The following is an 81811-nucleotide window of genomic DNA, read 5'->3' on the forward strand; positions in this document are numbered from 1 at the left end:
GTTCACATTGGAAAACAGCATGTCTTCAGCGATGCCGGCATTGTTGATGACCGCGTAGGGCGGGCCGAGGCGAGTAACCAGTTCCTGGGTGACGTCGCGTACCTGGCTATGGTCCGAGACATCGCAATGAACTGCCTGTACATGCCTGCCGGGCTCGCTGTTGATCTGCGCGACCAGTTGGGCGGACTCAGCTACGCTCGATTTGTAGGTGAACACCACGTCGTAGTCGAGGCTGGCAGTACGTACGATGTCAGCGCCGAAGCCGCGCGAACCACCCGTTATGAAAATCCATCTGCGCTTCATGTCTGTTGCTCCAGCAAATTGGCGATCAATCCCATTTCGACTGCGAGCAGCGGCTGGTCGTGGCAGTAGAGCATGAAGACGACCGAACCGAAGATGGAGTCGTTCACGCGGACCAAGTCCTTGCCCTTGACGCTGTAGTGGATCGACTCAAAGTCTTGGCCATCCAGCGCCTGCCACTGCGCCTGGATCAGCGACAGCGTGTGCGAGATTTGGTAGACGACATAAGGCTGGTGCTCGGAAATACCTTCGCTGGCCAGAAAGCGCTGGACGTCACTGGCCAATGCGGTCTTGCGGTTGTCTTCGATGTAGATCGAGAACAAGATTGCATCCCAGAACACTGCGGGATGGACTTCGCTGTCGATGGTGCGTTGCAGCAGTGCATGCTTTTCATGCAGGGCTTGAGCACTGAAGCGCTCAAGGATCGGGCGCTTCCGTTCCGGTGCGATACCAGTCAGGATGTCGGGGTCGATGCGTGGCTTGGCGCTGCCACTGTAAAGCGTCTTGCTATCGGCCGAGACCTTCAGGCGCTGAGGTGGCGCTGTGGTGTAGCTGATCTGCTGATGAAGCCCGATGGCATGCTTGAGGTGCAGCTTGATTTCACTGGGCTGATCGCCTTCGGTGGCTTCGTTGGCCAGATGGTTCTTCAGCGGCATCATCGCCAGCATGCCGTGCACGATTCGCCCCGAATGCCCGTTTGCGATGGCGAAGTCCGCGTCGAAGTGCACCGGGTTTCGATCTGCGGAAAACTGTGCCCAGTTTTCCAGGTCCATTTCATTGAATTGGCACTGCATATCACTGGTACCTGCTCACGACAAGGCAACTGTTCGCACCGCCGAAGCCGTAGTTGATATTCAAGACGTGGTTGACGTTGTCCAAGTACCGGTGGGTGTTGGGGATGTAGTCCAGGTCATACTCAGGGTCGGCGCGGTTCAGGTTGATGGTCGCAGGCGCCATCTTGGTCAGAAGCGTCTTGATGCAAAAGACGGTCTCGATCGCACCGGCCCCGGCGATCAGGTGGCCGGTGTAGGACTTGGTGCTGGAAATTGGAATGCTATGAGCTCGTTCACCGAACACGTTCTTAATGGTGTTCGTCTCATTCAGGTCGTTAAGCTGGGTCGACGTGCCATGAGCATTGATGTAATCGATATCCGCCGGATCGAGGTCGGCATCCTGGATGGCTGCCTGCATCGACATCGAGCGCCCCAGCAGGTCTTCGGCGGGCGCAGTGATATCGTAGGCGTCGGAGTAGTTGGCGTAGCCGCTAATCTCGGCGTAGATGATCGCTCCGCGCTTGAGGGCTTCGTCCAAGTCCTCGAGCACCAGTACGGCGCTACCTTCGGAGAGCACGAATCCGCTACGGTCCAGGCTGAAAGGGCAGCACGCCTTCACGGGGTCCTGCTGTTCCTTGCTCAAGGCACCCAGGATGTCCACTGACCAGACGTTGTATGCGCCGGTGATGCTTTCGCCACCACCGGCCAGCATGCACTTCGCGCGGCCATTGCGAATCAGCTCGCAGGCATCGCCAATGGCGATGTTGCCTGTAGCACAGGCGGCCACCAGGGTGTTCTGGTAGCCCCGCATGCTCCAGGTCATCGAGGCGGAACCGGTCCAAACACTGTGCATCGAAAAGATTGTGCTCAGCGGTGAGGCTAGGCCTGTCTCTACATACATGTCGTTGTTTTCGATAGTGGAGTCGACGCCTCCCCACCCGGTACCGAAGACAATCCCTCTGTCGAACGGTGAATAGTGTTTGTCCATCGTTTCGACCGGGTTGTCGCCGAATGCCATCTGAATCGCCTGCTCTGTGGCGGCCATGCCAATCCTTGCAAAGCGCGGCAGGGTCTTTGCGATACGTTTGGGTACGCTCTTGAGCGTTATCGGGAACTCGATCTTCCCGTAGAACTTCGCCGTGACCGATGGATCGACCATCGGGTGCAGCGCGTAGCCAAGTTGGTAGTCCTTGATTGCCCCCCAGATTTCATCGGTGTTACGACCCAGGGCACACATCGAGCCAACGCCCGTTACGACGACTCGCTTCTTCTTTTGCACATTGAACTCCTTTCAAACATCAGTTCCATGGGGCACGAATAAAAGAGCTAAGTGCGGGCCTCGTTGCAGAACTGGTAGAAGTCGCCCATGGTGTTCAAGTTCGCGGCGGGCAGCTTGTTGACATCGATACTTATGCCGAGTTCTTTCTTCAAGGCCACCTGAATGCTAACGTAATCTAGGCTAACCAGGTGAATATCGCTGATCAGGGTCTGCTCGGTGATGCCGTCGACGTCGTAGTCGGTAAGTTCGCCGATGACATTATTTACGACGTTTTCAATGCTCATTTCTCTTCCCCTGCAGTCACGGGTTTATTGGCACTTCCGGCCATGATTTCATTCATGATCTTGCGTATTTCTTCGGTCATAGGCACCTCCATTGAGAAGGAGTTGTTGATAACCGTGTAATCGATATACCCCATGCGCGCGATCGGTCGGATGCCGTCGATATCCACGCGTCCTTCTGGAGTTATGTAGTCATCGTTGATGTGCACGCGGATCACTTCTCCGATGATCACGTCCACAGTGCCCAGCTCACCGTTCCCCTGAACTACGGTGGTCGAAACGTAGCGACACTCCAACTGACAGGGACTGTCTTTCACCATTGGAACGTCGGAGAGGTCGGCCTTGACCTTTGCCAGGCCAGCAAGCTCAAACTCACTCTGGTCCGAAGGCACGATCATTGCTGAGATGTTGACGGCATCTTTCAGTGCTTCGGTGGCCATATTCCAGACAAACCATCCGTTTTTTTCCGCATTGACCGCGGAGTCCTTTCGTTGACCGGTGGGATAGTGGTTAGCCGAAAACATGACCATGGGCGGGTCGAAAGTAATGATTCCGCACTGACTGAAGGGAGCCAAGTTCTCGTTACCCTTGTCGTCGATGGACGAGATCCAGGCAATTGGTCGCGGCACCACGCAACTTCGAAATGGTGTGTACGGTAATGGGCAGTTATTTTCCTGTGGATCATATTTCATATAGCGCCTCCGAAATTTGAGGACGCATATTTGCAACCCATACAGTTGTCGCCAACAATTAGCCTTCCTAGCTATCTGAAATGATAGCCAGGGCAATATGGCTATATTTCCATTGCCTAGGACCACCGTTATTCGTGGCGCCTTATTAACTTACGAGCCTTTAGGCTGTGTTCGATGAGCGATGACTAATACAACTACTAGTGCAACAACTGGTGGTCTTCATCAATTGTTTAATTGGCACGTCACTGTTTGGCCTTGGACGGTCGAACTGGAACGCAGCCTGGCTCAAATGTCCACGTCGACTGAGAGAATTTAGAAAAAATAATCAGATTGTCAGCCGGCGCAGGAGAAACCGAGCCTCTGCAAGCTAACCTCAAGCTTCCGAGACGCGCGTGAGACGGTCGTGATGCATGATGAGCCTTCGCGCACGTTCGTTCCAGCCGTGAGTTCGTTCAACGACCCCAAACTTGGGGAGCACGACGAAGCTGCTGGTATGGTCGTGGTAGGGACGGCAGTTACCTGCCGCCCCCCCCCCCGCACAGATCCGTACGTGCGGATCTGCTCCTGCCTCGGGTAAGAGACACGAAGCGATCCTTTGGGTACGGATGTGCATTTCTGGGTTTAGATATATAGAGGTCAGCGACGCTGACCGTAGCGTGACCATTGGAGCCTATTACGCTGACTGTGCCGATATGAGGGATTGCCGCCATCGGCGGCAAACCGCCGAACGAAAAACGCCAAGACTTATCAGGTTACCCGGCACCGCGTGGTAGTTTAACTGTTGGGAGGAGTTCACTAGGACCAGTTGTATCTTCAAGCGGGGAACGGGGCCCAGGTGCGAGGTTCGCCCCGGGCCCGCCAGTGGTGAGCTGGATGGCTCACGCGGAGTGCCAGGCGGAGGAGTCTGCGATCAACCGCGCCAGACCTTGAGCAGCAAACTGGCGTTCACACCGCCAAAACCAAAGCCGTTGCAGAGTGCGTACTCCATTGGCATTGAGCGCGGCTCGCCCAGCACTAGGTCGACGCCCTCAGCGTCCTCGTCAGGCTTGTGGCAGTTGAGGTTGAATGGCGCTACCTGATCGGCGAGCGACTTGGCGGTGAAGATGCTCGCCAGTCCTCCAGCGGCACCTAGTAGATGGCCGGTGGAAGACTTGGTGGACGAGACGGCAACGTTCTTGGAGCCGAACACCGCCTTAATCGCGGCCAGCTCTCCCTTGTCGCCAACCGGTGTGGACGTGGAGTGAGCATTGATGTAGTTCACCGCGCCAGGCTCGATACCCGCCTGTTCAAGTGCCGCGCGCATGCATTGCTGGGCGCCTTCTCCATCCGCAGGGGCGGCAGTGATATGGTAGGCGTCCGCGCTGGTGCCGTAGCCGACGATCTCGGCGAGCGGCGTAGCGTTGCGGGCCAAGGCATGTTCTAGCGTCTCGATCACCATCACGCCGGCGCCCTCGGCGATCACGAATCCATCCCGATCGGTATCAAATGGGCGTGAGGCTTCAGCAGGACGATCGTTGAAGGAGGTGGCCATGGCCTTTGCTGCCACGAAGCCGCCAATGCTAACTTCGTTGATACAGGCTTCGCTGCCGCCACAGACCGCAACATCGGCTTCGCCGTTCTGAATCATGCGTACTGCGTCACCGATCGCCTGGACGCCAGCGGCACAAGCGGTGGCCGGGGCGCCCAGCGGGCCCTTGAAGCCGTACTTGAGAGAAACCTGTCCTGCGGCCATGTTCACCAGGAAGCCTGGCACGGTGAACGGAGAGATGCGCCGATGGCCGCTGGTGTTGATGGTGTTGACGGTGTCGCGGACGAAATGCAGCCCGCCGATTCCCGAGGCAATAACGGTCGCGGTGCGTCTCTTCTGCTCCTCGGTTGGGCTCCAGCCCGCTTGCTCAATCGCTTCGCTGGCAGCTGCCAGGGCGAAAAGAATGAACCGGTCCATGCGTCGCGCCTCTTTGGGCTCGACAAATTGATTGGCGTCCAACCCAGCTTCGGAATCATCTTTCTTGTCCGGTACGGTACCCGCTATGCGCACAGGAAGTTCACCGAACGGCTCGATCTGGCGAACGCCGGACTTACCCTGCAGCAAGCGCTCCCAACTGCACTCGACACCCACGCCCAGCGGCGAAACGGCACCCATTCCCGTGATTACAATTCGCTTTGCCATGAGTTGAATCCCTCTAGTCTCGATGTCTGGCCGTTGGCCAGCTTTTGTCAGGCCGCAACCGTGGCGTAATCAAATTCGGCATTTGATAGTTACCTCCACCCTGGGTCAACCAATCCCAAGGTCGACTATCAGAACTGATAGTCGACCTTGGGATAGTCTGAATTAGCCCGACATTTACGGGCCACTTCGCCAGCAGAGATTGCAAAAACGACGACAGGTCGAAATACGATCAGATCTGTCGTCTATTTCATGCTGTAGGCTGCTGCGAGCACCTCGCAGCAGCGACTTCCCGCATTACAGACGCACTTCTCCTGCATTCGCCAGTAATGCCAATGCGCCACCCACAGGTTCGACAGCGCGAACAACGCCACCAACTGAGCGATGTTCTTCACCAGCCCTCGGAAGCGCACCCTGGCATGGCCAAACTGCCGCTTGATCGCCCGGAATGCATCTTCGACCTTGGCACGCATCTGGGCCTTGGCCTTCTTAATCTTGCGTTTGGCTTTGTATAGCGCGCTACGCTTATCGAGCTTCTTATAGGTACTGCGACGAGCGGCGATCTGCTAGATGACCTGGCGGCCCTCATACTCCGGGCGTTTCCCGACACCGGTGTAACCCACGTCGGCACCAACATGTTTTCATCGCCATGCAGCAGCTTATCGACCTGGGTGACATCAGCCACGTTAGCCGTCGTAGAGGGCTTTCACCTCCAAGTCATCCAGCTCACCACCATAGTGAGCCAATCAGCGCAGCCCGGCTCGCTCGCCGAGCATCGGGATGCCCAGGCTTTTGCAGGTAGTCTGGTTCAGCTTGATACGCAGGGCAATCGCGTTTTCGACACCAATGCGTAAGGCCGGACCGAACCGGCTGATGTCCAGTCCTTTTTTCCTGAGCAGTTTTTCCACGCCTAGAGTGGTTACGGTGACGAACTGTTCAACGCCCTGCTCAAGTGCAAATTCAATCACGGCCTTGATGGCCAGAACCGAGTCGGTGGACAAGCCATGGGACTGCTTATTGCGTGCAAGAATGGCAAAACGACTCAGTTCCCAAATACGGCTTGAGCGAGGTCGCTCAGCCCCATGCAACAACTCTGGGAAAGTGTCCTTGAGCATGTAGGGACCGGTCGTTGGCAAGATCCGCCAGCAGCCAAACTGCTGTTGCGCTGCGGCCTTGTCTTCAAGAATGATATAATAAGGATTAAGTGCGTCATAGCCATCGATTTCCATATCGGCAATAATCGAAACATCCCAGCGCTTTCTGTCCTTGAATACTTTTGCGCGAAGTTTGTGCATGCGTGTCAGACAATCTTCATCGAGTGTTGTGCGCGTACCAATTTCAACAATCATACGGACTTCCTCTAAAAGAGGAAATTATCCAGCCAACACCGGGATATATTAACTGACAACACTGCTAGTTGCACACCTTGAGGAAGGTTACTATATCCAAATTTTGCCATAGCAAACGGATTGCGACTATCGCTTCTGTTAGTAGGGGTTTCCTTTTATACGGAAAACAGGCTGGATATGAACTCCAATATCCATCCCACGGTGGCCCATGATGAAACTGCGCGACCTGATTGAAACTGTTCGCCTGCGGTATCGCCCACTTGTTATCGCGGACGAGTGGTCGCAAGACCGAACTGTATTTGGCGGCATCGTAGTCGCCCTGGCTCATGAAGCCATGCTTACTTACGTGCCTCAGGAGCGGGTTCTACGTTCGCTGTCGATTGCCTTCGTGGCGCCGGTGGCAACCGGGCAGCCGTTGTTCTTCGAAATAGAGGTATTGCGGGAAGGAAGCGGCATTACCTATCTGCATTGCCGGGTCATTCAGCACGACCAGACCGTCACCACCCTGCAGGCCTGCTATGGTGCGCCGCGGCAGTCGACACTGGCGCTGGCGGCGGATGCCTGCTTCGAGTTGCCCGCGATCGAAGCGTGCGAGCCGTTTCCTTTCCTGCCCGGGATGACACCTCTTTACTTGCAGAATTTCGATGTTCGCTGGGGTGTTGGTGGCATGCCCTTCATGGGAGCTACATCCAGGCGCACGGGGGGCTGGATCCGTTTCAGGGACGAGCCTGAAGCGGGAAGGCTGAGCGAGTCGCATCTGTTGGCGGTAATAGATGCCTGGCCGCCACCGGTGTTGTCGCTTCTCAAGGGGGCCGTGCCCGGCAGTTCCCTCACCTGGAGCATCGAACTGGCCCAACCCCTTACACAACTGCCGACCAATACATGGTTTGCCATGCAGCTTTGCAGCGAATACTCGGAGCAGGGCTACAGCGCCTGCTCTGCCAGCGTGTGGTCAGCGGACGGCCAACTACTGGCTCTGGGGCGCCAGACGGTGGCCGTTTTCGGCTAGGTCTGCCAGCGGCGATGCACCTTACTCCTGATCAGGAGGCGTCAGCCGCGCCTCCAGCCCGGCAACCTGCTGCTCCAGCGTTTCGAGAGGCGTGCGCGGGTAAGGTAAACCACAAACGCATTATTCTAACTATAAGCCCTGATAGCTATGCACAAAAGCGCGCCTAAACAAGCTGGAAAAACTGCGCGAGCAGAAGATCTACGGCGTACGCAGGATCAGGACCTGGAGGGAAGCAGCCACTCGTTATCTGGTTGAGTACAAGGACCAACCCTCGATTAGGCTCACTGCCATCCATCTGGAGCAGTTGGACCCGTACATCGGGGACACCCCTGTCACTCACATCGATGATGAAACACTGGCCTCGTACATCAAGGATCGCTTGAGGCCCAGCAAGACCAGCGACGGCAAGGTGAAGCGCGGGGTTTCTTACCGAACAGTGAACATCGCCCAGGAGCGCGTCATACGCATCCTCAATCTTTGCGCCAGGAAATGGCGTGATGAGCAGAAGAGTCCCTGGCTCGATGTGGTAACGATGATCACCAAGCTGGAGGAGAAGAAAACCAGGCGGTCGCCCTATCCCCTGTCCTGGGACGAGCAATCGATTCTCTTCGCCGAACTGCCTGATCACTTGCGCCGCATGGCCCTTTACAAGGTGAACAGCGGCTCGCGTGAGCAGGAAGTCGTGAAGCTGCGCTGGGACTGGGAGATACCGGTTCCAGAACTCAAGACCAGTGTCTTCCTCATACCGGCTGATTTCGGGGGCAGGCATGAGAGTTCGGGGGTCAAGAACGGCGACGAGCGTTTGGTGGTACTGAACAACGTGGCGAAATCTGTCATCGAGGGACAGCGTGGCCTGGACCCAGTTTGGGTGTTCCCTTATGGGATGCCCGACCAGAACGGCAAGGCGATGCCAGTACACCGGATGAACGACTCGGCCTGGAAGAAAGCCAGGAGCCGGGCGGCAAAGAAATTCCAGGAGAAGTTTCTGCGCCCTGCTCCACCCGGATTCGCCTCGATCCGAATCCACGACCTGAAGCACACGTTTGGCCGCAGGCTTCGAGCGGCCGGGGTAACGGAGGAGGACAGGAGAGCTCTGCTGGGCCACAAGAACGGCAGCATCACCAGTCATTACTCGGCGGCAGAGCTGGGCAAACTGATCGATGAAGCCAACAAGATATCGACTACCGACTCCCGCGGGCCGGTACTGACGATACTGAGGAGGAAGGCAGGATGAAGAGTCCCGCAAAAGTCCCTGAAACGAAAAAGGCCAGTCGTTTCCGAACTGGCCTAAGTCGTTGAAGAATATGGTCGGGACGGAGTGATTCGAACACTCGACCCCTTGCACCCCATGCAAGTGCGCTACCAGGCTGCGCTACGCCCCGACATTTGAACCTGGCTCCCGGTCACCCGAAAGCGGAACGAACTATACAATAAGCTTTTGAATTGTGGAAGTTTTTTTTCAGGAGGGACGCTTATTTGCGCAAGACCAGGAGAACATCCTCTAGCTCGGTGATCATCTGCCGGATCAGCTGCTTGTACTGGGTAGAGTCGTCCTTCGCTTCATCGCCGGTGAGGCGCTGGCGCGCCCCGCCGATGGTAAAGCCCTGGTCGTAGAGCAGCGCCCGGATCTGCCGAATCATCAGCACATCCTGGCGCTGGTAGTAGCGCCTGTTCCCTCGCCGCTTGACTGGGTTGAGTTGAGGAAACTCCTGCTCCCAGTAGCGCAGCACGTGGGGCTTGACCGCGCAGAGTTCACTGACCTCACCAATAGTGAAGTAGCGCTTGCCTGGAATGGGCGGTAACTCGTCGTTATGACTTGGTTCCAGCATAAGCTTCGACCCTGGCTTTGAGTTTCTGCCCTGGACGGAAAGTGACCACACGGCGAGCCGTGATCGGGATTTCCTCTCCTGTCTTCGGATTTCGTCCTGGGCGCTGACGCTTATCGCGCAAGTCGAAATTGCCGAATCCGGACAACTTCACCTGTTCGTTATGCTCTAGCGCCTGACGGATTTCCTCGAAGAACAGCTCCACCAATTCCTTGGCTTCCCGTTTATTCAGGCCAAGCTCTTCATAAAGACGTTCAGCCATCTCAGCTTTCGTCAGAGCCCCCATACGCTACTTCCTTAACGTGGCATTGAACCTGTCTTCCAGCGAGGTGACGATGTTTTGCGTTGTGTTATTCACCTCATCGTCAGTAAGAGTGCGCGATGGATGCTGCCAGGTCAAGCCGACGGCCAAGCTTTTTCTATGCGGATCAATGCCTTTACCGTGATAGACGTCAAATAGCCTGAGGTCTGTCAGCCACTCACCCGCCCCTGCGCGGATCGTGTTGAGGACAGCCTCGGCAGCTACTTCACGATCCACCAGCAAGGCCAGGTCGCGGCGAACCTCAGGGAAGCGCGACAGTTCGCTGAACTTCGGAAGCCGCCCTTGCATCACCTCAGCCTGCACCAGCTCGAACAAATAGACGGGCTGGTCGATATCCAAGGCCTTGGCAAGCTCCGGATGGAGGGCACCGAGGTAGCCCACAAAACGGCCGTCGCGCTCGATGCGAGCTGTCTGGCCCGGATGCAATGCAGCGTGCTCACCCGGAACGAAGTCAAAACATTCAAGTGCGCCAGCGGCGCCCAGCAGAGCCTCGACATCAGCCTTCACGTCATAGAAGTCCACGCCATCGCGACCATGGGCCCAGCCTTCAGGTAGGCGCGAGCCGCAGACCACGCCAGCAAGCATGACCTCCTGCTTCAGCCCTTCCAGCTGACCGACGAAGCGAAGACCGCTTTCGAACATACGCACACGGGACTGCTGGCGGTTGAGGTTGTGCTGCAGCGCCTTGACCAGGCCCGGCCATAGGGACGAGCGCATCGCCGACATATCAACGGAGATAGGGTTGGCCAAGGTGAGCGGCTTGACGCCGGGGCTGAACAGCTCGAACAACTTGGGATCGATGAAGCTGTAGGTGATGGCTTCCTGGTAGCCGCGCGCGACCAGCAAGCGGCGCAGCGCAGGCAGCTCGACGGCGGACTCGGCATTCGCCTTGGGCGCCAGGCGGGCCTGGGGATAGCGAACCGGCAGGCGATTGTAGCCATAGAGGCGACCCAGCTCCTCGATCAGGTCGACTTCAAGGCTGATGTCGAAGCGGTGACTGGGCACGCCTACGAGCCACTGACCAACACCTTGCGCTGTGACCTCGAGGTCCAAGGCGGTAAGCAGGCGCTCGACTTCAGCCGCGTCCATCTCCATGCCCAGCATCTGCGCGATGCGCTCGGCACGCAGCGTGACAGGTGCAACGCTGGGCAGACTCGCTTCACTCACGCTCTCGATGATGGGGCCAGCTTCGCCGCCAACGATTTCCAGCAGCAAGGCGGTGGCACGCTCCATGGCTTCGCGAGCCAACTGCCAATCCACGCCACGCTCGAAGCGGTGGGAGGAGTCGGTATGCAGGCCATAGGAGCGAGCCTTACCGGCAACTGCGATGGTGTCGAAGAACGCACTTTCCAGGAACAGGTCACGGGTTTTTGCGCTGACACCGCTGTGTTCGCCACCCATGACGCCAGCAATTGCCAGGGCGCGCTGATGGTCGGCGATCACCAGGGTATCGGCACGCAGACTGACTTCCTGGCCGTCCAACAAGACGAGCTTCTCGCCCTCCTCAGCCATGCGCACACGGATGCCGCCGTTGATTTCGGCGAGATCGAACGCGTGCATCGGCTGGCCGAGCTCGAGCATTACGTAGTTCGTGATGTCGACCGCTGCGTCGATGCTGCGCACATCGGCGCGACGTAGGCGCTCGACCATCCACAGCGGCGTCGGCTTGGACAGGTCTACATTGCGAATGACTCGACCAAGATAGCGCGGGCACGCAGCCGGCGCAGTCACTTCGACAGGGCGAACCTCGTCATGACTGGGTGCGACGGCATCGACTTTCAGGCGGGCAACAGGGGTGGCATAGAGCGCACCGACTTCTCGGGCCAGGCCGGAGAGACTCAAGCAATCGCCGCGATTGGGAGTCAGACCCAGCTCGATGATCACGTCATCGAGGCCCAGATAAGCGCGAATGTCCTGACCTACCGGCGCGTCGGCCGCCAGCTCCATAAGGCCATCGTGGTCGTCGCTGATCTGCAGCTCGGAAGCTGAGCACAGCATGCCGCTGGACTCGACCCCGCGGAGCTTCGCCTTCTTGATCTTGAAATCACCGGGCAACTCGGCGCCGATCATTGCAAACGGAATCTTCAAGCCAGGGCGCACGTTGGGTGCACCACACACTACCTGGAACGATTCCGCACCATTGCTGACCTGGCAGACGCGCAGTTTGTCGGCGTCGGGATGCTGCTCCATGCTGAGCACCTCACCCACTACCACGCCGCTGAACACGCCAGCGACCGGCGTAACGCTGTCCACTTCGAGGCCAGCCATCGACAAACGAGCAACCAGCTCGTCGCGGGAAACCTGCGGGCTTACCCAGCTCCGCAGCCATTGTTCACTGAATTTCATCCTGCTCTCCTAAGGGATTCGTTTCTGACGTGACGACCTAGCGGAATTGCGCGAGGAAGCGCAGGTCGTTGTCGAAGAACAGGCGCAAATCGTTGACGCCATAACGCAGCATGGCCAAGCGTTCCACGCCCATCCCGAAGGCGAAGCCCTGGTATTTCTCCGGATCGATGCCGGACATGCGCAGTACGTTCGGGTGCACCATGCCGCAGCCCATCACTTCCAGCCAGCCGGTCTGCTTGCACACGCGGCAGCCTTTGCCGCTGCACATCACGCACGACATGTCGACTTCGGCGGATGGCTCGGTGAAGGGGAAGAAGGATGGACGGAAGCGCACGCCAAGGTCCTTTTCGAAAAAGACGCGCAGGAACTCTTCGATGGTGCCCTTGAGGTCGGCGAAACTGATGCCCTCGTCGACCAGCAGGCCTTCGACCTGATGGAACATCGGCGAGTGGGTGATATCGGAGTCGCAGCGATAGACGCGGCCTGGACAGACGATGCGGATCGGGGGCTGCTGCGACTCCATGGTGCGTACCTGGACCGGCGAGGTATGGGTGCGCAGCAACATGTTCGCATTGAAATAGAAGGTATCGTGCATTGCCCGGGCTGGGTGATGGCCGGGAATGTTGAGCGCTTCGAAGTTGTGGTAGTCGTCTTCGACCTCCGGGCCCTCGGCGATGCCGTAACCAATACGGGTGAAGAACTGCTCCACACGCTCCAGCGTGCGCGTGACCGGATGCAAGCCACCCGAGGATTGGCCTCGCCCGGGCAGGGTCACATCAATGCGCTCTGCCGCGAGCTTGGCACTAAGTGCTGCCTGCTCAAGCGACTCTTTGCGGCTGTTCAAGGCATCCTGAACGCGCTCCTTGGCCGCATTAATCAAGGCGCCGACTTTCGGACGCTCTTCGGCCGGCAGGTCGCCCAAGGTCTTCATCACCTGGGTCAACTCGCCCTTCTTGCCAAGGTAGTGAACGCGAATCTGCTCCAGGGCATTCACGTCTTCAGCTTGTTGCACGGCCTCAAGCGCTTGCGAGACCAGCGCATCCAGATTTTCCATGTACAGACTCCAGATACGAAATAGGGGAAGAGCGCAAGGCCCTTCCCCTATCGGTGACGTTCAGCACCGGGCGAACCCGGGATTGTCGGGGACTTAAGCCAGGACGGCCTTAGCTTTCTCGACAATCGCAGCAAACGCCGCTTTTTCGTTCACTGCCAGGTCGGCCAGAACCTTACGGTCGATCTCGATGGCAGCTTTTTTCAGGCCAGCGATCAGGCGGCTGTAGGACAGACCGTTCTGACGAGCACCAGCGTTGATACGAGCGATCCACAGAGCGCGGAACTGACGCTTCTTCTGACGGCGGTCGCGGTAGGCATATTGGCCAGCCTTGATTACCGCCTGCTTGGCAACACGGAACACGCGCGAGCGAGCACCGTAGTAGCCTTTGGCGAGTTTCAGAATCTTTTTGTGACGCTTGCGAGCGATGACGCCGCGCTTAACACGAGCCATGAGTAATTTCCTCTAGAATCTTGACCGATTAACGAACGCGCAGCATGCGCTCCACTTTTGCAACGTCGGACGGGTGCACCAGGGTGCTACCACGCAGCTGACGCTTACGCTTGGTGGTCATCTTGGTCAGGATGTGGCTCTTGAAAGCGTGCTTGTGCTTGAAGCCGGAAGCAGTTTTCAGAAAACGCTTCGCAGCACCACTCTTGGTTTTCATCTTTGGCATGTTCGGATACTCCGCATTCAGTCAATACACATAACCGCAAGGCCTGCCAGTGCCCTGGGGGTTATTTTCGCTTTTTGGGGGCGATGACCATCATCAGCTGGCGTCCTTCCAGCTTAGGATGCTGTTCAACGGTGCCGTATTCGGCAAGGTCAGCTTCGACCCGCTTCAACAGCTCCATGCCCAGCTCCTGGTGGGCCATCTCACGACCGCGGAATCGCAAGGATACCTTGGCCTTGTCCCCGTCACTTAGGAAACGTACCAGGTTGCGTAGTTTTACCTGGTAATCCCCTTCTTCCGTCCCTGGACGAAACTTGATTTCTTTTACCTGAATCTGCTTCTGGTTCTTCTTCGCGGCCGCAACCTGCTTCTTCTTCTCGAAGATATGCTTGCCGTAATCCATGATCCGGCAGACAGGCGGTACGGCATCGGCGGAGATTTCCACCAGATCCAGCTTTGCTTCTTCAGCGACACGCAGCGCTTCATCAATCGAGACGATGCCAATCTGCTCGCCGTCAGCACCAATTAACCGAACCTCGCGTGCCGAGATATTCTCGTTGATCGGGGCTTTCGGTGCAGTTCGTTTGTCCTGTCTCATTTCACGCTTAATAGTGATTACTCCAATTCTTGGCGACCACGCCGGGAAACCGCTTGCGCGAGCGACACCGCGAACTGGTCCAAGGGCATGGACCCAAGATCAATGCCTTCACGGGTGCGCACTGCAACGGATCGTGTCTCAACCTCCCGATCTCCGATAACCAAGAGATAGGGAACCTTGAGCAAGGTATGCTCGCGGATTTTAAAGCCGATCTTTTCGTTTCTCAAGTCGGACTTGGCACGAAACCCGCTTTGATTCAGGGTTTTTTCCACTTCCAGGGCAAAATCGGCCTGCTTGTCGGTGATATTCATCACCACTGCCTGGGTTGGCGCCAGCCATGCCGGGAACGCCCCGGCGTAGTTCTCGATCAGCATGCCGATAAAGCGCTCGAAGGAGCCAAGAATGGCACGATGCAGCATCACAGGGCGCTTGCGGCTGTTGTCTTCCGCGATATAGGCGGCATCCAGACGCTCCGGCAGGTTCGGATCGTACTGCAGGGTACCGCACTGCCAGTTACGACCCAGGCAATCTTTCAGGGTGAACTCAATCTTCGGTCCATAGAATGCACCCTCGCCCGGCTGATATTCCCAAGCGAGACCGGACTCATTCAGCGCATCGGCCAAGGCGCTTTCAGCACGATCCCAAAGCTCGTCGGAACCCACCCGCTTAACCGGACGAGTCGACAGCTTCATCGAAATATCAGTGAAGCCGAAGTCGCCATACACCTGCAGGGTCAGCTTGATGAAATCGGCAGCCTCCTGCTTGACCTGATCTTCGGTACAGAAGATGTGGGCGTCATCCTGGGTAAATCCACGCACGCGCATGATGCCGTGCAGAGCACCGGACGGCTCGTTGCGATGACAGGCGCCGAACTCAGCCAGGCGCAGCGGCAGGTCGCGGTAGGACTTGAGCCCCTGATTGAAGATCTGCACGTGGCACGGGCAGTTCATGGGCTTCACCGCGTAGTCGCGATTCTCGGACGAGGTAGTGAACATGTTCTCGGCATAATTCGACCAATGCCCGGACTTTTCCCAGAGAATACGATCGACCACCTGCGGAGTGCGCACCTCGACGTAGCCATTCTCGCGCTGCACCTGGCGCATGTACTGCTCCAGCACCTGATACACAGTCCAACCGCTCGGGTGCCAGAACACCATGCCCGGCGCCTCTTCCTGCAGGTGGAACAGATCCAACTGCTTGCCGATGCGCCGGTGATCACGCTTCTCAGCCTCCTCAATACGCTGAACGTAAGCAGCCAGCTGCTTCTTATCCGCCCAGGCAGTACCGTAGATCCGCTGCAGCTGTTCGTTCTTGGAGTCACCGCGCCAGTAGGCACCGGAGATCTTGGTCAGCTTGAATGCTTTGAGGAAACGAGTATTAGGCACGTGCGGGCCACGACACATGTCCACATATTCCTCATGGAAATACAGCCCCATGGCCGACTCATCCGGCATGTCATCGACCAGGCGCAACTTGTATTCCTCACCGCGATCCTTGAACACCTCAATGACCTCGGCACGAGGCGTCATTTTCTTGATGACGTCGTAATCCTTCTCGATCAGCTCCTGCATGCGCTTCTCGATCGCAGCCATGTCTTCAGGCGTAAAGGGACGCTCGTAGGAGATGTCGTAATAAAAGCCCTCTTCAATAACAGGGCCGATCACCATCTTGGCAGTCGGATAGAGCTGCTTGACCGCATGACCAATCAGGTGAGCGCAGGAGTGGCGAATGATCTCCAACCCCTCCTCATCCTTGGGCGTGATGATCTGCAGCACGGCATCCGTATCGATCAGATCACAAGCATCAACCAGCTTGCCATTGACTTTGCCAGCCAATGTGGCCTTGGCCAGCCCCGCACCGATGGACTGGGCCACCTCAAGCACGGAAACGGACTTATCGAACACACGCTGACTGCCGTCGGGAAGAGTAATGATGGGCATGGCGCCTCCTCTCCTAGTGGTGACCTCTACCAAAGGCCACATGGGTTGGGATGAGCCAGTAAGCGATCCGGAGGTATACCCGCCATACAGTGGCAGGAGCCCTTGAGGCCAACCAGAACCGAACCAGAGTCACTGGAGGTAATAAGGATGCGGGATGCTTCCAGAAAGCCACGCCCCTGACAAGCGCCCAATAAAAAAGGGTCACATGAGTGACCTTTTTATCGAATTTGATAGGCACAATTGGACTCGAACCAACGACCCCTACCATGTCAAGGTGACTGCCGGAAGCACCTAAATGCTTGATACCAAAGGAAAAATGGTAATTCTAAGGCACCACGAAAGCACGCAGTCTACCACAATAGAATCAATAACTTAGCGTTGTATTTTCATACAGTAGTCGGCCTGCGCACGAGACATCACTCCGATACCCCCTGGCAGATGCCACCATCTCCTCTTCAAAACCCATCTGCTGCCGGTCGACGTTTACCCCAAGTCAAGCCCCGAATCTAACAGGCTCGAGCGCAGGGCAAATGCATCCCTTCTCATCTCCTCATAACGAGGATCAGCCCGCCAGTAAGATTGGAATCGCCATTTATTTCTGGTTGACCTCAGCCCCTGCCGATTTTGAAAGCGACCAAACAATCAAAAGGGATCCGATTAACCGCTCGCTTCTGCCTTATAAGCTGCTGCGAGTGCCATGCAACGGGCATTTTCCGAATTACAAGGCGCATCTCCTCTGTGCTCCCCTGCAAATGCCGGAGCGCTATTCGCAGATTCGACCGCGCGAACAACGTGACCATCTGCGCCGCAATCTTGCCCCCACGCTCACCTTCACGTAACCGAACTGCCCCTAGATCACTTAGATGCTCGACCTTCGCCTGCCCCCAGGCTTTTGTTCGCGGCCAACACCGCCGAATCATAGTTGCGACTCATGAGGACCGATCTTTCCGCATGTGCTCGCCTCGCAAGTAGGCGACCCAGTACACGCCGGCTACTAACAAAGTGCCACCAACTACATTGCCCGCGGTCACCGCGAGAATGTTCTTACCGACTCCGGCGATCGACACCTCGTCGTGTGCATCCACTGCGAGCCCGAACGGCAGAAAGAACCAGTTCGCGATTGAATGCTCGAAGCCGATGGCCACGAAGGCAGTGACAGGGAAGAGGATTGCCAGGATCTGACCATCGCCGAGATGGTTGCCGAGGCCGAATGCAGCAAGCCCACCGTCCTGCGGGTTCTCGATGAGTTCAACATCGAGCGTGGCACACGCATGGCGATGGAGGCCTGATCATGGCCAAGGACCAGCAGCAACGCTCTGCCGAAACGGCGAAAGACGCAAAGAGCTCGAAGAGAAGGAGTTGTGCCATCGGGTGCGGCCCAGCACCAGGGCGAAGCTGGAGGAGCTGATGGCCTGGCACGGCATCACCGAGATCAGCGAAGCGGTCCAGTTACTGATCATGAATACCCACGCACTAGGGTCAGCAGGCTCGGCTTCGGCCCTCGCTGTCCCGCGCCACAATTTCACGACCCGCGAATACGTGGCGCTGGAACTTTACGCAGAAGGCACGCGAATCGCCGGCAAGCGCGACCGAGAAGACGCATAGAGGGCAGGCATCAACCGTCGTCACGGCCCTCGCATTTCACCTCTTTCTTGTATTCGTCACGCTTTGCTTCGACCTTTACCCGGCACGGACCGTCCCAGTACTCGTCCTTCCATTCACCCCGGGCCCAGGTCCTGCCACGCCCATCCGGGCATTTAACTTCCAGCTTGTAGTCGCCCTTGTCAGAGACCTCTTTGACGCGACACGGGCCGTCCCGGTACTCGTCTTCCCACTTGTCATCGCGATCACCCGCGATAGCCAAGCCAGCAACGGAAGCGAACATCAGAAACGCGCCCACGAAAGGCTTTATGCCCATCACGCACCCTCAACAACAAGCCTCGATGAAAGCCCCGCATCAGCTGAGGGGCGCCAGATATCGCTAAGACACTGGCGCGATCGCTTTTGCTCAACGGCGGCTACGCGGCTTGTCGTAAGGTCGCCCGTCCCATCCCACCGACCCGCCAGCCGCACAAGCGGCATGGCATCGCTCGACATGGAGAAAGCATGACCACATACGGATTCGTGCGCAGCAGCATAGAAGCCGCCAGCGTGGCCTAGCACCCGCTGGGGTGGCGTGCCAAGTGGTTCGCCGAGATCGAGCCCTTCCGTTCCTCCGTCCTCGCCCACCGCTGGCCGGATGCCCCAACCTGGGCGACATGACCAAGATCGCCCGCCAGGTGCTGGTGGGCAGTATTCCGGCGCCGGATGTCCTAGTCGGCGGCACGCCCTGCCAAGCCTTCAGCGTGGCCGGCATGCACGAAGGCCTGGCCGACCCGCGCGGCGCCCTCACCATCAAGTACGTGGAGCTCGCAGATGCAGCTGACCTTGTTAGAGCCAGAGCGGGTAAGCCCCCCCCATCATCGTCTGGGAGAACGTCCCCGGCGTCCTCTCCGACAAAGGCAACTCGTTCGGCTGCTTCCTCGGTGCCCTGGTGGGCGAATCCGATGCGCTCCAGCCGGCAGGGGGCAAATGGGCGGGCGCTGGTTGTGCGTATGGATCCACGCGAACAGCCGCATGGCAGATGCTGGATGCTGGATGCTGGATGCTGGATGCTGGATGCCCAACATTTCGGCCTGGCCCAACGACGCCGCCGCGTGTTCGTTGTCGCAAGTGCTCGAGTTGGATTCGATCCCTGCGCGGTACTTTTTGAGCTTGAAGGCTCTCGCCGGGATAGCCCGCCGAGACGGCCGGCGGAGCAGGCACTTCATCCTACCCTCACGGCTCAGGGGGGCGGCGCTCTCGATGACCGAGAGGCATATGTACTGGACGCCGAAGGGCGTCAGACGCACAACACCCCGCGAGTGGGAGCGCTGCCAAGGCCTCCCTGACGACTACACCCTACCCCCTGGCGCAGCAAGCCTACGGAGGAATGCCCGGACGGCCCGCGCCACAAGCGTTATTGGCAACAGCAAGGCTATTCCAGCGGTGCGTTGGATTGGCCGGCGGATCCAGCGGCAACTCGACTGCTAGTCGCCGGCGTCAAGCCCTCTACTGCCGCCTCCTGTCAACGAATGCTCGTAGTGCTCTTTGAAAGTCTCTGCGGCCACAATCGCAGCGCTTTGGAGCTCCCAATAATCGAGCCGCACATCTTCGTCACTGAGATCGGGCCCAGAGCTGAGAAAATCCCCAACTGCGTTGAACGTTTTGGCAGCCTCGCGTGCGAGTTGCTCAGCTTTCTGCCAGTAGTTTTCACCCGCCATGCTCGGTCCTCCGGGAATTGGGCTCAAAGAGTTAGGCACAGCAGAGTGCCGTGCGCCACCCTCCCCGGCCTCTCTGGTCGGGGAGGTCGTCGCGCACACTACTCCGAACACATCCTGGCGTGCTCGTCGGCCCAACGGTGAAGTACGTCTTCCGGGATGCAGTGAGGCGATTCCACTCGCGCCTTGAGCTTCTCAGCGAATGAGATCGCCGATGCTTGATCCTTGAACGACACTGCCATCCCGCAGGCTTCCACTTGCCATACATCTCGTCCTTGGTCTGTGAGTCGCTGAACCGCTATGTCCATGGACATCCTTCCAAGTGAAAGGCCAATCAGCCTCATGAGCACCACCAAACGGCGGGCAAAAAAAAGCCAACCACTCGGGCTGGCCAACTAACAAAGTATAAGCGCCTTTAAGCACTGGGGTACCGTGTCGCAGGATCAGGCTAGGCCTGAAATGTGACCGTTTGTGACGCCACTCGCGCCCTGGTGATCACCAGAACGGAGATAACTAACAAGGTGACCTATGCGCACGCATCCAAGTGCCCGATCTGCTGCACCGCCCAGTCCGGCGCCGATCTGATCGCAGCTGGCGCCGGGGTGGATTTCGATGCCGCTCAGCATTACCTGGGTTTTTCCTGCATTGGCAGGTTCACCGGCGCCGGCGGCCAGGTGAAGGCCACACCACCTGGAAAAAGTTGCAACTGGACACTGGGTGGCTTGTTCCAGATGCACGAACTGGAAGGGATTACCGAGGACGGCGAGCGCCACCCGCTCTTCGAACCTGCGTCTCCGACCGAAGCGCAGGCACACCAGAAGACCAAGTCACGACCCGAATCATCCTCTGCCGGAGCTCAGGGCGCCCGGCCCCTTGCGGCTGCCTCCGCTGCATCCCCGCTCCACCCAAGTTCTGATCCATCCCTTACTCCCCACAGCTTGGCGTTACCGCCAGGGAGGGCAAACCATGACCGAACGAGCACCACGCCTTGGTGGACTTCCAGCAGCACCAGCAACAGCTTTGGGTTGTCCTGGAAGAGAATCACGAGAAGTGACTGGCCGCGAAAACCCAGTTACTCGCTGAACGTGAGGCTCTGATAGCCAAGTTCGTGAATGCCGCATGTGCAGAAAGCGTAGGACCGCGAATGCGAAAGGCAGTCGAAGCAGCCCTCGCCAACCACCGCGAACAGCACTGCCCTGCCCGACCAGCATCCTTGCCCGATGCACTCGGTCGGGAGGGCAGCGAGGGATCAGTGAAGCACAGCGCTGCTTAACCGGCACTGCAGCACATTGCTCCATCCCCACACGTCAACCGGAACACCCCTCGCGCGCTGCGCTGGGCGGCGAGGTATTGTCTATAGCACGAGTGATTGCCCAGATGACCGTTCAGTTGCCATGCCTCATGGAGGTCGGCGAATACAGGAAGCTGCGCTATGCCGGCGGGAAGCCCAGCCTGCAGCAACTCACGAAATGGGTCGAGAACGGAACCGTGGTCGGCGAGACCAAAGGCGATATGTACTTTGTGGACCTGCAGACTGAGCTAACCGGATCCAGTGATTCCCTGCTGGCCAAGATGCTGGAGTTTGGCTGACGGCTCCGCACCGCAAACGCACCAGCAAAAACCGCAGCCTGCCGAACAACCTGTACCCTAACGGGGAAGTACTGGCAGTACCGCAACCCCATCCCAGGCAAGAAGACCAACATCAACAAGCTCGCCTGGGCGGCCAACGCCAAATTGGCCCCGCTCATGGCTGAGGACGGCACCCTGCTTGCCTTGCTGACTGGCGAGAAGACCCCAACTGTCGATCACCTGCTGGGCCGGTTCGAAGAGGAATGGCTGCCGCCCCGCAGCTATTCCGAGCGCACCCTGCCGGAAATCAAGTTCAAGTTGGCCAGGTACCGGGCCGACGTCGGGACGCGAATGGTTGACCAACTGGACGTGCTGGCCGTAGCCGAGTACCTGGACCAGTTCAGCAACAACGCCTACACGAAGCACCGGGGCCTGATGGTGCAGGTGTTCGCCTTCGCCGTCGCCGTCGCCAAGGGCCTGGCTGAGCGCAACGTCGCAGAGCTGACCCTGGTGAAGGTCGAGGCCGAGAAGAAACGCCAACGCCATACCAAGGAAGGTCTGGACGCCATCCTGACCTATGAGTGGACTCCGGAGTGGCTGCGGCGGGGAATCCGGCTTGCACTGGTGAGCCTGCAGCGGAGGGAGGACATCGCGACCCGAGAGAAGGCCGCGGTCGACCTGGAGAAGAACACCATCCGCGTCTCCCCGGGCAAAACCCAGAACTATGACAACCCGGTGCATCTGGAGATCGTCATGGGTGAAGCGCTGCGTGCCGTCGTAAAGGAGAGCCTGGCCTCGCCGGTCGTCTGCCCCCGCCTGATCCACTACTCGCCCAAGGCCCGTAAGCGGGAGCAGCTGGACGCGAAGCGGCACTGGAACGCAGTGACCGAGGATTAACTGCCGAAGGCCTTCAGCAAGACTCGGGACGATTCAGAAGCCTATAAGGCGATGCCGAAGGACGAGCGACCAACCTTTCACGAGATCTGGGCGCTGGATGCCTGGCTGTATGAGCAGCAGGGCTGTCTGCAGGAATACATCCAGGCGCTGATGGGCCATGCTGACGTGAGGATGACTGAGCACTATCAGGCCGGTCACGAAGGGAAGGAGGTGCAATACCTGACGGTGGGCGCAGACCTGAAGCTATAGGCTCGATAGTCATTTTCCCAAAATTTTCCCAAAACAAAAAAGGCGACCCTTTCGGATCGCCTTCTAAGCCCCGCGTGACGCGGGTTCGATTTGGTAGGCACAATTGGACTCGAACCAACGACCCCCACCATGTCAAGGTGGTGCTCTAACCAACTGAGCTATGTGCCTTCGATGGGTGCGCATTCTACGGACTTACTTTTCTCTGTCAACACCTTTTTTCGCTAACTCTCTGAAAAAGTGGATTTTTTACTGTTCACCGCTCCGTTAAATATTTTGCACAGAGACTAGCCGACCCGACTCAACTCAGGTAGCATCATCCCATCTGTAAAAAATAAAAAACAGAGATTCCATTATGACGCACACTCCCTACCCCCAATCCTATTACGCCTTTTCGGCCAACCCCGTCCCGGCTCGCCCGGAACTCAAGGGTGAGACCGAGACTGATGTCTGTATCGTAGGGGCTGGATATACCGGTCTCTCTACCGCACTGTTCCTTCTGGAGAATGGTTTCAAGGTCACCATCCTGGAAGCGGCCAAGGTGGGCTTTGGCGCGTCCGGTCGTAACGGTGGCCAGATCGTCAACAGCTACAGCCGCGATATCGACGTGATCGAGCGCACCTCCAACGCCAAGCACGCCCAACTGATGGGCCAGATGGCATTTGAAGGCGGGCGCATCATTCGAGAGCGCATCGCCAAGTACAACATCCAGTGCGATCTGAAGGACGGCGGCGTTTTCGCTGCGTTCACCAAGAAGCAGATGGAGCACCTCGAGTCGCAGAAGAAGCTCTGGGAACGCTACGGCCACACCCAGCTCGAGATGATGGACGCCAAGCGCATCCGTGAAGTGGCGGCGACCGACAACTATATCGGCGGCATGCTAGACATGAGCGGCGGCCATATCCACCCGCTGAACCTTGCCCTTGGCGAAGCCGCTGCCGTGGAATCCCTGGGCGGAATCATCCACGAGCAGAGCCCGGCCGTTCGTATCGAGCGCGGCGCGAACCCTGTCGTGCAAACACCGCAAGGTCGAGTGAAGGCCAAGTTCGTGGTGGTAGCCGGTAACGCCTACATGGGCAACCTGATCCCAGAACTCGCAGCCAAATCGATGCCGTGCGGCACTCAGGTGATTACCACCGAGCCGCTGTCCGAGGAGATGGCCAAGTCACTTCTACCGCAAGATTACTGCGTAGAGGACTGCAACTATCTGCTGGACTACTACCGCCTCTCTGGCGACAAGCGCCTGATCTATGGCGGCGGCGTCGTCTATGGCGCGCGTGACCCGGCAAACATCGAAGCGATCATTCGTCCGAAGATGCTCAAGACCTTCCCGCAGCTGAAGAACGTGAAGATAGACTTCGCCTGGACCGGCAACTTCCTGCTGACCCTGTCGCGCCTGCCACAGGTTGGCCGGATTGGCGACAACATCTATTACTCCCAGGGCTGCAGCGGCCATGGCGTGACCTACACCCACGTAGCGGGCAAGGTCATCGCGGAAACCCTGCGCGGCCAGGCCGAGCGATTCGATGCATTCGCAAGCCTTCCGCACTATCCGTTCCCGGGCGGCCAGGTTTTCCGCGTACCGTTCACGGCACTGGGCGCTTGGTACTACAGCCTGCGCGACAAGCTGGGCGTCTGACCCCCAATGCAATACGTCAACGGCGCCCTGAGGCGCCGTTTTCATTTACCCAATCAAGGCATCTGCCGCCGTGCAATGCTGGCCGTTTCAGCCTGCCCTGCGGCATCCAATTCCTCGGCTCCTTTCAACCAGCGCCCGCGCTCAACCGCAGCGGGCAACTGGTCTGGGGATTGCAGCAACACAGCCCATCGGCTAGCAGCGTCCCATCCGGCCTCGAACTCACCAAACCCCATTTGCATGCGACGTTGATGTCCACTACGCAGCAGCAGCGTCCGATTTTCCAGGTCATAGCCCACCAGCAAAGCGAAACGCCAGCTGGGCAGCAAACCATAGCCCTGCTTCAGGTACACCATAACGGGATTACCCGCCGCAACCTGCTCAAGCAGATCGTCGAGCCCACTACCGAGCGGATAGACCAGCAGGCCATGCCGACGTGCGACATCCTCGATGCTGCGTTGCAGGCTCTCCTCCTGCTGCGGCAGGCGCAATTCCGATTCGAGCAGTCCAGGCGTGACGACCTCGCCTTGCTGGGTCAGCAAGGCAGCGAGCGCAGCAGGCGCACTCTGGTAGGCGTTCTGGGCGAAGAAAGGAACGCCGCTCAGCTCGACAGCCTCGGGCAGGGCACTGACTCTGGGAGAGCGTGAATGCTCTGCGCATGCGCCCAGGAAGACGAGACTGCAGGCAACGGCGATTGGCTTGATGAGGCGGCGGGGTAAAGGCACGGCATCACTCTGATTACGACAGGATTGAATGACCGGCGATCATACTGCCGCCGATCTTCTCGGTATATCGTCCAGGCTTGGCAATACCGCCTGGACGGTTACCAAAGCGCGAAAGCCTGCAACACCCGCCCCGTAGATCTCATGAAACTGTTAGCCGAAACCCTCCTGAAACGGGTCACTCGTTCATTTCAGCGACAATTACTTAGTTTTTAACGACGCGCTGTGACTTATCGGTTTCGTTCGGTCATCCACATTCATGACGGTGTCATAAAGCCCTATGGGCTCCTCCGTCACCTTCATTGGGCACAATATGGAGAGACCAATCCCATGAACGCACCTCTGCGATTCAACGAAGCACTGATCATTACAGGCCGCGCCTTCAAGCCATTCCAATGCGTTGCCTGGGCCCCCCAGGACGGCACCGGCGAGCTGAGCATCAGCGTCATCGATCGCACCAGCACTCGTCTGCTGGGTCGCTCGAAGATTCCGAGCAGCACCTATTCCGACCCTGAGCAACTGGCCATTGTCCTGCTGCAATCCCGCGAAGAACTAAGCAGCAAAGGTTACAGCCTCGACCCCTGGAGCATGCCGGAGTAAAACTCCCGCTCCGTGCCCAATGAGCGGCGGGCAGCATCAGTTGCCCGCCGCGATGTTCCCGTTCTCCCGCCCCTGCAGCCTTTGCTGCGCATTGGCCACTTGGCAAGATCTGTGCGGTCATTGTCATTGTTGCCACCCTCCCGACCGATCAAACTGGCATCACCTTCAACCGGGGAAGATGCCCATGGAAACCGTTCGCCAGATCGCCTGCCTGGTGTTTGCCGATGCGATGAGCCTGGATATCACGGGCCCACTGCAGGTTTTTGCCTCAGCCAACGCGGAACGCCAGCGACAAGGGCTGCCTTCCTGCTACGAGATTCACCTGCTCGGCAATGAGGCCGGTCCGATTACCCTTTCTGCCGGCTTCGCACTGGTCGCAGACCAATCCTGGCACCAAGTGTCAGCAGCTGACTTCGACACCCTGCTGGTTCCCGGCGGCGCCGGAGTGGAAGCCATGCGCAAGAATGAGGCGCTACTCGACTGGTTGCGCCATGCCGAACCCAGGGTTCGTCGGCTCGGGTCGATCTGCTCGGGCGCATTGATCCTCGCAGCCGCAGGACTTCTGGACGGGCGCCCTGCCACGACTCACTGGGCCGATGTTCCAGCGCTTCAAGCACATCCCGGGATCATTCTCCAGGGTGAGCGCCTGCATACCTTCGATGCCAGCGGCCAGGATGGTGATGCCCACGTTTTCACCTCTGCCGGCGTCACGGCCGGAATCGACCTGGCCCTGGCCCTGATCGAGTCGGATCTGGGACGTACGATGGCTCTGGCAGTGGCCCGCCGACTGGTGCTGTTCCTGCGTCGTCCGGGCGGCCAGGCACAGTTCAGCGCCTTGCTCACTCCAGAGCCTTGCCGGACTCCCAAACTGGCGGCGCTGCTCGATTGGATCCCCGCCCACTTGGGCGACGATCTCTCACTCGACGCACTGGCCAGCCAAGCCGGCATGTCCCCCCGCAGCCTGTCACGCGCCTTTGTGCAGGAACTAGGAGTAGGGCCCGGCAAATATGTCGAGCGAGTACGACTCGAAGCCGCTCGCGCGCTCCTGCAGGACGCGCAGGCCTCCATCGGCACCGTTGCGCGACTGACCGGCTTCGGCCATCCGGAGAACCTGCGCCGCAGCTTTCACAAATACTTGTCCGTGAGCCCGCAGGAATACGCGGAGCGATTCGGACGCACCACAAGCCATTGAGGGAATTGCCATGCTGGAGCTTCGCCCTGGCTGCGAATGTTGCGACCGCGACCTTCCACCCGACTCGCCGGACGCTCTGATCTGCTCGTTCGAATGCACCTTCTGCCGCGACTGCGCCGGCCAGCGCCTGCACGGAATCTGCCCGAACTGCGGAGGAGAGCTGGTGAGACGCCCGATCCGTCCCGCCGGAAAACTGGATAGGTTCCCCGCCTCGACCGATCGCATCCACAAACCATCTGGCTGTCAGCCCATCGCCTGAGACAAGACGACCATGCTCACCTTCTTGAAGAAGTTCCGGGGCGATGCCATCGCCCCACCCCCTCGCCCCGGCGTGAAGCAGATCGCCATCGCCTGGTTGGGTGGCATACTGGCAATCGCCAGCATCGCCAGCCTCGGCGACATGCTCTCGCTGACATTGTTACTGGGATCATTCGGCGCGTCCTGTGTGCTGGTTTTCGGGTTTCCCGATGTGCCCTTCTCGCAACCGCGTAATATCCTCTTCGGCCACTTGCTCAGCACGCTGACTGGCCTTGCCATTCTCCACAGCCTGGGCCCGCACTGGTGGGCCGTCGCATTGGCCGTGGGCACCGCTATCGCCCTGATGATGGCAACCCGAACAGTGCATCCACCGGCCGGCTCCAATCCAGTGATCGTGTTCCTGCTGCAACCCGGCTGGGACTTTGTTCTGTACCCCACACTGACCGGCGCGCTGCTGCTGGTGGCCGTGGCACTTCTCTTCAACAACGCGACACGTGAAAGTCGCTACCCGAAATATTGGTAAGCCTGAGAATCAAGGACGAATCATGCTGCTCGGCAACCCCCCATCCGATTATTGTTCGCCGCCCAGGCGCTTTACTGGAGTTGCGCCATGATCGGCGTAACCCTTAAGGCACTGGTCGGCCTGCAACTAGCCCCGCTTAACGCCCTCGCAATCCTGCCGCTAGGCCTGCTGGTACGCGGCAACCTGCTGGCTGCTCAACCGCTGTCGTTGTTCATGCAACGCCACGGCCGCAGACCGGGCCTGATGATCGGCGCCACATGCGGCATCGCAGGCGGGCCGCACAGCGCGCTCGGGGTCTGGCTGGGTGATTTCCCGCTGTTCTGCCTCGGCGCCCTACCCATCGGAGCCCACCAGGCTTCGGCCATGTATTACCGCTTTGCCGCACTCGAAGCAGTGGACAAATGAAAAAGGCGACCCATGGGTCGCCTTTCTCAGTGCGATCACGCCTTAGTAGTAGGCGTTCTCGCGATTGCTGTGGTCAGTGACGTCCCGCACGCCCTTCAACTCGGGAATTCGCTCCATCAGGGTCTTCTCGACACCGTCCTTCAGCGTCATGTCGACCATGCCGCACCCCTGGCAGCCACCACCGAATTTCAGCACGGCGATGCCTTCTTCGACCACGTCGACCAGGCTCACCTGACCACCATGGCTGGCCAGACCCGGATTGATCTCGGTCTGCAGGTAATAGTTGATGCGCTCATTGAGCGGGCTCTCTTCATTGACCATCGGCACTTTCGCATTCGGAGCCTTGATGGTCAGCTGGCCGCCCATGCGGTCGGTGGCGTAATCGACTATTGCATCCTCCAGGAACGGCTCGCTGACGCCATCGATCCAGGCCGTGAAGGCGGCCAGCGCAAGGGCGCTGTCTTCCGGCTTCTGCTCACCCGGCTTGCAATAGGCAATGCAGGTTTCAGCGTACTGGGTGCCCGGCTGGGTAATGAAGACGCGAATGCCGATGCCCGGGGTGCTCTGCTTCTCCAGCAGATCCGCCAGATAGTCCTGGGCGGCTTGGGTGATGGTGATGGCGCTCATGGAAACTCCTCGCAAACGTAGGCGCAGTGTACGCCAAAGGGCAGCCCAGGATAAAGGCCTACCAAATTAGTAGGAATAATTCGCGTCAAGCCCGGGTTCACAGGTTCTGGTATCGGTTCATGTCCAACACGCCCTTCTCAACCGGCTCGGTCTCCCCGATGTAACGAGAAAGATCGTGGAAGTAGTACCAGAACTGCGGATGCGAACGACGGATGCCCCAGCGCCGCACGATCTGCTCGAACGCCTCCTGGTCCCGCACCTGCTGCAACGCCGCGACAAAATCCGGCACTTCGTCGACCCGGAGATTGAACATGAAATTCGGATAGCTGCTGAGAACGCCCGGATAAACCGTCAACGTATCCAGGCCCGGCTGATAGCGCAGCTCTTCACCTACGATGAAGGCCACATTGCTGTGCGCCCGGTTGCGTAACAGGCTGTAGACCTCGCGCCTGCCATCCGGCAATTCGACGCGAAGCAGGGTCGCCTCGGGCAGCAACTCGATGACCTTCAGCCCCGCCGCTGGCCGGCTGACCAGTTGGCTGAGCGCCTGCTCGGCCTCCTGCAGCAGCGGCGCTACCGTCGGCCTTGAGCAATGTGCGCCAGTGCAGCGGTTAATCGGGTCGGGGCGCGCATTCAGCCCGGCATAACGCTCCATCAAGGTGTCAGCGAACGTCCGTTTCGGGTCACTGCCGGCAAGTGCCAAGCCAGTGGGCGTTTCATGGTCGATGGCCTGGTAGTCCAGCCACATCTTCAGCTTGCCGCTGTTCTGGTACCAATCGTTGAGTATCTTCGCTCGGGCCTCTGCTGGCATCAGACGGAGGAAGTTCACCTCAGCGCCATTGCGGATCAGGTCGAAGTACAAGCGCGTCTGCGCCTGGTGCGAGACATTGCCGAATACGTCGAAATTGACCACCAGCTGGTAATAGGTGCGCTCGAAGAGCGGATAGTCCATCCACCAAAGCGTCTGCGGGACATCCCCAATGAGGCCTTTGCGCACCGAGGCACTGTCGTGCTGGCGGAAGATCGACAGCAACGCATTGTCGTTGCCGGCCCAGATATGCGCCCAACTGGCTGGAGGCGCCTCGGCGTAGGCTTCCATGCGCAGCGCTTCGTATTCATTGCGTTTATCACGGTAGGTGAGCCAGAGGCCCAACAGGTCACCGATCTCGTCGAACTGACCCGGCATCGCCAACAGCGGCGTCGCAGCCTCGCGGTACTCGGCGTCAGTGATGTACAGGTCATGCGCCGGGTCCTGAAACAGGGTCCAGAAGTTGTCGCGGATCACGTCGGTGGCGATCTGCCCCCGGCAAACCGGACCGCGAATAAAGGTGCGTACGAAGTACTCGGCGTTATCCAACATGAACTGATAGCGCGCCCGCGCCGGGATGGCGCGGAACGTTTCGAACGGGTTGGCACGACGTTGTGCGCCGTAGCCGGGCACCTGCTCTGCTACCCAGTCGCCAGAGAGGAACAGCTCCCTGACCCGCACCAGCTTCTGCGCGCTCAGCGGATAAGTAATGTGCGTCTTGTGCACGATCACGCCCTGGATCGGCCAGAGACGGTAATAGAACGCGCTGCCGGGGTCGTCATTGGGCCGACGCGTAGCGATGGGGTCGATTGGCTGGCCACTGGGCGTGCGTGAGCGAACCACTTGGAAAAAGTGGCCAGCCTCCCCGTTCTCGAAGTAGAGATGCGCAAGAAACAGGTGCTCGAACAGCCAGCGCCCCACCAGCGCCTCACGGGCGCCCGGGGCATTCAGCAAAGCCTCCCATTCGGCAACCTGGCGGGCCTCGGCGGCGCTCGGTTGCACGACCGGCTCATCCACTGGCGCCCCCTCGTCCAGCCAGCGCTGCAAGGTCTGGTACTCCGTCCCACTGAGCCCCGTCACCGCGAATGGCATACCCGCTTGGGCATGCTGCTTGGCGTAAGCCTCGAATTCGTCGGGCCGCGGACACTGGTTCTTGCGGCCGATGCTGATATCCAGCCCACCCGGAAGCTTCGCATTGGGCACGAGCGGATGGGACTTGCCCAGCTCCAGCATCCGCGCCATGAGCGCAGCCTGGCCGCCATTGCCCTCCAGCACCGACTGGAAGCCCTTGTGCTTCCAGGCCTCTGCACCATGCGCATCGAAGTAGAGCCGCGTGGTTTCCTGCGCCTTGGTCCGCGCACCATCATAGACCGGTACTTTGCTCGCTCCGCGTGCAGCGCCCTCGGCACTCCCCAAGTTGAGCTGACAGGGAGCGTCGTAGCAGGCGTGGCAGGCCACGCACTTCTGGGTAAAGATCGGCTGGATGTCGCGGCTGTATGACAGCCCCTGTGCCAGGGCGGGAAGGCTCGGCAGCATGAGCAAGACGAACACGATATCCAGCTTTCGCAGCGACATGACCCGATCCCTGAAACCCAAACCGTGGATTCTACTGGCTTGCGGGGCATCTCGGTGAACCTGAACATCCCGCAACATGAGCGGAATTCATGAAAACAGCGAACAAGCTAAAAAATACTAAGGTTTTGTTATCATCGCTGCCTTTGTTTCAACCACTCTCAGGTAGTCCCCATGTCCGACCGCACCGCCCGCCAGCAAGCCCTGCAACAGGCGCTGACCCAGCGCATCCTGATCCTCGACGGCGGCATGGGCACCATGATCCAGAGCTACAAACTGGACGAAGCGGACTACCGCGGCCAGCGTTTCGCTGATTGGCCGAGCGATGTCAAAGGCAACAACGATCTGCTGCTGCTGAGCCGCCCGGATGTCATCCAGGCCATCGAGAAGGCCTACCTTGATGCTGGCGCCGACATCCTGGAAACCAACACCTTCAACGCCACCCGCGTCTCCCAGGCCGACTACGGCATGGAAGAACTGGTGTACGAGCTCAACGTGGAGGGTGCGCGCCTGGCCCGCCAGGTAGCCGATGCCAAGACCCTGGAGACCCCGGACAAGCCGCGCTTCGTCGCCGGCGTGCTCGGCCCGACCAGCCGCACCTGCTCCATCTCCCCGGACGTGAACAACCCCGGCTACCGCAACGTCACCTTCGACGAGCTGGTGGAAAACTACACCGAAGCCACCCGTGGCCTGATCGAGGGCGGTGCGGACCTGATCCTGATCGAGACCATCTTCGACACCCTCAACGCCAAGGCAGCGATCTTCGCCGTGCAGGGCGTGTTCGAAGAGTTGGGCATCGAGCTGCCGATCATGATCTCCGGCACCATCACCGACGCCTCCGGCCGTACTCTGTCCGGGCAGACCACCGAAGCCTTCTGGAACTCGGTGCGCCACGCCAAGCCGATCTCCGTCGGCCTGAACTGCGCCCTTGGCGCCAAGGACCTGCGCCCATACCTGGAGGAGCTGGCCAACAAGGCCGAGACCCACGTCTCCGCTCACCCCAACGCCGGCCTGCCGAACGCCTTCGGCGAGTACGACGAGACGCCGTCGGAAATGGCAGCGGTGGTCGAAGAATTTGCTGCCAGCGGCTTCTTGAACATCGTTGGTGGCTGCTGTGGCACAACCCCGGCACATATTCAGGCGATCGCCGAAGCCGTAGCCAAGTACCCGCCACGCGTGATTCCGGACATTCCGAAGGCGTGCCGACTGTCAGGTCTGGAACCCTTCACCATCGACCGCAACTCGCTGTTCGTGAACGTCGGCGAGCGAACCAACATTACCGGCTCAGCCAAGTTCGCCCGCCTGATCCGCGAGGAAAACTACACCGAGGCCCTGGAAGTGGCGCTGCAACAGGTGGAAGCCGGTGCCCAGGTGATCGACATCAACATGGACGAAGGCATGCTGGATTCGAAGGCGGCCATGGTCACCTTCCTCAACCTGATCGCTGGCGAGCCGGACATCTCCCGCGTGCCGATCATGATCGACTCCTCCAAGTGGGAGGTGATCGAGGCCGGCTTGAAGTGCATCCAAGGCAAGGGCATCGTCAACTCCATCTCCATGAAGGAAGGCGAAGATGCCTTCCGCCATCACGCCCGCCTATGCAAACGCTATGGCGCCGCTGTTGTGGTCATGGCCTTCGACGAGGCCGGCCAGGCCGACACCGCCGCGCGCAAGAAGGAAATCTGCAAGCGCAGCTACGACATCCTGGTCAACGAAGTGGGTTTCTCGCCGGAGGACATCATCTTCGACCCGAACATCTTCGCCGTGGCCACCGGCATCGAGGAACACAACAACTACGCCGTGGACTTCATCGAGGCCTGCGCCTATATCCGTGACGAACTGCCCTACGCGCTCTCCTCCGGCGGCGTATCCAACGTGTCGTTTTCCTTCCGCGGCAACAACCCGGTCCGCGAGGCCATCCACTCGGTTTTCCTCTACCACGCAATCAAGAACGGCCTGACCATGGGCATCGTCAACGCCGGCCAGCTGGAGATCTACGACGAGATCCCGGCAGAGTTGCGCGAGAAGGTCGAGGACGTGGTGCTCAACCGCAACCCCGACTCCACCGAAGCCCTGCTGGCCATCGCCGATAACTACAAGGGTGGCGGTGCGGTAAAGGAAGCTGAAAACGAGGAGTGGCGCAGCTACCCGGTGGGCAAACGCCTGGAGCACGCCCTGGTCAAGGGCATCACCACCTTCATCGTCGAAGACACCGAGGAATGCCGCCAGCAGTGCACGCGTCCCATCGAAGTTATCGAAGGCCCGCTGATGGCCGGCATGAACGTCGTTGGCGACCTGTTCGGCGCGGGCAAGATGTTCCTGCCGCAAGTGGTCAAGTCCGCCCGCGTGATGAAGCAGGCGGTGGCCCACCTGATTCCCTTCATCGAAGCGGAAAAAGGCGACAAGCCGGAAGCCAAGGGCAAGATCCTCATGGCTACGGTCAAGGGCGACGTGCACGACATCGGCAAGAACATCGTCGGCGTGGTGCTCGGCTGCAACGGCTACGACATCGTCGACCTTGGCGTGATGGTCCCGGCGGAGAAGATCCTCCAGACCGCCATCGCCGAGAAGTGCGACATCATTGGCCTCTCCGGCCTGATCACCCCGTCGCTGGACGAGATGGTCCACGTCGCCAAGGAAATGCAGCGCCAGGGCTTCACGCTGCCGCTGATGATCGGCGGCGCCACCACCTCCAAGGCCCACACGGCGGTGAAGATCGACCCGCAGTACAGCAACGATGCCGTGGTCTACGTTACCGACGCCTCGCGTGCAGTCGGCGTGGCCACCCAGTTGCTGTCCAAAGAGCTCAAGGCGGGATTCGTCGAGAAAACCCGCGCTGAATACGTCGAGGTTCGTGAACGCACCGCCAACCGCGCCGCCCGCACCGAGCGATTGGCTTACCCCGACGCACTGGCCAACAAGCCACAGTTCGACTGGGCCAGCTATCGCGCATCCAAGCCGAGCTTCACCGGCGCGCAGATGCTGGAGGACATCGACCTGGCCGTGCTGGCCCAGTACATCGACTGGACGCCCTTCTTCATCTCCTGGGACCTGGCCGGCAAGTACCCACGTATCCTCACCGACGAGGTGGTGGGCGAAGCGGCCACCGCGCTGTTCAACGATGCCCAGGCCATGCTCAAACAGCTGATCAACGGGAAGCAGATCAAGGCCCGCGCGGTATTCGGCTTCTGGCCTGCCAACCAGGTTGACCACGACGACATCGAGGTATACGACGACCACGGTAAAGCCATGGCCAAGCTGCATCACCTGCGCCAGCAGACCATCAAGCCCGACAGCAAACCTAACTTCTGTCTGGCGGACTTCGTGGCACCGAAGGAAAGCGGCATAACCGACTATGTGGGCGGTTTCATCACCACCGCCGGCATCGGTGCCGAGGAGTTGGCCAAGCAGTACGAGGCCAAGGGCGACGACTACAACGCCATCATGGTCAAGGCACTGGCCGACCGCCTGGCTGAGGCCTGCGCCGAATGGCTGCACGAGCGCGTGCGCAAGGAATACTGGGGCTACGCGGCTGACGAGCACCTGGACAACGAGGCGCTGATCAAGGAGCAGTACAAGGGCATCCGCCCGGCTCCCGGCTACCCGGCCTGCCCGGACCACACAGAGAAAGGCACCCTCTTCCGCCTGCTCGACCCGCACAGCACCTCTGGCGTAACGCTCACCGAGCACTACGCGATGTTCCCGGCCGCAGCCGTCAGCGGCTGGTACTTCGCCCACCCGGAAGCGCAGTACTTTGCCGTGGGCAAGATCGAGCGCGACCAAGTGGAGAGCTACAGCAGGCGCAAAGGTCAGGACCAGACCGTCAGCGAGCGCTGGCTGTCGCCGAACCTGGGGTACGAGAGCTGAGGTCCGAACGCTCTCCGGCATGAAGTAGGTTGGCGCAAAACTGCGAAGACCACCGGGCTAGACCTCACGGCCGCGTTTGTTGGGCTTCGTTGCGCTCAGCGCCAACCTACCCCAAAACAAAAGGCTCTGTCCCAGTTAAGTGTTGTCACTGGCTGGCTCCTACAAGGTTTCGCGCGCCTTCGATATGTCACTCCGCCCGACAAGTCCGCCAAGGAGGTGTTGCAGGCTGCTTTCCGAGGAAGGCAGGAAGCCGGCGCCAGACAGTCGATCCGCTCGGATACGCGTCCGCAGTACAGGCAGTCGACGCGACGCACCGGCAGTTGTAGCAGGCGCGCTGATCCTGCAGGTCACGATCCCGCACCTGGCGGATGTGCTGCTGCTCGTGGGTCAACAGGTTGGGTTTGGCACAGCGGCCGCAAATCGGTAAGCGCTCGGCTTGGGGCTCAAGACTGATCAGCAGGGTGTCGTGAGTGGATTGGCGACAGGCGACGACCTCGTAGCCCGGCCAGAAAGCGGCCAGATCAATAGGATGCACGGTGATAGCAGGGGGTGGGGGTTGGGATGTTTGGCGATTGCCAATTTACCCGCTTCCCTGACTGTCAACTCGCTCTTCCCCCAGATTCTGCGAAGAACCAACAAAAAGGCCCCGAGGGGCCTTTTTCATGCTTACCGGAATCAGCTACCCGAACCCGAACGGCGAACGAACTTGATCGTATAGGTCATGGTTGGTTTGCGCGTCACACTGATGGCGCGGCGGGTCACGGTGTCGAGCGTGACATTCCAGAAGCCAGTGCTGGGCACCACAATCTTCGCTGGAAAGCGATCGAAGGCTCCGCCGTGGTAGCTGTGTCGGCCACCATTCTTGAAGCTGCGAAAGTTCGCGTCGTTCATCAGACGGATATTGCAGGTTTGCGAGCACTGGATGATGACCAGATCACCCTCATTGAGGTGCTCGCGCTGATGGATGAACTTCATGAACCGCTCCCAAATCGCTCGATAAAACAACGCGCCACAATAACACGAGGGTGCCTATCACATCTCGCAAACACCCGACGAGACTCCGACAACGCCTGGACTCTGGCGTCGGCTGAGGTTCAGGCAGCAACTTCACAAGCTTGGCCTAAGCTGAAAATGCCGAAGAAGGCTGGATGAGTCTTTTCCGCCGAGCTCCGAATTGCCTTGGGCCGGGAGGATGCCATTCATGAAATCCACGATTTCCGGATTCATTTCATCAAGGTAGATATGCCATGCCCAACACCAAACGAGCTTGCCTTCTCCTTCTCAGCCTTGCATTGGTCAGCTCCTGCAGCAGCCAGGCCCAGAATGATGGGCTAAGCAGTAGCACCAGCAGCGCCGAGGTGCACGCCCAAGGCGTTCCTGGCGGCGTTACCGCCGAGATGGAGCAGATAACGGCGGTGATCAGCGACATCGACTACAAGAAACGAACCTTTACCCTGCAGGATCAGCAGGGCCACCGCCAGACTTTCCAGGCTGTGCCGGAGATACGCAACTTTCCCCAGATGAAGGTGGGGGATCGCGTAACCGCTACTGTCACGCGCGAGCGGGTGGTGTACCTGCGCGAACCCGGCGAATCCAGGGAGGATGGAGCCGCCGGGGTGCTGGCCACTGCGCCAGAAGGCGACAAGCCCGGCATGATGGCGGCAGACACCGTCGAAGTGACTGCGGTCGTCAAAGCGATCGACGCGGCCAAACATACCGCCACACTGGAGTTCGCCGATGGTAGTCGCAAAACCGTAGCGGTCCGGCCCGATGTCGAACTCAAGCCTTCCTACGTCAATCAGGAAGTGGTCATTCGCCTGACTTCAGCCGTGGCGATCACTGTCGAGGCCCCCTGACAGTCTTCAACCGGTCCATCGGAGCAAAGCCGATGGACCTGCCACCTCCATGGCGAGAGTGGTAGGATGCGCGCCCCATGCGCATCACCGATATCCATCAGCACCTGGCCGAGCTCGGCGCCAAACCTGCCCATAGCGGACGGGTCGTACGCGCCTGGCTGCAGGGCAAGCCACTGAACGCCGGCACACGCCGCCAGCACACTGAGCACTTCCTGCCACTGAGCGTACGCGATGGGCTGCCAGCCCTGGCGGAGCGACTCGAGGGCCTGGTCCGTCTGCGTTCCGAACATCCGGGGGCAGACGGCTCTGCGCGCCTGCTGGTGGAACTCGCCGACGGCCAGATGGTGGAAAGTGTGCTCCTGCCGCGCGACGGTCTGTGCGTCTCGACCCAGGTGGGCTGTGCTGTCGGCTGCGTATTCTGCATGACCGGCAAGAGCGGTCTGCTGCGCCAGGTCGGCAGCGCCGAGATCGTCGCCCAGGTCGCCCTCGCCCGCCGATTCCGCGCAGTGAAGAAAGTGGTGTTCATGGGCATGGGCGAGCCAGCCCACAACCTCGAGAACGTCCTGGAGGCCATCGACCTACTTGGCACCGACGGTGGCATTGGCCACAAGAATCTGGTGTTCTCCACCGTGGGTGACCCAAGGGTCTTCGAACGCTTGCCACAGCAACGGGTCAAGCCGGCCCTGGCACTATCGCTGCACACCACCCGCGCCGACCTGCGCGAACAGCTGCTGCCGAAGGCTCCACGCATCGCCCCGGATGAGCTGGTGGAACTGGGCGAGCGCTATGCCCGCACTATCGGCTATCCGATCCAGTACCAATGGACGCTGCTCAAGGGAATCAACGACAGCGTAGAAGAAATGGACGGCATCCTTCGACTGCTCAAGGGCAAGTACGCGGTCATGAACCTGATCCCTTACAACAGCCTCGACGCCGACGACTACCAGCGCCCTGATGGTGACCGCATCGTGCAGATGGTGCGCTACCTGCACAGCCGCGGCATCCTCACCAAAGTACGCAACTCTGCTGGCCAGGACATCGACGGCGGCTGCGGGCAGCTGCGCGCCCGTGCGGTAGATGTGGTGAACACCAAGCGGCTGCAACGTCCAGCTCGCTAACGGCAGTAACCCCCCGGCCTGCTACGCTCATGCCAGGAGGTGTCCTATGGACGACAAGGAAAAAGAAAAGCCCCTGAGCTTCCGCGAGATGCTGCAAAGTGTGCTGGCAGCTGCCTTTGGCGTGCAGAGCGGGAAGAACCGGGCACGCGACTTCAGCCGCGGCAAGCCCAGTCAATTCATCCTGCTCGGCGTGATTTTCACAGCAGTCTTCGTGCTGCTGATCTACGGGGTGGTCAAGCTGGTCCTGCACCTCGCCGGGTTGTAAGTATCAATCAAGCAGCGGCTGCAGGGAGAACTTGTAGTCACGCTGCTTTGGCGCATGCAGCAAGCTGTAGGACTTGAAATTTATCTTGTAGCCGCGCAGCTCGACATGGGTGAGCAGGCGAACGGCCTTCTTCTTGTCCAGCGCCATGAACAAGCGAACTTCGCGGTCCTTGCCGCCATGTTTGGCGAAGTCCAGACCAGCATCGTAGTCATGCAACAACACCAGCGCCCAGCCGCCCAGGGTGAAGTGCCCGCTGACCAATGCACTCACCTGCCCATCCAGATAAGCCCGCAGCACTTCAGGTGAATTGTTCAGGGCGGAGAAGTGCAGATCCTGTCCTGGCTTGCGGCCCAGCGCGGTTGCCGCCGCCATCGCCCCGAATGCCATCTCATCATTGGCCGACCAGACGACCTCGACCTTGGGATAGCGCACGAACAACTGCTGTGCCTGGGCGTGGGCACGCTGACGGTTCCACTCCGCATACACCAATTGTCGCAACCGCGCTTGAGGATATGCCGCCAACGCGCGATGCAGGCCCTTTTCACGGCGTTTCGCTGCAGGAGTCTGCTTGTCGCCGGAAAAGGCCACCAACTCGAATGGCCGGCCCGCATTCAGATGCTGCTGTTGCGCCAGCAGCGACCTGGCCATGAGGTAACCGGCCTCTTCGTCGTTGGGAACCATACTGCCGATCCAATCCGGGTACTGTTCGCGCGTACCGCCAACCAGCGCCTGCTGATCTGGTGTCAGTGTGCTATTGACCGAGAACAACTTGACGCCGCTGCCACGGGACAGCCGAAGGATCTCGGGGCCAGCGTACTGCTCGTTGACGAACATCAGGTAATCCGGCCGAGTAGGGCCCAGCAGCACTTCACGGGCCTGTTGAAGCATGCGCTCCTTGTCCCGCTCGGCAAACAGGATCTGCAGATCCATGTCGAGGTCCGCCGCTGCGGCTTGCATGAACTGCGCATAGCTGACCCAGAAGGGCTCGTCGGACCTCCCGGGATTGAGAAAGACGACCGAGGCGGCGTTGGCAATGGCGCTGCCAGCCAGGCAGCAGCACAGCAGAAGGCAGGACCAGAACCCTTTCACAATCCATTACCCGGAAAAATGGCGGCGAAGTATAACCGCTTCCAGGCTTGCCTATCGTTGCAGGAGCGAGCCGCCCGACCGGAACGCTCGGGCGGCAGGTGGAGATGATCTACTGATGGCTAACCCAGAACACTGCAGTGGCCACTGCAATGAGGATCAGGGCAAAGATCGCCCAGGCATCAACGCTGCTGTCCTGGGTGGAGTGATCGGAATGGTCTGTCATGGCTGCCCCCTTGTTGTGGTTATAAGTGCTCCGCACTTCGAGTTAAGACCAGGAGCGGCACCCTCTCAAGCACACTGGTTATGCGTAACCTTCAAGCAATAACTTTTCGTTCTTTACATATACTCAAACATCACTTTTGCGCATAACCCTGAGCTGGTATCTTCCTTCGGCTCCGCGGGGAGTGCGCGGCCGTGCGCGCAGAAAAGCTGTAAGCAGCCTGACAACAGGACATTTCATGTACGTATACGACGAGTACGATCAACGGATCGTCGAGGACCGCGTCAAGCAGTTCCGCGATCAGACCCGCCGCTATCTGGAAGGCGCGCTCTCGGGTGAGGAATTCCGCCCCCTGCGCCTGCAGAATGGCCTGTACATCCAGCGCTACGCGCCCATGCTGCGCGTGGCTGTGCCCTACGGCCTGATGTCGTCCACCCAGGTGCGCAAGCTGGCGCAGATCGCTCGCGACTACGACAAGGGTTATGCCCACATCAGCACCCGGCAGAACGTCCAGTTCAACTGGCCTGAGCTCGAAGACGTGCCGGAAATCCTGGCGGAACTGGCCACCGTGCAGATGCACGCGATCCAGACCAGCGGTAACTGCATCCGTAACACCACCACCGACCAGTTCGCCGGCGTTGCCCGCGATGAAGTGGTCGACCCGCGTCCCTGGTGCGAGATCATCCGTCAGTGGTCCACCTTCCACCCAGAGTTCTCCCATCTGCCGCGCAAGTTCAAGATTGCCGTCAACGGTGCCGTGAGCGACCGGGCGGCCATCGAAGTGCATGACATTGGCCTCGAGGCGGTAAAAAACGCTGCCGGTGAGCTGGGCTTCCGCGTGTCCGTTGGCGGCGGCCTGGGCCGTACCCCGGTGGTCGGCAGCTTCATCAACGAATTCCTGCCTTGGCAGCACCTGCTGAGCTATCTCGACGCCATCCTGCGCGTGTACAACCGCTATGGTCGTCGCGACAACAAGTACAAGGCGCGCATCAAAATCCTCGTCAAGGCACTGACTCCTGAGGTCTTCGCTGAGCGCGTCGAGGCCGAGTGGGCCCATCTGAAGGACGGCCCCACCACTCTGACCGATGCCGAAGTGCAGCGCGTCGCCAGTCACTTCGTCGACCCGACCTACAAGGCCCTGGACGACCAGGACGCTGCGCTGGCGCAGCTGGATGCCGAGCACCGGGGCTTTGCCCGCTGGCGTTCGCGGAACGTCTTCGCCCACAAGAAACCTGGTTATGCGGCCGTGACCCTGTCGCTGAAGCCCACCGGCGTGGCCCCGGGCGACGTCACTGACAAGCAGCTCGACGCCATCGCCGACCTGGCCGATCGCTACAGTTTCGGTGAAGTGCGCAACAGCCATAACCAGAACATCATCCTGGCCGACGTCGAGCAGTCCCAGCTTTTCACCCTATGGGGCGAACTGCGCGAACTCGGCTTCGCCACCCCGAACATCGGCCTGCTAACCGACATCATCTGCTGCCCGGGCGGTGACTTCTGCTCCCTGGCCAACGCCAAGTCGATTCCGGTGGCTGAAGCCATCCAGCGTCGCTTCGACGATCTCGACTACCTGTTCGACATCGGCGAACTGGACCTGAACATCTCCGGTTGCATGAACGCCTGCGGCCATCACCATGTCGGCCACATTGGCATTCTCGGTGTCGACAAGAAGGGCCAGGAGTTCTACCAGGTATCGCTTGGCGGCAGTGCCAATCGTGACGCCAGTCTGGCTCAGATCCTCGGTCCGTCCTTCGCCCAGGATGAAATGGCCGACGTGATCGAGAAGCTGATCAACGTCTACGTCGAACAGCGCACCGAGGAGGAAAGTTTCCTCGACACCTTCCGCCGTATCGGTATCGACCCGTTCAAGGAGCGCGTTTATGCAGCGAATCATTAAGAACGGCCAGGTCATCGACGAAACCTGGCACCTGCTGGACAAGGACGCCACCCTCGACGGCATCCCCAACTGCGACGACATCATCGTTCCGCTGGCACTGTGGTGCGACCATGCGCACGCGCTCAAGGCCCGCGATGGTGGTCTTGGCGTGTGGCTCGACAGCAATGAGGAAATCGAAGAAATCGCCGACCAGCTGGAGTACTTCCAGGTTATCGCCCTGAACTTCCCGGCGTTCACCGACGGCCGCCACTCCTCCACCGCCTACCTGCTGCGCCAACGCTATGGGTACAAAGGTGAAGTGCGCGCCATTGGCGACGTGCTGCGCGACCAACTCTTCGCCCTCAAGCGTTGCGGTTTCGACGCCTTCGCCCTGCGTGCGGATAAAGATCCCTACGACGCCCTCAAGGCATTCGAGGATTTTGCCGAGGTCTATCAGGCCTCCAGCGACCAGCCCCTGCCGCTGTTCCGCCGCCGCTCTGCGTGAGTGACGCCCCAACAGAAAGCCCCGCACCAGCGGGGCTTTCTGCTTTTCGAACACCAGCGGAAGTTCCGTGGTGGGGCGGAGTCATTGGCTCTGTCTGTTTTACCCGTTGCTCGTAATCAACGACCGGACCGAGAGCCTTGTAGGAGCGGGGGACGCCGAGTTCTTGCTCGCGAACCGGATCCTTTCGCGAGCAAGCTCGCCCCTACAAAGGATGCCGCCACTTGCAACACTTGAGACTGATCCGACTCATTCGCCAAGCGCAGCGCAGTCGCCCCCACAGTCACCCTGCCCAGGCTTTACCGAGATCGAACGGCATCCCAGGCCACCTGCATGAACAGCTCGCGGCAGTCGGCGAGGGTGGTCCGCGTGCGTCCGGCCAGCCAGTTGCGGGTGAAATCCTGCGCCGGACCGATCACCACGGAGACGAAGCAATCTCGCGGCATCTCCCGGAAGGCCCCCGCCTCGCGATAGGGTCTGAGCGCCTCCTCGATGCGGCCATGGTGCAGCCGGTTTGCATCGCGTAGTTGCCCACCCAGCTCACTCGCCTCCACCCGGCCACGGCTATGAAGAATGAAGCGCGCCCAATCCGGGTTCGCTGAAACCCAGTCGATGTAGCAAGCCACCAGTAGCTTGATGCACGCCTCAGCACTGTCCGCCGTGGCAAATCCCGCCTCCAGCAGCCGCGCGTAGCCACCCACCCCCTCCAGATACAGCGCGGCGATGATCCGCTCCTTGTTGCCGAAGTGGTGGTAGAGACTGCCGATACTGGCACCGGAGCGATCGCGGATCATCTCGATGGTGGTGGCATCCACACCGTGTTCGCTGAAGCAGGCCAATGCGGCCTGGAGAATCTCGTCTTTGCGTGAGGGACGGCCCATTGGAATCCTTTGCCTGTTACTAGAATACTTTTCTAGAATAATTTTCTATCCTGCGTATACTGCCTGGGTTCGCGTTATTCCAGAAGCCCTTTCCACCGCAAGGACGGATGCAATGATCAGCCCGACAGAAACCCGGATCGATAACGGCAACGGCCACTCCGTCAGCGCCACCTGGTACCGCCCTGATCGCGAGTTCCTGGCTGCGGTGCTGATAGTGCCCGCGATGGGCGTCCCTCAGCGCTACTATGCAGCCTTCGCCAACTGGCTGGCGGAGCGCGGCTACCTGGTCGCCACCTTCGATTACGTAGGTATGGGCCAGTCACGCAATGGCCACCTACGCGACCTGGACGTCGACATTCTCGACTGGGCCCGCCACGACTGCAGCACGATGCTGGACGCGCTGGCCCACGCAGCCACAGGCAAACCTCTTTACTGGATCGGCCACAGTCTCGGAGGGCAGATCCTGCCCTTCGTGGACGGAGGCCATCGCATCAGCAAAGCCCTGACCATTGCCACCGGCAGCGGCTACTGGCGGGAAAACACCGAGCAGCTTCGCCGTCGCGTCTGGCTCCTGTGGTTCCTGGCCGCTCCCCTGCTCACTCCGCTGACTGGCTACTTCCCGGGCAAGCGCCTGGGTATGGTCGGCGACCTGCCCAAGGGTGTGATCCGCCAATGGCGGCGCTGGTGCCTTGATCCGGAATATGCGGTGGGCGCTGAAGGCCCTGAAATCAGGCAGGCATTCTCGGCAGTTCGCACGCCGATTACCGCCATTTCCTTCACCGACGACGAGATGATGTCGGGGCGCAATACCGAGTCGCTGCACAGCTTCTACAATCAGGCCGAACAACTGCACAAGCGCATCGCCCCCCGGGATGTGGGAGCGAAAGCCATCGGCCACTTCGGCTTCTTCAAGCCGCAGTTCGAGCGCAGCCTCTGGCAGGACATTCTGCTTCCTGAACTGGGTTGACCCGCAAGGGTCAGCCCGACTTCATTGCCAGAACCGCTGCTGGTTGAGCCGGGTCCACCAGTTCAGCAGCAGACGGTCAAGCGCCACACTGGCAGCCAAACCAACGCGCTCCTGCAAACTCTTGCGAGCGACATAGTGCAAATGGAACAGCTCGGCTTCCCGGGCGCGCTCGGCCAGGTATTCATCGCTGGTCCGCAACTCGTCCACCAACCGCTTGTTGAGGGCAGCAACCCCCAGCCACACCTCGCCAGTGGCGATCTCATCCATCGCCAACTGCGGCCGGTAGCGACCTACGAAGTCCTTGAACAGCACATGGGTGGTTTCCAGGTCTTCCTGGAACTTCTGCCGCCCCTTCTCGGTGTTCTCACCAAACACGGTCAGGGTGCGCTTGTACTCTCCGGCGGTGAGTACCTCGAAATCGATGTCATGCTTCTTCAGCAGACGATGCACATTGGGCAGCTGCGCGACGACACCAATGGAACCGATGATGGAGAAAGGCGCCGCAAGAATCTTCTGACCAATGCAGGCCATCATGTAGCCGCCACTGGCTGCCACCTTGTCCACACACACGGTAAGTGGCACACCCGCATCGCGGATACGCGCCAGTTGCGACGAGGCCAGACCGTAGCTGTGCACCATGCCGCCGCCGCTCTCCAGCCGTAGCACCACCTCGTCCTTCGGCGTCGCCATGCTCAGCACCGCAGTGACCTCGTGGCGCAAGTGATCGGTGGCCGAGGCCTTGATGTCGCCATCGAAGTCCAGCACAAAAACCCTGGACTTGTGCTCACCGGCCTTCTTGGCCCGTTTGGCCGCCTTGGCCTCAGCCTTGCGTGCGGCCTTCAAATGCTCCTTGTCCAGTACCGCGTGCTCGAGGCGCTCGCGCAACTCCTTGTAGAAATCATTGAGCTTGCGGACATCAAGATGCCCCGCGCCAACGCGCCGATTGCGACTACGCAATGCGGCGATGGCGGCCAGTATCACCAGAATGGCCACGACCAGCGTTACCGTCCTGGCCAGGAAGCCAGCATACTCGGCAAAAAACTCCACGAAATCCCCCTCGTTTTCCCTGCAGGCGCCTGCCTTTTGGCAGCGCGGACAACGAGCAAGCATACCGGCGCGTTCCCACAGCTGCCAGCGGCGGGAAAGTGGGTCCATAAATGCTGGGAATGCATTCAAACAAGCGTATGTTTTTTCGTTGACAGGCCTTGGGCTTCCTCATAACCTCGCGAAACTTTCAACCTTGCGGGACGCCAGAACGTGGGCAGCATCTACCTGATTCGACACGGCCAGGCCTCGTTCGGCGCCGACAACTACGATGTGCTGTCGGCACTCGGCATCCGCCAGGCTGAGATACTCGGTGCACACTTAGCCCAATTGGGTCTGCACCTGGATCGTTGCTACAGCGGCGAACTCTTTCGTCAACGGCACACCGCCGATGCAGCCCTGGCGCAGTTTCGTGCAGCCGGCCTGAATGTCCCAAGCGTCGAAGTCGACCCGGCCTTCAATGAGTTCGACGCTGACGCAGTGATTAGAGCCCTGTTGCCCGAACTGCTCCCGGACGAGCCCGAAGCCCTGAACATCCTGCGCAACGCCGCGCAGCACCGCGCCGAGTTTCAGCGCCTGTTCTCCAAGTTGATCCTGCGCTGGGTTTCCGGTGAGCATGGTAAGCCTGGCCTGCAGAGCTGGCAGGACTTCGTCAGCCAAGTGCAGGATGGCCTCGAGCGTATCCTGACTCAGGCCCAGAGCAAGCAGAATATTGCCGTGTTTACCTCCGGCGGCACGATCACCGCCCTGCTCCGCCTGATTACTGGCATACCGCCAGAAAGTGCCTTCGAACTCAACTGGCAGATCGTGAACACCTCGCTGAGCCGCCTGAAATTCCGCGGCAACGAGGTGTCGCTGGCTTCCTTCAACAGTCATGTGCATCTGGAACTGTTGAAGGCGCCGGAGCTCATCACCTACCGCTGAGCCCGGCCCACTGCGGCCGGATCGGCCGCTAGAAAAACCCTAGAAAAAAAGGAAATGACCATGACCAACGTTGCTGACGTCGTCAAAACCATGCAGTCCAAGTTCAACGCCGGTGCTGCCGCTGGCCTGGACCTGGTGTTCCAGTTCAACATCGAAGATGGCGACAACCACTACCTCGTGGTCAAGGACGGCACCTGCGACGTGCAACAAGGCGACGCCGCCAACCCGAACGTCACCCTGATCATGGACACCGCCACCCTGGTAGGCATCATGAGCGGCGAGACCGACGGCATGCAGGCCTTCATGGCCGGCAAGCTGCGCGCCGAAGGCGACATGATGCTGGCGATGAAGCTCGGCGAACTATTCCCGGTCTAAGAACCTGTCCTGGATCTGTTGCGTTTCGGCGATGGGTCGCCAAGAACAGCCACGCTCTAGCTCGCGCGATCCAGAACACGCTCTAAGCTTCGACAACGAAGCCATGCACCGAAAAACCGGAGCCCCCTGGGCTCCGGTTTTTTTTCGCCCGATGCCGGTGCTCCTAGCGAATCAGGGAGCCTGATTGTGCTGCAACACCTTTGTCTATAACGGCCCGTTCAGCTTGTTACGTCCCGAGCCTGGAATTAGATTAGCGAATAGTCTTGGCCCCCCATCATAAACAGAAGGGATAAGCATGACGCTTACTGACCAGTCCACCCGCATCCGTGAAGGCGAAGAGCTCGACGCCGCCATCATCGACTCTTACCTCAAGGCGCACATTCCCGGCCTGGAAGGCAGCCCGCGCATCAGCCAGTTTCCTGGCGGCGCCTCCAACCTGACCTACCTGCTGGAGTATCCGAACCAGGAGTTCGTCTTGCGCCGCCCACCGTTCGGCCACAAGGCGAAATCCGCCCATGACATGGGCCGCGAATTCCGCATCCTCAACCAGCTCAATGCAGGCTTCCCGTATTGCCCCAAGGCGTATGTGCACTGCACCGACGAGTCGGTGATCGGCGCCGAGTTCTACGTGATGGAGCGGGTCAAGGGCATGATCCTGCGCGCTGACTTGCCGGCCGACATGAAGCTAGACGAGGCCCAGGCCCGCGCACTCTGCCTGAACTTCATCGACAAGTTGGTCGAGTTGCACAATGTTGACTACAAGGCCTGTGGCCTTAGTGACCTGGGCAAGCCGGAAGGCTATGTACAGCGTCAGATCGCCGGCTGGAGCGATCGGTACGAGAAGGCCCTGACGCCCGATGCCCCCACCTGGGAGCCGATCAAGGCCTGGCTCCAGGACAAGATGCCCTCCGACCACCACAAACCGGCCATCGTCCATAACGACTATCGCTTCGACAACGTGATCCTCGACCCCGCCAACCCGATGAAGATTATCGGCGTGCTGGACTGGGAACTGACCACGATCGGCGACCCGCTGATGGATCTGGGCAACACCCTGGCCTACTGGATCGAAGCCAAAGACCCGGCCCCGGTGCAGTTGATGCGCCGCCAGCCGAGCCACCTGCCGGGCATGCTGACGCGCCAGGAGTTCGCTGACTACTACGCCGAACGCGCTGGTCTGCCGCGTATCGACAATCTCGATTTCTACTACACCTACGGCCTGTTCCGGCTGGCGGGCATTGTGCAGCAGATCTACTACCGCTACTTCCATGGCCAGACCCAGGACAAACGCTTCGCGCAGTTCATTCACATGAACAAGTTGCTGGAGCAGATGAGCCTGCAGGTCATCAACCAATCACGGCTGTAAACCGACTTACAACAAGGGGAACCCCATGTCCAAGACCACTCTGTTCGACCTCGACGGCAAAATCGCCTTGGTCTCCGGCGCCAGCCGCGGTATCGGTGAGGCCATTGCTAAACTGCTGGCCCAGCAAGGGGCCCATGTGATCGTTTCCAGCCGCAAGATCGAAGGCTGCCAGGAAGTAGCCGATGCGATCAACGCAACGGGCGGCAAGGCCACCGCGGTCGCGTGCCACATTGGCGAAATGGAGCAGATCCAGAGCGTGTTCGCGCAGATCCGCGAACAGTTCGGTCGCCTCGACATACTGGTCAACAACGCCGCCACCAACCCTCAGTTCTGCAACGTGCTGGATACTGACCTGTCGGCCTTCCAAAAGACCGTTGACGTCAACATCCGTGGTTACTTCTTCATGTCGGTCGAGGCCGGCAAGCTGATGCGTGAGCACGGCGGTGGCAGCATCATCAACGTAGCCTCGATCAATGGCGTGTCCCCGGGCGAATTCCAGGGCATCTACTCCGTGACCAAGGCGGCGGTGATCAACATGACCAAGGTGTTCGCCAAGGAGTGTGCGCAGTTCGGCATCCGTTGCAACGCTCTGCTGCCGGGCCTGACCGACACCAAGTTCGCCTCTGCCCTGGTGAAGAACGACGCCATCCGCAACGTCGCCCTGCAGCGCATTCCGCTGAAGCGCGTCGCCGACCCGAGCGAAATGGCCGGCGCGGTGCTCTACCTGGCCAGCGATGCGTCCAGCTACACCACCGGCGTGTCGCTAAACGTTGATGGCGGGTTCCTCTCCTGAGTGATCCTCGGACAGGAAAATGGGAGCCTTCAGGCTCCCTTTTTCATGGGACTGATTTTCTGATGGATATCGCTGCGATCAGTTGAGCGCCGCCCGTTCCATCCTAGGCTCCTCCGGCTCATCGCCAATCCTTCAGCGCCTCGACGGCCGACTGGTTCAATGGCTCGGCCAGCAGGCCGGTGGGCGACAGGCTCACCGAGAAGACCGCTCCATCAGCCATCGGTAGATACGTCACCCGCTGGGCCTCAGGCAAGAACAGGAAAAAATCTCGCTGTGTGAGACGCAGCCAGCGCCACACATCCACTCCATAGGGACTCTCGGCCAGCGGGGCTCGGGAATACTGCGCCAGGGCCTGTTGCTCGATCGCCAGGTACCGCCCCGACAACCGCTCCAGGCGGTAGCCAGGCTGCAGCCCGAGCAAATCACCCAAGCCCTTCCATTTGAATAGCCGTGCATCGAGCTGCCAGAGATCGCCATCGAGCAGCACCTCCTGCTCACTACCCCCCTCCAGAAGGGTGACCTGGAACCGCTGCGCCTCCAGGGCCTTGAAGCTCAGGGTCGCCAAGGGGCGATCCTGCGGCAACGCGTCATAGCTCGATAGATCCCGCGCTACCAGCGCAACGAGCACCGCCAGAGCCAGGAATGCCAAGCCGCAGGTACCGCGCAACCACCCCAGGAACCAGCTGCGATCGAACAGGATCCGCCCAGCCACCACTGCCACCAGCAATGCGAGCAGAGCTATTGCCCACGCCAGGCCGTCGTACTGCATCAAGCCCATTCCTTCTGCAAAAATTTGCCGGCATTATGCGCAACTCCCCCGACCGCAGCCACACGCCACGCGGCGCTCGTTGACATGGATCTCGTTCTCTATGCCTTTTCCTTTCGAGATGGCGGTCGATCCCGCTACCCTCGCAATTCTTGCAGCCGTTGCCTTTCTTGCCGGTTTCATCGACGCCATCGCCGGTGGTGGCGGCCTGCTCACCATCCCTGCCCTGCTGACTGCTGGCCTTCCGCCACACCTGGTGCTGGGCACCAACAAGCTATGTGCCACTTTCGGTTCAGCGACTGCGAGCTACACCTTCTACCGACGCAAGCTCTTCGCCCCAGCCAAATGGCGTAACGCACTGCTGGCCACGGCCGTGGGGGCGGCATTGGGCGCGATCATCGCGCACTGGCTGCCAGCCGCCTGGCTCAACCAGATGCTACCGGTGGTGGTGTTCGGCTGCGGCCTCTACCTGCTTTTCGGCAAGACCCCAGACGTCGCACACAGCGAGCACGCACCGATCGCCCGTGGCCGACAATGGCCGCAGGGCTTGGGGCTCGGCTTCTATGATGGAGTTGCTGGCCCCGGTACCGGAGCCTTCTGGACCGTCAGCAGCCTGTTGCTCTATCCGCTCGACCTGGTGCGCGCCAGCGGTGTGGCACGCACCATGAACTTCGTCAGCAACGCGATGGCACTCGCGGTGTTCATCGCCGCAGGCCAGGTTGCCTGGGCGCTGGGGATCAGCATGGGCCTGGCGCTGATGGCTGGGGCATTCCTGGGCGCGCGCACGGCAATCCAGGGCGGTGCCAAGTTCATCCGCCCGGTGTTCATCCTGGTCGTACTGGCGCTGACTGCACGCTTAGTGTGGCAGCACTGGATCGGCTAGCCCCTTGCACCTTGCCACGTAGAGATCGATGAGGTAGCGGGCGATCGAGCGCTGCGCCGGCAAAGGCGGCAAGGCATCGACGGAAAACCATTGAGCATCTTCGATTTCTCCCGGCTGCGGGACGATCTCACCGCTGCGGTATTCGGCATGGAAGCCCAACATCAATGAGTGCGGAAACGGCCAATTCTGACTGGCAATGTACTGGATGTTGCGAATTTCGACGCCAACTTCCTCCCGCACTTCCCTCGCGACACATGCCTCGACCGACTCCCCAGGCTCCACAAAGCCGGCCAGGGTGCTGTAGACCCCGGTAACGAAGCGTGGTGAACGAGCAAGCAACAGTTCGTCCCCCCGGCTGACCAGCACGATCATGCTCGGCGAGAGCCTCGGATAATGGTGGACGCCACATTCCGGACAATGCATCGCACGCTCACGAGCGACAGGCTCCATCCGCACCCCGCAACTACCGCAGAAGCGATTCTGCAGCGCCCAGGTACCGATCTGGCTAGCGTATCCCAGCAGCCTGAACAGGTCGGCATCGCCCTGGAGCATGAACTGTCGGAGCCCTTGCCAATGGCAGCCCGGCACCTCGGCAGGGTAGGCCAACTCCAGCAGGTAGATGGGGTCGCCGTCGAAGTGCCCGATTCCCTGCTCGCTGAGCACAGGAAGTTCCTGGCGCTTCAGCCACTCCCGAGGAAAGAGCACACCGTTGCTATCAGCAAGGAAGTTCTGGCGTGTATGGGCCACGGCCCATCCACCCGACTGGGCCACATCGAGCAGCCCTGGTTGCCAACGTTCACTCGTCATTTCAGGCCGCCACCTTTAGACCAAGGGTCTGCACACTGTTGGCTGCGAGGTCGAGAACATCAGACTGGAACCCACGATGCATTGAGGCACCGCCTTCCATGTAGTACTCGAGGCTGGTCAAGGCATCGGCCAGCGCCTCTAGCATGGGTTCCGATGGCATTTGCGAAGTCTCCAGCATCTGGCCCTGAATATAGTCGGCGCAGGCGCCAACCAGTGCCGCCGCACGCTCCTGCCCAAGGAACCACAAGCCACCGCGCACCGCTTGCAGGCTCAGCGGCACGTTGGCCAGGTGCAGGCGCTCGCCATTGGACTCCAGATAGGAGGTGATGGCGCGCTTTGCCAGAGCCAAGCCCACTTGCGCCTCATCCAATACGACAATTCTAGCCTCCGCCAATTGATGACTGGCGAAGCTGTCCACTTCACGGCCAGGCTCCGCGAGCTGCTGGCGAGATGGCCGTCGATCACCCTGCTCCAGATTGGCCACCGTGCTCTCGACGTAAAGCACGGCATCGGCCAGCTTCAGCAGGGCCGCGGGGTCGATAGGTTCGTCAGCACTCCAGAGCGCGACCATCGGTACTTGTGCCAGCAATGCATTGCCTGGCGAATTGAGACCAACCATGACCAACGTCTTGGCAAGCTTGCTCAGCTGCCCCTGGAGGCTGCCGTAGGATTCCGCAGCCGCCGTCCCCCGCTCGATCAGGTCAATCAGGTCCTTGACGCCGGCAAGCTCCTCCGAAATCGCAGTGGACAGCGAACGCATCACCGACTGACCCGGCCCGGAGAGGCGCTGATATTCCTGGTCGAGTAGTTGATCGGTGAAGGGCAATGCAGGCATGCCGAAGACCTGGCGCACTTCGCTGGCTCGCCGACCGTTGGCATCCGCCAGCGCCACCAGATAAAGCAGCTCCTTTTGCAAGTTACGCGGCGCTTCGTAATGAGCATTGCCGAGCATCACCTTGAGCTCTCGGTCAAGCCGCGAGAACAGCTGCTTGCGGGGCTTGAGCGGCAACAGCTGCCCTTCGATCAGCGACTCGATCGCCGCAGCTCCAATCCAGCAAAGCCGTCCGCGTGAATCATTGGCGAAAATTCGTTCGAGGCCGCCCAGCGCCCGCTCCATCAGTCGCAGAGCGGAAACGCTGGTCTCATTGCGAAGAAAGCCCAGCAGACCCTGCTGGAAGACATGGCGCAACCGACGCGCCAAGCCATCCCGATCAATGCCTTCCTTGAGCGACACTGCGCCTTCAGCCTCACGTGGCAGGTCGAGCCTGACGCTGAAGAAATAGCTTTCAGGCAGCGGTGCCTGGCTGCCCGTCTTACGCAGCTCGTTGATAGCCGGCAAGAGGAGTTCCGGCATTTCCTGGCGATGCAGGTCAAGGTTTTCCAGGTATCGCCGCAATACGTACAGGGCACTACTGAGGGCGGACAGCTGATCGTCGCGCTCTTCCCCCGCGCCTGTCGGAATATCCGTAGCCTGGTCCAAAAGCTCCTGGGCCAGCAACTTGGCACCGGTCAGCTCAATCAGGTCAAGCGTGCCACGCACTTGATGCAAGGCCTCCACGGCCTGTTGCAACAGGCTGCCATTCTGGCGTTCGGCTATGAAATGCTCGAGGCTCTGCTCGGCCTGCTCCATGGTGGCGAACAGCTCGTCGCGTACCAGGCCCAGTGACGTAACTCCAGTAACCATGCCCTAGTGCGCCTCCCGCGCGGGTTTGCGGCAACGCATCAGTCAGCAAACTCAGGCATCTGCTTGCTCATGTGGGCCGCCATGGCCACGCGCAGATCAGCAGACTGCAGCATCGCGGCGTTCCAGGTAGCGACATACTCGAGCCCATCGTCGACCCGGTGATCGCGCATGTAGCGGATCATCTCCTTGGTCCCTTGCACGGCGATCGGTGACTTGGCGGCGATTTGCCGGGCAACGTCCAAAACTCCATCACGCAGTGCGGCAACGTCGGCGAAGGTGCGATTGACCAGGCCTAGTCGCTGGGCTTCCTCGCCATCGATGGTCCGCCCTGTGTAGGCCAATTCGCGCATCATGCCGTCGCCAATGATACGCGGCAGGCGCTGCAGCGTACCTACGTCTGCCGCCATGCCAATGTCGATCTCCTTGATCGAGAACTGCGCATCGACCGTGGCGTAGCGCATGTCGCACGCAGAAATCAGGTCGATTGCGCCACCCAGGCAATACCCCTGGACAGCGGCGATGACTGGCTTGCTGCAATTATCCACAGCGTTGAAAGAGGCTTGCAGCTCGAGGATCTTGCGCCGCAGGGTCCGGGCATTACGGCCGGCGTCCGGGCCCAGTTGGCTACCGACAGAGGCCAGGAGCATGAGGTCGATACCGGACGAAAAGTGCTTGCCGGCTCCAGACAATACCACCACGCGAACCTCATCGTTATCTTCGATCCAGCGGAAGATATCGACGATCTCCGACCAGAAATCGGCGTTCATCGCATTGATCTTTTCCGGACGGTTGATCTCCACATGGGCGATCTTGTCTGCCAACTCTACGCGGAAGGCTTTGTAGTCGGACATGGGCATCCTCGGCGGGGCGCGATAGAAAAAAGGGGAAAGTATGGAGCTCGGCAACTATAACAAGCGCTTGGTAAAAGTCGATGCCGACCACTGTGACGCAGGCCACGCCTCTCACTGACCAATCCACTTCGATTTCCCGGCTCAAACACTTGATCTACGGGGACCCTAACTGGCACCTTTCCGGCCCGCTACAACGACCATAACAATCAAGGACCCACCGATGCCCACCTCGCTCACCGCGGCTTTCGGCCACAACTTCCTGGGCCACTCACCTCGCTGGTACAAACTGACGATCATCGCGTTCCTGATGTTCAACCCGTTGGCGCTGTGGCTGATGGGGCCGGTGTTCTGCTCCTGGCTGCTGGTAGCCGAATTCATCTTCACCCTGGCCATGGCACTCAAGTGCTATCCCCTGTTGCCGGGCGGGCTGCTGGTAATCGAGGCCCTGCTGTTGGGCCTGGCGACGCCTGATGCCGTCTATGAGGAGCTCAAGCACAACTTCCCCGTGCTGCTCCTGCTGATGTTCATGGTGGCGGGCATCTACTTCATGAAGGACCTGCTGCTGCTACTGTTCTCGCGTCTGCTGCTGGGCGTGCATAGCAAAGCGCTGCTATCGCTGCTGTTCTGCATGCTGGCGGCATTCCTTTCCGCGTTCCTCGATGCCCTGACCGTCACCGCAGTGATCATCAGCGTTGCATTGGGCTTCTATGCTGTTTACCACCGAGTTGCCTCGGGCAAGGGCATGCGCGATGACCACAGCCATGACTCGGACCACGAAGTCACCCACCTGCATCGTGAAGACCTGGACAACTTCCGGGCCTTCCTCCGCAGCCTGTTGATGCACGCTGCGGTGGGCACCGCGTTAGGCGGGGTTTGCACCCTGGTGGGTGAACCACAGAACCTGTTGATCGGTCATGAAGCGGGCTGGCACTTCAAGGAGTTCTTCCTGCGCGTGGCCCCAGTCTCCATGCCGGTGCTGGTCGCCGGCCTGCTGACCTGCGTGCTGCTGGAGAAACTGCGCTGGTTCGGCTACGGCACCGAGTTGCCCGCCAGCGTGCGCCAGGTGTTGGCCGACTACGCCCACGAAGAGAATGCCCGGCGCACCCCGGCGCAGCGTACAGCGTTGCTGGTCCAGGCCGCCGCCGCGCTGATCCTGATCTTCGCCCTGGCCCTGCACGTCGCCGAGGTAGGGTTGATTGGCCTACTGGTGATCGTGCTGATCACCAGCCTCAACGGCATCTCCGATGAGCACCAGATCGGCCGTGCGTTTCAGGATGCCCTGCCCTTCACGGCGCTGCTGGTGGCGTTCTTCGCCGTGGTCGCAGTGATCCAGCAACAGCACCTGTTCACGCCCATTATCCAGGCCGTGCTGGCACTACCGACCGACCAACAACCCGGCATGCTGTTCATCGCCAACGGTTTGCTTTCGGCCATCAGCGACAACGTCTTCGTCGCCACCATCTACATCACCGAGGTGAAGCAGGCGCTTGAAGCGGGCAACATGACCCGGGAACATTTCGACACCCTGGCAATCGCCATCAACACCGGTACCAACCTGCCCAGCGTTGCAACACCGAACGGCCAGGCGGCCTTCCTGTTCCTGCTGACGTCATCAGTGGCCCCGCTGGTGCGCCTTTCCTACGGCCGTATGGTTTGGATGGCCCTGCCCTATACGCTGGTGATGGGCACGCTCGGTTGGTGGGCGGTCAGCCATTGGCTCTGACGCCTGGTGTAGAGGGGAATGCCGCCCATCAGCAGCCCGGAGCCAGGCCCGTTCGCCGGCGCCTCGTTCCTATTGGTTCTGGCAAGCGATTCAGGGAGCAAGCCATCGCGCCCCGTCGCCATCGACGCCCTCGGGCGGCCTACTCCTTTATGCAATCCACGGTATAGGAGCGTCCATCCGGGCTGTCCTGATAGTGCAGGCCGTGCACATCGGCATCAAAACCCGGAAAGCTCAGGTCGAAGGTCCGGGCGAACTCCAGGTAGTCGATGATCGAGCGAGTCTGCTCGGTGAATCGTTCACCAGGCATGATCAGGGGGATGCCAGGTGGATAGGGCACCAGCATGACGGCAGCAATGCGCCCTTGCAGGCGATCCAGCGGCACAGCCTCGACTTCGCCACGCACGAGTTTGTCATAGGCATCGGCAGGCTTCATCGCCAGCTCCGGCAGCGTGGTGTACATGCACTTAAGCGCCTTGGGCGTGGCATTGGCGCGGTAACAGGCGTGCAAGGCGTCACACAGGTCACGCAGCCCCATGTTGGCGTAGCGAGCCCCGTGGGCCGCAGCGATCGAGGGCAGCGCCTGGTTCAGGGGCTGGTTGGCGTCGTAGCCGCGCTTGAACTCTAGCAACTCGGTGAGCAACGTACTCCACTTGCCCTTGGTAACCCCCATGGAGAACAGCACCAGGAAGGAGTAGAGCCCGGTTTTCTCCACCACCAGCCCGCGTTCCCAGAGGAACTTGCTGACCACTGCGGCCGGGATGCCCTGCTCATCAAGCTTGCCGCCCGCGGTCAGCCCTGGCGTGACCAGCGTCACCTTGATCGGGTCCAGCAGGACGTAGTCTTCCGCTACCTCGCCGAAGCCATGCCAATCCGCCTGCGGCTGCAGCAGCCAATCTTCGGTGGCGACCGCTTCAGCACCATCGGCCAGCGGCGGTTGCCAGATGTCGAACCACCACTCACCCGGCGCCAGGTTCTGCCGCACGTTGGCCAAAGCGCGGCGAAAACGCAGCGCTTCGTCGAACGTTTCCTGGATCAGCGAGCGGCCGGCTGGCCCCTCCATCATCGCCGAGGCCACATCCAGCGACGCGATGATGCCGTACTGGGGCGACGTGGAGATGTGCATCATGAACGCTTCGTTGAAGCGGTGGCGGTCGAGCTGGCGATCGCCTCCATCCTGTACGTGGATCATCGACGCCTGGCTGAACGCCGCCAGTAACTTGTGCGTGGAGTGGGTGGTGAATACCAGCGGAGCGCCTGGGCCACGGCTAGTGCACATGCCATAACGACCGGCGTAGAACTCATGGAATGCAGCGTACGCATACCAGGCCTCGTCGAAGTGCAGCACTTCGACCCGGTCGCCCAGTGCCTGCTTGATCAGCTCGGCGTTGTAGCACAGGCCGTCATAGGTGGAGTTGGTCACCACGGCCAGCTTGACCTTCGGCTCACGCCCCCTGGCCAGCGGGCTGGCGTCGATCTTGGCCTGGATCGACTCGCGGCTGAATTCGCTCAGCGCAATGGGGCCGATGATGCCTAGCTCGTTGCGTTCGGGCGTCAGATAGAGCGGGATGGCCCCGGTCATGATGATGGAATGGAGGATGGACTTGTGGCAGTTGCGATCCACCAGCACCAGGTCGTCCCGACCGACCATGGAGTGCCAGACGATCTTGTTTGCCGTCGAGGTTCCATTGATCACGAAGAACGTGTGGTCTGCGCCGAAGTTGCGCGCGGCCCGCGCCTCCGCCTCTGCCAGCGGACCGGTATGATCGAGCAGCGAGCCCAGCTCAGGCACCGAGACCGAAAGGTCCGAGCGCAGGGTGTTTTCCCCGAAGAACTGATGAAACGCCTGCCCCACGGGGCTTTTGCGGTAAGCCACGCCGCCGCCATGACCGGGCGTATGCCACGAGTAGTTGGATTGTGCAGTGTGTTCCACCAATGCCCGGAAAAAAGGCGGTAACAGCCCCTCCAAGTAGCCTCGGGCGGCACGGGCCACCTGACGGGCAAGGAAGGGCACGGTGTCTTCGTAGAGGTAGAGCAGCCCGCGCAACTGGTTGAGATCAGCCATGGCCTCGGCCGGAGCGTTCTCGATGGTCACCTGCTCGCCGAGGGCGAAGATCGGTAGCTGTGGCGCGCGCACTCGCGCGACGCGGATGAGTTCCACCACATCCTGCAGCAGCCGCTGATTCTCCCCGGCTCCCTCGGCCGCCACCAGGATGCAGGCCAGTCCGTGGTGCGTGGAGGCGACGATGCGCCCTTCGGCGGAGCTGGCAGTGGAAAGTATGGTGAAGCCGTCCTGCTCGAGCTCACAAGCAATGCTGCGCACTCGCTCGCCCGCGACTGTGTCGGCCTTGATGTCGCGGTGGACGATTAGGACAGGGAACTTGAGTTCTTTGTACATTCTGATGCCCTGAGGATGGCGAGACTGCCCGCCGATGCCCTCAGGGTAGAAGCTACCAAGCGGGGGCGGAACCCCCGCTGCGTCAGGCTGTACGTAAAGGTCGCAATTCGGAAGCGACGACTCAGGACTCGCCGGACTCCATCTGCACCCACAGCGCTGGCGCGCCGGCAGACTTCTCGATAACGGCAAGGCGAGCGGCGTGAGCCGCCAGTTCATCCTCGCCAGCACGGATGACGCGGGTCCGGACACGTTCAGCAGCGAGCCTGCGAATCGGGCTGGCCTGCTGGCGGCCGGTACCGTCGTTATCGCTCCCCTCGCCCGCCAGCGACAGGTTGGTCTGGCCACCGGTCATCGCCAGGTAGACGTCGGCAAGGATCTCGGCGTCCAGCAATGCGCCGTGCAGGTCGCGGCCGGAGTTGTCTACGTCATATCGCTTGCACAGGGCATCGAGGCTATTGCGCTGGCCCGGATGACGTTCCCGGGCCATCAGCAAGGTGTCGAGTACCGTGCAGTACTCGTTGACGTCGCTGCGGTCGCTTTGACCCAGCAGGGCGAACTCGTTGTTGATGAAGCCGACGTCGAACGCCGCGTTATGGATGATCAGCTCGGCGCCCTTGATGAACTCGAAGAACTCGTCGGCTACATCCTTGAAGCGCGGCTTGCCGACGAGGAACTCATTGGTGATGCCGTGCACTGCGATCGCGCCTTCATCCACCTCACGGTCAGGCTGCAGGTAGACATGGAAATGACGGCCGGTCAGACGGCGTCCCTCCAGTTCGACACAGCCGATCTCGATGACCCGGTGGCCATCGGTGACCGGCATGCCGGTGGTTTCAGTGTCCAGTACGACGTAACGCATCTTCAGAACCCATGAATAATGTTGCCCGCAGCACCGCAGCGGAATTCTATCGAGCGTTCAACTCGCTGACACCCCGGTTGGCCAACTGGTCGGCACGCTCGTTGCCCGAGTGGCCAGTATGGCCGCGCACCCATTGCCAACGCACTTGGTGACGGTTCACCTGCTCGTCCAGCAGTTGCCAGAGGTCAGCGTTCTTGACCGGCTGCTTGGCGGCCGTCTTCCAGCCGCGCTTCTTCCAGTTGGGCATCCACTCAGTGATGCCCTGCATTACATACTGGGAGTCGGTGATCAGCTTCACCTCGCATGAGCGCTTCAGCGCCGCCAGCCCCTGGATAGCCGCCATCAGCTCCATCCGGTTGTTGGTGGTTTCACGTTCACCACCCCATAGCTCCCGCTCGGCGCCCTTGTAGACCAGCAATGCCCCCCATCCACCGGGGCCGGGATTGCCCTTGCAGGCACCGTCGGTGTAAATCTCGACCAGTTCGCTCACTTATGCCTCGTGTTTGGAATCGCACCGGCTGACTTTCGCCACCGGCATCGGCACCAGCTTGCCCATCGGCTCGCGCCGGGCCTGACGCAGCGGACGCAAGCCGACCACCAGCTTACGCGCCACTAATAGATAGAAGCCTGCGCCGAAGCCCTTTCCGGCGGCGCCCCAACGCTCCATTCCAGCCAGTCGGGCTTGCCAGGCGGCTGAAGCGAGCGGCGGACGATAGCACCCGAAGCGGCGTTTCTCCAGCGCAAAGCCCAGCAGGTTGAGCCAGTCGCTTACACGCAGCGGCGAGATGCAGCGGGCCTGACGCAATGCATCGTGGGCGAAGAAATGCCTCACACCCCAGGCGCTCCAGGGATTGACCCCGACGATCACCAGATGCCCGCCCGGTCGCACGCTGCGCGCAGCCTCGCGTAGCAGGCCGTGGGGCGACAGGCAGAAGTCCAGGCCGTGTTGCAGTACCACCACATCGGCGGCATGTTCGCTGAGCGGCCAGGCATTCTCTTCACAGGCTATCTCGACACCTGGCAAAGGCGCCCCCAGATGAACGCTGCGCTGGATCTGTTTTGCGCCCGGCGGCAATTCCGCCCGCGGACCGTAATGCACCAGGTAGCCACCGAAGTATCGCGCCAACTCATCTTCGAGCAGGCGTTGCTCCTCAAACAGCATCATTCCGCCCAACGGACCGGACAGCCAGTCGCGGGCATCTCCTATGAGCTCCAGCCAGTTGGCATCGGCCTGAGCAAATGCTTTCTCGGTCATGGCAATCTCCTGCGTTAGAGCCCTAAGATGCGCCAATGCTTCCCGATTGGCGACACCCGACATGATACAAATCGATGCTCTTCCCGCTTTTTCCGACAATTATCTGTGGTTGCTGCAGGATGACGAAACCCGCCGCTGCGCCGTGGTCGACCCGGGCGACGCCGCGCCTGTGCTCGCCTGGCTGGACGCCCACCCGGGCTGGCAGCTCAGCGACATCCTCGTTACCCATCACCACGCCGACCACATCGGCGGGGTCGCACGGCTGAAGGCAGCCTGCAGCGCCCGAGTCATTGGCCCAGCACGGGAAAACATCCCCGCCCGCGATCAGGCCCTCTCGGATGGTGACCACGTCAAGGTGCTCGGGCTGGACTTCCAGGTACTCGAGGTGCCAGGCCACACCCTGGGTCATATCGCCTACTTTCACGCCGACGCGACCACGCCACTACTTTTCTGCGGCGACACCCTGTTTGCAGCGGGTTGTGGCCGCCTCTTCGAGGGGTCGCCCGAGCAGATGCACCATTCCCTCAGCCGCCTCGCGGCACTGCCCGGCGAAACGCAGGTCTACTGCACCCACGAATACACCTTGAGCAACCTGCGCTTCGCCAAGGCCGTCGAGCCGGGCAACGAGGCGACGGCCAAGCGCTTTACCGATGTGCAGCGCCTGCGCGAGACAGGCGGCATCAGCCTGCCATCATCCATAGCACTGGAACGGGCAACCAACCCGTTCTTGCGAGCTACCGAAACATCCGTTAAACAAATGGCCGACAAGCGGGCTGGCAAGAAAAACCGCACGCCCACCGAGGTTTTTGCGACGTTGCGTGCCTGGAAGGATCAATTCTGAGCTTATCCGGGGAAGATGCCGACTGGTGAAAACTTGACCAGCCTCAGGTCGGTTTCTAGAATCGCCCGACCTTTCCCCCGGATACCCCCCTCAGCCAATGTTGTCTTCGCCGATCCGAATCTTCGACCTGGATGCATTGGCACGAGCCGCACGAGCCCTCGTGGTGGTCTTCGCCGCCATCCTCGCCGGCTGCCAAAGTACGGGGCAGAGGGACGAGGACCAGGGCGTGGATACCGACCCAGCCTTGGCCATGAGCCAACAGCCTCAGTGGCTGGAAGACGCAGCAGAAGAGCGCGAACCCCAGGATATCTGGGAGCGCATGCGCACCGGTTTCAAATTGCAGGATGAGATCGGCGTCAATCCGCGCGTAGAGCGCCAGCGCCTCTCGTTCGTCAGCAATCCGTCCTTCATCGAACGTGCAAGCTCGCGCGGCAGCCTCTATATCCACTATGTCGTGGAGCGGCTGGAAGAGCGCAACATGCCCCTTGAGCTCGCGCTGCTGCCGGTGATCGAAAGCGCATACAACCCCTTTGCCTATTCCCGCGCCCACGCTGTGGGCATCTGGCAATTCATCCCGTCCACCGGCCGCCACTTCAATCTGCGCCAGACGAACTGGTACGACGGCCGTCGTGACATCACCGCCTCCACCAATGCCGCACTCAACTACCTGAGCCGGTTGCACGACATGTTCAATGGCGACTGGCTGCTAGCGCTGGCTGCTTACAACGCAGGTGAAGGCACTGTCAGCCGCGCGATGGAGCGCAACCAGAAGCTGGGCCTGCCTACCGACTACTGGAACCTGCCGTTGCCGCAGGAAACCCAGGACTACGTGCCCAAGCTACTCGCCCTGTCCCAATTGGTGATGGCGCCCGAAGCCTACGGCGTGAACCTCAGCCCCATCGCCAACGAGCCTTACTTCGAAGTGGTCGAGGTCAAGCAGCAGCGTCTTGACCTGTCTCGCGTCGCCGCCATGGTAGACGTCGACGAGGACGAGATGTACCAACTCAACCCGGCCTTCAAGAAGCGCATCACCATGGACGGCCCCCAGCACCTGCTGGTGCCGACGGAAAAGGCTGAACTGCTGACAGCCAACCTGGCAATGATGAAGCCCGTTGAACTGGTGGACTGGCAGAAATACCGCGTACGCAACGGCGACAGTCTGCATGGCATCGCCAACCGCTACCACGTGACCGTCAAGACCCTGAAGGACATCAATGGCCTGTCCGGCAACCGTCTGCGCGTGGGCCAGCAGCTGAGCATTCCGGTCGAGCCGGGCTTCAAGCCTCAACAACCGCTATTCCAGAATGTCGCTAGCAATCAAGCCCCTGCGAAGGCGCAGAGTCACAAGGTAAAGAGCGGCGAAAGCCTGTGGCAGATCGCCAAGCAGTACAAGGTCAACGTCAAAGACCTGAAGCGTTGGAACTCGCTCTCCGGCAACAGCGTCAAGGCCGGCCAGACCCTCGCCCTGCAGGGCAGTGCCACTACCGCCGCCACCCGCAGCAAGAAAGCAAACAGTCGCGAAGCGGTGACCTACTACAAGGTCAAGCGAGGCGATTCACTGTACCTGATCGCCAAGCGTTTCAATGTTGAAATGGAACACCTGCAGCGCTGGAACCCCCGCAGTGGCAGCCTCAAGCCTGGTCAGACGCTTACCCTGTACCTGCGCTAACCCTTCAATACCATCGCTTCCTGGTAGCGCCTCGCCAACTTCGCGAAGCGTTGGAAGACCACGAACCTCTCGTGATTGAGTGCACGCACTGGATATCCCCGCGTAGATCACTTCCGATCCCGTGCTTGCCCGCCAGCAATGGAGCCAGGAAGAACATCCTCCGCCCCAGTCAATCGCGCACTGGTTGCGTTACCAGGTCGTTCAGCGAATAGCTGGCGGACACGCCCATCCAAAGTGTTTCAAGCGTCCGCATCACGTAATTGAACAGGTTCGGCTGCTCAGGCACCGCAGCCAGCGTAAAACCATTTAATCTACGAGCAATTTCCTCCCCCACAACCCGGCGCACTTTAGACAACTGCGCTGATCGTTCAGCACGGCATCATCATGGGTGTCAGGCCGCTACCCTGGCTAAGGCCATTAAGCACCGCTTCCAGTACCTGGTTGATGTCCGCACGCTGCAAAACCAGCCACCAAGCCCCTGCAAGGTCTACCTGCTCGTTGGGCTGCAGCAAGCGCTGCCTGGTGCAGCTCGCGCTGTAAGCGGATCCGTTCGGGATCGGTATGGGGAATCAGGTCACCGAGCCTGCTCGCCCCTAAGGTGGCTGACTGTCAGGTCGATCAGCCTGAGATCGACGAAGCCGATCAATACGATGGCCCGCGAGATGGTCCTGACGGGTTCCTGGGAAGGGTTGCAATACACGTTGTTGGCAACGCGCAGGACCTTGGACGTCAACGTTGCATCAGGGATGCAGGGCGTCAGCCAATTGCTGCACAGATGATTTATCCGTCTGCGCCAACTGGCGAAGATCGTGCACCACTGCGACCTACGTGGGGAGTCTCGCCTGATTGAGGCGCTCGCCCCACGACTGCAAACCATGGAGGCATTCACCCAAGTTGGGCATTCCTGTACATGGGGCTCAAGTCGGGGGCCTGAATGATGGTCACTCCTTGGCGGAGAAGCCCTTTTTCCTGCTTATACAAGCTGTTACTGTACCTTTCAGCCGTCATAGCTGATATCTGACGCATGTGACGAACGAAACAATTCTGCAGGCCCTTGCGATCGCCCGAGGCCCATTGCCGCGAGGCCAGCGCCCAAATGCCCGACAAGTTAGCCATGGATCGGACACTCGCCTGATGCGTCGTCTCCTCACCCTGCTCATCGGCCTCCTGGCGCAGCCCTGTTTCGCCACCATTGTCGAAAGCCACGGCTACGCCCAATTCGGCTCGCTCAAGTACCCTGCCAACTTCAGCCACTTCAGCTGGGTCAATCCCGACGCGCCGAAAAAAGGTACGTTACGCGTCATGGCGTTCGGGACTTTCGATACGCTCAACCCCTATACCTTCAAGGGCACAAGCCCAGTCGCAACGCCCAACTTCGCCCAATACGGCGTAACGGAGCTCAACGAGCCGCTCATGGTCGGTACAGGGCAATACGACCCGTCAGGCGACGAGCCTGCGTCCAGCTACGGCTTGATTGCCCAGAGCGTCGAATACAGCGAGGACCGCAGTTGGGTGGTTTTCAATCTGCGCGAAGAGGCCCGCTTTCATGATGGCCAGCCAATCACCGCCTACGACGTGGCGTTCTCGTACCGCACGCTGGTCAAGGACGGTCACCCCCAGTACCGCACTAGCCTCAAGGAAGTGAAGCGGGTCGATATCCTCAACCGTCACCGCATCCGCTTCGTCCTCAAGCGCGCTGGCAACCCGCTGCTGATCCTGCGCCTCGGCGAGTTGCCGGTGTTGCCGCAGCATTACTGGAAAGGTCGGGACTTCAAACGCACCAGCTATGAGCCCCCCTTGGGCAGCGGCCCGTATCGGCTCACCGAGGTCAGGCCTGGCCGCGGGCTGGTGTTCGAGCGCGTCAAGGACTGGTGGGGCGAAAAGCTTCCAGTTAACAGGGGCAAGTACAACTTCGACCGCGTGGAGGTGGAGTTCTATCGCGACAGCAATGTCGCGTTCGAGGCCTTCAAGGCGGGAGAATTCGACTTCTATATCGAACACCAGGCGAAAAACTGGGCTAACGGCTATCGGTTCCCAGCGATCGCCCGAGGTGACGTGATCCGCGCGGAAATCCCCCACCAGATTCCCACGCAGACGCAAGCGCTGTTCATGAACTCACGCCGCGCCGCATTTCACGACCGGAGGGTCCGCGAGGCCATGGGGCTCATGTTCGACTTCGAGTGGACCAATCGCACGCTGTTCAACAATGCCTATATCCGTGCCGCCAGCTACTACCCGAACAGCGAATTCCACGCCGCCGGAAAGCCGGAGGGCCATGAGTGGCTGTTGCTTTCGCCGTATCGCAAGCAACTTCCGGAGGCCTTGTTCAAGCAGCCGTTCAATGTCCCGACCACGGAAGGCCGTGGCATCCCGCGGGAAACCTTGCGCCGCGCTCTGGGTCTGTTGGGAGACGCAGGCTGGAAGCTCTCGGGCCAACGCCTGCTGAACGCCAATGGACAACCACTGCGCTTCGAGATTTTGCTGGTCAATCCGAACCTTGAACGTATCCTCCAACCGTATCGCGAGAACCTGGCCAGCATCGGCATCGACGTCAGCCTGCGCACCGTCGATCGCGCCCAGTACAAGCAGCGTCTGGACCAATTCGACTACGACATGATTCTGATGACGCTGCCTCAATCCTTGAGCCCTGGCCTGGAGCAAACACTTTACTTCCACTCCAGCCAGGTCGACGTGAAGGGAAGCAAGAACTATGCAGGGGTCGCCAACCCGGTAGTCGACGCAATGATCGACAAGCTGCTCGGCGCCCAGAACCGCGACGAGCAGGTGGCAGCCGCGCGGGCGTTGGACCGCGTCCTGCTCTGGGAGCATTACAGCATTCCCAACTGGTACATCAACTATCACCGCCTGGCGTACCGTAACCGGTTCGCCTTCGTCGCCACGCCGCCCTATACCCTGGGCCTGCGCGCCTGGTGGCTGAAGCCTTCGGAGAACGCCCGATGAACATGACGCTGCGCAACCGCTGCCTGAAAGGCTTTGGCGCCCTGCTCCTGGCCTTCGCCGGCCTAGCAGCCGCCGAGCCCAAGCATGCGATAACACTGTATGACGAGCCTGCCAAGTATCCACCAAACTTCACCCATTTCTCCTGGGTCAACCCGGATGCTCCCAAGGGCGGCGGACTACGCCTGGCAGGTCTCAACGGTTTCGACAGCCTCAACCCTTTCATCCCCAAGGGCAATTCAGCAGACCAGTTGGGGCTGATCTACGACAGCCTGACCTTCCACTCGCCTGACGAGCCCTTCACCGAATATGGCCTGCTCGCCGAACAGATCGAGAAAGCGCCGGACAACAGCTTCGTGCGCTTCTATCTGAACCCCAAGGCACGCTTTCACGACGGCAAACCAGTCACGGCCGAAGACGTGGTCTTCACATTCAATATCCTGACCGAAAAGGGCGATCCGATGTATCGCCACTACTATGCCGATGTCTCCAAAGTGGTGGCAGAGGACAGCCAGCGGGTCCGCTTCGACTTCAAGCATCCGGGCAACCGGGAACTGCCGCTAATCCTCGGTCAGCTCCAGATCCTGCCCAAGCATTGGTGGGAAACGCGCGACTTCGGCAAGACCAGCCTGGAACCGCCTCTGGGTAGCGGCCCCTACCGCATCGCCAAGGTGGATGCCGGCCGTTCGATCCGCTACGAGCGAGTCAAGGACTGGTGGGCCAAGGACCTGCCTGTCGTACGTGGCTACTACAACTTCGACGTCATCACGGTCGACTACTACCGCGACATGTCCGTCGCCTTGGAAGCCTTCAAGGCCGGGCAATTCGACTTCAACCTGGAATACTCCGCCAAGGATTGGGCCACGGGTTACGACAGCCCGGCCCTGCGCGCCGGCAAGATCATCAAGGAAAGCATCACCAACCATAACCCCACAGGCATGCAGGGCTTCGCCTTCAACATCCGTCGCCCCGTCTTCCAGGATCGTCGCGTGCGCGAGGCCATCGCGCTGCTATTCGACTTCGAGTGGGCCAACAAGCAACTCTTCTACAGTTCCTACAAACGCACCGGTAGCTATTTCGAAAACTCCGAGATGGCGGCACACCAACTGCCAGATGCCGCTGAGCTGAAGATCCTCGAGCCGCTGCGCGGGCAGGTTCCGGACGAAGTCTTCACCCAGGTCTTCACCCCGCCGGTCAGCGACGGTAGCGGCATCATCCGCGAGCAGAAGCGCCGCGCCTACCAACTGCTCACCGAAGCGGGCTTCAAGATCGAGAACGACAAGATGGTCGGCCCGGATGGCAAGCCGCTGACATTCGAGTTCCTCATCGCCCAGGCTAACCTCGAACGCGTGATCCTGCCGTTCAAACGCAACCTGGCTGAACTCGGCATCGACTTGCAAATCCGTCGCGTCGATGTTTCGCAATACATCAACCGGCTCCGCTCCCGCGACTTCGATATGGTCCCGGCCACTTGGGGTCAATCCAACTCGCCAGGCAACGAGCAGATGGAGTTCTGGCATTCGCGCAGTGCAGACAGCGCTGGCAGCCGCAACTTCATCGGCCTGCGTGACCCGGCCATCGACAAGCTGGTCGAGGGTCTGATCCGCTCCGACTCCCGACAAAGCCTGATCGAACATGCCCGCGCTCTCGATCGAGTACTGCTCTGGGGTCACTATGTGGTGCCCAATTATTACGTCGACACCTGGCGCGTCGCCTACTGGAACCACTTCCAGCGCCCTGGATCCACGCCGCTCTACGACTACGGTTTATTCACCTGGTGGGTAAAGCCGGGCATGGAAACTGCTAGCCAGTCCGGGCAGAACCAACCTGAGCCGGATTCCCAGTAAATGCTCGCCTACATACTGCGTCGATTGCTGCTGATCATTCCCACGCTGTTCGGCATCCTGCTGATCAACTTCCTCATCATCCAGGCCGCTCCCGGTGGTCCGGTCGAACAGATGATTGCCAAGCTCGAGGGCTTCGACTCCGCTGCAGGAGGCGCCACCGGGCGCATCTCCGGTGGCGGTGCCGAAGTAGCGGTGGCGGGTTCCAACTACCGCGGCGCCCAAGGCCTTGACCCTGAGCTGGTCGCCGAGATCGAGAAGATGTACGGCTTCGACAAGCCGGCGCCGGAACGCTTTTGGCTGATGATCAAGAACTATCTGCACCTGGATTTCGGCACCAGTTTCTTCCGCGATGCCAGGGTCACCGACCTGATCCTGGAAAAGCTGCCAGTGTCCATATCATTGGGGCTCTGGAGCACCCTGATCATGTATCTGGTGTCCATTCCGATGGGCATCGCCAAGGCAGTTCGCCACGGCAGCGCGTTCGACGTCTGGACCAGCTCCGCCATCATCGTCGGCTACGCGATCCCCGCCTTCCTGTTCGCCATCCTGCTCATCGTGCTCTTTGCCGGTGGCAGCTACTTCGACTGGTTCCCTCTGCGCGGGCTTACCTCGAACAACTTCGACGAACTCAGCCTGGGCGGGAAGATCCTGGACTACTTCTGGCACCTGGCCCTGCCGGTCACAGCTCTGGTGATCGGTAACTTCGCCACCCTTACTCTGCTGACCAAGAACAGCTTCCTGGACGAGATCAACAAGCAGTACGTGGTGACCGCCCGCGCCAAGGGTCTCTCGGAGCACCGGGTCCTTTACGGTCACGTATTCCGCAACGCCATGCTACTGATCATCGCCGGGTTCCCTTCAGCATTCATCGGCATCTTTTTCACAGGCTCGCTGCTGATCGAAGTGATCTTCTCCCTCGACGGCCTGGGCCTGCTCAGCTTCGAATCCGCCTTGAACCGCGACTATCCGGTGGTCTTCGGCACCCTGTTCATCTTCACCTTACTGGGACTGATCGTGAAACTGATCGGCGACCTGACCTACACCCTGGTCGATCCTCGCATCGACTTCGAAAGCCGGGAGGGTTGAGCATGGAACTCTCCCCCATCAACCGCCGCCGCTTTCAGCGCTTCAAAGCCAACAAGCGCGGCTGGTGGTCGCTCTGGTTGTTTCTGGCCTTGTTCATCCTCAGCCTCGGCGCAGAGCTGATCGCCAACGACAAGCCACTGGCAGTCAGCTACGACGGTCAGCTCTACTTTCCGATTCTCAAGCGATACCCGGAAACCACCTTCGGCGGCGAGTTTCCTCTGGAAGCCAACTACAAGACGCCATACATCCGCGACTTGATCGAGTCCAAGGGCGGCAGCATGATCTGGCCCCCTATCCCATACAGCTACGAAACCATCAACTACGAACTCAAGGTTCCGGCTCCCGCACCGCCCTCCGCCGACAACTGGCTGGGCACTGACGACCAAGGCCGCGATGTGATGGCGCGGGTGATCTACGGCTTCCGCGTCTCGGTGCTATTTGCCCTGACCCTGACTCTGCTCAGCTCGGTCATTGGCGTAATTGCCGGGGCGCTGCAGGGTTTCTATGGCGGCTGGGTCGATCTGGTTGGCCAGCGGTTCCTGGAGATCTGGTCAGGGCTGCCAGTGCTCTACTTGCTGATCATCCTGGCCAGCTTCGTCCAGCCCAACTTCTGGTGGTTGCTGGGCATCATGCTGCTGTTCTCCTGGATGAGTCTGGTGGATGTGGTACGCGCTGAGTTCCTTCGTGGTCGCAACCTGGAATACGTCCGCGCAGCCCGGGCATTGGGCATGCAGAATGGCGCCATCATGTTCCGTCATATCCTGCCCAACGCCATGGTCTCCACCATGACCTTCATGCCATTCATCCTCACCGGTGCCATTGGCACCCTGACCGCGCTGGATTTCCTCGGATTCGGCCTGCCTCCTGGAGCGCCCTCGCTGGGCGAACTGGTCGCTCAGGGCAAATCCAACCTGCAGGCCCCATGGCTGGGCATCTCCGCCTTCCTGGTACTGGCACTGATGCTAACCCTTCTGGTGTTCATCGGCGAAGCCGCGCGTGACGCCTTCGACCCGAGGAAGTGAGATGAGCGACAACCTGATTGAAATCCGCGACCTGGCCGTCGAATTCACTGCAGGCGACCAAATCCAGCGCGCAGTCGAGGACGTAAGCTTCGATATCCGCAAGGGTGAAACATTGGCCCTGGTGGGCGAGAGTGGCTCGGGCAAGTCGGTCACTGCCCACTCCATCCTGCGCCTGCTGCCCTACCCCCTCGCTCGCCACCCGAGCGGGAGCATCATCTATGAGGGCAAGGACCTGCTCAAGCTGCCTGAAGCCAAATTGCGCAGCATCCGCGGCAACCGGATCGCCATGGTCTTCCAGGAGCCGATGACCTCGCTCAACCCCCTGCACAGCATCGAGAAGCAGATCAACGAAGTACTCGGCCTGCACAAAGGCCTCACCGGCAAGGCAGCCACCAAGCGCACGCTGGAACTGCTGGAGATGGTTGGCATACCGGAGCCACACAAGCGGCTGAAAGCCTTCCCGCATGAGCTGTCAGGCGGCCAGCGGCAGCGAGTGATGATTGCCATGGCGCTCGCCAACGAGCCGGAGCTGCTGATCGCCGACGAGCCCACCACTGCGCTGGACGTTACCGTTCAGCTGAAGATCCTCGAACTGCTCAAGGAATTGCAGGCGCGCCTGGGCATGGCCCTGCTGCTGATCAGCCACGACCTGAACCTCGTTCGGCGAATCGCGCATCGCGTATGTGTGATGCAGCGCGGTCGCATTGTCGAACAGGCGTCGTGCGATGAGCTGTTCCACGCACCACAGCACCCCTACACCCGGGAACTGCTTGGCGCAGAACCGTCCGGCCGCCCAGCAGACACCCCACCTGGGCCTCCATTGCTGGAAGTCGATGACCTTCGCGTGTGGTTCCCGATCAAGAAAGGGCTGTTGCGACGCACCGTAGACCATGTGAAAGCCGTGGATGGCGTCAATTTCAGCCTGCTCCAAGGGCAAACCCTCGGCATCGTAGGCGAAAGCGGTTCCGGCAAATCCACGTTGGGTCTGGCGATCCTTCGACTGCTCGGCAGCCGGGGAGCGATCCGCTTCCAGGGACAGTCCCTGGACGGCCTGACACAGAAAGAGGTGCGCCCATTCAGGCGCCAGATGCAGGTGGTTTTCCAAGACCCCTTCGGCAGCCTAAGCCCACGGATGTGCGTTGGCCAGATTGTCGGCGAGGGTTTGAACATCCACCAGATGGGCACTGAAGCGGAGCAGGAGCAGGCCATCATCGACGCACTCCTGGAGGTAGGGTTGGACCCGGAAACCCGACACCGCTACCCCCATGAGTTTTCCGGCGGGCAGCGGCAGCGGATTGCCATTGCCCGTGCATTGGTGCTGAAACCAGCCCTGATCCTGCTCGACGAGCCGACCTCAGCACTCGACCGAACGGTCCAGCGCCAGGTGGTGGAATTGCTGCGGACTTTGCAGAAGAAATACGACCTGACCTACCTGTTCATCAGCCATGACCTGGCCGTTGTCAGGGCGCTGAGTCATCAGCTGATGGTGATCAAGCAGGGACAGGTGGTCGAACAGGGTCCAGCCGATGCCATCTTCGCCGCCCCGCAGCACACCTATACGCAGCAATTGCTCGAAGCCGCCTACCTGGCTCCGGGTACTGCCCGTTAACAACAATAGGATGAATGCAAATGGGTTTTCTCGCCGGTAAGCGTGTACTGATCGTTGGCGTCGCCAGCAAACTCTCCATTGCGTCGGGCATCGCTGCCGCGATGCACCGCGAAGGTGCCGAACTCGCCTTCACCTACCAGAACGACAAACTGAAAGGCCGTGTAGAGGAATTCGCCGAAGGCTGGGGCTCCAATGCGGAGTTGTGCTTCCCTTGCGACGTAGCCGAGGACGACCAGATCAAGGCCGTGTTCGAGGCTCTAAGCAAGAAATGGGACGGTCTCGACATCATCGTCCACTCCGTTGGCTTCGCCCCAGGCGACCAACTCGATGGCGACTTCACTGAAGTCACCACTCGTGAAGGCTTCCGTATCGCCCACGACATCAGCGCCTACAGTTTCGTGGCGCTGGCCAAGGCCGGCCGTGAAATGATGAGGGGCCGCAACAGCAGCCTGCTGACCCTGTCCTACCTGGGCGCTGAGCGCACCATGCCGAACTACAACGTCATGGGCATGGCCAAGGCTAGCCTGGAAGCTGGCGTCCGCTACCTCGCCGGGAGCCTCGGCCCGGAAGGCACCCGTGTCAACGCCATCTCCGCCGGCCCGATCCGCACCCTGGCAGCCTCAGGCATCAAAAGCTTCCGCAAGATGCTCGCAGCCAACGAGAAGCAAACGCCCTTGCGTCGCAATGTCACTATCGAAGAAGTCGGCAACGCCGGCGCCTTCCTCTGCTCCGACCTTGCCTCCGGCATCAGTGGTGAGATCCTCTATGTCGACGGAGGCTTCAATACCACCGCGATGGGCAATATTGAAGACTGATGGGCAAAGAAAAGGCCGCATAATGCGGCCTTTCCGTTCCATCTTTCGGATTAGAAGCGCTCGACTTCTGCCTTAGCTTCCAGTTGACGGCGGTAGGCTGCGAAATCCTGCTGACCACTACGCGAAGCCAGGAAGCGGCTGTACATCGCCTTCTCCTCGTCCGACAACTTGGCCTCAGGCTGATTGACGCCATTCAGGCGAATCAGCACATAGTTGCCATTGCCGAGCGCGACGCCCGTGAACTCAGGCTTGTCCGCAGCTGCAGGCTTGGGCATGCGGAACAGCGCTTGCAGCAACACGGGTTCGACACCCTCCTGACTGCGAGTAGCGGCTTCTACCACCTTCCAGGCCTGCCCTTCCTGAGCTTGGGAAACCGGTGTCTTGCCTTCACGCAGACTTGCCATCAGGGTCTCGCCCTTGCTCTTTGCCGCTTCGCTGGCTTTCTGCTGCACCAGGTGCTGGCGAATGCTATCACTGACCTTTTCCAGCGGCAGTTGCTCAGGCTTTTTATGCTCCTTGACGCGCAGGACCACAACTGTTTCTGGATCCAGTTCGATGGCGGAGCTGTTGGCTCCATCCTCTAGAACCTCGGGACTGAAGGCAGCCTGCAGGACCTGACGATTGGCTGTCAGCCCTTCGCCGCCCTCACGACCAAAGGGGGCGCTGGTTTTCACCGCAAGACCCAACTCCTGGGCCGGCTGAGCCAGATCGGAAGCCTCAAAAGCTGCGTCCTCAAGCTCCTTGCTGACTTCAACAAAACGCTGTTCAACCTGCTGCGCCTTGCTATCCCGCTCCAGCTTGTCCTTCAGACTGGCGAAGGTCGGGATCTCAGGTGCTTGCACACCGAGCAGCTTGATCAGGTGCCAACCGTACTGTGTGCGGACCGGGGCGGACACGTCGCCTTGTTTGAGGCTGTAAAGTGACTCTTCAAAAGGCGCCTCATAGACACCAGGACCTGCGAAGCCGAGGTCACCACCATTGGAAGCGGAACCCGGGTCATCAGAGAACTCCTTGGCCAGAGCGGCAAAGTCCTCACCCTTGTCCAGGCGTTGCTTGATCTGCTCGATCTTGGCCTTGGCCTGCTCGTCATTCAGCTTGTCGTTGACTTCAACCAGAATGTGGGCAGCCTGACGCTGTTCGGCGAGGTTGCTGATCTCCTTCTGGTACTGAGCCTGAAGATCCTCCTCCTTGGCCTCGACCTGATCGAAGAAGGAATCCTTCTTCAACTCAACGTACTCGATGACAACCTGCTCAGGGCTCATGAATTGGTCAACATGGCCGTCATAATAGGCCTTGAGCTCCTCGTCAGAGACTTTGACCATTGCCGGGTCTGCCTTCAGAGTCAGGGTTGCGAAGTCACGCGTCTGCTTCTCCAATCGGGCAAACGCCTCAACCTCAGCATCGGTTACAAAGCCGCTGCCAGCCATGCCGGCACGAAGTTGGCCGATAAGCATCTCTTGCTCGAGCATCTCGCGGAATTGCAGACGGTTGTAGTTCATCTGGCGGATGACCTGATCGAAACGATCAGCGTTGAACTTGCCGTCAACCTGGAATTCCGGTGTCTGCAGGATGAGTTGATCAACAGCACTTTGAGAGAAGGCGAAGTCAGCCGATTGAGCGCCCTGCAGCAGCAGTTTGCGCTCTATCAGCCCTTTGAGAGCTGCCTCACGCAGCAATTTCTCATCAAGCAGCGAGGCATCGAAATCCTTACCTAGTTGTTGTTGCAACTGACGACGCTGAAGATTCACCGCCTCGCTCAGCTGATCCAGGCTGATCTCCTCGCCATTGACCTCGGCAGCATTCTGGCGGTTGCTGGTAGCGTTGAAGATCGCATCGAAGCCAGTCAATGCGAGCAGCACGATGATGACGCCGATAATGGTTTTGGCAATCCACCCCTGTGAATTGTCCCTGATGTTCTGCAGCATGCATCCCCCAGAAGCGGCCGAACGGATTGTGCAGCCGTGTAACGCGGGTAGTGTCCAAATATGAGAAAGGCGCATCCGAGGATGCGCCTTCTCGTAGTTTGCGGAGCCTTGGGGGTATCCCCCTCCTGCAACTGACGGATCATCCTCCGTCGCTGCTTATTAGCCTCCGCTACGGGCAGAGCCCGAAAGACGCTTAGTTTACGGCGTCTTTCAGAGCTTTGCCTGCCTTGAAGCCTGGGATCTTGGCAGCATCGATTTTGATCGGCTTGCCAGTCTGCGGGTTACGGCCGGTACGAGCAGCGCGCTCTTTGACAGCAAAAGTACCAAAACCAACCAGCACCACGGAGTCACCAGCCTTCAGAGCGCCAGTGACGGATTCGATTACTGCGTCCAGCGCGCGGCCGGCAACAGCTTTCGGGATATCAGCAGATGCGGCGATAGCATCAATCAGTTCCGACTTGTTCACTCTTAAGTCCCCTTATTTCTGTTGAGTTGTTTCTTAATTGTTTGGCGTAAGCAAAGCGGGTGCTGGACGGCCCGCTAACACATAAGAGCCGCTTTATAACAAGGGCCTGAAAAATGTGTCAAGGAAGCCCCCCGGCTAATGCGTGCTGATTCGCTCCTTGGAATCAGTCTCGCGCTTGTCATCCTTTGCAACCATCTCCGGAGCCGCATCGGGCAAGGGCTCCGGGGCGTATTGCAGCGCAATTTGCAGGACTTCGTCAATCCATTTAACGGGTTTAATGGCGAGGTCTTGCTTGATATTTTCGGGAATTTCTTTCAAATCCCGCACATTCTCTTCGGGAATGATCACCGTCTTGATTCCACCACGATGTGCGGCCAGTAACTTCTCTTTAAGGCCACCAATCGCCAGCACCTGGCCCCGCAGCGTAATTTCGCCGGTCATTGCAACATCCGCCCGCACAGGAATCTGAGTCATCGCAGAAACCAGCGCCGTGCACATCCCAATACCTGCGCTCGGGCCGTCCTTGGGAGTAGCGCCCTCGGGCATATGGATGTGAATGTCGCGCTTTTCGTGAAAATCAGCAGGTATTCCCAGACTTTTCGCACGGCTGCGGACAACTGTCAGAGCCGCTGTGATCGACTCGGCCATGACATCGCCCAGAGAACCAGTCTTGGTCAGCTGCCCTTTTCCGGGAACGACGGCCGCTTCAATCGTCAGCAACTCGCCACCCACCTGAGTCCAGGCAAGGCCGGTAACCTGGCCAATCTGGTCCTGCTGCTCAGCGAGACCATAGCGATACTTACGCACGCCGAGGAAGTGCTCAAGAGATTCAGCAGTAACCTGCACCTGGAAACGCTTCTCCCGGGCATGCTCTTTCACCGCCTTGCGGCATACCTTGGCAAGCTGACGCTCCAGGCTACGCACGCCGGCCTCACGGGTGTAGTAACGAATGATGTCGCGTATCGCCGCTTCATCGAACTCCACCTCGCCCTTCTTCAGTCCATTGGCCTTGGTCTGCTTGGGCGCCAGGTACTTGACCGCGATATTGACTTTCTCATCTTCCGTGTAACCCGGCAGCCGAATCACCTCCATGCGGTCCAGCAGGGGAGCTGGAATATTCATGGAGTTGGCGGTGCAGAGGAACATCACATCCGATAAGTCGTAGTCGACCTCTAGATAATGGTCGTTGAAGTTATGGTTCTGTTCGGGGTCGAGCACTTCCAGCAGAGCCGATGCTGGATCACCACGCATATCGCTGCCCATCTTGTCGATCTCGTCAAGGAGGAACAGCGGATTGCGCACACCAACTTTGGTCATCTTCTGGATCAGGCGACCCGGCATCGAACCGATATAGGTACGGCGATGGCCACGGATTTCAGCCTCGTCCCGCACACCGCCAAGCGCCATACGCACGAATTTCCGATTGGTTGCCCGCGCAATGGATTCGGCCAACGAAGTCTTGCCGACGCCGGGCGGACCAACAAGGCAAAGGACCGGGCCCTTGACCTTTTTCACACGCTTCTGGACAGCGAGGTACTCAAGGATACGTTCCTTGACCTCTTCCAGCCCGTAATGATCTGCATCGAGAATGTCTTCGGCCTTGGCCAGGTCGAGACGGACTTTGCTCTCCGCCTTCCACGGCACATTGACCAACCAGTCGATGTACGAGCGCACAACCGTCGCTTCGGCAGACATCGGCGACATCTGCTTGAGCTTGTTGAGCTCGGCAATGGCCTTGGCCATGGCCTCTTTGGTCAGGCCTGCATTATCGATCCGTTTTTTCAGCTCCTCGACTTCGTTATGGCCTTCGTCGATATCGCCCAGCTCTTTCTGAATGGCCTTCATCTGCTCATTCAGGTAGTACTCCCGCTGGCTGCGCTCCATCTGCTTCTTGACGCGACCACGGATACGTTTCTCGACCTGCAGCAGATCGATTTCTGCATCCAACAGAGCCAGAACGTGCTCAACACGCTCAGAGAGCTCAGTCAGCTCTAGAATCTCTTGCTTTTGCTCGATCTTCAGCGCCATGTGGGCCGCCATGGTATCAACCAGGCGACCAGGCTCATCAATGCTGTTCAGCGAAGAAAGGACCTCGGAAGGCACCTTCTTGCCCAGTTGGACATACTGCTCAAACTGACTGAGCAGGCTGCGAATGAACACTTCAGACTCGCGTTCGCCAGCATCAACTTCGTCGATCAGGCTGACTTCTGCGCGGCAATGGCCATCGACCTCGATGAATCGATCGATGGCACCACGTTGCTCGCCCTCGACCAGGACCTTGACGGTGCCATCGGGCAATTTCAGGAGTTGCAGCACAGTCGCCACGGTACCCATGCGATACAGGGCATCTTCGCCTGGATCGTCATCAGCCGGATTCCGCTGTGCCACCAGAAGAATCTGTTTGTCCCCGGTCATCGCGGCTTCCAGCGCCTCGATCGACTTCTCACGCCCCACGAACAGAGGGATGACCATATGCGGATAAACCACAACATCACGCAATGGCAGGAGAGGTAATTCGACGGTTGTCTTCATGGTATCAGCTCTACGGCGGCCCTCGGGCCGTAAACAGATGGGAGAACCCTTGGCCCTAAGATGGGGTTAGGACCAAGAAAAAACAAGCATTGCGGCAGGAAATACAAAGGGGCCCGTAGGCCCCTTCGTTCCATCAAGCGTCTGGCGCCGCCTTGGCAGGCTGCTCGTTGTTCTCGTAAATCAATAATGGCTTGGAAGAGCCCTCAATCACGCTCTCATCAATAACCACTTTGCTTACTTCTGTTTGCGAGGGAATTTCGTACATGGTGTCGAGCAGAATGCCCTCAAGAATTGAGCGCAGACCACGCGCACCCGTCTTGCGCTCAAGCGCACGATGGGCTACGGCCTTCAGCGCATCTGGACGGAACTCCAGATCCACACCCTCCATCTCGAACAGCTTGGCGTACTGCTTGGTCAGCGCATTCTTGGGCTCAGTGAGAATCTGCATCAGGGCAGCTTCATCAAGCTCGTCCAAAGTCGCGATGACCGGTAGCCGGCCAACGAATTCCGGAATCAGGCCGAACTTGACCAGGTCTTCCGGCTCGACTTCGCGCAAGGCTTCGCCAACTTTCTTGCCAAGGTCCTTACTGCGGACTTCGGCGTTGAAACCAATGCCGCCCCGGGTGGAACGATTCTGGATGACCTTTTCCAGGCCAGCGAACGCCCCACCACAGATGAACAGGATGTTGCGAGTGTCGACTTGAAGGAATTCCTGCTGAGGGTGCTTGCGCCCGCCTTGCGGAGGGACAGAAGCCACAGTGCCTTCGATCAGCTTCAGCAGTGCCTGCTGCACGCCCTCTCCCGACACGTCTCGAGTAATCGAGGGGTTGTCGGACTTACGGGAAATCTTGTCGATCTCGTCGATGTAGACGATACCCATCTGGGCCTTTTCGACATCGTAGTCGCACTTCTGCAGGAGCTTTTGAATGATGTTCTCGACATCTTCGCCGACATAACCCGCTTCGGTCAGCGTGGTAGCGTCAGCGATGGTGAACGGGACATTGAGCAGCCGAGCGAGCGTCTCAGCAAGCAACGTTTTACCGGAGCCGGTAGGTCCGATCAGCAAAATGTTGCTCTTGCCCAGTTCGACGTCATCTTTCTTGTCGCGCTGATTGAGACGCTTGTAGTGGTTGTACACCGCTACCGCCAGCACCTTCTTTGCACGCTCCTGGCCAATGACGTATTGATCAAGGATGGTACGGATTTCTTTGGGCGCAGGTAGCTTGTGCGCGCTGCTTTCTGCCTGGGCCTCTTGCACCTCCTCGCGGATGATGTCGTTGCACAGGTCCACGCACTCGTCGCAGATAAAGACCGAGGGGCCGGCAATCAGTTTGCGTACTTCGTGCTGGCTTTTGCCGCAGAAGGAGCAATAAAGCAGCTTGCCGTTGTCCTCGCCATTGCGGGTGTCAGTCATTCGATCGATCCAATCGGGTAGGCATGAAACACAAGATGAAGGCAAATGCGGGCATTTTCAACCCCGCGAAGCGGCCGGATATTTCCGGCCGCGGCATTGCGGAAGGACTTAGCCGGCCAACTGGCGCTTGCTGAGAACCTGGTCGATGAGCCCGTACTTGACGGCGTCGTCGCCACTCATGAAGTTGTCACGGTCCGTGTCGCGGGCAATGACGTCGATCGGCTGGCCAGTATGGTCGGCCAGAATCTTGTTCAAGCGCTCGCGGATAGTGAGAATTTCACGGGCATGGATCTCGATATCCGAGGCCTGCCCCTGGAATCCGCCCAACGGCTGATGAATCATCATCCGCGAGTGCGGTAGACAGTAACGCTTGCCGGCAGCACCACCAGCGAGCAACAACGCCCCCATGCTGCAAGCCTGACCGATACAGATGGTCGAGACATCAGGCTTGATGAACTGCATGGTGTCGTAGATCGACATACCAGCCGTCACCGAGCCACCGGGTGAATTGATATAGAGATGGATGTCCTTGTCTGGGTTCTCGGCCTCGAGGAATAGGAGCTGCGCGACGACCAAGTTGGCCATGAAGTCCTCCACGGGTCCAACCAGGAAGATCACACGCTCCTTCAACAGGCGCGAATAGATGTCGTAGGCGCGCTCGCCACGGGCAGACTGCTCAATGACCATCGGCACCAGGCCGCCGGCAGCTTGGATGTCAGGCATTTGCTGCATATAAGAATTGCGGGACATGTCCTGCGATCACTCCCTAATTAAATAGTCATGTCTCAAAGACGCATAAGCCAGCTCGAGGCTGGCTTATGGTGTATTCGAACGAGGTGGAACAATCAGTCGGCTACTGGAGCTTCCGCCGGCTTGACTGCATCTTCGTAGGAAACCGCTTTGTCGGTTACGTTGGCCTTCTGCAGGACAGTATCTACAACTTGTTCTTCCAGCACAACCGAACGAACCTCGTTCAGCTGCTGGTCGTTCTTGTAGTACCAGGCCACGACTTGTTCCGGCTCCTGATAAGCCGACGCCATTTCTTCGATCAGCTCACGCACACGAGCTTCGTCAGGCTTCAGCTCGAACTGCTTGACGACTTCAGCCACGATCAGACCCAGCACGACGCGGCGCTTGGCCTGCTCTTCGAACAGTTCAGCTGGCAGTTGTTCAGGATTGATGTTGCCACCAAACTGCTGAACGGCCTGAACGCGCAGACGGTTCACTTCGTTACCGATCAGAGCCTTGGGTACTTCGACCGGGTTGGCAGCCAGCAGGCCGTCCATTACCTGGTTCTTGACCTTGGACTTGATAGCCTGACGCAGCTCGCGCTCCATGTTCTTGCGAACCTCGGCACGGAAACCATCCAGACCGCCTTCCTTGATACCGAACAGAGTGAAGAACTCATCGTTCAGCTCAGGAAGCTGCGGCGCAGATACGCTGTTCACGGTAACGGTGAACTCAGCGGTCTTGCCGGCTAGATCCAGGTTCTGGTAGTCAGCCGGGAAGGTCGGATTGATCACGCGCTCTTCACCAGCCTTGACGCCAACCAAGGCATCTTCAAAGCCCGGAATCATGCGGCCGGAGCCCAGCACCAGCAGGGTGCCCTTGGCGGAGCCACCAGCGAAGGCTTCGCCATCGATCTTACCGACGAAGTCGATGTTCAACTGGTCGCCATTCTCGGCGGCACGTTCAACACCTTCGAAACGGGTGTTCTGCTTGCGCAGGATATCCAGCATGTTGTCGACATCAGCATCCCCAACTTCAGCCTGCAGGCGCTCGATGGCGATGCCGTCAAAGCCAGCAACCTGGAATTCGGGGAACACTTCGAAGATGGCCACGTACTCCAGGTCCTTGCCCTTCTCGAACACTTTCGGCTCGACGGCAGGCTGGCCAGCCGGATTCAGCTTCTGCTCGACGACCGCCTCATAGAAGGAAGACTGGATCAGGTCACCCAGGACTTCCTGACGAGCGGAGTCCTCGAAGCGCTGACGAATCACGCTCATCGGTACCTTACCCGGACGGAAACCGGCAACCTTGGCGCGACGGGCAGTCTGCTGCAGGCGCTTGGTCACTTCGTTCTCGACGCGCTCGGCCGGCACGCCGATGGTCATGCGGCGCTCAAGAGCGGAGGTGCTTTCTACAGAAACTTGCATGGATATTCCTCGTTGCACAGACGTTAGCCGGCCGTTCCGGCCCCAGAATCAAGGGCATGCATTCTAGTGGGTCGAAATGAAGAAGTCACCCAGCAGAAACAGCCGGCAAAACGAAGAGATAAGAATATGAGAAAGGTGGTGCGGACGGAGAGACTCGAACTCTCACGCCTTGCGGCGCTGGAACCTAAATCCAGTGTGTCTACCAATTCCACCACGTCCGCGGAGGCAACGCTTGAAACGAAAGCGCCAGGCTCTAGGCCTGGCGCTTTCTCGAATATGGGGTGGACGATGGGAATCGAACCCACGACACCAGGAGCCACAATCCTGTGCTCTACCAACTGAGCTACGCCCACCATATTGCGTTTGCTTGCGCCTAAGCTGCCAAATGGCACGCCCGGCAGGACTCGAACCTGCGACCATCCGCTTAGAAGGCGGATGCTCTATCCAGCTGAGCTACGGGCGCTTAAATCTGCAGGCAGACTATAAAGCATCGGCTTCGAAAGAATCAGGAGATTCAGTCTTGCCGTCTTACCCAGCGACTGGCTGTGCTCGACAAGCGGGGCGCATGTTATCGACACACCTACACCCCGTCAACAGAAAATTTAAAAAAAATCAGAAAGATAAAGGAGTTACGGGAAAATGCTGACCAGCCGCCTTTGCCCGCAGGGCCCGCCATGCGAGAATAAGCGCCCTTTTTAGGCCTTCCCGATGGTTAATCTAGCGTCATGACCGCACAACTGATCGACGGCAAAACGATCGCCGCCCGCCTCCGCCAGCAGATAGCCCAACGCGTCATTGAGCGCCGCCAGCAAGGTCTGCGCATCCCCGGACTCGCGGTAATCCTGGTTGGCAGCGATCCCGCCTCGCAAGTCTACGTTGCCCACAAGCGCAAGGATTGCGAGGAAGTCGGCTTTCTGTCCCAAGCCCATGATCTCCCGGCCAGCACCGACCAAGCAGAACTCCTCGCACTGATCGGCCGACTCAATGAGGACCCCGCCATCGACGGCATCCTCGTGCAGCTTCCGCTGCCCGAGCATCTTGATGCTTCGCAATTGCTGGAGCACATTCGCCCCGACAAAGATGTCGACGGCTTTCATCCTTATAACGTTGGCCGACTCGCCCAGCGCATACCGCTGCTGCGCCCATGCACCCCCAAGGGCATCATGACCCTCCTGGAAAGCACCGGCGCGAACCTTTATGGAATGAACGCCGTGGTGGTGGGTGCATCGAACATCGTTGGCCGCCCAATGGCTCTGGAACTGCTTCTGGCAGGCTGTACCGTAACCGTCACCCACCGCTTCACCAAGGACCTGGCCGGCCACGTGGCCAATGCTGACCTTGTGGTAGTGGCCGTAGGAAAGCCCGGCCTGGTCAAAGGCGAATGGATCAAGCCTGGCGCGATTGTCATTGATGTCGGCATCAACCGCCAGGAAGATGGCAAACTGGTTGGCGACGTGGAGTACGACATCGCCGAGCAGCGTGCAGGGTGGATTACCCCGGTTCCAGGCGGTGTTGGCCCAATGACCCGCGCCTGCCTGCTAGAAAACACCCTCTACGCAGCCGAAACGCTCCACGCCTGACGGGACAAGCGCCACAAAATGGCCGCTGGATGCGGCCTTTTTCGTGGTGCCGACGGATTACCGGGCAAGGCGGCTTTGATCTTCTTGAAGCCGGGGCCACTGCCCTGGCAGGCGCAGAAGATCCGCTTATCACCGTGATTCGATTCTTTATGCCCTCTGCACAGACCAACGCAAGCAGTTGAGAATGTCGCACCAATCGTGCAAACGGCGGCACGGCGCGACCCCGGCGACACAGCGCGATAGACGATCGAGTTATGCCGGGATTGTCCGAAGCATAAGCGGGGCTCTTCGTCCTGGACCCTAGGCTGGAGAGGCCGTTTTTGTTTGGCTCTGTCGGCGTTAGCTGTTGCTAGCCATCAAAGGTCGGGCTGAGAGCCCTGTAGGAGCAAGGGGGACGCCGAGTTCTTGCTCGCGAAATGCGCCCGTTCGCCAGCAAGCTGAACTGGTCAAGTAATTCTGGACACCAGTTAAGGCTTCACGCCGCCAGCCTTTCCATCGCAACTGGCGACCGATACCCGTTATAGCTATGGAGCCTGGCGGTGTTGTAGCGCGTGACGTAGCGCTG

General features: G+C 59.7%; 77 protein-coding genes, 5 tRNA genes and 7 pseudogenes (1 of these 89 only partly in view). 39 read left to right on the forward strand and 50 right to left on the reverse strand.

Annotation, left to right across the window (positions count from 1 at the left end):
* The 9 genes and pseudogenes from J7302_RS10640 to J7302_RS10680 all read right to left on the reverse strand — a co-directional run.
* On the reverse strand, positions 1-303 hold the 5' portion of the coding sequence (locus J7302_RS10640; RefSeq protein WP_215373653.1) for an SDR family NAD(P)-dependent oxidoreductase. Its footprint begins 432 nt before the window's first position; 303 of the gene's 735 nt are visible here — the first part of the coding sequence; its start codon is at positions 301-303; the stop codon falls past the left edge of the window.
* Entirely contained in the window at positions 300-1094 is a 795-nt protein-coding gene (locus tag J7302_RS10645) for a MaoC/PaaZ C-terminal domain-containing protein (protein ID WP_215373655.1), read from the reverse strand. Before J7302_RS10645 ends, J7302_RS10640 begins: the two co-directional genes overlap by 4 nt.
* Position 1095: 1 nt before the next feature.
* The gene (locus tag J7302_RS26940) at positions 1096-2352 is read right to left on the reverse strand and encodes a beta-ketoacyl-[acyl-carrier-protein] synthase family protein (protein WP_349814439.1); all 1257 of its coding nucleotides are present in this window, start codon (positions 2350-2352) and stop codon (positions 1096-1098) included.
* Positions 2353-2399: 47 nt separating this feature from the next.
* On the reverse strand, positions 2400-2636 hold the full coding sequence (locus tag J7302_RS10655; protein ID WP_215373658.1) for an acyl carrier protein: 237 nt from the start codon (positions 2634-2636) through the stop codon (positions 2400-2402).
* Positions 2633-3325, reverse strand: coding sequence for a flavin reductase family protein (locus J7302_RS10660; protein WP_215373660.1), 693 nt, complete (start codon positions 3323-3325; stop codon positions 2633-2635). The genes J7302_RS10655 and J7302_RS10660 overlap by 4 nt, the downstream gene beginning before the upstream one ends.
* Before the next feature lie 325 nt (positions 3326-3650).
* Positions 3651-3815, reverse strand: a pseudogene (locus J7302_RS10665) (IS5/IS1182 family transposase); the annotation flags it as partial.
* 420 nt (positions 3816-4235) lie between these two features.
* Complete coding sequence (gene fabF, locus J7302_RS10670; RefSeq protein WP_215373663.1) at positions 4236-5495, reverse strand: beta-ketoacyl-ACP synthase II; 1260 nt, start codon at positions 5493-5495, stop codon at positions 4236-4238.
* A 294-nt stretch (positions 5496-5789) separates the two neighbouring features.
* Positions 5790-6189, reverse strand: a pseudogene (locus J7302_RS10675) (transposase); the annotation flags it as partial.
* Between the two features lie 49 nt (positions 6190-6238).
* Complete coding sequence (locus J7302_RS10680) at positions 6239-6841, reverse strand: acyl-homoserine-lactone synthase (protein WP_215373665.1); 603 nt, start codon at positions 6839-6841, stop codon at positions 6239-6241.
* A 211-nt stretch (positions 6842-7052) separates the two neighbouring features.
* On the opposite strand from J7302_RS10680, the gene J7302_RS10685 reads away from it, so the two are divergent.
* A complete protein-coding gene (locus J7302_RS10685) occupies positions 7053-7850 on the forward strand; it encodes an acyl-CoA thioesterase (RefSeq protein ID WP_215373667.1) in 798 nt (265 codons plus the stop codon).
* Between the two features lie 163 nt (positions 7851-8013).
* Positions 8014-9084: pseudogene (locus J7302_RS10690) on the forward strand (tyrosine-type recombinase/integrase); the annotation flags it as partial.
* Positions 9085-9155: 71 nt separating this feature from the next.
* On the opposite strand, the gene J7302_RS10695 reads toward J7302_RS10690, so the two are convergent.
* The 9 genes from J7302_RS10695 to thrS form a co-directional block, all read right to left on the reverse strand.
* A tRNA-Pro gene (locus J7302_RS10695) sits at positions 9156-9232 on the reverse strand.
* Between the two features lie 90 nt (positions 9233-9322).
* The gene (locus J7302_RS10700; RefSeq protein ID WP_215373669.1) at positions 9323-9679 is read right to left on the reverse strand and encodes a MerR family transcriptional regulator; all 357 of its coding nucleotides are present in this window, start codon (positions 9677-9679) and stop codon (positions 9323-9325) included.
* Complete coding sequence (gene ihfA / locus J7302_RS10705) at positions 9660-9962, reverse strand: integration host factor subunit alpha (protein WP_003282572.1); 303 nt, start codon at positions 9960-9962, stop codon at positions 9660-9662. Before ihfA ends, J7302_RS10700 begins: the two co-directional genes overlap by 20 nt.
* Before the next feature lie 3 nt (positions 9963-9965).
* A complete protein-coding gene (gene pheT, locus J7302_RS10710) occupies positions 9966-12344 on the reverse strand; it encodes a phenylalanine--tRNA ligase subunit beta (RefSeq protein ID WP_215373672.1) in 2379 nt (792 codons plus the stop codon).
* Positions 12345-12381: 37 nt separating this feature from the next.
* Entirely contained in the window at positions 12382-13398 is a 1017-nt protein-coding gene (gene pheS, locus J7302_RS10715) for a phenylalanine--tRNA ligase subunit alpha (RefSeq protein ID WP_215373674.1), read from the reverse strand.
* Between the two features lie 93 nt (positions 13399-13491).
* Entirely contained in the window at positions 13492-13848 is a 357-nt protein-coding gene (gene rplT, locus J7302_RS10720; protein ID WP_215373677.1) for a 50S ribosomal protein L20, read from the reverse strand.
* Between the two features lie 28 nt (positions 13849-13876).
* The gene (rpmI, locus tag J7302_RS10725) at positions 13877-14071 is read right to left on the reverse strand and encodes a 50S ribosomal protein L35 (RefSeq protein ID WP_215373679.1); all 195 of its coding nucleotides are present in this window, start codon (positions 14069-14071) and stop codon (positions 13877-13879) included.
* 61 nt (positions 14072-14132) lie between these two features.
* Entirely contained in the window at positions 14133-14684 is a 552-nt protein-coding gene (gene infC / locus J7302_RS10730) for a translation initiation factor IF-3 (RefSeq protein WP_215373853.1), read from the reverse strand.
* A complete protein-coding gene (gene thrS / locus J7302_RS10735; RefSeq protein ID WP_215373681.1) occupies positions 14684-16606 on the reverse strand; it encodes a threonine--tRNA ligase in 1923 nt (640 codons plus the stop codon). Before thrS ends, infC begins: the two co-directional genes overlap by 1 nt.
* Positions 16607-17136: 530 nt before the next feature.
* Between thrS and J7302_RS10740 the strand changes: the two genes are divergently transcribed.
* Entirely contained in the window at positions 17137-17445 is a 309-nt protein-coding gene (locus tag J7302_RS10740; protein WP_215373684.1) for a hypothetical protein, read from the forward strand.
* A 90-nt stretch (positions 17446-17535) separates the two neighbouring features.
* On the opposite strand, the gene J7302_RS10745 is transcribed toward J7302_RS10740, so the two are convergent.
* Positions 17536-17751: a formate/nitrite transporter family protein gene (locus tag J7302_RS10745; protein WP_349814440.1), complete on the reverse strand. Its 216-nt coding sequence runs from the start codon at positions 17749-17751 to the stop codon at positions 17536-17538.
* Between J7302_RS10745 and J7302_RS26455 the strand changes: the two genes are divergently transcribed.
* Both J7302_RS26455 and J7302_RS10750 read left to right on the forward strand, forming a co-directional pair.
* Complete coding sequence (locus tag J7302_RS26455) at positions 17731-17895, forward strand: hypothetical protein (protein WP_251701990.1); 165 nt, start codon at positions 17731-17733, stop codon at positions 17893-17895. The genes J7302_RS10745 and J7302_RS26455 overlap by 21 nt on opposite strands.
* Positions 17896-17977: 82 nt before the next feature.
* Entirely contained in the window at positions 17978-18211 is a 234-nt protein-coding gene (locus tag J7302_RS10750; RefSeq protein WP_215373687.1) for a hypothetical protein, read from the forward strand.
* Positions 18212-18221: 10 nt separating this feature from the next.
* Here J7302_RS10750 and J7302_RS10755 read toward each other — a convergent pair whose 3' ends face one another.
* Complete coding sequence (locus tag J7302_RS10755; RefSeq protein ID WP_215373690.1) at positions 18222-18524, reverse strand: hypothetical protein; 303 nt, start codon at positions 18522-18524, stop codon at positions 18222-18224.
* Between the two features lie 188 nt (positions 18525-18712).
* On the opposite strand from J7302_RS10755, the pseudogene J7302_RS10760 reads away from it, so the two are divergent.
* Both J7302_RS10760 and J7302_RS26945 read left to right on the forward strand, forming a co-directional pair.
* A pseudogene (locus tag J7302_RS10760) lies at positions 18713-19446 on the forward strand (DNA cytosine methyltransferase); the annotation flags it as partial.
* Between the two features lie 19 nt (positions 19447-19465).
* Positions 19466-19678, forward strand: coding sequence for a DNA cytosine methyltransferase (locus J7302_RS26945; RefSeq protein ID WP_349814441.1), 213 nt, complete (start codon positions 19466-19468; stop codon positions 19676-19678).
* Here J7302_RS26945 and J7302_RS10765 read toward each other — a convergent pair.
* Positions 19675-19908, reverse strand: coding sequence for a hypothetical protein (locus tag J7302_RS10765; protein WP_215373692.1), 234 nt, complete (start codon positions 19906-19908; stop codon positions 19675-19677). The two genes, J7302_RS26945 and J7302_RS10765, sit on opposite strands and share 4 nt — an antisense overlap.
* A 518-nt stretch (positions 19909-20426) precedes the next feature.
* On the opposite strand from J7302_RS10765, the gene J7302_RS26950 reads away from it, so the two are divergent.
* The 4 genes from J7302_RS26950 to J7302_RS26465 all read left to right on the forward strand — a co-directional run bounded on the left by J7302_RS26950 (position 20427) and on the right by J7302_RS26465 (position 22620).
* Complete coding sequence (locus J7302_RS26950) at positions 20427-21002, forward strand: VVA0879 family protein (RefSeq protein ID WP_349814442.1); 576 nt, start codon at positions 20427-20429, stop codon at positions 21000-21002.
* Between the two features lie 280 nt (positions 21003-21282).
* A complete protein-coding gene (locus tag J7302_RS10770) occupies positions 21283-21495 on the forward strand; it encodes a hypothetical protein (RefSeq protein WP_251701992.1) in 213 nt (70 codons plus the stop codon).
* A gap of 156 nt (positions 21496-21651) precedes the next feature.
* Complete coding sequence (locus tag J7302_RS26460; protein WP_251701993.1) at positions 21652-22371, forward strand: recombinase XerD; 720 nt, start codon at positions 21652-21654, stop codon at positions 22369-22371.
* 51 nt (positions 22372-22422) lie between these two features.
* Entirely contained in the window at positions 22423-22620 is a 198-nt protein-coding gene (locus J7302_RS26465; protein ID WP_251701994.1) for a site-specific integrase, read from the forward strand.
* Between the two features lie 91 nt (positions 22621-22711).
* On the opposite strand, the gene J7302_RS10780 is transcribed toward J7302_RS26465, so the two are convergent.
* Positions 22712-22788: transfer RNA gene (locus tag J7302_RS10780), tRNA-Val, on the reverse strand.
* Between the two features lie 184 nt (positions 22789-22972).
* Between J7302_RS10780 and J7302_RS10785 the strand changes: the two genes are divergently transcribed.
* A complete protein-coding gene (locus tag J7302_RS10785) occupies positions 22973-24256 on the forward strand; it encodes an NAD(P)/FAD-dependent oxidoreductase (protein WP_215373694.1) in 1284 nt (427 codons plus the stop codon).
* Between the two features lie 53 nt (positions 24257-24309).
* Here the strand turns inward: J7302_RS10785 and J7302_RS10790 are convergent, their stop codons facing one another.
* Positions 24310-24978 carry a PA2778 family cysteine peptidase gene (locus J7302_RS10790; protein WP_215373697.1) on the reverse strand — a complete coding sequence of 223 codons (669 nt, stop codon included), beginning with the start codon at positions 24976-24978 and terminating at the stop codon, positions 24310-24312.
* Positions 24979-25305: 327 nt separating this feature from the next.
* Between J7302_RS10790 and J7302_RS10795 the strand changes: the two genes are divergently transcribed.
* The 5 genes and pseudogenes from J7302_RS10795 to J7302_RS10815 form a co-directional block, all read left to right on the forward strand.
* Positions 25306-25575 carry a hypothetical protein gene (locus tag J7302_RS10795; RefSeq protein WP_215373699.1) on the forward strand — a complete coding sequence of 90 codons (270 nt, stop codon included), beginning with the start codon at positions 25306-25308 and terminating at the stop codon, positions 25573-25575.
* A 184-nt stretch (positions 25576-25759) separates the two neighbouring features.
* Positions 25760-26767 carry a GlxA family transcriptional regulator gene (locus tag J7302_RS10800; RefSeq protein ID WP_215373705.1) on the forward strand — a complete coding sequence of 336 codons (1008 nt, stop codon included), beginning with the start codon at positions 25760-25762 and terminating at the stop codon, positions 26765-26767.
* A gap of 10 nt (positions 26768-26777) precedes the next feature.
* Positions 26778-27026, forward strand: coding sequence for a DUF1272 domain-containing protein (locus J7302_RS10805; RefSeq protein ID WP_215373708.1), 249 nt, complete (start codon positions 26778-26780; stop codon positions 27024-27026).
* A gap of 12 nt (positions 27027-27038) precedes the next feature.
* Positions 27039-27548, forward strand: a complete 510-nt coding sequence (locus J7302_RS10810) for an HPP family protein (RefSeq protein WP_215373712.1) — start codon at positions 27039-27041, stop codon at positions 27546-27548.
* Positions 27549-27590: 42 nt separating this feature from the next.
* Positions 27591-27947 (forward strand): annotated as a pseudogene (locus J7302_RS10815) (MFS transporter); the annotation flags it as partial.
* 48 nt (positions 27948-27995) lie between these two features.
* Here the strand turns inward: J7302_RS10815 and nfuA are convergent.
* Together nfuA and J7302_RS10825 are read right to left on the reverse strand one after the other, a co-directional pair.
* Complete coding sequence (gene nfuA, locus J7302_RS10820; protein WP_215373727.1) at positions 27996-28580, reverse strand: Fe-S biogenesis protein NfuA; 585 nt, start codon at positions 28578-28580, stop codon at positions 27996-27998.
* A gap of 97 nt (positions 28581-28677) precedes the next feature.
* Positions 28678-30963: a fatty acid cis/trans isomerase gene (locus J7302_RS10825; protein WP_215373730.1), complete on the reverse strand. Its 2286-nt coding sequence runs from the start codon at positions 30961-30963 to the stop codon at positions 28678-28680.
* Between the two features lie 171 nt (positions 30964-31134).
* Here J7302_RS10825 and metH point away from each other — a divergent pair, with 171 nt between their 5' ends.
* Positions 31135-34827 carry a methionine synthase gene (gene metH, locus J7302_RS10830; protein WP_215373733.1) on the forward strand — a complete coding sequence of 1231 codons (3693 nt, stop codon included), beginning with the start codon at positions 31135-31137 and terminating at the stop codon, positions 34825-34827.
* A 230-nt stretch (positions 34828-35057) separates the two neighbouring features.
* Here the strand turns inward: metH and J7302_RS27120 are convergent.
* Both J7302_RS27120 and J7302_RS10835 read right to left on the reverse strand, forming a co-directional pair.
* Positions 35058-35362 (reverse strand): annotated as a pseudogene (locus J7302_RS27120) (ISL3 family transposase); the annotation flags it as partial.
* A gap of 140 nt (positions 35363-35502) precedes the next feature.
* The gene (locus tag J7302_RS10835; RefSeq protein WP_215373736.1) at positions 35503-35802 is read right to left on the reverse strand and encodes a DUF1883 domain-containing protein; all 300 of its coding nucleotides are present in this window, start codon (positions 35800-35802) and stop codon (positions 35503-35505) included.
* A gap of 272 nt (positions 35803-36074) precedes the next feature.
* Here J7302_RS10835 and J7302_RS10840 point away from each other — a divergent pair, with 272 nt between their 5' ends.
* The 3 genes from J7302_RS10840 to J7302_RS10850 all read left to right on the forward strand — a co-directional run bounded on the left by J7302_RS10840 (position 36075) and on the right by J7302_RS10850 (position 38066).
* On the forward strand, positions 36075-36683 hold the full coding sequence (locus J7302_RS10840) for a hypothetical protein (protein ID WP_215373738.1): 609 nt from the start codon (positions 36075-36077) through the stop codon (positions 36681-36683).
* 77 nt (positions 36684-36760) lie between these two features.
* Entirely contained in the window at positions 36761-37801 is a 1041-nt protein-coding gene (locus J7302_RS10845) for an RNA methyltransferase (RefSeq protein ID WP_215373740.1), read from the forward strand.
* A gap of 46 nt (positions 37802-37847) precedes the next feature.
* On the forward strand, positions 37848-38066 hold the full coding sequence (locus J7302_RS10850; RefSeq protein ID WP_215373742.1) for a DUF2970 domain-containing protein: 219 nt from the start codon (positions 37848-37850) through the stop codon (positions 38064-38066).
* A gap of 3 nt (positions 38067-38069) precedes the next feature.
* On the opposite strand, the gene J7302_RS10855 is transcribed toward J7302_RS10850, so the two are convergent.
* A complete protein-coding gene (locus J7302_RS10855) occupies positions 38070-39158 on the reverse strand; it encodes an ABC transporter substrate-binding protein (RefSeq protein ID WP_215373861.1) in 1089 nt (362 codons plus the stop codon).
* 455 nt (positions 39159-39613) lie between these two features.
* On the opposite strand from J7302_RS10855, the gene J7302_RS10860 reads away from it, so the two are divergent.
* Entirely contained in the window at positions 39614-41272 is a 1659-nt protein-coding gene (locus J7302_RS10860) for a nitrite/sulfite reductase (protein WP_215373744.1), read from the forward strand.
* Positions 41256-41756, forward strand: a complete 501-nt coding sequence (locus J7302_RS10865) for a DUF934 domain-containing protein (protein WP_215373746.1) — start codon at positions 41256-41258, stop codon at positions 41754-41756. The genes J7302_RS10860 and J7302_RS10865 overlap by 17 nt, the downstream gene beginning before the upstream one ends.
* A gap of 296 nt (positions 41757-42052) precedes the next feature.
* On the opposite strand, the gene J7302_RS10870 is transcribed toward J7302_RS10865, so the two are convergent.
* Complete coding sequence (locus J7302_RS10870; RefSeq protein ID WP_215373748.1) at positions 42053-42634, reverse strand: TetR/AcrR family transcriptional regulator; 582 nt, start codon at positions 42632-42634, stop codon at positions 42053-42055.
* Positions 42635-42746: 112 nt separating this feature from the next.
* Here J7302_RS10870 and J7302_RS10875 point away from each other — a divergent pair, with 112 nt between their 5' ends.
* Positions 42747-43601: an alpha/beta hydrolase family protein gene (locus J7302_RS10875; RefSeq protein ID WP_215373750.1), complete on the forward strand. Its 855-nt coding sequence runs from the start codon at positions 42747-42749 to the stop codon at positions 43599-43601.
* A 21-nt stretch (positions 43602-43622) separates the two neighbouring features.
* On the opposite strand, the gene sohB is transcribed toward J7302_RS10875, so the two are convergent.
* On the reverse strand, positions 43623-44648 hold the full coding sequence (sohB, locus tag J7302_RS10880; RefSeq protein ID WP_215373752.1) for a protease SohB: 1026 nt from the start codon (positions 44646-44648) through the stop codon (positions 43623-43625).
* A 210-nt stretch (positions 44649-44858) separates the two neighbouring features.
* On the opposite strand from sohB, the gene J7302_RS10885 reads away from it, so the two are divergent.
* The 4 genes from J7302_RS10885 to J7302_RS10900 all read left to right on the forward strand — a co-directional run bounded on the left by J7302_RS10885 (position 44859) and on the right by J7302_RS10900 (position 48103).
* Positions 44859-45569, forward strand: a complete 711-nt coding sequence (locus tag J7302_RS10885; protein WP_215373755.1) for a histidine phosphatase family protein — start codon at positions 44859-44861, stop codon at positions 45567-45569.
* A gap of 60 nt (positions 45570-45629) precedes the next feature.
* Entirely contained in the window at positions 45630-45944 is a 315-nt protein-coding gene (locus J7302_RS10890) for an SCP2 sterol-binding domain-containing protein (RefSeq protein WP_215373758.1), read from the forward strand.
* A 295-nt stretch (positions 45945-46239) separates the two neighbouring features.
* The gene (locus tag J7302_RS10895; protein ID WP_215373760.1) at positions 46240-47310 is read left to right on the forward strand and encodes a phosphotransferase family protein; all 1071 of its coding nucleotides are present in this window, start codon (positions 46240-46242) and stop codon (positions 47308-47310) included.
* Positions 47311-47335: 25 nt separating this feature from the next.
* The gene (locus tag J7302_RS10900) at positions 47336-48103 is read left to right on the forward strand and encodes an SDR family oxidoreductase (protein WP_215373762.1); all 768 of its coding nucleotides are present in this window, start codon (positions 47336-47338) and stop codon (positions 48101-48103) included.
* A gap of 118 nt (positions 48104-48221) precedes the next feature.
* Here the strand turns inward: J7302_RS10900 and J7302_RS10905 are convergent, their stop codons facing one another.
* Entirely contained in the window at positions 48222-48872 is a 651-nt protein-coding gene (locus J7302_RS10905) for a hypothetical protein (RefSeq protein WP_215373764.1), read from the reverse strand.
* A gap of 100 nt (positions 48873-48972) precedes the next feature.
* Here J7302_RS10905 and J7302_RS10910 point away from each other — a divergent pair, with 100 nt between their 5' ends.
* Entirely contained in the window at positions 48973-49752 is a 780-nt protein-coding gene (locus J7302_RS10910; protein WP_215373766.1) for a TSUP family transporter, read from the forward strand.
* Here J7302_RS10910 and nudC read toward each other — a convergent pair.
* From nudC to J7302_RS10925, 3 genes are read right to left on the reverse strand one after another with little or no spacing between them, the layout of a single operon-like run.
* On the reverse strand, positions 49726-50559 hold the full coding sequence (nudC, locus tag J7302_RS10915; RefSeq protein WP_215373769.1) for an NAD(+) diphosphatase: 834 nt from the start codon (positions 50557-50559) through the stop codon (positions 49726-49728). The two genes, J7302_RS10910 and nudC, sit on opposite strands and share 27 nt — an antisense overlap.
* 1 nt (position 50560) lies before the next feature.
* Entirely contained in the window at positions 50561-52243 is a 1683-nt protein-coding gene (locus tag J7302_RS10920; RefSeq protein WP_215373771.1) for a ferrous iron transporter B, read from the reverse strand.
* 38 nt (positions 52244-52281) lie between these two features.
* Entirely contained in the window at positions 52282-53094 is an 813-nt protein-coding gene (locus tag J7302_RS10925) for a crotonase/enoyl-CoA hydratase family protein (RefSeq protein ID WP_215373773.1), read from the reverse strand.
* Between the two features lie 220 nt (positions 53095-53314).
* Between J7302_RS10925 and nhaB the strand changes: the two genes are divergently transcribed.
* Entirely contained in the window at positions 53315-54817 is a 1503-nt protein-coding gene (nhaB, locus tag J7302_RS10930; RefSeq protein ID WP_215373776.1) for a sodium/proton antiporter NhaB, read from the forward strand.
* 139 nt (positions 54818-54956) lie between these two features.
* Here nhaB and J7302_RS10935 read toward each other — a convergent pair whose 3' ends face one another.
* From J7302_RS10935 to J7302_RS10950, 4 genes are all read right to left on the reverse strand, one after another.
* Positions 54957-57212, reverse strand: coding sequence for an Orn/Lys/Arg family decarboxylase (locus J7302_RS10935; protein ID WP_215373778.1), 2256 nt, complete (start codon positions 57210-57212; stop codon positions 54957-54959).
* A 121-nt stretch (positions 57213-57333) separates the two neighbouring features.
* Positions 57334-58071, reverse strand: coding sequence for a DNA polymerase III subunit epsilon (gene dnaQ, locus J7302_RS10940; RefSeq protein ID WP_215373780.1), 738 nt, complete (start codon positions 58069-58071; stop codon positions 57334-57336).
* Positions 58072-58117: 46 nt separating this feature from the next.
* Positions 58118-58561 (reverse strand): ribonuclease HI, encoded by a 444-nt coding sequence (gene rnhA, locus J7302_RS10945; protein WP_215373782.1) that lies wholly within the window; start codon positions 58559-58561, stop codon positions 58118-58120.
* The gene (locus J7302_RS10950; protein WP_215373785.1) at positions 58562-59326 is read right to left on the reverse strand and encodes a methyltransferase domain-containing protein; all 765 of its coding nucleotides are present in this window, start codon (positions 59324-59326) and stop codon (positions 58562-58564) included.
* A gap of 61 nt (positions 59327-59387) precedes the next feature.
* Between J7302_RS10950 and gloB the strand changes: the two genes are divergently transcribed.
* Positions 59388-60167 carry a hydroxyacylglutathione hydrolase gene (gene gloB, locus J7302_RS10955; RefSeq protein WP_215373787.1) on the forward strand — a complete coding sequence of 260 codons (780 nt, stop codon included), beginning with the start codon at positions 59388-59390 and terminating at the stop codon, positions 60165-60167.
* A gap of 97 nt (positions 60168-60264) precedes the next feature.
* The gene (locus J7302_RS10960) at positions 60265-61836 is read left to right on the forward strand and encodes a LysM peptidoglycan-binding domain-containing protein (protein WP_215373789.1); all 1572 of its coding nucleotides are present in this window, start codon (positions 60265-60267) and stop codon (positions 61834-61836) included.
* A 169-nt stretch (positions 61837-62005) separates the two neighbouring features.
* Here the strand turns inward: J7302_RS10960 and J7302_RS10965 are convergent, their stop codons facing one another.
* The 3 genes and pseudogenes from J7302_RS10965 to J7302_RS26470 form a co-directional block, all read right to left on the reverse strand.
* Positions 62006-62191, reverse strand: a complete 186-nt coding sequence (locus J7302_RS10965) for a hypothetical protein (protein WP_215373792.1) — start codon at positions 62189-62191, stop codon at positions 62006-62008.
* Positions 62192-62204: 13 nt separating this feature from the next.
* Entirely contained in the window at positions 62205-62348 is a 144-nt protein-coding gene (locus J7302_RS10970; protein ID WP_215373794.1) for a hypothetical protein, read from the reverse strand.
* A gap of 77 nt (positions 62349-62425) precedes the next feature.
* Positions 62426-62654 (reverse strand): annotated as a pseudogene (locus J7302_RS26470) (HDOD domain-containing protein); the annotation flags it as partial.
* A 316-nt stretch (positions 62655-62970) separates the two neighbouring features.
* On the opposite strand from J7302_RS26470, the gene J7302_RS10980 reads away from it, so the two are divergent.
* The 6 genes from J7302_RS10980 to fabI are packed head-to-tail and all read left to right on the forward strand — an operon-like array spanning position 62971 to position 71173.
* The gene (locus tag J7302_RS10980) at positions 62971-64797 is read left to right on the forward strand and encodes an extracellular solute-binding protein (RefSeq protein ID WP_215373796.1); all 1827 of its coding nucleotides are present in this window, start codon (positions 62971-62973) and stop codon (positions 64795-64797) included.
* Between the two features lie 2 nt (positions 64798-64799).
* Complete coding sequence (locus J7302_RS10985; RefSeq protein WP_394359086.1) at positions 64800-66641, forward strand: extracellular solute-binding protein; 1842 nt, start codon at positions 64800-64802, stop codon at positions 66639-66641.
* Entirely contained in the window at positions 66642-67727 is a 1086-nt protein-coding gene (locus J7302_RS10990) for a microcin C ABC transporter permease YejB (protein WP_215373801.1), read from the forward strand.
* A gap of 2 nt (positions 67728-67729) precedes the next feature.
* Positions 67730-68749: an ABC transporter permease gene (locus tag J7302_RS10995; protein ID WP_215373803.1), complete on the forward strand. Its 1020-nt coding sequence runs from the start codon at positions 67730-67732 to the stop codon at positions 68747-68749.
* A 1-nt stretch (position 68750) separates the two neighbouring features.
* Positions 68751-70358: an ABC transporter ATP-binding protein gene (locus J7302_RS11000; RefSeq protein WP_215373806.1), complete on the forward strand. Its 1608-nt coding sequence runs from the start codon at positions 68751-68753 to the stop codon at positions 70356-70358.
* Between the two features lie 20 nt (positions 70359-70378).
* Positions 70379-71173 (forward strand): enoyl-ACP reductase FabI, encoded by a 795-nt coding sequence (gene fabI / locus J7302_RS11005; protein ID WP_215373808.1) that lies wholly within the window; start codon positions 70379-70381, stop codon positions 71171-71173.
* Positions 71174-71223: 50 nt separating this feature from the next.
* Here the strand turns inward: fabI and J7302_RS11010 are convergent, their stop codons facing one another.
* The 9 genes from J7302_RS11010 to J7302_RS11050 form a co-directional block, all read right to left on the reverse strand.
* Positions 71224-73098, reverse strand: coding sequence for a SurA N-terminal domain-containing protein (locus tag J7302_RS11010; RefSeq protein WP_215373810.1), 1875 nt, complete (start codon positions 73096-73098; stop codon positions 71224-71226).
* A gap of 193 nt (positions 73099-73291) precedes the next feature.
* Positions 73292-73564, reverse strand: coding sequence for an HU family DNA-binding protein (locus tag J7302_RS11015; protein WP_004422505.1), 273 nt, complete (start codon positions 73562-73564; stop codon positions 73292-73294).
* Between the two features lie 135 nt (positions 73565-73699).
* Positions 73700-76096 (reverse strand): endopeptidase La, encoded by a 2397-nt coding sequence (gene lon, locus J7302_RS11020; RefSeq protein WP_215373812.1) that lies wholly within the window; start codon positions 76094-76096, stop codon positions 73700-73702.
* 133 nt (positions 76097-76229) lie between these two features.
* Positions 76230-77510 (reverse strand): ATP-dependent Clp protease ATP-binding subunit ClpX, encoded by a 1281-nt coding sequence (gene clpX / locus J7302_RS11025; protein WP_215373814.1) that lies wholly within the window; start codon positions 77508-77510, stop codon positions 76230-76232.
* A 108-nt stretch (positions 77511-77618) separates the two neighbouring features.
* A complete protein-coding gene (gene clpP / locus J7302_RS11030) occupies positions 77619-78260 on the reverse strand; it encodes an ATP-dependent Clp endopeptidase proteolytic subunit ClpP (protein ID WP_215373816.1) in 642 nt (213 codons plus the stop codon).
* A 95-nt stretch (positions 78261-78355) separates the two neighbouring features.
* A complete protein-coding gene (tig, locus tag J7302_RS11035) occupies positions 78356-79666 on the reverse strand; it encodes a trigger factor (protein ID WP_215373818.1) in 1311 nt (436 codons plus the stop codon).
* Between the two features lie 136 nt (positions 79667-79802).
* Positions 79803-79887: transfer RNA gene (locus tag J7302_RS11040), tRNA-Leu, on the reverse strand.
* Between the two features lie 56 nt (positions 79888-79943).
* Positions 79944-80019, reverse strand: a tRNA-His gene (locus J7302_RS11045).
* A gap of 33 nt (positions 80020-80052) precedes the next feature.
* Positions 80053-80129 (reverse strand) — tRNA-Arg (locus tag J7302_RS11050).
* A 262-nt stretch (positions 80130-80391) separates the two neighbouring features.
* Between J7302_RS11050 and folD the strand changes: the two genes are divergently transcribed.
* Positions 80392-81246 carry a bifunctional methylenetetrahydrofolate dehydrogenase/methenyltetrahydrofolate cyclohydrolase FolD gene (gene folD, locus J7302_RS11055; protein ID WP_215373821.1) on the forward strand — a complete coding sequence of 285 codons (855 nt, stop codon included), beginning with the start codon at positions 80392-80394 and terminating at the stop codon, positions 81244-81246.
* Positions 81247-81811: the final 565 nt, after the last annotated feature.

Origin of the sequence: Metapseudomonas boanensis, from assembly GCF_018704125.1 — a bacterium.
Classification (GTDB): domain Bacteria; phylum Pseudomonadota; class Gammaproteobacteria; order Pseudomonadales; family Pseudomonadaceae; genus Metapseudomonas; species Metapseudomonas boanensis.

Bases quoted from the DNA above. Each gene is read 5' to 3' on its own strand.
- lon (WP_215373812.1), bottom strand. From the start codon at position 76,096: ATGAAGACAACCGTCGAATTACCTCTCCTGCCATTGCGTGATGTTGTG.
- J7302_RS10700 (WP_215373669.1), bottom strand. From the start codon at position 9,679: ATGCTGGAACCAAGTCATAACGACGAGTTACCGCCCATTCCAGGCAAG.
- J7302_RS11000 (WP_215373806.1), top strand. From the start codon at position 68,751: ATGAGCGACAACCTGATTGAAATCCGCGACCTGGCCGTCGAATTCACT.
- J7302_RS26460 (WP_251701993.1), top strand. From the start codon at position 21,652: ATGGCTGAGGACGGCACCCTGCTTGCCTTGCTGACTGGCGAGAAGACC.
- ihfA (WP_003282572.1), bottom strand. From the start codon at position 9,962: ATGGGGGCTCTGACGAAAGCTGAGATGGCTGAACGTCTTTATGAAGAG.
- rpmI (WP_215373679.1), bottom strand. From the start codon at position 14,071: ATGCCAAAGATGAAAACCAAGAGTGGTGCTGCGAAGCGTTTTCTGAAA.
- J7302_RS10920 (WP_215373771.1), bottom strand. From the start codon at position 52,243: ATGGTTACTGGAGTTACGTCACTGGGCCTGGTACGCGACGAGCTGTTC.
- J7302_RS10850 (WP_215373742.1), top strand. From the start codon at position 37,848: ATGGACGACAAGGAAAAAGAAAAGCCCCTGAGCTTCCGCGAGATGCTG.
- J7302_RS10785 (WP_215373694.1), top strand. From the start codon at position 22,973: ATGACGCACACTCCCTACCCCCAATCCTATTACGCCTTTTCGGCCAAC.
- fabF (WP_215373663.1), bottom strand. From the start codon at position 5,495: ATGGCAAAGCGAATTGTAATCACGGGAATGGGTGCCGTTTCGCCGCTG.
- J7302_RS10870 (WP_215373748.1), bottom strand. From the start codon at position 42,634: ATGGGCCGTCCCTCACGCAAAGACGAGATTCTCCAGGCCGCATTGGCC.
- J7302_RS10645 (WP_215373655.1), bottom strand. From the start codon at position 1,094: ATGCAGTGCCAATTCAATGAAATGGACCTGGAAAACTGGGCACAGTTT.
- folD (WP_215373821.1), top strand. From the start codon at position 80,392: ATGACCGCACAACTGATCGACGGCAAAACGATCGCCGCCCGCCTCCGC.
- J7302_RS10895 (WP_215373760.1), top strand. From the start codon at position 46,240: ATGACGCTTACTGACCAGTCCACCCGCATCCGTGAAGGCGAAGAGCTC.
- metH (WP_215373733.1), top strand. From the start codon at position 31,135: ATGTCCGACCGCACCGCCCGCCAGCAAGCCCTGCAACAGGCGCTGACC.
- J7302_RS10825 (WP_215373730.1), bottom strand. From the start codon at position 30,963: ATGTCGCTGCGAAAGCTGGATATCGTGTTCGTCTTGCTCATGCTGCCG.
- J7302_RS10655 (WP_215373658.1), bottom strand. From the start codon at position 2,636: ATGAGCATTGAAAACGTCGTAAATAATGTCATCGGCGAACTTACCGAC.
- J7302_RS10740 (WP_215373684.1), top strand. From the start codon at position 17,137: ATGCATCCCTTCTCATCTCCTCATAACGAGGATCAGCCCGCCAGTAAG.
- J7302_RS10995 (WP_215373803.1), top strand. From the start codon at position 67,730: ATGGAACTCTCCCCCATCAACCGCCGCCGCTTTCAGCGCTTCAAAGCC.
- J7302_RS10685 (WP_215373667.1), top strand. From the start codon at position 7,053: ATGAAACTGCGCGACCTGATTGAAACTGTTCGCCTGCGGTATCGCCCA.
- J7302_RS10985 (WP_394359086.1), top strand. From the start codon at position 64,800: ATGACGCTGCGCAACCGCTGCCTGAAAGGCTTTGGCGCCCTGCTCCTG.
- J7302_RS10875 (WP_215373750.1), top strand. From the start codon at position 42,747: ATGATCAGCCCGACAGAAACCCGGATCGATAACGGCAACGGCCACTCC.
- J7302_RS10910 (WP_215373766.1), top strand. From the start codon at position 48,973: ATGCCTTTTCCTTTCGAGATGGCGGTCGATCCCGCTACCCTCGCAATT.
- dnaQ (WP_215373780.1), bottom strand. From the start codon at position 58,071: ATGCGTTACGTCGTACTGGACACTGAAACCACCGGCATGCCGGTCACC.
- J7302_RS10990 (WP_215373801.1), top strand. From the start codon at position 66,642: ATGCTCGCCTACATACTGCGTCGATTGCTGCTGATCATTCCCACGCTG.
- J7302_RS10805 (WP_215373708.1), top strand. From the start codon at position 26,778: ATGCTGGAGCTTCGCCCTGGCTGCGAATGTTGCGACCGCGACCTTCCA.
- J7302_RS10770 (WP_251701992.1), top strand. From the start codon at position 21,283: ATGACCGTTCAGTTGCCATGCCTCATGGAGGTCGGCGAATACAGGAAG.
- J7302_RS10900 (WP_215373762.1), top strand. From the start codon at position 47,336: ATGTCCAAGACCACTCTGTTCGACCTCGACGGCAAAATCGCCTTGGTC.
- thrS (WP_215373681.1), bottom strand. From the start codon at position 16,606: ATGCCCATCATTACTCTTCCCGACGGCAGTCAGCGTGTGTTCGATAAG.
- J7302_RS10960 (WP_215373789.1), top strand. From the start codon at position 60,265: ATGTTGTCTTCGCCGATCCGAATCTTCGACCTGGATGCATTGGCACGA.
- J7302_RS10845 (WP_215373740.1), top strand. From the start codon at position 36,761: ATGCGCATCACCGATATCCATCAGCACCTGGCCGAGCTCGGCGCCAAA.
- J7302_RS10890 (WP_215373758.1), top strand. From the start codon at position 45,630: ATGACCAACGTTGCTGACGTCGTCAAAACCATGCAGTCCAAGTTCAAC.
- pheS (WP_215373674.1), bottom strand. From the start codon at position 13,398: ATGGAAAATCTGGATGCGCTGGTCTCGCAAGCGCTTGAGGCCGTGCAA.
- J7302_RS10865 (WP_215373746.1), top strand. From the start codon at position 41,256: ATGCAGCGAATCATTAAGAACGGCCAGGTCATCGACGAAACCTGGCAC.
- J7302_RS10835 (WP_215373736.1), bottom strand. From the start codon at position 35,802: ATGAAGTTCATCCATCAGCGCGAGCACCTCAATGAGGGTGATCTGGTC.
- J7302_RS10795 (WP_215373699.1), top strand. From the start codon at position 25,306: ATGAACGCACCTCTGCGATTCAACGAAGCACTGATCATTACAGGCCGC.
- J7302_RS10905 (WP_215373764.1), bottom strand. From the start codon at position 48,872: ATGCAGTACGACGGCCTGGCGTGGGCAATAGCTCTGCTCGCATTGCTG.
- J7302_RS10860 (WP_215373744.1), top strand. From the start codon at position 39,614: ATGTACGTATACGACGAGTACGATCAACGGATCGTCGAGGACCGCGTC.
- J7302_RS26945 (WP_349814441.1), top strand. From the start codon at position 19,466: ATGTACTGGACGCCGAAGGGCGTCAGACGCACAACACCCCGCGAGTGG.
- J7302_RS10755 (WP_215373690.1), bottom strand. From the start codon at position 18,524: ATGGGCATAAAGCCTTTCGTGGGCGCGTTTCTGATGTTCGCTTCCGTT.
- nhaB (WP_215373776.1), top strand. From the start codon at position 53,315: ATGCCCACCTCGCTCACCGCGGCTTTCGGCCACAACTTCCTGGGCCAC.
- pheT (WP_215373672.1), bottom strand. From the start codon at position 12,344: ATGAAATTCAGTGAACAATGGCTGCGGAGCTGGGTAAGCCCGCAGGTT.
- J7302_RS10950 (WP_215373785.1), bottom strand. From the start codon at position 59,326: ATGACCGAGAAAGCATTTGCTCAGGCCGATGCCAACTGGCTGGAGCTC.
- J7302_RS10810 (WP_215373712.1), top strand. From the start codon at position 27,039: ATGCTCACCTTCTTGAAGAAGTTCCGGGGCGATGCCATCGCCCCACCC.
- tig (WP_215373818.1), bottom strand. From the start codon at position 79,666: ATGCAAGTTTCTGTAGAAAGCACCTCCGCTCTTGAGCGCCGCATGACC.
- J7302_RS10935 (WP_215373778.1), bottom strand. From the start codon at position 57,212: ATGTACAAAGAACTCAAGTTCCCTGTCCTAATCGTCCACCGCGACATC.
- nfuA (WP_215373727.1), bottom strand. From the start codon at position 28,580: ATGAGCGCCATCACCATCACCCAAGCCGCCCAGGACTATCTGGCGGAT.
- nudC (WP_215373769.1), bottom strand. From the start codon at position 50,559: ATGACGAGTGAACGTTGGCAACCAGGGCTGCTCGATGTGGCCCAGTCG.
- J7302_RS26455 (WP_251701990.1), top strand. From the start codon at position 17,731: ATGCTCGAAGCCGATGGCCACGAAGGCAGTGACAGGGAAGAGGATTGC.
- J7302_RS11010 (WP_215373810.1), bottom strand. From the start codon at position 73,098: ATGCTGCAGAACATCAGGGACAATTCACAGGGGTGGATTGCCAAAACC.
- clpP (WP_215373816.1), bottom strand. From the start codon at position 78,260: ATGTCCCGCAATTCTTATATGCAGCAAATGCCTGACATCCAAGCTGCC.
- J7302_RS26465 (WP_251701994.1), top strand. From the start codon at position 22,423: ATGCCGAAGGACGAGCGACCAACCTTTCACGAGATCTGGGCGCTGGAT.
- J7302_RS10680 (WP_215373665.1), bottom strand. From the start codon at position 6,841: ATGATTGTTGAAATTGGTACGCGCACAACACTCGATGAAGATTGTCTG.
- J7302_RS10980 (WP_215373796.1), top strand. From the start codon at position 62,971: ATGCGTCGTCTCCTCACCCTGCTCATCGGCCTCCTGGCGCAGCCCTGT.
- J7302_RS10925 (WP_215373773.1), bottom strand. From the start codon at position 53,094: ATGTCCGACTACAAAGCCTTCCGCGTAGAGTTGGCAGACAAGATCGCC.
- J7302_RS10765 (WP_215373692.1), bottom strand. From the start codon at position 19,908: ATGGCGGGTGAAAACTACTGGCAGAAAGCTGAGCAACTCGCACGCGAG.
- rplT (WP_215373677.1), bottom strand. From the start codon at position 13,848: ATGGCTCGTGTTAAGCGCGGCGTCATCGCTCGCAAGCGTCACAAAAAG.
- clpX (WP_215373814.1), bottom strand. From the start codon at position 77,510: ATGACTGACACCCGCAATGGCGAGGACAACGGCAAGCTGCTTTATTGC.
- gloB (WP_215373787.1), top strand. From the start codon at position 59,388: ATGATACAAATCGATGCTCTTCCCGCTTTTTCCGACAATTATCTGTGG.
- fabI (WP_215373808.1), top strand. From the start codon at position 70,379: ATGGGTTTTCTCGCCGGTAAGCGTGTACTGATCGTTGGCGTCGCCAGC.
- J7302_RS10800 (WP_215373705.1), top strand. From the start codon at position 25,760: ATGGAAACCGTTCGCCAGATCGCCTGCCTGGTGTTTGCCGATGCGATG.
- J7302_RS10840 (WP_215373738.1), top strand. From the start codon at position 36,075: ATGCCCAACACCAAACGAGCTTGCCTTCTCCTTCTCAGCCTTGCATTG.
- J7302_RS10660 (WP_215373660.1), bottom strand. From the start codon at position 3,325: ATGAAATATGATCCACAGGAAAATAACTGCCCATTACCGTACACACCA.